Below are 92,336 nucleotides of genomic sequence, written 5' to 3' on the forward strand. Positions count from 1 at the left end.
GAGGTAGATATCCAAAAATCAAAACCAGCTTAAATCAAGTAATGGTGCCATAGCCAATCTTTAAAAATGGTCATTCCATTTTAGGGAGGGTGCTTTTTTGTGTCAAAATCAGCATCAAAACCCATTTTCGTATAAAAAGATCCTCTTAGAAACACAAAAAAAGAAGTCCATTTCTGAACTCCTGTTTGACAGTCTATTGAGAATTCATCAATAGAACTACATATATAAGAATGATCTTTGCCAGTGCCTGTAGGTGTCCAAAATGTATGTGGCAATTCCTAGGTTGCTGACGTCATATTACATTCATAGACACTATTTCCCAGAAAACATTCTTTATCAAAGGCTCTTTCCATATTGATTGTTGCTTAAAGAAAAAATTTTGAATGAAATTCGTTCATTTTTCTAATCGAGTCTACTAATTGATACGAAAAGATGACCCGCAGTGGAGCTATTACGAAAAGCAACAATCTTTGCGAAAACAGCCTTTTCAAAACAAAAGTTGTCAGCTGCAAAGAAACTTGAAACCGAATAAAATAAGTACATATGAGCTGATGCGATTCATTTTCCCTCTCACTTTTTAATAGTTACATCATTTCATTGTCCCAGTCCAATCAATCTTCTTTTCCAAAGTTATCAAGCAATGTACGCACTTCATCTGTTGATTTTGTATTCATCAATTGATTTCTTAATTCTCCAGCTCCACGGAATCCTTTGACATAAATTTTGAAAAAGCGATGAAGCCCTGTGATTGAACGGGGTAGTTCTTCCGCATATTGATCTTGAAGATCAAGCTGCAGTCTTAAAAGATCAAGGTATTCTTTACTGCTATGCTCTTTTGGCTCTTTTTCAAAAGCAAAAGGATTTTTAAAAATTCCTCTCCCGATCATAACACCATCAATACCATATTGTTCTGCAAGTTGCAGCCCTGTTTGACGGTCAGGAATGTCTCCATTGATTGTTAGTAGCGTATAGGGTGCGATACGGTCACGTAATTTTTTGATTTCCGGAATGAGCTCCCAATGCGCATCTCCTTGGCTCATTTCCTTTCTTGTACGTAAATGAATAGTAAGGTTCGCAACATCCTGTTTTAATATATGCGTTAGCCACCCTTCCCACTCATTTACATCCTGATAGCCAAGTCGTGTTTTCACGCTGACAGGCAGTCCGCCGGCTTTTGCTGCTTGAATAAGTTCTGCAGCAACGTCTGGGCGTAGAATAAGGCCACTACCTTTCCCTCTCGATACCACATTCGGTACAGGGCAGCCCATATTAATATCGATACCTTTAAAGCCTAGCTCTGCCATGCCGATACTCATTTGGCGAAAATATTCGGGATTATCCCCCCAAATATGTGCCACCATAGGCTGTTCATCTTCTGTAAAAGTCAAGCGGCCACGTACACTTTTCATGCCCTCTGGATGACAGTAGCTATCTGAGTTTGTAAACTCCGTGAAAAATACATCCGGTCGGCCGGCTTCACTTACTACGTGACGAAAAACAACATCTGTCACATCTTCCATTGGTGCTAGTACAAAAAATGGACGTGGTAAATCACGCCAAAAATTATCTATCATTTCAAACTCAAATCCTCTCACTATGGATACAACTTCAAACTATCGGTCAAATAATATAAAGCCAAATGTTCTAATACTTTTACATTTATATCATGCTTAATAACTTATTATCAAATGGTAGAGATTGGGACGGTTTTTATGTATCCGTCGAGAGTCGAAAAATCCTCTCAGCTAGTCTAGGTTCACTTTCTTCATTTTACCTCATGAAGTACATCATTGATGTTCTGTTTATATTGTAGGAAAGCTTGCCTACCTTCTGTTGTCAAACTTAAAATAGTTCTCGGTTTTTTATTTACAAACTCTTTACGCACATTTACATAACCAGCTTCTTCAAGTTTTTTAAATGAGTTGATAAATTTATCCAAGTCAAATCTGTTTGGTTCATCAGATAGACAGCATCACCTTTATCTACAACGTACAAATAGATTATAATACTTAGTCTTGCTGAAGAATATATAATTTTATCAAGTGAGCCATAGAGACAGTTCTTCCGGTATATTATTGCTTTTTATTTAGTGAAAATACTGTTAAAGGTGAGTTTATCGAGGGTGAACAAACGGGATGCGCCCACTCTGTTTATTTCCGCTCTCGTCTTGGCAAAGCGAATGGTTTTGTTTTGAAGACGGAAGCTCCATTTCTTTTTAATGGTAATTTGGTCGATTATTCTAATAGCGTATGTTTTCACTGAACTACTAGCCCATTAGGACCCCTATTGATAGAGCCACCACAAAATAAGCTTGTGCGGGAGCTTTTTCATTGAGTTGGGAGGGATAAGTTACCTATTGTCTATCTTCTCATCATAAAAAAAGCCAGAGGAACCGCCCCCCCGGCCGACCCCTGCCTCAATTAAAAATCAAACGTAGCTGTCACTGGGAAATGGTCAGAAAATCCGTCTGAATCATCCACCGTTGCCTCGCTGATTACTTCATCTGTTAAGGTGAGTATCCAATCGATGGATCCGCCACGTTGATGAGTTGGTGGTTTGGAAATCGTAGGATTGATTACTTCCCACGAGTCAACTAATTCAACAGGATTTGATTCATCGCCAATCGGAGTTTGATCTAATAAAAATCGCATAATTGTTCTGTATCGACTTGAGTTAAAATCACCAACTGCAATAGCTGACCTTTCACCTTCTGAAGTGATTTGATGCTGATTCATTAGTTGAACCAATTCAATCGCCTGCTCTTCTTGGCTTTGTGAAGGACTCACACAGAAGTGATTATTATAGAAATAAAATTCTTTATTTGAATCATTCTCTCTCAACAATAGCCAATTGATATAGCGAGTATTTCCGCATTCGGTAGCTTCAACAAAACCTGAATCCAGGATCGTAAACTGATCTTTTCGAAGTAAAATTGGATTTCCATACGTAACTGGAATATCGAATTCGACTAAGTCATAGGTGCTTTGTAGTAAGTTCGTTAAATCTCTTCTCTGCGTTGACATCGCTTCTTGCAGTCCTACAATATCAGGGTTAATCTCTAGTATTTTATCAGCAATCCCGCCCCGTCGATCTCTCCAAGTTGAGCGGTCTGCTAGGACATTAAAACTCATCATTTTAATCGTCGTTATACTATCCTCATTTTGACTTTTTCCCTCACTCATCTTTAAATCAATCACATTCAATTCCTTTTCTAGTGCTCTAACTTCTGATAGTCCTAATAACGGCAGCAAAAATAGCATGGTTAATATTAATGTAATTCCTTTTTTCATCGCCATTCCTCCCTTTCCAAGGTGGTTCACATCCCCTTTTGATATCTATGGAAATAGTCATCTTGTATTCTAACTATTTTGGTAATTTGTGAAAAGGAGACTTTCCTCATGGCTATCGTTGTGATTACGAGGTATATGGTCCTTCTAAAAAGCTTTTCTAGTGGAGATATAGCTCTTTTACTTTTTCGCCATTGGAGACATTATCTGCTTTTGCAGTCTTTTCATTCAAAAGAAGAGGCTGCTCTACTCATTCTTAACCGTTGCACTCTCTGCAAAAAGTACCATTTTTTATTAAAGCTGTTTACGTAAGGCTCTTTTCGTATACAGTTTGGCTATTTCATCAGATTTTTGATTAAATCGCCACACTGTTGATTTCTATCAAAAATTGACGAAATGATGCCCGAAAAAAGACAAATTTGGATTGTTTCCATCCGTCTTATTTTACTTGAACAACAAAGAATGAAAAAAATCCTTATTAAAAATCGAATAAAAAAACAAGGGAGAGTGGTCCCTTGTTTTTAAACTATTTATTAAAGAATAGAAAATCCGATCACTAAGCTCGACGATACTATCTCTCTAACATTTCACTGTTTTTCCTAATTATTTGTACCGCTCTCTAAATCTCCTAAATACTCCGTTTGTAACACTTCCTCCGCTACTGACCCTTCAATTCTTGTCAGCTGATAGGCTTTGGCACTCGGTCTAGAGCTCACGGATTTTGTTAACTCTTGATCAAAAAAATGGAGCGCTACACCGTCATCTGCTGCGAATCCACCCGATATTTTATTAGATTTAATTAAGCTATGGTAGACAGGTCTTCTTTGAGATTCCCCGTCAAAATGAGGACAATTACTCCCCATTAGAAAACCTAAACATTGAAGTGGTTCGAGATCATCTCCATATGAGTCTGTTACGCCCTGTTCAAACCAACAAATAGAACCTGCGCTGATTCCAGCTAGAATGATTCCTATGTCCCAGGCCTTTTTCAAAATCTTATCCAACCCCCATTCCTTCCAAAGCACCAATAAATTTTTGGTGTTTCCACCACCAACATAAATGATATCTTGCCCGAGCACAAATGCTTCTATATCTCTTGTCGGTGGTTTAAATAATGAGAGATGGGTAGGTTCACAATTTTGTTGTTGAAAGAATTCATAGAATCTTGCGGTGTAACTATCGGCATCTCCACTGGCGGTCGGAATAAAACAAATCTTTGGCTTGGGTTTATTGACTTGACTTAATATGTACTGGTCTAATAGTGGATTGTCTGGCTCCATCGAAAAGCCGCCTCCACCCATTGCAATAATCTGCCTCATTGTGATTATCACTCCTTGTCTCCTAGTTTATTAGGTAATATAAATTAGAAGCTACTTTTAGGTTCTGGCACCTCATCAAACTAAAAATACATACATATGAAAGAAAAAATTAACACAGTGTTTTTTTACTATTATTTCACATATTAAGAATAATAATTTAGTATATTCTGATAATAACACAAATATAGCAATCAAAAACAGTCGGCCACTCCTCTACTCATTCCCCCAAGTTGGTAGGTGATATTTCGTGAGAAGGAGAGTCTGCCATTTTGTAGAATACATATACTTAGAAGAAGGAAGCTTAGTGTTCTTTATGCTTTCCAAAGGGGGGAATCTTGATGGAAAACACCATCCTATCTACTAAACTATTCATCCCGGCGCCAAGAGAAAAAGCGGTCGTTCGCCGACGACTTCTTCAAGAGTTAAATGAAGGCATGAACCGCAAGTTAACACTTGTGTCAGCTCCAGCTGGGTTTGGGAAAACGACGATTGTGAGCCAATGGATTCAAGCTTGCAACCGACCAGTAGCCTGGTTGTCTCTTGAAAAGGAAGAAAGCGACCCAAGGGTTTTCTTGACGTATTTCATTGCGGCGATGCAGACGCTCGAAAAAAATGTGGGAGTGAGGGCGGTCAGTTTGCTCCAATCTCCTCAGATACCAAAAATGGACATGTTGCTTACAAGTCTACTCAATGACATGAATTCCCTTCCTTACCCATTTACCCTCGTTTTGGACGATTGCCACACGATTAATACTCAACCGATGAGCGACGTTCTTACCTTCTTAGTCGAACACTTACCATCTCAGATGCTTCTAGTAATGACAACCCGCGAGGATCCATCATTGCCGCTCGCTAGGCTACGTGCTTGCGATCAGCTTACCGAGATACGAGGGGATGACCTGCGATTTCACCTAGAGGAAGCAACCCTGTTTTTTCAAAAATTCATGAATCTTACGTTAGCAAAAGAAGATATTTCTGCTTTAGTTAACCGAACGGAAGGGTGGATTGCCGGACTTCAGTTAGCAGGAGTTTCATTGCAGAGACAACCGAATCCCTCCTCGTTTATCCAATCCTTCTCCGGCAGTCACCACTATGTGATGGACTACTTACTGGAAGAAGTCCTTAACCAACAACCAGAATCTATTCAACAATTTTTAGTTAAAACATCTATTTTGAACCGCTTGTGTGGGTCTCTTTGTGATGCAGTGATGGTGGATTCACCATATGTCGGGCAAACCACTTTACAGGCTCTGGAACAATCTAATCTTTTCATCATTCCATTGGACCATGAGCGACGCTGGTATCGCTATCACCACCTATTCGCGGAATTACTTCAAAAGCGACTCACTCAAACAGAAGACGTAGCAGAGTTACATAGTCGGGCTAGTCATTGGTATGAAATTCATCATTTTGCCATTGAAGCCTTACAGCATGCGGCAGCCGCTGGGGATTACAAGCGAACGGAGCGCTTAGTAGAGGGAGATGGCATGCCCCTTCATTTTCAGGGTGCCATTAATCCGGTTCTCAACTGTTTAAAGTCGTTACCGAAGTCAGTCCTTGTGAAAAACCCTACCTTATCGGTTATGTATGCTTCGGTGCTGTCGATGTCTGGTCGCTTAAGCGAGGTAGAACCTAAGCTACAAGCAGCCGAATCTGCACTTGAAACAGCTGAAAAAAATAATAAAAATCGAAACCTTGTCGGACATATTGCAGCGATTCGCGCACTAGTAGGTACCATGAATAACCAAGTAGACGAGATAATTTATCAATCTCAACAGGCACTCGACCACCTAAGTCCAAAAAGCATTGCGGTTAAAACAGCGACCACTTGGAAACTCGGAATCGCTTATCAACTTCAAGAAGACCGCTCCTCCGCGAAACAAGCCTATACTGAAGCCATCTCTATGAGCCAATCATCACAGAATAAAGTCATTTTCATCTTGGCCACCACCGGATTAGGTCAGCTACAAGAAAAAGACAACCAACTGAGCCTTGCCGTCCAAACGTACCAAAGCGTTATCAAAGCCATCAATGACCCTTTGTCCTCATTGGTTCATGCTGCACACCTTGGCTTGGCGCGAATTTATTACCAGTGGAATGAACTTGATCAGTCGACCGAGCATGTGAAGAAAAGCATCGAGCTTGCTCAACAAATCCAACCTAACACTCATGTGAACAGTTGTCGAGTGTTTGCCGCTCAATTACATCTCGCTAAAGGAGATACCTCTGAGGCAGAAGTCATTATCGATGATGTTAAGCAATCGATAGATTCTCCCTTGAAAGAGCTCACGGAAACCGAAGTGTGGTTACGGCTCTCACAAAGGAAGATTCAAAAAGCATCTGAATTGGCCCGATCCTTCCCACTCCTTCAAGCGCGTGTTTACTTAGCAAAAGGTAAACATGAAAATGCATTATCCCTAGTCCATACCTTCCTTGCACAGGATCACGATCGAAAGGATGACACTCTAAAAGGGAAGATACTACTAGCTGTTATTTTATATGGCATGGAGAAAAAAACTCAGGCCATAAAAGCTCTAGCAGAGGCACTAGAGTTAGCTAAACCTGAGGGGTTTATTCGCCTTATTATTGACGAAGGAAATCCAATGGCGAGATTATTAACTGAGTTCTCTTTTAAAAACATTCTGCCTGATTATGTCTCTTCGTTGCTTACTTCTTTTCATGCGGAGACAGTTGAACACCCCCCTCTCGTTGAGCCACTAAGTCAACGAGAGTTAGAAGTATTACACCTCATCAGCCAAGGGCTATCCAATCAGGAAATTAGTTCAAGACTATACATCGCCTTAGACACAGTGAAGGGCCATAACCGACGTATTTTTGAGAAACTTCAAGTAAAACGGCGTACCGAAGCCGTCTCGATCGGCCAAAAATTAGGGCTCATACATTAGCTTTAGCCCGAAAAACAACACCAAAGTGTCTATGACTCCCCCACCTCTCCTCTTACAATAGAAATAGAGCGAAACATGAGGAGGAGAAAAAATGAATTCATTAAAAAATCCAGGTCGTTTTGCAGGTGTTCTCTACTTATTGATTATTATTAGTGGCATTTTCGCGGAAATAGTCGTTAGGGGCGCAGTGAAGGAACCAGGCAATGCCCCCGCTACTGCAACGAATATTCTGGCGTCTGAGAGCTTATTTCGTTTTAGTTTGTTGAGTGACTTTGTCATGATAATGAGTTATTTTGCACTTGGAATCGTCTTTTACCACTTATTTAAATCCACCAATAAACATATGGCACTCTTATTGTTAACACTCAATCTAATCGGTGTGCCAATGATGGCGCTTAATATGCTAAATCAGTTTTCTGCATTATTAGTGTTAACGGACGTTGATTATTTACAGGCTTTTACTACGGATCAACTCCATAGCTTATCCCTTTTCTTTATGAATTTACATGGCTATGGCTATCAGCTTACTGCCCTTTCATACGGCTCGTGGCTGTTTCCTCTTGGGTATGTCGTGTATCAATCAACCTTCCTCCCTAAAGTCATTGGAGTATTTTTAATGGTTGCCTCTGTCGCGATTCTCTGTACGTTCGCCACTACTTTTGTCGCACCTCAACATTTAGACCTTGTATCCATGATTGAATCGATTCCCTCTGTGATTGGAGAGTTTTCTCTTTGTCTATGGTTACTCATCAAGGGTGTAAGAAAAGAACAATTAAAATCAATCAAATCGTAGGAATGAAAGCCACTTTCTCCTCAAACAGAGGGTTACGCACTAAAGGATGTGAAACTACTCGCAGGTTTAACCCTTATCTTCATGTGTATCAGGCACCTTGTTTATGGAGAAAATTTTAAGCTGCTTGGTAAGAAATGACCCTATCTAATTTCCATACTACTAACCCCAGCATATACGCTTAATGTATAAAACGTGGTATACGCTGAGGTATATTAATCTATTTATTATTGAACATCCTTGCCTAATAACAATCGATTCGAATTCACGATTATCTAACAAGATCGTTATTCTAAATACTCACTTACTAAATTTGGATTTATATATCTAGCCATTCCCGTTTTCATTCTTTTAAATCCTATTTTATGATAAAAGTCTTCCTTTCCCGTTGTAGATATCAAATGGACACAAGAAACTTCACTTAATTGGGAAAGGATATCTTCCATCATTCTTCTTGCAATCCCCTGCTTTTGAAACTCTGGATGGACCAAGACATCATAAATCACTGCATTAAATACTCCATCCGTTATTGCTCTACCGAAGCCAACAAGCCGCCCATTTTCCATAGCGAAGACAAAGACATTACTTGCATCAAATACTAGTTTAATATTCTCCTTTGTGTGTTTCGTCCACCCAACTAAAGAATATATCTCATTCATTTCATCAAGATTTACAATAGAAAAATCATGATGTACTTTTACATCCATAGACACTATTCCCCCTCAATAATATGAATTCTTTTGTATTCATGTTAGAAGCAATCAACACGGTTTATTACTCATTATTTCATCTCTCAACATTATACAGCAACTTATTGGTGAAAAACGCGATATTAGAACATTGCGCACGGTTGCGGTTGTCTGGCGTTCGAGATGGTTGTTCTGAATAAGCACCCCTTTTCTGATGACTGGAGACATTCAATTTATCATTTTTTGATTTATTCATTCTTAGAAAATTTCAATGTAGAAGTTTTATTAGTTATAGTATTTCTATATATTTCCTCTCCTTGTTCTGTAGCCTCCATTTCAAAAATCCCATATCCATTCGCCGTTACCGTGTATATATCTTCCTCTGTCTCCTGCCTTGTTAAGATGACTGCATATTCTTTTCCTAAATCCATATCATAATCGTATTCGGATGTAAAGGACATGAACTTAGTCTCTTGTTCTTCCTTAGATAATTTATTTAGTCCCATATTAGAAACTCTATTTTCATTCCAAGATTCCACTAATTTTGATATTCTAATGTCTCCCCCATCCATGTAAATCGTCTTTACTCCTGATAAAGGATTTCCAGAAATTGTTTCTACAATTTCCACTTCTAAAGGAGTAAAAGGCATATCCGTATAGAACCTCTCAGACTTCGGCAAGATCACTGCCTCATCAATCGATAGAACTTTTAGATGTACAACAGAGCCTTCCTCATGAAACAGATTTTCAGGTTCTCTGGGATCTGTGTCCCAGGAATATTCCCAATTTCCGAAACTTCCATAGATTTCTCTATTGCTCCTTTCTACTTGAAGACGCATATTTTCTCTTTCATAAATTTGTTCTATATCAAACTGTCGTACGGCATGCTCTTGCATATGGGCTTCTCTGCCGATTAAGCCAGAAAAAAAGACTGTCGCTAAGGAAATACTAATTAACACTGACCACAACAACTTCTTGCTTGAATAGGATTTCCAACTGAATTTTTCTTGGTTAATATTCAATTCTCTCTCTATAGTTATAGAGATTTTCTCGACGCTTTCTTCACTAAGTTTATGGTTTTTGGGAAAGGCTCTCAGTTCATCATGAACTCTAGAATTTTCCATCTGGTATCCCTCCTAGTTTTTTCTCAAGTGCTTTTAATGCTCTGTGATAGGTAAGATTTACTTTATTCTTACTCCAATTAAGGGCTTGTGCGGTCTCTTGGACGGATAATTCATTGATTCCCCTTAACATTAGTACATCATAATACGTCTGCCTTAGCCTTCTCATCGCTAAATATAATTCAGCTTTCATCTCATCTAATTGGACGATTTCTTCAGGAGAATTTGAAGTCATCCTTTCGCCATTCAATTGTTTAAGGTGAAACCTTTTTTTCTCTTCTTTCCTTCTTTTTCTGCTTTCATCTATCGCGATATTTCTAGCGATACTTATTAGCCACGTTTTAGGATTCGAGTTCCCCTTATATTTATGTATGTTTCTGACTGCCTTCACAAAGGTCTCCTGAACCAGATCCTCTACATCCTTCGCTCCTGTATAATAAATTAAGAAATTATAAATGTCGTTATAATATTCACTAAACCACTCTTTTATTTCATAGTCTTCGTTCATTCCTTCTCCCCCAAAATCCTCGTATACATATTAGACGCTCTTTTTTCTTGAAACTTTCATAATGTTATCAAATATTCTCGAAAATAAATTGGAATAATAATAAATGATTCTGTTGTGTTTAAAATAAAGATTGTGTTTTCTAGTAAAGTTTCTTTTACAAAAAAGGTAGATATACCAATGCACATTAAAGGAGAAACCCAATCAACTCCTTTTGGGAATTCCGATTAAGTGTGGAAAATGCAAAACTAATTGAGATATATTTTTTATGGTTTAGTATTACGTTAAACTATATAACGTTTAACGTAATACTTGGAAAGGGATGACAAAAAGTCCGTGAGTTCAACTGACCGATTTTCTGAACCAACTTTATTTATCTTAATTAGTTTAGCTGAGGGGAACAAACATGGTTATGTAATCATGGAATATATTAGAAATTCATACGATATTAAAATTGGACCTGGGACCTTATTTGGTGCTATTAGTCGAATGGAGAAATTAAAATTAATTGAGGCTATTCCCTCAAAAGATAGAAAAAAGCCTTATCAAATTACTTCTAAAGGCAGACAGTATCTACAAAAAAAATTAAAGGAAATTGAAACTGTTACCAAGTTGGGATTTGAAAGGTTAGGTCTATTATGAAGTGGCTAATCCATCTGTATTCAAAAAGTGGAGAAAACGCTATGAAGAGGAATTCTTATATATTTTGGAAAATAGGAATCTTTCTTTTAAAGAGGGAATTGATGTATTTATCAATGCTATGGATGCAAGATTTTTAATTTTAGTGGAAGGGATAATAAGTAGAGATAAGAAAATTCGTGACGTTGTGCTTGGTTCTGTTTTTAACCGTTTCTTGTTCATTGGTTCGGTAATATTTATAGGTACGTTCGGTGGATATTGGATTGGAAATAACACTCCCTCAATTTTAGAAATATCACCTAAATTATTATTGCTAATTGGTGTTAGTGTTGCAAGAGGGATTATGCGAGTAATTAATGTTACCCAAAAAAAGGATGTCTTCCTTTCTACTGGTAAATTAAAGTTCGATAAGTCGAATAGTTAAACACATCTCAGTGTTCGTAGAGGTGAGGTGAAGTAAAATAATGACTTACAAAGTTTTGCAAGATGTAAAAATAGTGTCTGGAATAATCTCGTCTATAATACTGGCAGTTATTGCAATAATATTGGCCATCTACAGTATTAGTTATTGGATATTTTTTGTTGTGATATCAATGGTGTTTCTATTTTTAAGTATACACAGAGCTGATAAGATAATGAAAAATTGATAGTGAATATTCAGGTGCAAGCTTCAAGTAAAATTAAACAGTTTTCCATATTTAAGATTGAACAGTTCCTCTGTTAAATAATGCCTTTCTATATTTCATTCTTATACTCTCTGTTCTTTATCGAACGTCAAGACGGTGTTTGTCAAGATAGTTGTCCCATTTTCCTAGTTTTTTAGTGTCAGTTTAAAGTGCTTCTACCGCGCTTCGCTTGCTAGCCTTCTCGAAATAGAACAGAGCCTTTCTCTGTTCTATTTCGAGAAGGTGAAGGGGATTCCAGCAACCTATTAATTGGTTGTACTTTATTCGATTTTTATAAGTTCTATTTCAAAAAATATGGAAATTCCCCACTGTCCCCCCGCTTCTAACAACATAGTGACAACTATTTGAAAATTTTTTCAATTTATACCCTTCCAATAGAAGCTTATCCCAGCCTATGCGCTCACAATTTTATGAGCTATTAAGATAGTTATTATTACTGCCCTCAAGGATTTTAGTAGAATTTATATTTGTCCATTCTTCAATGGTTTTTTCAGGGTGATTTTTTAAGTAACTTTGGGTAACTTCAAAGCCAATTTTATAATTTGCCCATAATGAAATTCCTTTAACTCTATTACCTTCAAAAATTCAAAATATACCTCAGAATTTGTAGAGTCAATCTGCTTTTTAAACTCATTAAATGTTGGTTTTCTTAACTCCTCTTTTAAGGGCTCTAACCAAGGAGCAGAATTATCTGGATACAATATTTCTGCAAAGGAATCAGCTTTACCTTCAAAAATTGCTGCATCCAATAAAGTATAGGCTTTCTCCTTATAGCTTTCAAGGAAAACAGAATGATAATATTCATGTACCGTAGTATATTTCAGCATATCATCTGTATAGGAAGGATCTATTTGAAGTAATATAGCATCCTCACTCAAAGTCAATCCTCCTACCCCTTCCATATTATTAATATAAAATGTTTTTCCGGGGTTTATTGTCATAACAAATACAGTTTTACCACTTCCAGTAAACATCTCAGATGCATCAATAAGTGCTGTTTTAATAAGCCTATTAATAGCCTTTTGCCTCTTAAGGAGTTCTATAGTATTCTTCTCTAATTCATCTCCTTTAGAACTGGGGTAAAAAAATTTGGAATAGTCACTATGAATAGCTAACTCTTTTTCTGAGGCTTTTTCTAAAAAAGGTGCAGTCACCCTCTCGTAATACTCTGCTTTTGAGTTTTCTTTGGAATTATTTGAGACCGTTTTTGTATAATTCAATACATCTTCATAAAAGGGAATAATTTCAAAAGTCTGACTGTTATGAGGAAATTTTTTTGTAAGTTGAGATGGTGTTTTAGTTTCTTCATTAGTACTTGAAGAACAGCCAAAGAGTGAAATTGCAAGTGAAAAAAATTAATGTTATCATTAGCATCCTCATTTTAAAAGACAACTCCTTTATGCAGTGTAGTATCTATCCTTTAATTGAATAAAAAAAAGGAGTTGTTATCAGATAAACGTTCATCAAGACTTGTAGCCTTTGATACATTAATTATTTTAATTTTTTTGGAAGTTGATTGTTTAGGTGATTTTGTTCTATCATATAAGAGACACCTCATCTGTTCGGTAGTAGATTCTCGACAAGTCAACTATACCAAAGAATGAGGTGTTATTTGTGTTTTTAGACTCATTTGTCAAGGTCCATTTTCCAACTCCCACGAGACATAGAGAGACTAGCGTGCATCCACTTTTTAAAGTGCTAAGTTTGAGTTATTGAAATCAATTTCCGTGTTTCTCTCTTATTTAATTAGGCTGTTTTCGCAAAGTTTGTTGCTTTTCGTATCAGTTTTATATCTTGATTTAGCTTTGTTTCGGGCATCATTTCGTCTGTTTTTGATAGAATTCAACTGTGAAATGGAGGATTTAATCAAAAAGATGATGAAATAGTCACAATGTATACGAAAAACTCGATGGCAGCACTCACGTTACGCCGCCACCGCCTATCATGAAAAAAGCAAATTCAACCTCTTTATTGGTACAAACCTGATAAATTCGGGTCAAACTTACTAATTTAGAGATGCTTAAAAATGCCTTTTTTCATACATAGAGCCACACTTTCTTTAGGACCTCCAACCTTACAAAGAGTATCTAACCCCCTTACATTTTAGAATGTCATAATAAGTTCTTCAATTCACGCTTTTTATCCATATACGTCACTAGTTCTTTGTCTATTTGTTTATATTCTTCCGTTTCATTTGACAAATAACTGATTTTCCCAAGTAGTTCTGTGATTTTGGTTTCAATCAGGGCTAGTTCTTCGAGTACATTACGTTCTTTTAGAGTATGTTTGTTCTTTTTTCGTTCTTCATATTCCTTCAATCCTATTTCATATTGATGCATCTTACAATTTTCAATTACTAACAATTTGGTACACAGCTTTTCAATCAAATACCTATCATGTGATACGATTATAAGTGTGCCGGTATACGTACTGAGCGTTCTTTCTAGCTCTTCCCTGCTTGGCAAATCTAAATGGTTTGTCGGCTCATCTAAAATTAATAGATCATATTCCATTAAAATCATTTGGATAAGCTTAATTTTCGTACGTTCCCCTAGACTTAAGTGGGAAATTGGTTTTTCAAGAGTTTCTTGCTGAATATCCATATTAGATATAAGGGTTCTGGCTTTCGTTTCCTGCTCTCGATCAGTAAGATCGAAGTATTGTAAAGGGGTTTTTTCGCTTGGAAGGTCACTTACATCCTGCGATAGATAAGCAAATTTGGTTGATTCACTCATCCAAATATTACCTTTAGTTAGGCTTTCTTTTTTAAGTAGGATGTTGATAAACGTCGACTTCCCAGCTCCATTTGGTCCAAGCAAGCCGATTTTTTCTCCATGCTTTACATAAAAGTTACTTTTATCAAACAGCACACGATTACCAATCTTTTTTTTGATCCCTTTTGCTTCAAGAATCCTCTTACCGCGCTTTAAATCTGATTCAAAGTGAAATGAGATTGATTTCTCTGCTTTTGGCTTTTTCACCTGATGCTTCGATAATTCTAAATTTAAACGTTTCAGCTTTGACTTTACCTGATTATCTTTTTTCTTTGCCTTCGCTCGTTCGAATTCCTTTAATCCCGCTTGACGATTTTCAGCATTTGTTCCTCCTTTTCCCGCTTGGCGATGGGCCTTTTCTGACCATTCTTTCAAGGTGCTCATCTGCTTTTCAACCATCTCTACTTTACGTTGTTGTTTTTCATAATCACGCGTATCTTGTTCATACTTTATATGCTTTTCGTTTCGATAAGACGAATAATTTCCGTCATATACCGTTAACTCTCCAGCTTCTAGTTCAAATATTTTTGATACTGTTTCGTCTAAAAAATATCGATCATGTGAAATAATAATAGCAGCACCCGAATAGTCTCTAACCTCTTCAATCAACCAACTAACTCCATGCATATCCAAGTGATTTGTTGGTTCATCTAATATTAAGAACTCTGGAGAAATTGCCCAGATTTTTGCTAAAGATAATTTTAGCTTTTCTCCCCCGCTTAAATGTTGGAGCTCTTCTTTCTTTAATCGATCTTTAAGTAAACCAAGCTGCTTGCTTGTTTCAAGTAATTTCTCCCCATGATTTAACAGTTCGTAATCGATCGACATTTTATAATCTGTTGATTGTGGTAAATAGCCAATTTTCAATCGGGAGGGCCACATTGTTACAAACCCTTTATCAGGCTCCAGCATGTTCATAAGGATCTTTACAAATGTCGACTTTCCAGCACCATTCCAACCGACGAGACCAATCTTTTCACCATTTCGTATGTCAAAACTAACTTTCCTTAAGACTTCCAAATCTCCAAAACTCTTTTGTAGTTCTTTACCTTGTATAACAAGAGTCATAAAAATCACCTCTGTTTTATTTTTTTTGAGAGGATAAAAGAAATAAAATATGCCTCTCCAAGAATCCTGGAGAGGCTAGTATATATCCATAACAAATAAAAATGTAAACGCTTAACAAATACAATTCTGTGTTTTGTGTATTGGTATTTTAAACGTAAATAGCTAGTCTGGACAGACTAATCCTATTTCTCCAGGTTCTCATTTTCATATTCATATGAGTGTTATCCCTTCTAAATAAAATTAGTTCCACATTCGCTTAATACCAACCCTTTCCATATTTTCACAGTCACATTTAGTATATTTTACAAGGATAGGATTGTCAATAACTATTCGTCTCTAATTTTATGATTATCTTAACAGTATAGTTTAGTCATCAAATTTCACTGACTGAAATCGCCAAGTATGCTTTGATGTAACTGGGCAGACCACATCTCCATTGTTGAAGTTGGCTTTTGATTAATGTTTGGATTCTCTTATTTGTCTATTTTAGAGAATCTTCAAGAAGATCGATTAACTGCTAAAAAAGCGACAGCCCCATCGAGTTCGTTTGCTTCATCACACATGCTTTAGAAGATTCCACCAAATAAACGTTGATCCGTTTCACATCGATTCAGTCACGACAAGAGGATATACCGGGAAATACGACCGTAGTGTGGCTAACGAGTAAATCATAGGATACCTCTTGGACCTCTTTTCTAGACGAAAGAGCGATTGGGTCGTTTTAACTGGATGATTTCCGCTAGGATACAGTCTTTATTCATGTGGTTCGTCCCTTTATTCTGTCATACCCTTGCTAATTCCTTTTCTCCTAGTCAAGGTAGTTCCCTCTCATTGGATCGAAATCTTCTCATTTTAATAATTAAGTTAACATTAAAGTCAGATTTCAACTGTTACTACGTTCCATTTCTAAATCAAGCTCTACCATAAGCCTAGCCTCCATATATTTTCTCTGTATAGTTAATCGATTGCTATTTTCTCCTTTTCACCGTACACTAACAATAATCAAAATAAATTGATAAGGGAGACAATAACCATGGCTCACGATAACCCTTTAATGGAAGAAAAATTAGAGCAATCTTTTCTTCTTTACGAAAAAAAGTTCAAAGCTCTTTCTGATCATAAGCGATTACACATTATGCATGCCTTGACACAAGCTGGGGAGCTTTGTGTTTGTGATTTAACTGAGAAGTTACTTCTGCCCCAATCAAAGCTATCCTACCATCTAAAAATTTTAATGGATGCAAATCTAATTCTCAAAGAAACAAGAGGCACCTGGAGCTATTACCGATTAAATCAAAAGGAAGTCAATCATCTGCTTTCTGAAGAGCTTTGCTGCATGTTCCGCACGAGCGAGTGTGATTGAATATTTCTTCGATTGATCAAAAAATGGATACGCAAGTTAGTTTAAGTAGCCTTTGAGTAGGAAAATATTGTGTCCCAAATTCTCCACTAAGATAGAATACCTGCCCTCTGTTCCCCTTTTATTCAGGACATAATGGTCTGATTTTCAATTTAGGATGTATGAGAGTCAGACCTCCGCTTCTGATTATTGATTCGCTATAGTAATCTTTATTACCTTTAATCAAGATCCTCATAATAACTTACCTGTTTCTTGTTCGTTTACAATTAATTTGTACTCTGTTTAGAAGCTTGAAGAAACATAGAATAGCTACTTCTACTACAGTTTAATCATTTGATTTTTCAGTAAAGTTAAAGATTTCCGAATACATTCCCATAACATTATCATCATTTTTCACATCGTTATTTAATCCAAACTCCCAAATGGTTTCTGTTTTATCACCTTTTGATGGAATAATGCCAACAGCATAGTATTAATCAGCAGTCCATCCCCAATTTTCAGAATATACTACCTTACCAACACTTAACGGAATATCTGAATCTAAGTAAATATCTGCATATTGACTTTCGGATCTTGGGGTAAGGCTTTCATACATGATAAATACAGCAGCGTAGGAGTCCATTTCTTCAATTGTAAGTTCCGCGAATGAAATTTCACTTGTTCTTAATAACCTCTGATTTTTCCAAAAGGCTCTTTTCGTATACATAGTGGCTACTTCATCAGCTTTTTGTTTAAACCTTCCTTTTCACTTTTGAATTCCATCAAAAATAACGAATCTAGCTGCAGTGGCTAGGGACTCGGGCAGCCACTAAAGCATTTCGTAAATGATGCCCGAAACAAAGCTATATCATAGATGATAAACTAATTCGAAAAACCACAAACTTTGCAAAAACAGCCTTCCAAAACCATTGCGCTATTCTCAATACTTGCTTTATACAATTCAAACACAGGTCTCTCTGAACAAGCTGATAGTATTTCTATAAGCACTATCAACAAAAAATACTATTTGTTTCCTCTTAATATTTTCATTTAGAATCTCTCCAAAAAATTAATAATAGAGTAAAGCAAAGAGATTACTAGTTCGAGAAGACAAATTCCTGACATTGAACCTGCCATCCCTTCCTACTTCACTTAATCGGCACCCAAACTTCCTCGGTTGCATTTGGATCTGCCGGGTGGTAATCCTCTGTCAACTGTTCGAATTGTTCGCGGTTATCTAGTCTGTATTCAGAGGTCGGTAGCCAAGATTCAAATATGTAAGAATAGGTTTTGTAGAAGGTGGACGCTGGACCATTATGAGTAAAAACAGCGTATTTTCCGCCACTAATTGTATAGCTTTCTAGTTCATTTAGTAATGTCGGTATTTCGGACACCTCTACTGCAGCCCATTTTTCGAACATCGCCGTAGGGGTGAAATCTTGAATATTCATTTGTTGCATGGAATATAGCAAAGAATCGACTCGATTATCAATTCTATTTAATTTCGGACGACATTTTTTCCATAGCTCCGCCGTTCGATCATTGGCAAAAGACATTTCCATCTTCATTCCAATCAGTTTTTTTTCTGTTAGGATTTCAATTCTTGGTTTCATGTTACGCCCCCCTTTTAACTCCCTATCCTCATTATACAAGAGTTTCGATTATTTTCCTTAATAACATGCTGATTTTTAGTGGCAGTAAGTATTATGTGGGTTCCTATCAGGATGCAAAGGCACGAATCAATGAGCAAACCGAGATTATTGATTTAAACTTAAGTTATGTATTACCAGGTTTCATTGACAACCATAATCATGTTTTTGAAGCCGCTTCACCTGCAGCAGGAGATTGTCTTGTAGCACCTGATGCTTCTTTACAAGAACAGCGTGAATTCTTAAGTGTTTGTCAAAAAACATAGATCGAGGTGAATGGATTAGTGGATCGGGCTTTGATCTTGAAGTGTTGCTAGCTTCGATTACGATGACAGATGACGAGCAAACCCCTCTTCAATTATTAGACGAGCTGTTCCCTAGTAACCCTGTGGTTTTGATGGAAAGAACCTCTCACTCTGTCTGGGTAAATTCAATGGCACTTAAAGAAGTCGGTTTTTTTAGACAAACCGAAGATCCTCCTGGCGGTCGGGTAATTCGTGATGAGGAATCCGGAGAAGCATTCGGTATTATTTATGATTCAGCTGGAGATATGGTTCTAGAACAAGCTTGGAATGCACAACTGAACACTTCCGAGAAGAATGTTGAAGGGTTACTAGCTGGTTTACAAGAAGTAGCGGAAAACGGGATCACCACTCTAGGTGATGGCCGTCTTTACTGGAAGCGAGGTTGGTTGGATGTTTGGAACCAAATTTACGATGAGGGTAAGCTAACTTCTAGAGTAGTGCTGCGCCCATGGGTGTATCCTTATGTAGATAGAGCGGAACAACTCACCTATTTTAAGGAGATTTATCAAAATGATCCTACTTCTAGAATGTTAATCAATCAAGTGAAAATGTATAGTGACGGGATCATCATAAATAATACAGCAAAAACCTTGGACCCTTATCCGTTTGAATGGTTTCCGGGAACACCCTACGGTTTAAACTACCTCTCTGAACAAAAATGAAGTGGTGGCTAACTGAGCTTGATACTATTGGCTACGGGGCATTTATTCATGCGATTGGTGACGGAGCAGTGCATGAAAGTTTAAATGCCATAGACGCAGCGAGGAAAAATCATTCCGAGCAGCTCTACACACTTACCCATCTCGAAATGGTCGAAGAATCGGATATCAGTCGCTTTGCTTCTCTGGGTGTTGAGGCTGATTTTCAAGTCGGAGAGGATTTCCTGGGCAACCCCAATCAGTCTTGGGCAAGTGACTATTTGTCGGAGATTTAATTAAAACGAATGATGCCTTTGCGAAGAATTTGGGACACAAGTGCCAATATCACGCTCAGTAGTGACTGGGATGTCAATGAATTGAACCCGCTTATTACGATTTCCAATTCTTTAAAGCTTGGGGCAAGAGGGTTACCTGATGTTTTTTCAGCCATTGATGCTTATACTGTGAATGCAGCGAAAGCTCTAGGGCTTGAGGAGATTACCGGTTCCATCGAAGTGGGAAAATCGGCTGATTTTGTCATCTTAGATGAAGATATCACGAAGCTACCTATTGAAAACATCCCTGACGCAAAGATTCTTATGACCATTCTGCAAGGAGAGATTGTTTTTTCAGAGACTGAAAACTAAGCGGAAATAAGAGGACCGGTTCCAAGATTTCTTGGCAACCGATCCTAACTTTTATCTCATAGATGAACCTACTAGTTGGAACTAATTCCTATCCAATATATATATTGTTTTAGCACAGAGTCATGCTTCAATATAAAGGCGGTCTTGGATGTGCTCGGTGCGTACAAATACAATCTGGTGAAACTCATATTTCTCTCAATGATTACACACAATAGTAAAAAATTTTTGTAAAGTGCCTTACGTTTAAACTATTCAATCATCCATTCTAAAATTGCGTCAAACAGATGATCTTCAATCTTCAAATTTCGTAGCCCAGCTAACAGATCTACCTTATTCGAATGCTTCTTAATTACCTGGTACAGGGCGTCTTTAAGAGCAAAATCAATTTGTGCTTTGTTCAGCAGTTCAAAAATCGGTTCGATTATATCCATGGACTTGTTGATTTGCTGTTCGTCTTGTATCAAGACTTCAAGCTTGGATGCCGGTGAGACATTATTTACTTGTAAAGAGAAGGTGTTGGTTTGATGGTCATATTTAGAAGCCACCTCTACCTCTTTTCCGTTCAAGTAAGCATGTACTTTCTTCAAATGGGCAAATCCTCTGAACTTCAAGCTAATATTTCTCGACATCGGCACGACAGTTGCATCGCCTTGAACCGGATTTAGGACAAACGATTTCTTCTCCCAATCCAACTCCATTTTCGTGGTCGCATGTTTTCCGTCTTGATAAGCTAATGTCTCGCCATCATCTTCATATAATTCAAAGGAATTGGATTTTCCCGGGAAAACCATGATGGTGAGATTTTCAGGATTGCCAACGGAATTCTCATGCTCTTGATGCTGCGCAAGAGGAATGATGGCCCCTTCTTTTGCCAAAACAGGAAGGGTATCCAGTCCTCTAAACATACGGATTTTCTTACCTCCAGAATAAATACGTCCTGTAAAGAAATCGATCCACTGACCATCAGGAAGCCAAGCATCAACGGGTGCCATTAACAGTTCTTGATTGATCTTTTCGGTTACTGGAATCACCATAAGTTCACTACCGAAGAAATACTGATTCGGTGATTCATAAGCATTGGGCTCCATTGGATATTCATAATACATTGGCATAATTAACGGGTGAATATTTTGGTGAGTGCGCCAGTTCATAGTGTATAAATAAGGGATAAACTCGTGCCGCAGACGCAAATAATCCTTCATAATATTAGCAATACTTTCTTGATAGCGCCACGGCTCTTTTCCATTAAAAGGAGAGACTGAGCTATGCAAGCGTAAAATAGGACTGAAAACACCATATTGCACCCAACGTGCACTTAGTTCATCATCCTTATACCCTTGAAAATGACCACCGATGTCATGACTCCACCAGCTATACCCAATATTGGTTGCGGTAGATGTAAAATACGGCTGAAAACGATAGGACTCCCAAGATATAACAGAATCACCAGAAAACCCAATTGGATAGCGGTGACTTCCCACTCCAGCATATCGAGACAGAATCATTGACCGTTTTTCCTGTTTGACTTGATCGAGCGAGTGATAATGATTTAACAACCATAATGGATCAAGTCCTTCGATACCACTTACCGTTCCTTGCTGCCAATCAATCCACCAAAAATCGACGCCTTTTTCTTCTTCTGGTCGGTGCAAATGGTTAAAGTACGCCTCTCTGAACTTTTTATTAATAATATCAAATGGAATAGGGTGTTCATTTTCGTAGTCAATTCCTAATTCCTTCGCCATCTTTTCATACATTTCTTCATGCGGTCGGACCCCGTCTGCCGGATGCACATTTAAGGTGACGCGAAGTTCTTGATCTTGTAACCAAGTTAAAAATCCTTCTGGATCTGGAAATAACTCTTTATTCCAACTGTAACCAGTCCAACCACTTCCGTATTTTTCAGGAATATCAACATGATGCCAATCCATATCAATAACACTTAGCGAAAAAGGGACATCTTCCTCTTTGAAACGACTCATTAATTGCTTATATTCATTCTCATCATATTTCCAGTACCGACTCCACCAGTTACCTAACGTATATCTCGGCAATAACGGGGTGATGCCCGTAAGACGATAGTAGTCTTGTAATGCTTCTTTATAATCTCTTCCATAAGCGAAAAAGTATAAGTCAATTTGCTTATGAGACCGAGGTTCTATCGTATCCTCATTGGCGACAATACATGAAGTGGAATCATCAATAATAGAAAAGCCATTTTTCGATTGAATACCTTCTTCAAGGTCTATCTCCCCGTCCACCTTATCTAAGGTCCGAGCAGTTCCCTTTAATGTTTCAATTTCATCTCCGAAATACCAGCGATTTGAATAATTACTGTAGTTATTTTTTCCATCAATTCGTAACGAGGACTTTGAAAAAGGTCCATACGAATAATAGAGATGCACGGATGAGGTGATAATTTCTAATGAATCTTTATTCTCAACAACTTGAAATGGAGGGACAGGAAAGACTCGATTAATGATGGATTGAGTTGCTCGATCTTCAAAAATCCCCTGCTCAGAATACTCGAGACGGAATAGTTTTTCGGTTAATACAGTAAATCGATAGTGATCTCCTTGGATAATTGCTTTTGGGCTTGCGATAGGATTTAAGTCTAGTACGGTTGATTGTTTCAACAACGATAAAACCTCCTAAAAATAATTAATTTTCTGTTTGTATAAGGCTCTTTTCGTATACATTGTTGCTCTTGACACAAAGAAAAAACAGGCAGTAGGGTTTTTTCGATTGATTTCTTCTTTTTTATCTAGAAATGAAGAATTTTTCATTAGGAAAAGAGCACGAAATCATACAAGTCAGGGGATTCCTTTTTATTCGAAAAGCCACAATCTTTGCGAAAACAGCCTTGTATAATGTAGTTTGATCCCTACTATAAAGGCATATTTTCATAGGTGAATGAGTTAATTCCACAGTTATCTCCCGTTGCTAACCGGTTAAGCAAACATAAATAGATGAAATGTTAAGGCTGTTCCCCTAGAATTTGTTGCTTTTCGTACCAGCCTCTAAACTGGGACCTAGCTTGGTTTCTGGTCATCTTTTCGAATGAGTTCTCAATTCGTGATGAAGATTGACTTCGGGCATTTTTTCGCATCATTTTTAACCCGAAATGAGAAAAGAGTGTTTCCATCCCTTTTTGTATGCAAAAGCAACAAAGTATGCGAATAGAGCCTTTCGTAAATCTTGGAATGTCTATCTGCAAAAGGAGATTTTCACCCAAAATGATGAATCAATCGCAACAATGTATAGGAAACGATCCTAAGTTAAATAAAATTCTGTTTTATCTTTTCTGTGAAACGAATATTTACACATTCATAGGATAGTTCTTTAATTTCTAATAGACCTGGTGGATTCTCGAATAATTAACTCCACCGCGAGAGTAACTTTCTTGGGTGGACCGATTTCTCCTTCAAGAGCTTCGATAAGGGTTCTTCCTGAACATACCCCTTTTTGAAAAATGTTTTGGCTAATAGTCGTTAAGCTTGGCATCATATATTGGCTAAGATTCAGATTATCAAAACCGACAATTGAGTAGTCTCTTGGAACTTCTTTCTGTTGTTCTTTCATTGATTTTATGATTCCTAGAGCCAATATGTCTGCTGCCACAAAGAGAGCAGTTGGTACTTCTTTGTTTTGTAAAATTGTTTGACCAATCTGATACCCACTCTCTAAAGAAATCCCTTCAGAGCATTCAAACAGCAGGTTTTTATCCACGACCAAATCGTGTTGTAATAACGCTTTCTGATAACCAAGAAAACGATTATGATCAACAGGATTATTGCTTAGTCCTGACGAAACATAGGCAATTTGTTGATGTCCTTGATCAATAAGGTACTTAGTAGCCAAATAGCCTCCTTGTTCATCTTCAATTCTAATCGTGTGATAAAATTTAGCGAATTCTTCATACGAGTCAATTAACACCATCGGAACCGAAAGCGTTTTCAATTCTTCGTACAAATGATCGGAAAACAATCCTAAAAAGACTAGACCATCAATGTTTCGTTTGGTGATCCACCTTTTACAGTCTTCCGGTTTTCCAATCCCTGAAATAATGAGATCATATCCATTTTCTCGACAAGTATATTCCAAGCCGCGGATAAACTCACTGTAATAGGGATTTTCGTAAAACATGGGAGAGATAGATCCATCCAAGACTGGAATCATCACACCGATTAGTTTGGAAGTCTTCTTTGATAAGCTAATGGCAGTGAAGTCCGGAGCGTATCCTAGAGTATCAATAGCCTCTAGTACCCTACTTTTCGTCTCTGCAGAAACACGGTTCACCCCATTTAAAACATAGGAAACCGTCGCAACAGAAACACCGGCGAATTTGGCAACATCCCGCATAGTCACTTTATTTTTCATATTAAACCTTCCTTATGCTTAATCGGTTAACTTATCTTGTATAGCTATATCTTAATCGTTCTAAATAAATCTTGCAAGTGAATTCTCAGGTTTCACAATTCTGTAAAAATCAGGTCTTCCTAAATCCAATTTAGGCTAAAATTCAGAAATATTTCTTGACAGATACGAGGTCCTTTAATCTATAGATGGACGAATATAAGTCACATATATTTTCATTCTTACCAATTATCCGTTAAAGTAAAGGAGAATTTAATCGCTTTAGAAATGAGGAATTACTATGAAAGCTTTAGTATTTGAACAATTTGGTGAACCTGATGTTCTCCATATGCATGAACTACCGGAACCCGTCACTTTAGAAAATGAGGTTCTTGTTAAAATGAAGACAGTCGGTCTAAACTTTGCGGATGTTTATCGACGAAAAGGGAATTATCACTTAGTAGGGAACCCCCCCTTCATCTTAGGCTATGAAGGTGCTGGCATCGTTGAAAGTGTTGGCCCTAATGTTCATACGCTAAAGGTTGGAGATCGAATCGCTTTTGCTGATGTCCCCTTAGCGAATGCGGAATTCGTATCTGTACCCGTGGACAAAGCCATTCCTCTTCCGGAAGAAATTAGCTTTGATACGGCTGCGTCTGTGCTCCTTCAGGGATTAACGGCACAGTATTTAACACGAGATAGCTATCGTATCCAAACAGGAGATATAGCACTTGTTCATTCAGCAGCAGGTGGCGTCGGACAACTCCTAGTCCAAATCATCCAGTTGCTCGGTGGAAAAGTGATTGGGTTGACCTCTTCTTCAGAAAAAGGAGAAATTGTAAAAGGATTGGGCGCAACAGAATGCCTCTTGTATAGCGATAACTGGAAAGAAAAGGTGTTGCATATGACGAAAGGACTAGGGGTCGATGTCGCCTTTGAATCGGTTGGAAGCACGATTATGGACAGCTTCGAGTCCGTCCGAACGGGAGGTACAGTTGTTTTCTTCGGAATGGCAGGAGGAGACCCGGTTTCAATTGACCCTCGTATGTTAATGGACACATCCAAAACACTTACGGGTGGTGATCTTTGGAATGTTTTAACCTCTCATGAAGAACGAATTCAACGTTCTAATGAATTATTTTCATGGATTTCTCAAGAAAAGCTTTCTCTGTCACCCCCAACAACCTTTCCATTAGAACAAGGTGCTGATGCCCATCGCTTTCTAGAAAGCAGAAAAAGCACAGGAAAGATTTTGTTAACTATATAAGCTTCCCTATCCCCCTTTTGGTTGAAAGGGGGATTTTTTCACACTGTCTAGTCACACCAGAAAAAACCCTAACAGATCCCCCTATCCAACATAGTAAGACGGTGCAATTTATTACAGACGGAAAACTTTTCGATCCAGTTTACTTATTTTGATAAGGCTGTTTTCGCAAAGTTTGTTGCTTTTCGTACCAGTCTGACAAATGCCAAAGCCTCAAGACACTGCAGCTGGAGCCGTCTATTTTTGATGGAATTCAACAGTAAAATGAAAGAATTAATCAAAAAATATGATGAAATAGCCACAATGTAGACGAAAAGAGCCTTCTAAAAAAGCCTTTTCCTCATATGTTTCCACACAACCTGCTCGATTGAATTGATGTCAACTATACCTCAAGCCTATTTTATTATTAAAAATCTGCTGGCTATTTTTAAACACAAAAAAATTATTTTTAAAATCAATTTTAAGTTCGTGATCATAATTCTCTTCAAAATCATCATCAACTATGAACTGGAGTTCTTCTGCTTCTATTATCTTTTCATTGGAGTACAGTTCTCTCTCATCTATTACTTTGATTTCATAGAGAGTATTGACGATATCACAACTTCCCCGGTCAAAAGAGAGTTGAATCATTTTATTTTTCGGTGTCTCGCTTAATTTGTCCTGTGCAGTTGAGCTAATTTCTAATTTCAATTTAGTGACCTCCTACAAATTTTTGGGTTGAATGAATGGAATTTACCGGTATCTTCTGATTTTTTTCTTGTCTTTACTTTAGTGGATGGCTCTTTAAACTAATTTTAGATAGAGTCCTCCATTTCGTTGTTGATTCCCATCAAAAGTAGACGAAAAAATGACCCGAAAAAAAAAGGAATATCACCTCTAATAGAATGATTCGAAAAACACAATCATTGCGAAAACAGCCTTAACAAAAAAGGGGCCCTTCTTACGTCTACATTACATGATCATTCAAAATGAGAGAATACCCCTTTTCATTCATGGATTAACCATCACATTTCATTTTCCATCCTCTTATTTGTACCCATTCCAGTTAAAAAGCACACATGGAAATCCTAAGATGTATTCTAAACACTTTGATTTAATGATAATTAGTCACCTCCACAATCTTGTGTAAAAAAGAATGACTTATTTTCAACAGAGATGTCAGGCTTTATGATTTATGAATCTGTTGCTTTGATATAATCGATCACATAAAACGAAGCTGATTTCAACATCCCTATTCCCCTAGGTCAGTCGTTTAAGGATATTTTTTTCTAACCAGGACCAGGGAATCCATTTCTTTATCCAAATAGTTACTTTCACACCTTTTCCCACCGGAAAGCGAAAACCTCCCTTCTTTCCGAGTGCTATTTCATTGACAAGCGACGCAATGTCATCTGGATCACCGAAAGATGTTTCGTCCAACTGATTTTCAATCTTCTTCATATAATTGAAATAAGGCGATTCTGGTTGAAGTGAGTATTCAGCCACTTTTTTTCCCGTTGTCCATATATTCGTCTGATAAGAACCAGGCTCGATCAAAAATACCTCAATGCCAAATGGAATCAGTTCTAATCTTAAGCTCTCACTAAATCCTTCTAGTGCAAACTTAGAAGACACATATGGGGACAAACCCGGAAAGCCAACTAATCCACTAATACTACTTAGATTAATGATCCTGCCTTTTTTCTGCTTTCTCATTAACGGAATCACTTTTTGCGTAAGCGCAATCAAACCAAAGAAGTTTGTTTCAAATTGTTCGCGGTACTGATCTATGGATACTTCTTCAGCAAAACCCGCAGCTGCATAGCCGGCATTATTCAGCAAAACATCTACATGACCTAATTCATTTAACCAATGACCAAACCGATCGACCGATTGCTTCGAACTGACATCGAGGGAGTGATAATGAATTTGTTCGTTCACATCATTTTCTATAGCCATAGCTTGAAGTGTTTCTTTTTTCTGTAAATCTCTCATCGTTGCGATGACATAAAAATCATTTTTCGCTAGTTTAATCGTACTCAATAAACCAAATCCACTTGATGCACCTGTTACAACCGCTATTTTTTTCTTCATAAGTCTCTTCTCCCTAACTCAATCAATAGGCTGGTTTTGCACAGTTTGTTGCTTTTCGTATTAGTTTATACTCTATAAAAAAGCTTTATTTCGTCTGTATTTGATGGAAATCAACCGTAAAGTGGAGGACTTAGTTAATAACCAGAACAAACAGCCATATCCTAAACGAAAAGAACTTCTGAATTTAATGGTAAAAATAATAACGAAAAGCAGTGTCTCGCTTAAAACCGGTGCGATCATAGAGCTGTTGAGCCTGAAAATTGTCATCGTCGGTTTCCAAAATTATTCCTTTTGCATTGGTTTCTATTGAATACTCCTTTGCTTGTTGAATCAGCATTGACCCTACTCCGCGACCTCTCGTCTCTTCTCTAATAAATAGATCATTCAATATCCACAGCTGCTGCATGGTAACGGATGAAAAGGAAGGGAATAACTGAGTAAATCCAAGACCTATTTCATTTTCCACCACAAGAAAAATCACTGACTCTTTCTTTTCGATTCGGTCTGATAAATACTGCCTTGCTCCAATTTTGTCTGATGTTTGTTTATACCAAACACGGTATTGGTCAAATAAATCTACTAATATAGGTAAATCTGCTTTTGTAGCTCGTTTAAGTTTAATATTATTCTCTCCATTCATTGTCTTTTCGAAATATTATTCCTTTTCAAAGGCTCTTTTCGTTTACAGAGTGGCTAAATCATCTGATTTTTGATTAAATCGCCTATTCCACTGTTGATTTCCATCAAAAATAGACTGCTCCAGCTGCAGTGTCTTGAGGCTCTGGCATTTGTCAGACTGGTTCGACAAGCAACAAACTTTGCGAAAACTGCCTTTTCAAATTAATCCTATCTCTACCTTACCAGAAAAAGGTTCCGATTCGTATTTTGAGAGCTTATCCCCTTCCAGTCATTATAAAAAGTCCTTAATTAGCATTAAGACACAACGAGAATCCGTTTTACTCTTCTACTTTAAACGCTGTTTTCACAAAAAATGTTGCTTATCTCATATGAAAACTAACTAGATGACTGAAAATCCTTTTAGCGATTATCTCCGCATAATAGAGAAACAAATTAAACAGAATATATGTTCGGCATTTAATATATGGAATAAAATCCAATAGATTGCAATAGATCTAGAATCATCCTGTATAATAGAGAGTAACATTTATTGAATGGGGACCGGACATATGAGCAAACGTGTAGGAGTACATCCAAGTGAAAAAGATCAAGCAGTTCAAGAAATAAAAGCAGCCATCAAAGGAAACAAAGATCTACGAATGCTCGAGCATTATCAAACGATTTTGATGGTTCTACGTGGTGAATCCTATCCAAACATAGCGGAAGTAGTTGGACGAACGATTTCCACACTCTACAATTATAGTAAGGCGTATCGTGAGGGTGGACTGGATGGACTCCAAAGAGATCTTCCCACAGGTCGAAATCGGAAACTCACTCCCGATCAGGAGGAAAAAGTCTATCAAACGATTGTGAACCAAACGCCCGTTGATGTAGGTTTTCCAGTGGAAATGAATTGGACGGCTCCTATCATAAACAAATGGATCAAGCAGGAATTTAACATTTCCTACTCAGATCGTGGCGTGCGGGCATTGCTCTACCGTCTCAATCTGTGCTTCACCAAACCAACGTATACACTGGCTAAAGCTGATCCTGTCCAACAAGAAGCGTTCAAAGAAGAGTTTAAACAGCTTAAAAAAAACTCCTAGATGGGGAAATAGACCGCATCTTATTTGAGGATGAATCCATGATTCGAGACTATCAAGCTTTATCACGAATTTGGTTTGCGAAAGGTCAACAAAAGATCATTCCGACCTATGGGAAACATTGGGGTGCAAAGTTAATTGGTACGTTGGATTACGAGACAGGAGAGGTATTCTGTATCCAGGAAGAGCGCTATACGGCCAAGGAATTCCTGTCCTTTCTCGAAAAAGTGATCGATAAATATAATGGAGAAAAGATTGTCATGATTTCAGATAACGCGAGAATTCATCATGCAAAACGTATCCAACCGTTTTTAGAACAACATAAGAACCTTCTTACTTTGGTCTACCTTCCGCCTTATAGCCCAAACCTTAATATGATTGAAGAACTTTGGGGTTGGTTAAAGTCATCTGTCATCAACAATGTATTCTTTGATTCTGTTCAAAAAATACGTAAAGCTGTTCAAGGGTTTGTTCGTCACATCAATAAAACGCCTGAAGTCACTATGAATCGGCTGTGCATGCAATTCTAAATATTTTTTCCGAATATATAGCCTCCAAAATATTATTGAAAAAATTTTCAGAAAAATAAAGGATTACGCTTCTTCCATCTATAAATAATACTAGTATTCAGGAAGAAAGGGGATCTTTTAATGCCATTATATGACACAAGAATGAACGTAAATTCTTCATTAAACCCTTCCACTCTCCCGGCAGATTTACAAGATATTGTTACTCTTTTTAGAAATGATGCCCAGGACGAATTGAGTATCAATTATTTGGAGTTTCAATCATTGGTATTAAGTGGTGGTCAAGTGTACCGAAACGAATTGATATTGCTATTTTCCCCTCAAGAACGGAAGCTAACTGTCCCTAAGGTCCATTTCATTCATAATAAAACGGTTAACTTTACAGAACTTTTGGATCTCTTAATCAAGTTAGGAAAGGCTAAGGAGTTTTCCTTCCTTGAAATTAATGAAGTATCCGGTACCGAGTTAACCAAGGTTCTACAAAAATCTGGATTTCAAAGAGAAACGAGAAGCTACCCACTTGCAATGAGCTTTTTAAAATCGAACTTCTGGCTGCTCGATCTTAATTAAAGACTCTTTACGTTTACCTTGTGGCTATTTCATTATATTTTGATTACCTCTTCCATATCACTGTTGATTTCTATCAAAAATAGACGAATCAAAGCTATATCACCGTTTGCTGACTAATTCGACAAACAACAAAATTTGCAAAAAAGCTGATTTAAACCAACCTATACGACTTTCTCAGAAGGGGATATCTACATCCCCCCTTCCCTTTTGTCAAAATTAGCATTCATACAAACGGGTTCGTAGGTTCGACTTTTTCCCATTCCAATTTCAGAAAATCATAGCTTCCACTGTTATTCTATTTATGTTTTCTTTATTTGAAAATCCATCACTATTTCAGATTATCTAAGTCTTATTACTCTTAAAGAAACGTGTCTGTTTTCTGGTCAAAGAAAATTATGTATAGCATGGAATATGAAAAGAAAAAGAATAAAAATAAAGACGCTCAGCCTCCACACTGCTACTTTGTTTGTGTAGACGAGCATCTTTATGGGTTCTTACCATAATTTTGTTCCTCTGCTCGAAATTTCAAAATGGCTTTCTTCATCAGCGAATCCAAAATAGATTCATAATAATTTAGTTCCCGTTTTGATCTTGCTTTTTTTATATTGGCTTTTGTTTGTCGTAGTAAGGCTAAATCGTGGGAATCTAAATATTTGGCGGGCCTAAATCGTTTAGTCATCCTATTCTTCCCTTTTCAATTGATTTGATTGACTTTTTGAATGATCTACTTTCTTCTTTTTGATACTTTCGACTATAGCGGTGGGGTCTTCAAAATCGAAATCATCGAAGACATCGATTTCTTCTTCAAATAAATTACTATAATTGTCGATCACGTCATATTGCTCCTTAAACACATGATCTTCCTCTTCTCCATCAGATATCGCTTGACCTTTAAGAAAACTCATAGGGCTTATTCCTGCTAGAATGGCTAGTGGTGCTTTCACAGAAAAATCCCCATTTGGATTTAGGAGATTTACTGCGACGAACCCAGAGATTCCTCCGAGCCATATAAACTTACCGATAACTGTTGCAGGTAAACGTCGCTTGGTCTTGATTTCAGTCCAAAAGATGGTGACACTTCCCCCAACAAACCCGCCTATTGCAGGAAGGAAAATATCGAACATCCAATCCATAAACGTCCCCCAATCAATAGTAAGTAAATTTCCAATCAAGTGATCTTTTTCCTAAATCGTATGACCTGAATTTCACAAGCTAAACGAGCTATGATCTCACATCTACCTGTCACCATTTTGTCATTTCAGACCAAAAGATTAAATGAACTATTCTATAATTCATCTATATGCAAATCTACAATCCTTAGTATTGGAAGTTCACTCTTACACGGTTAAAAATTGTTATTTTAAGGGAAAACTTATCACTAAAAAGAGGTATGGGAATAAATTTCATATGAGCATGAACGAACTCTGTGAATTGATTCGCAATTGTGTACTTTTAAAAATAAAAAGCACGCTGTTGAGGTTTGAATCAACAGCGTGCTTAGCTATTTGAGAATGAACTTGTGAAGATGAGGACTAATCTCTGTATTTAGTCTTGAATTTGCTTAGAGGGACCTCTTTTGAGTCACAGGAAATGGGTTCTACATCTTGAAAGTTACTAGCAAGAATTCTTATTTGGCCCTCATTCAGTGTATACCTTAGTCTCTGGTTTAAACGCAATCCATGAAAACCAAAAGTGATCTCCATGAACCACTTCATCAAGTTGACGACCTTTAAGAGGTCCAGCTGTCGCTCGGCCAAGAATATTCCAAGTACTACCTGTTTCGTTATCCACAAACCCCCCGTCAATTGGCTGAAATGTGAGGGATTGCTGATCGATTTCTGGTAGATATACACCAGAGGAACCAACATCACTTCCTCTTTCAATGACTTGTGAACTCAATGCTGAATTGGTCCCTTTTTTGAAAAAAATCACGATAGCGCTTGATCCGATTTGATCATGAACTACCTTCTTTTCCGTTAGGACTGTATAAGGATATGCCTTGTCTTCATCCGTCATCGCAATGGTAACGACTCTCTCCATTGCAGGTAGGAGAGAGTGGAATTGCTCCCGATCAAAAAAAGAAGTGGTTCGTTGATCATAGCCTGGATATGGATTTTGACCGTAACGTCGGTCATATCCTGTCTCTTTTGAGAGCACAAGACCATCAGGATAAGTCGAAGTAAAGTCGGCAAAGCTCACAAGACTCGATGGGAGCATCGTTAATGGTTCTTTTCCCACTAATTCCCCTATAATCGCTTCACCCGTAAATTGCTGCCAAAGGGTCTCAGTCTTGCGATCATACATCACTAAATCAGACTGAACCAATAATCCAGAGGTACCAAATTCAACTGCTTCCCCGTTGACATTTCGGTCAAAAACGATAGCAGAATTACATAATGGACAAAAACTAACAAGGACCGGTTTTCCCCCAACAATATCATTGACGATTTCATGCCAAATTAATATTTGGAGTGGATACGCTCGTGAATCGCCATTAATATCAACCACCATTACGGGTTCCGTAGGCGCCAACCATTTTTCTGCAAGCTGTACAGACTCAAATTCAGGTTGGTCAAGAGATGGGATTCCGTCTCTTGGTGGGCCACCAGAAATGAGTTCATCATAGGAAATCGTATGCTTCTCCCAATCTGTCTTCCAGTCTCTCGTCAACATCTTTATTTCCGCAGATAATTCCTCTGTAGAAACATCCTTCGAAGCCGGTATATCGTTAGATTCCCGTGTCTGCTCTTCTTCCTTATTCGAACATGCCGTCAACATTAACATAGCTAAAACCATCATGTAAATGTAATGTGATTTCTTCATGCCATTCCCCCTAGTATGACAACTATAGTCTCTCAAGTATAATCGTTTTTAAATAAATTCAATGTAGGCTAGCTTACACTATGAGATGGAGGTTGAATTTATTTGGCTGTTTTCGCAAAGCAAATTATTTTTCCGAAGAAGTATCTAATCAGGATACTAGATGATTTTCTGAGTTGCCTATCGTGTTCGATTTACCTACGGCTCTTTTCGTATATATTGTTTATCAGTAGTCAAAATTTTAGATTGAACCCTCCCGACGGTTCTAGTGCAAAAACAATTCAGTAAAAAAATAGATATTGGGTATTTAATATATGGAATAAAATCCAATAGATTGCAATAGACCTAGATTCATCCTGTATAATAGAGAGTAACATTTATTGAATGGGGACCGGACATATGAGCAAACGTGTAGGCGTACATCCAAGTGAAAAAGATCAAGCAGTTCAAGAAATAAAAGCAGCCATCAAAGGAAACAAAGATCTACGAATGCTCGAGCGCTATCAAACGATTTTGATGGTTCTACGTGGGGAATCTTATCCAAACATAGCGGAAGTAGTTGGACGAAGGATTTCCACACTCTACAATTATAGTAAGGCGTATCGTGAGGGTGGACTGGATGGACTCCAAAGAGATCTTCCCACAGGTCGAAATCGGAAACTCACTCCCGATCAGGAGGAAAAAGTCCATCAAACGATTGTGAACCAAACGCCCGTTGATGTAGGTTTTCCAGTGGAAATGAATTGGACGGCTCCAACCATAAACAAATGGATCAAGCAGGAATTTAACATTTCCTACTCAGATCGTGGCGTGCGGGCATTGCTCTACCGTCTCAATCTGAGCTTCACCAAACCAACGTATACACTGGCTAAACCTGATCCTGTCCAACAAGAAGCGTTCAAAGAAGAGTTTAAACAGCTTAAAAAAAACTCCTAGATGGGGAAATAGACCACATCTTATTTGAGGATGAATCCATGATTCGAGACTATCAAGCTTTATCACGAACTTGGTTTGCCAAAGGTCAACAAAAGATCATTCCGACCTATGGAAAACATTGGGGTGCAAAGTTAATTGGTACGTTGGATTACGAGACAGGAGAGGTATTCTGTATCCAGGAAGAGCGCTATACGGCCAAGGAATTCCTGTCCTTTCTCGAAAAAGTGATCGATAAATATAATGGAGAAAAGATTGTCATGATTTCAGATAACGCGAGAATTCATCATGCAAAACGTATCCAACCGTTTTTAGAACAACATAAGAACCTTCTTACTTTGGTCTACCTTCCGCCTTATAGCCCAAACCTTAATATGATTGAAGAACTTTGGGGTTGGTTAAAGTCATCTGTCATCAACAATGTATTCTTTGATTCTGTTCAAAAAATACGTAAAGCTGTTCAAGGGTTTGTTCGTCACATCAATAAAGCGCCAGAAGTCACTATGAATCGGCTGTGCATACAATTCTAAATATTTTTTGCCGAATATATAAAATGAAACTTTTACATTTTTATTTCGTAAATACAAAGATAAAATTATTATAGAGGTGATCACATGAGAGATATTCTTAAAGGGACTCTAGTAGTAATCTTAGCCATAGCCTTATGGACTGGAAATACATACATATGGAATCTTTTTGTTTAAATGCGACCAACTTCTTGGTCTCCTAAAAATTTATAAAAAATGAAATTACAAGTAAAGGAGTTGTGTAGTTGGATTTCCTAATTAGTAAAGAGAAAAATATTTACATAGCTCTATTATTTTTCAATATTCTTTCAGTATTACTAATTGATAACAAATTCATTGAAAATATTATTATTTGGACTGTTTTTGTATGTGTTTTCTTCATTAGGGTAACTGTATTTGTTGGTAATAGAAGAATGAACAAAGATAACAATTAAGACACAATATTCATTCGCTCCCCAGTTCTTTTAACCTTCTATATATGGTAAATTCCGATTCTATTATTTCAAAATGCGATGCACATTATTATTTAGGTAAATGTGATAAGACCGCAAAAACATCATTTGCCACTGTACACTTAAGCTCCACAATAGCTTTCTTAAATGGCTATTCTTTTACATATGTGTCTTGTTTTCGCCATAATTTACAATGATTTTATAAGATGAAACTAGCTTTCATAATTTCGATCGCTTCATTAGAAATCGAAAGCATATTCCTTTAAATTGTGTCGCTCTTTATGTCTGATGCGCAACAATCCAATTTTTTAGTTTTTAAACGATTGGGTTGTTGCGTCGTAGCGTCAAGATAATGCGGATATCAAATGGTAAGGGAACTAACTCAGTTATATCAGTAGTTTACGAGCTAGATCTCATTAGAGTTTAATCTATTGAGATTCAATATTTATGACGTAAAATAGAGCGTCACACTGTATCATATAACTTGTCTCATAATCCTTATCGTTGTTAACGTGTAGTTTTTTACTTTGTAGAGCTGATTAACGTTGTAAATCCGCATTTTCGGGACTGGACCCTTTATAGAAGAATTGGACAGACTTTTAGACTAGATTAAAAGCTGTGATACGAAAGCTTAAATCGTATTGGCTGTTGTAGGTATATTTGTTGCTGGTTTTACTTCGCAACATTCTGTTAAGATGCTAAATACCATCATTTCAAACTCGATTAATAGTATTAGGCTTCTTCGCTCTTTAAAATGATTTCACTCTGTCCATACTGGTTACTAAAATAGTAGAACTAGTAGGTGAAATCGAATGTTAGTTGAAATCCAAGATATTAATTGTCTCTTTCATATTACAGAACCGTGGTATATTGACAGCTGTGTATTTAATGAGGGAAAACAACAATTAGATGTCTTTGTTTGTATTCGTAAGGGTGCTCTTTTCTGTTGTTCCAATTGTGGGAAAGAAGCACAGCCAGTCTATGATATTGCTGACCACAATCGAACATGGCGCCATCTAAACTTTCTAGAATATCCTTGCTATATTCATGCCGAATTGCCTCGCACCGACTGCCAGAAATGCGGGAAAATTCATCGAGTAGATGTGCCTTGGGCTGTTAAGCCACGTTCTAATTTCACTTTACTTTTCGATGCTCTGATCATCACTTTAGCGAAAGATATGCCAATGAATGCCATAAGCAGGCTTGTCAAAGAACATGATACACAATTGTGGCGGATTATTCATTATTACGTGGATCATGCCATCGAAGCTCAGGATTTATCCCATGTGACAATGATCAGTACCGATGAAACCTCTGCTAAAAGAGGCCACCAGTATGTGACCATCTTCATGGATCCCGAAGGAAAGAATGTCATCCACGTCACTAAGGGGAAAGATTCAAGTACTTGGGTGGAGTGTAAAAAGCATTTGGAATCCCATGGTGGCAAGGCTGATAATGTGACGCAAGTCTGTATGGATATGTCTCCTGCTTTTATTAAAGGAGCTACAGACCAGTTTCCTGATGCAGCTATTACCTTTGACAAATTCCATGTCATTCAAGCTGTAAACAAGGCTGTAGACAAGGTACAAAGACAAGAGCGAAAAAGCTGTGTAGAGCTTAAAAACACTCGTTACATCTGGCTGAAGAATGAACAAAATTTAACAGCCAAACAAAAAGAAAGGCTAGACCGGTTAAAAGATTGTGAACTCGATACTGCGAAATCATACCGAATGAAACTTACCTTGCAAGAGATTTATCGTTACCCAGGAGTAATCGCCAAGATGGCATTAAAAGATTGGATTCAATGGGGCCTACGCTGCCGATTAGAACCCATGGTAGAAGTGGCCAAAATGATTAAAAACCATTACGACGGAATCACCCAGTGGTTTAAGTCCAACCTAAACAACGGACTGCTAGAAGGGATTAATAGTTTATTTCAGGCAGCTAAGAGAACAGCTCGTGGGTATCGTTCTGATAAGAATATGATCGCCATGATTTACCTGCTTGCTGGAAAACTTGATTTTGCACTCAAATAAAAAGAATGAGTAACAGTTCGGAGCCATACTTCGCTCACAACTGAACCCATTCCCTTGTCCATTCATGGTGTTACCTTCATAACGAGTTTCTATGCATGTAACAGGGGGAGAATACGGAGCGAGCAATTGAACCCATTCCCTTGTCCGGTTTTTAGGTTTTGAGAAAAATAGAGTTGAATTCTCTCTATAAAATCACTGTAAATGACGAAGAACCATCAAAAACATTAAACGACGAGCTTATGGACATAGAAATCTTGATCGATTTAGAACACGTGTATTTCTCAAATGTACAGGTCACACTTACAAAAAACAGGTGTCCTAGCCTCTCCTTCTGCATCATTATGGTGATCATAGTTGGTGGAAAAGAAGCCGTCAAGGAGAACACTTGACCGCTCCTTTTCCACCAACTGGCTAGTCTGTAAGATGCAGAAGGAGAGAGTTTGAGAAGGCTTCAATCTAGCTATCTTATTGTCAGAATTAAGCGTGAATCACAGACAATGGTGAAGAGACTTCTTTTTTAGTTCTTATTATTCCATTTATGATGATATAATTGAATAACAGATTTACAAGTGACTCAATAAAACGTCTTATAATTTTATTCTAAATATCCACCGTCCCAAATTCTTTTATAGGTTGATAGAACCGACCGATTTACAGAATGGCTTGAGGAAATGAAATTATCCCTACTTATCTTAAATATTTATACACGGTCCCCACTCAATGAATCATATAAACTAGAGAGAAAATTTATTAGAAAAGAGGTGATCCAAGTGATGGAGTTGGATCCATTATATAAGACATATCAACCGTTTCTTTTTTCCATTGCTTACAGGATGCTTGGAACAGTTACTGAAGCAGAAGACATCGTTCATGATGTCTTCCTACAGCTTGACATTGACACAGATCAAATTAAGGACTTGAAGGCATATCTTGCAAAAGTGACGACGAATCGCTGCCTAAACTTTTTAAATTCAGCTCGTAAGAGAAGAGAAATTTACACAGGCCCCTGGTTGCCTGAACCTCTTATTGACCAATCCGTGCAGCCTTTAGATAAAATTGTGACTTATGAAGCGGTTACTTACGCCTTTCTTGTTTTGCTTGATCAACTTTCACCTATTGAAAGAGCTGTGTTTGTTCTTAGAGAAGCATTTACATATGACTACGAGGATATTGCAAACATCCTAGATAAGACTGTAGTAAATTGCAGAAAAATTTACAGCCGTGCCAAGCGGAAATTAAAGAAGGACTTGTCTGTCCCTCCCGAGAATACTGAACATGTTGATCTACTAGCCAATACCTTTATAAAAGCATCGACAACAGGAAAATTTGCAGACTTTATTGATCTTCTTACAGAAGACGTTATCCTTGTCACCGACGGCGGTGGAAAAGTGATTTCTGCATTAAACCCAATTTTATACAAAACGCGCGTATCGGCCTTTCTTAAAGGAATTTCTACTAAAGGAAGTTTCATCGGAGACCTTCTACCCGTAATGATCAATGGTCAGAAAGGAATCTTGCAAGTAATAGAAGGGCGTCCTATTAGAGTCATGTGCTTTGAATTAGATTCAAAACACCAAAGTATCCGAAGAATCTTTATTATTTCAAACCCGGATAAATTAACTCATATTCGTATTCCTCAATATTGACAGTCGAAGAGCTCCATTTAATCGAGGCCACTGATAAAGTGACATTTCAGAATAAAGAAGCCGAGAATCTACTACATATAGGTTCTTGGCTTCTTAAATTTTCGATGTATTGGTGAAAATCTTCAGCAAATAAAATAAAAATTGCTTTTTAAGTGCCCTAATCCAATCTAGGATTTCTTAATATGTCACAAATCAATCCTCTGTTTTGTCTTATTAATGAAACACAAAAATATTTTAATGGAGGAGATAGATTTGGAACAACGAATTAACTACATGAAGACAAATCAGGAAGTTTTTAGCTTAATGATTCAATTGGAGGAGTACAAGAAAAAGACGGGAATAGATAACAAATTAATCGAATTGATTAAGATTCGTGCGTCTCAAATCAATGGATGTGCGTATTGCTTGGATATGCATACAAAGGATGCCCGTGCAAATGGCGAAACTGAACAAAGAATTTACTGTTTGAATGCTTGGCGTGAGTCACCGTTCTATTTAAAAGAGGAGAGGTTAGCTTTAGAATTAACGGAAGCAGTCACGGACATTTCAGCAAACGGTGTACCTAATGACCTGTATGAGCGGGTCCGTCTTCATTTTGATGAAAAACAATATATCGATCTCGTTACCCTAATTATTACGATTAACGGTTGGAACCGATTAGCTATATCAATCAATAGCGTACCTGGACACTACCAGCCTGCCACTGCAAAGTAATTTTGCCAACCTAAAATCCCTTGTATTCAAAATGGATACGAGGGATTTTTTTCACATGACTTTTCTATCCATAAAATGACGACTCAATGGAAATACAATACTACTTTTCACAAAAATAATTTTTACTGTCTGAGCTATAAGGAAGTCTAGTTAAAATTAAATAGTATCAATATTAATGAAGAAAAACTTTTATTAGAACGAGGACATAGCTTTGTTCGATGCATCTCTTCTTCCTTTATTGATGAGAATCAACCGCAAAATAGACGACTCCATCTAAAATCAACTAAAGAAGCAAGAATGAATAGGAAAGGCTGTTTTCGAAAGTCTCTGGCTTTTCCAATCAGTTGATCTGTTATGGAAAAAACATCCTCTCCGACCTCTACTGATAACAATAGCCTTCCGTTTCTTTTTGGGTGATCTAAACGAATTCATTCCCACCTTGCACGGCTTCTTGGAATAGTAAGACACTTGCAAATAAACTGATCGCAAAACACACCTTATCTATCCAGTTCTTCCTCTTTCCCGAAAGTAAAAATTTTATCCTTATTTATTCGCATGAATCGATTATTGGTTTGATAAGAATTATCCTGACATCACGTACTAAAAAGCCTGAACGTGGGTTGCTACAAAGGCAACAACCCACGTTCAGGCTAACAAGTGCTTATTTAGTAAAACTACTTTGATGTATTTTGGTGCGTAAAGATTCTAAAAAGCAATTTTCTTACATTCTTACAAAATCAATTCCTAATCTTTCATCTCTTATAAAAAAAAATCAAAAATCCAATTTTTTTAACCTAAGAGCTTGAGATTCCAAGAAAAAAGTTTATTGGAAAAAGACTTTTTCCACATTGTATTTTGCTTTTAATTTATTCACAATATACGTTTCGTAAATTTCTCTTTCCATTGGATCTTCTACGATTGATACATCTATACGGTAAACTTCTTCACGATGATTTTTTAGTGGAGAAACCGTATCTTCAAGATGTTTTTTCACACGTTGTCTTAGTTTTCTCGCTTTTCCAACAAACAGTAGCTCATCATTAATATTGTAAAACCAAATGATTCCGCCCTTATCTCTTGGAATTTTGTGAAGATCGATAAATCCTTCGATCGATTTAATAACAGGTTCGTTTTCTTCTTGATTTTGTTTGCGCTCCGAAATCGAAACGTCTACTTTAGGTAAATCAATTTTTATCATATAGGGTCACGTCCTCTTTTCCATTAAAGCTAAATATTATCACATCTTCATGAGAAATGCTATCACTAGTCTTATTATTGACCTTTCTACTTGAAATGATGTCCGAAACAAAGCGATATCATAGATGATCAACTGATACGAAAAGCAACAAACTTTGCGAAAACAACCTGCTTAAAAAGCGAAAGAACGAACGTCTTCCCCGTTCGCTCTTTTGCCCTACTTTATCATAATTTTAAGCTTAGGAAACAAGGTTGCTGCGTTCTGATAAAAAACGTTCTCGACATGTTTGGACGGAATAAGATTTCCGATAAAATTGGCATACTCTTTTATGGGTACAAGCGGCCAATCAGAGCCAAATACCAATTTTTCGTAGTGGTCGCAAAACGTGATAGCATGGCGGATATGGTCGAGAAAATTCCCTTGTGATTTAGCATGCAATTCAGCTTTTGTACCGACTACCCATCCTGACAAATCAGCGAACATATTTCTATTTTTATACACGACTTCCGCTCCGGTCAACACCCACGGATCACCTAAATGAGCCATCATAAAATTCACATCTCGACGCGATACCGCGACTTCATCCAAGGTAAGCGGATGTGCGTATTTTAATAATCCTCGTTCAGAGTATGTATCACCGGTATGAAACACGACTGGAACTTTGTAGGCTGCCGCTAAATCATACACTGGTTGATACACTGCATCATAGGCATAAAAAGGATAATAACCTAAATAGATTTTTACACCTACCACTTCTTTTTTTCGAAGCTGCTCTTCTAACATATCTAATCCCGTTTGTGTAAGGTGGTAGGGATTAATCCCGGGACATATGGCTAAGCGAGATGGTCGTTCATTCTCTAAATCAAGCCCCATCGGTGAAGGAGCAAACGAATCTGGAAACCCCATCTCTGGAGTCTCCGTTACACCCATGCCGATGGCAAATTCGATTTCTCCTTCTTCCATCTCCGCTTGAAGTCCCTTTCCCGAGTAATCGACTTTAGAAAGATGTTTGGCTGTATCTTTAAAGGTCTCAATATTGGAAAAATGAATATGTGCATCAATAATTTTCATGAATAAGCTCCTATTTAAACGATAAATTCTGTAAAGAAGCAAGAGCAATCGAAGCATCCATGTCACCATAAATCAGAACGGTTGGCTTTAGGACATACATATTGCCAGAAGCAGCAGATACTTCTACAGAAGACCCAATAAAAAGCACTTCTTGATTCATATATACTTCTCTTGTTTTATTCTTAGTTGGATGAAGAAGGTGTACCTCTTCACTCCGCTCATCTGAACCAATTGTGACAGACGGTGTATCTCGCAAAACAAATTCCTCTGTACCGGCATAATACGTATGAACGTCGCCTTTGGTTGGCAAACTCGCATAGCAAGAGGACAAATTCTCACCTGGTTTGAAAAAAGCTTCTAGATCTACCCCTTCATTCACCCACGTTTTTCCTGAATATTGATGAATTTCAGCATAAACCACAAGCACTTCTACTTCAGGAAGGGTTAGTGCATATTGGCGGAGAACGACTCCTTTCATCTCTTCGTGCTCTGTGAATGCTGTCTCAATACAAAGACCACTCCACTCATGTCCAAATTGATCGTATTTTTTCACAGTGTTAATGGTTGTTGTTTCCTTCAACATGGAATAAGGACTCACCTTGTGAAGAAGATAACCAATTCCTCCACCCCACGGATTCCACCACGATTTAGGTCCAGCTTGTGGGAACTGGTGATGAAGCGTTTCTTTACCATTATAAATTAATGAGAAAATGCCTGGGTAATAAGAGGCAGACGCTTTAAACGAAAGAACGCCATTGTCTACTTCCCACCACTCTTTAGTTTCCGTGATCTTGATTTCTTTTTCTCCGCTCACTAGCTGAAGAGAATCAACGGCTGCCTTTTGTCCAAGTGAATGGAATTCCCCTGAAATTTGATGCACACCAGGAGTTTTATGTTCGATTAGAAGAGAAACATTCGAAAGGGCATCGTCCTTATCCGCTTCAGTTGAATATTCGTTTCCTTCACTGTTAAGTGTTAAAATCCCATGTAGATAAGGAGTTAGTAGGGATCGAAAGCCGTACTCAACTTTTTCACCTACACTGGAAATCATATCTCCTCCAACTGGTTCTAAAGCATACATCGAGCACTCCTTCATTTCTGAAGCAGGATTCTTCACAACCCGCTCTCGCCACTGAGACCAATTTGTTGAGGTGTTGATTCCAACTGATATCGGTCCGAAATAGACATTTTCTCCACTAGAGAGAGACGGTGCTTGATATTCTACCGCAAATCGCCAATTATCTTTCCGCCCAACGGCCTCTTCCGGCCAGGCCAAACCAGTTGTTTCTCCGTTTGAGTTCGTAGCAAACAGCCAGTTTTCAGAAATATCTTTGTCACGAATGTATTCCATAAAGGGTACGAGTGCTTCATCACCGATCATGATCCCTTCTTTTTGAGGAATAGCCATTCCTTTAAAGGAAGTGAAGATTGGTTGTAAAAGAGCCACTTGAGGTATTGCTCCCTCGCCATTGTTCACAACTTCATGCTTAATTTCAATCAAACCATCTCCAAAGAGCTGGGTGTAGGTGTTAAGCAGGAGCGGGGAAAACGCATCTGATTGTAACGTCGTTTTCATCACTAACCCTTCTGGAAGTTCAACAAAGTCAAACGAGTCCGCTTCTTTTTTGGCGAATTCCTCACTAAATGGTTTCCCAAACATAGGCGTAAACAGCTTTAGAGGATCTTCCGTTTCATGGATTGAACCTATCTTCATCATCGAGTTTCGTTTTTCAATTTCGACATAAAAAGGTCCGTTGTAACCAACCCATTGCTCTTTCGTTTCTCCAGCAAACTTCGCTCCATAACCAGGAAAGGCTAATGTCAGTCTGGTGAAAAAGCGAAACGTTTCCCCACTTTCAGGTTTGACTCTCACCTCTACATCCTGAGCTAGAAATCCGTTCTTGATGAGCTCGCAGTCGAGTGGAAGTGATAGTCGACCTTTACCTTCGATTTCCACTTCAATTTTAGGAATATTCCAATTCACTACATCATTTTCTGGCAATATGACTGTCCAGGTAGACGAGTCAGAGAGCTGGCTTTCTATGTCTAGAAACAATGTACCCATTTGGGCAGGTTTCCACTGTTTTTGAACCGATTTTAGGGAAAGATTTCCTGCTTGAATAGGAAACACGCCCATTTTCAAAGGAAAGATATGACCGTTAATATCTACAGTCGTCTCAACAGACGGGTGGGTTTTCCACGGGCTTGGCTCTTGTTTTGCCAGTTGGAATGTTACCGGAAACGCACCTTCCCAATGTTCGTTGATTTTGACTTCCTGGTGAACATCATGACAGACAACAGCCGTTGACTGTCCCGTTAACGTTACATGTAAGGGTGAAGAGGTTTTATTCAAAATTTTGTATTGAACGAAATGCTCTTCTTTTTCAAGATATTTAAAGTCTGCTAGATTCATTTCGATCGAAAGTTCATTTGTTTCGATGCGGCGAATTCCCCGTCCCGTTCGCTCAAATTGAATGGAAACAAACTCTTGATCTGCTTCCCATTTATATTCGTATAAAGTATGTTCTCCTTGTTTAAATCCATCAGGCTTTACCTCAAGAACTCGTTGACTCGTCGAATACCAATCATGCTTGTCAAAGAACGGCTTCAAATAACTCAATTGGAGAACAGATGGAATAAAATTCATGAGATGGGTCGTATCGTCCCGGTCCTCCCAAAAAAATCCGCATTTTTTATAAAGTGGAACCGCTTTAGTATTGCCAGCCCATGTATATAAATCGAGTCTTGGCCACCCCGATTCAATCGTTTTCTCCACTGCTTTAAGCACGAGCTGCTTCCCGACCTTTAAGCCCTGATACTGAGGATGCACGTTCAAAAGTGGAATATAAAGAGCTCCCTCATCTTCACGGTATTGCGATAAGCTACAATAACCGACTACTTCCTCTCCCACCAACGCCAAAAATAAATGGAGATTAGTAGAGTTTGCTTCCTGATCCAATACACTTTGTTCAGTTGAGACAGAGGAATCTCCCCCCCAATTCTCACGACTCTCATTCCACATCTTCGCGATTCCTTTTGCTAATCCTTCTTGATACTCCACGATGTTTACTTGCTCTAGTGTTTTCTTCATAACGTCCTCCTAAACTAGGTTTTAATATATATAACCTCACAATTTTTTCTTACCTGAATTTTACCAACGAATTTAATCATCGGGATCGCCTCCTTTTTTTATTTGTGGGAATTTTTTCTTCCACATCCATATTTTAAGTTTTTACATCCAATATGTAAAGAATATTCTCTGATTGTTCGTTTAAACTGTTGTCAATTGCCATTCAATTTCCGTCGGGATGAAAATGCAGTCATTTTGCGGGTGCACAGTTTGATTGTCTATATATAATCCACGGTTGATACTGGTTTTTTCCATATTATTTTTTTCAAAACAAAAACGCCAATAGTATATTGGCGTTTTTGTTTATCTAGTTAGGATAAGAAGCTGTCTCACCCTATCCTAGCTTTAATTCGAATAACGAAATCTAGAAACAGTTGCTTGAAGCTCCTCAGCTAACTTAGATAACGAATCTGAAGCATGAGAGATTTCCTCCATAGAAGCCAATTGTTCTTCACTAGCTGCAGCAATCGTTTCCGTACTAGCAGATGTTTCTTTTGTGCCGGCTGCTAATGTCTCAATCGAGTCTTTAATGACTTCAACCCCTGCATTTAGTTCTTCAGTGGTTGCTGCTACTTCTTGAATTTGTGATGTAACTTGCTCAACAGAAGTTAAAATTTCCATAAAATTTCCAGAAGTTTCTTTTGTAAGAGAAATACCTGAATCCACATTCTCTTGGACGATGTTGATGTTTATGACGGTATCCTTTGACTCGTGTTGAATCGTGTTCACTAAAGTAGAAATTTGGTTAGCTGATTGACTCGTCTGATCGGCAAGTTTTCTAACTTCTTCAGCAACAACGGCAAATCCCTTCCCAGATTCACCTGCTCTTGCTGCTTCAATCGCTGCATTTAAGGCCAATAAGTTCGTTTGACTCGATATTTCGGTGATAAGGGAAGAAATATTACTAATTTCATCCGTACTTCCTACCAATGTAGTCAATCCATTTTTTGCAGAATCAACGGATTGGTGAATAGACTCCATCTGTTTTTGCATTTCATTGATTGAACCCATTCCAACCTCTGCCTTGTTTCTCATCTTCGCTGATAATTCAGCAATATTACTCGTATTATTTGAAACGAATGATAAGCCATTTAAAGACTCAGTGACTAGATCAAGACTTCGCTCACTCCTGATATTTTGTCGTGTGCTTTCAGAAGCAATCGTTTGCATAGAGCTTGAGATTTGGCCAGATGTAGTTTTAGACTCCTCAGAACTGGCTGACAATTCCTCCGATGCTGCTGCCACTTGTTCAGATGAGTAACTTACCTGTTGGATAATTTTACTTAAAGACAAAATGAATGAATTGAAAGATGAAGCTAATTCACCTAATTCATCTTTACTTTTAATTATTAACGACTTTGTTAAATCTGCTTCTCCATGAGCGATTTCCTTAAATTGCTCATTCAATTTTTTGAGCGGGTTCAAAATAGATCGACTGATTAAATAGCTTAAGCCGAGCCCAATGCTCACCGAAAGAATTACTGCGATGATAATAGCCCACTCTGCCCATACAGAGACCGAATGTATTCTATCTTGTAAATACTCTACATCTTGATTTAATAATTCCATAAGTTCATTCATTGAAGGATCCAACACTTCTTTTCTCAAAGTCCGTTCCTCGCCAAAATGAATAGATGCAGCCAGGTCTGGATTTTCTTTATACGTAGAAAGTACTTGTTGATTTAATGCCCAGAAATCATTTGCATGCATCTCAATTTCATCTACCATTTCTGCGTATTGCTTATCTTGTAATAGCGGTTTTATAGACTTAAGCGAAGTCGATATCTCTTCAAATTTGGCAGACATCCCTTCCCCATATTTTGGATCTCCTGAAATAATAAAACCTCTTTCGTCATTCGATAATCCAACTATCCTGTACTGAACGGATTTCAATTCAGTTTGAACCCTCATTTCCCTCTCTAATTTTTGCTCATTTTTCTCTGTTGAGAACAAAACAATTATTGATGTTCCCCCGACAATAATCAGTGAACTGAGTAGAAATAAGATAAGACCATACAAGCGTGTTTTGATTTTCATTTTCATTTTCCTCCTCCGCAATAATTTCAACTGTAGTAAATTTCAATAAAAAAACTAACTAAAAAATTAGTTAGTCGGTTGCGCTACTCACTCCCAATCATCCAAGCGCCCAAATAAAGATGATTTTTCACAGTTTCTATTGTATTTATATTTCTTATATCGGCATATAAATTAGGAAATGAAGCTTCCTTATTCAAAATGATATTTTTTTCACAAGGCTCTTTTCGTATACATTGTGACTATTCGATTATTTTTTTGCTTAAATCTACCACTTCACTGTTAAATTCCATCATAAATAAACGGTCCAGTTGCCTGCCGTCCCTGAACAGCCACAAACTTTGTGAAAACAGTCTTCTTAGAAGAACTTCTGATTGTCGTCAGCTAATTTATTTTCGTCCAAGCATTTATCCTGCACAGGCAAGCTTAATGGGTAGGACAATCAATTAGAAAAAGCAAATCAACATCTTCGAAAAGAAAAAATTGATTTGCCCATATTCGCATTACTCGTTTAGGCTGCATTGGTATAGAAAGCTGTTTTTCTGAGTTATATTTAACTCGCGTTTAGTAAATATTTTTTTGCTTATCTTTTCGAATATTTTGGACAAACACATTGGTTAACTTGAGCAAGCAATTAACGATATTATCAGTAGTAGCAACATTCACGAACAGACCCTTCAAAAAACTGATTTTAGCTCTATGCTTTATTGGGCTTCGTATTAAAATCAATCAGTGAACAATATCCCACCTACTCATTACAGATCATTTATATCTTTTGACCAAATCGTCGATAGATTTCTTCCATTGTACTTCGACTGATATAAAGCTTTGTCAGCCTGTCTGAATAATTCCTCCATTGAGTTAGAATGGAGGGGATATTCAGAAATACCCAATGAAATGGTAACGGGTTTTCCAGTAGGAGTAGTTGTTTTTTCAATAATCAAGCGAATCTTTTCCCCCATCCCGTACGCTTCAAAAGATCTAGTATGCGGTAGTAATAACACAAATTCCTCTCCACCATAGCGAAAAAAGAGATCCTCTGTTCTCAATAAAGATTGAACAGTATGAGCTAAAAATTTAAGTACCTCATCCCCGACCGGGTGACCATACGTATCATTCACAACTTTAAAACGATCAATATCAACAACAACTACGGAAAATACGTTCCCTCCACTCGCCCAAAGGTTCATAACTTCATTTAGTTTCCTACGATTTGGTAAACCTGTTAATGAATCTGTCATGGCTGCATTCGTCAATTCCTGATTATTTTCTTGGACGGACTGAATAGCGATTAATACGCTTTTCGTCAGCAAATCCGCTTCACGATTCCAATGAGACTGAATTCCAGGAGTTTCGACTGACTTGCCTGCTGCTAGTTGGTTCACTAAATCTGCCAAATGAATAATAGGACGAGCTAGCTTGCGAGCTAGTAGAACAGATAGAAATAGCAGAAGCGTAAAGGGAGGAAGAATGTAAAAAACCTGCTCTTGAATCCGTTTAAATAGTAATTTCTCAACATATGAAAGGGGTGTTTGCTGCACGACTCCCCAACCCGTTTCTGGAATTTGATTGTAAGCCGCTAACATTTTAACTCCTTTGGTATTCGTGACCTGAGCTACGCCACTCTCACCTTGAGTTACCTTCTTTACAATAGGGTTTTTCATTACGGTTTCGCCGACTCGTTCTCGAATGGGATGGAAAAGTAATTTCCCCTCCGGACCGACAACATAATAATATGAACCGTTTTCATCAATATAGTCATTGCCAAGAATTTCATTTAGGACATTTTGTTCTTGAAGATAGACCGTGCCAGCAAGTATCCCTCTGTACTGGCCATTTCGGTCATAAATGGGTTGGCTCATCAATAATACGAGTCGACCTGAGCGAACTATATAAGGAGCAGTTAACGTAGGCTTTCTTGACTCCAGAACGTCTTTTGTTCCTTCTGTAGAAATGTATTTATTTTTGAGTCCTACACTACTGGGAGCAATATTTCGAATGAGCCCTGTGTCATCTATCCAAGATAATGAATTAAAATACCGACTGTTTTTTCTTAATAATTCTAAATGTTCTTCAATTTCTTCATCTGTCATCTGATCAATATCGGTATAGAACGCTGATGTATCTTCCAAGCTTAATCTCATCGTTTGAAACAATGAATCAACTGAACTGCTAATCTTTTCAGACATGGACGAGTTCAAATAAAAATACGTCGAGATCATTGACCTTCGATCGGATTGATAGGAAGATAAAAATAAAATCAAGATCGTTAAAATGACAGATACCGAAACTAGACTCGAAAACAATGTGGTTAGTTTATATTTTCTCTGCTGCACTATGTTTTTCATAAATCAAACTCCCATTGATAGAAAACAATCATCTTATTAATCTGTAGCTCATTATACATTTCCTCTAGAATTGAATACAGAGGTATTAATTATTGATCAATAATAAAGTTATGATAACATACTAAACCACCTCAAAATAGAGATTTTTTTCATCATAACTTTAACGATTATTCACTTATACCATTCAACTTTTGAGTAATATGTGAGTTGGCTTTCATTCCGTGATCGCCTCCTTTTCACTGTTGAATTCCATCAAAAACAGATGAAACGATGCCCGAAACAAAGCTATATCTTAAATAATAAACTGATTCGAAAAGCCACAAACTTTTCGATAACAGCCAACAAAAAAGAGTTCTTTACAATGATTTGAAGCATCTCAAGATGTCAGAACACTGTCAAGCCACGCGTTCTTTGAATTTTCTGCCTTATCAAACGATTACTTGCTTAGCTTTCATTCTCTAATCCCCCCAAAAAACAAAAAAAAGAATTCTACCTTCTTGAGTAGATTTCTTTTTTTGTTTTACCTCGAGAAAATACTTGGATTTCAGACCTTTTTGTTATCCGCTAATTTTTTTGATAAATACAACCTTCAAATAATCACCTTCAGGAAATTGTGCACTCGTGCGGAAATCTGGCGGCAAGGTATACTCCTCGAGAATGTCATATTTTCCGTTCAACTCACTAAATGCTTGCTTAATAAAGCTTTTGAATTTTTTCATATCAAACGTGCTACAGTTTGTAGATGCCACGATGATCCCATTATTTTCGGTTATGGCGATGGACTCTTTCAATAAATTAGGATAATCTTTCGCCGCACTGAAGGTCGTTTTTTTCGTTCGGGCAAAACTAGGAGGATCCAAAATCACCATATCGAATTTCAAATCTTTCTTGGCTGCATATTTATAGTATTTAAAGACATCTTCCACAATGATATCTTGAGCTTCAAAATCAACCTCATTTACGCTAAATTGTTCGATCGTCTTATTGCGACTTCGATTGGCTACATCAACACTCGTCGTCTTCGTTGCCCCTCCAAGTGCAGCAAAAACTGAAAATGCACCCGTATAAGAAAAGGTATTCAAAACTTTCCTTCCACCTGCATAGGTATCCCTTATTTTTTTCCTCACTGCACGTTGATCTAAAAACACACCGACCATCGCTCCCTCATTCAAATAGGTCGCGAAGTTCACTCCATTTTCTTTCACAATCAAAGGAAAAGATGCTCGTTCACCACGTACAAAATCATCTTCTTCAATGTATTGGCCTTTCACTGCAAATCGTTTTTTTTGGTAGATACCTTTGCAAGATACCACCTTTTCCAGTGCTTGAATGATATCATTTTTAAAAGTATAAATCCCTTCGCTGTACCAAGAAATCACATAGTAGTCGTTATATGTATCGATCGTTACGCCACCGATTCCGTCCCCTTCTCCGTTAAAGACACGGAATGCTGTCGTTTCAGGATCTTTGAAAAATTTGGACCGGTGTGCCATAGCTGCCTTCATTTTTTTCTCAAAAAATGCTTGATTAATCTCTTCTTGTTCATTCCGCGTCAGGATCCATCCGTAGCCTTTATTTTGCTTACCATAATAGCCTCTGGCGATAAAAGCATTTCTTTCATCCACTATTCGTAAAAGCGAGCCTTCCTCTTTCAGGACCTGCGCGTTCGTGAGAGCCTCTTGGCTAAGCAACGGATAGCCTTCTTTATACTTTTTCACAAATTTAGATTTTACCTTTACTGTCATTTCTGAATGCAAATCGTTCACCCTAACTTAATTTCTGACCTGTTTATGTTAACATTATAGCTAAAATAACAACCAATGTAACTACTGAAGATCTACCCTTCAATTGCCACGCTACAGAGGACCACTCTGTTTTACGCTTTTACCTTTTCTCCTCCCGAATGATTTCTGATAAACATATAAAAAGAAGCTCCAAAGATAATGAGGTATCCTATAATACTGAATACATCTGGGATTTGCCCGAATAGGAAAATGCTAATCATAGCCGAATAAACGACCGTGGAGTAGAAAAAGATGGATATTTCTTTTGCAGGAGCAAATTTATAGGCAATCGTGATACCAAATTGTCCGATGGTCGCAAAAACACCCGCGCCGAGCAAGTACATCCATTGCTGTACGCTCATCGGTTCATAATAGAAGATAACAAACGGCAATAAGACGACCGTGGTGAAAAAAGAAAAGTAAAACACGACCGTATAAAATTTTTCTTTTTCACCGAGTACACGTAAAACGGTATATGCGCCTGCAGCAAATACGGCCGATAATACCCCTGCCAAATACGGTACCGTTTCATAACTGAACGATGGTTTAATGATGAAAAGCGTACCTAAAAAAGCAATGATTATCGATAAAATTTGAAAAAAGCGAACTCTCTCTTTTAAAAAGACCGCAGAAAATATAATTGTCAAAAATGGGCTCAGCTTATTCAGCATATCGGCGTCGGATAAAACAAGCTGATCAATCGCATAAAAATACAGAACCATTCCGACCGTTCCTAAAGCACTTCGCAGCAACAAATACTTCTGGTTTTCTTTTTTTCCAAATAGCCGCTCTTTATGATATAGAACAAATCCAAATGCAATGATGGCAGAAATCACATTCCGAAAAAGCGTTTTTTGCATAGTTGGAACATCTCCTGATAACTTTACAAGCGCTGCCATCATTGAAAATCCAAATGCAGAAAATAATAATAAGATGATGCCCTTGTTTCGATTGCTCATGTTAGCCTCCATTTTTCTCGATCATTCAGCCATTTGAGATAGATCCCTATTTCTAGTTAGACTCTTTTCGGAACCTCTCTTGCTTAATGTACAAAAGAATCGGTTAATCAGATTTTCAGTGATTGCTGAAAGAGAACGGGAAAAAAAACGCCTCCAAATTCAGCCATTTTATACGATTCAACCGAAAAACTGCTACTTTTTGATCAACAATATGTAAACTGTTCCAAAGATTGATGCCCAGGTAGATTTTCGTCCTTTTTGGAAGAAATCATTATCAAAATGAAAAGGATCAATAATATATTTCTTCAATAGCAACAATGTATATGTAAGACTGTTATCGCAAAGATTGTGGCTTTTCGAACCAGTCTATAAATGGTGAGATAGCTTGTCTAGAGGCATCGTTTCGTCTATTTTGGATGAATAGTTTCAACAAAGGGAAGAATTGAATTTTCAAGTAGACGAAATAGCAAGAATGCCTGTCAAAAGAAACCTTCACTAAAAACAGCCAACTTCAACAGTTTATCAAAAAAAAGCAGAAAATCTAACTATTTGAACCGTTGCTTTATTTTGCACTCAGATAGCACCGATTAATCTTGGGCAAGGAGCAAAGTGGTCTCTGTCTTACAAAATAGAAATTTATCGAGATAAAAACCGAAGTAACATAACAAAATCTCGTGAATATGGTATTAATCGGTTCACTTTTATGGTACCAAACACCATTTCTCAAGTGATTTCAAAAGACAAATTGAATGAAAATTGACACAAAAAAAAGCAAATATGTTTTTAACGGGTTCTGCTTTGAGGTGTACGCAAGGTATTTAGCAAGTAAAATATCATGTGAAATCGCTTATAATTTCACAAGAAAAGGAGCTTGAATTCCAAGCCCCATTTTCAAGTTATATTACATTGTCTTTTTTGAACGACTTCTTCAACTAACATCCCGTTAGTGAAAAACCTTCCACATATTCCTTAATAAAACAAGGCTCTTTTCGCAAAGATTGTGGCTTTTCGAATAAGAAGGAATCCCTTGACTTGTATGACTTCGTGCTCTTTTCCTAATGAAAAATCATTCATTTCTAGATAAAAAGGAAGAAATCAATCGAAAAAACCCTACTGCCTGTTTTTTCTTTGTGTCAAGAGCAACAATGTATACGAAAAGAGCCTAAAACAAAGAGCCCCGTTTTGGATTCATCTACAACATTTTATTTTAACTCAGATAATGTGATATTTGCTTCATGCCTCGAGACGTTAATGATGATAAAACGCTTAATTTTATTGGCGTAAAGTAGTCCTTATTTTATTTATCTGATTAAAGTAAAGTTTTCTTTTTGTAGTATTTTTGATTGATTGTGATAAAAGCTCTTTTAACTCAATAAACATTCCTTCGATTTCATTGTTATCATCATTCTCTAATTTTTTAACCATACGATAAATCAAGTTTATTTTTAATTTCTTCTTCTTTTTTTGCTCCAGACCAGAAATCATAGTGTCAATATCATTGATATAAGCATTTAACATCACACATAGCCTCCTTATTATATAGCCAGAAAAAATTTATAAGAATAAGATACTGTATGAGCATTTTTACTTTTACTCAAATCTTGTTAATTTGCACAACAAAAAACGTTTTTGAGTAAAGTCAGCGTACCAACCATTAAAATTTCTTTTTAGAATCGCTATTTAGAATAGCTACCTAATTTCGATCAATTCTTTTTAACTAGGTTTCCGAAAAGAATTCTCTCACTTCAAGGAATGTGAAGGGCGTAGCCCAATGAGTAAATGGGAGATGAATTTGCGGTTGGTGTCAGCCAAAGCATTTGTAGCTATTAGCAAATTATATTAAAATCAGTCTATACATACAGAAAGATTGATAACATAATGAAATTAGAAAGTAATAAACATTCAGTCTTTCTTTTGCACTATCATCTAGTATTGGTAGTGAAATATCGTAGACAAATATTTGATGATAGTATGTCAAACTATGCAAAAGATATTTTTGTGAGAATAGGCCAGTCGTATAATATTTCGGTTGAAGATTGGAATCTCGATAAAGACCATATACAGGTCATGTTCAAGGCACATCCTAATAGTGAATTATCCAAGTTTCTAAATGCTTATAAGAGTGCCAGTTCTCGATTGATAAAACGTGACTATCCCTTGGTTCGAAAAAAGCTTTGGAAAGAAATGTTTTGGTCAAGATCACATACTTCTGTCTGTTAGTTGAATAAATAATTTTCCTTCTACTTATATTTTAACATAATTTGTTAGTTACCCTTGTGTAAAACCTAGACTTGTAGGATCTAGGTTTACTTGAAATAGCTAAAAAGAGATGAAAAAACCCTGACATCATGTGTCAGGGTTTAAAATCTATTCTTGAGAGGAATTTTTTCGAAAATCGTCTGTGAGAACACCTGAAAAGCCCCAATTTTGCTCCTCGATATCTTGAATGACAATATGGATATGTTCTGGTTTCTTCCCCAACACATTTTGTAGCGTATGGGTAAATTCCTGAACGATTTGAGCTTTTTGTTCACGATTAGCTCCTTTAGTGATTTGAAGATTTATATAAGGCACGGAAATCCTCCTTTTCCATTTTTAAATTTTTGTTTAAGGACTCACAAAAAGAGAAACCATCGTCGATTGCCCTTCTCTATTTATTTCCATAATCGATTTTTGTTTTATTCCCTTTTATCTTCAACATAGGCTGTTCAGCGGTGTCAGGAAAATGAAGAACTCGGAGGTGATGTCTGCATCACTGGAGAGTCATTCATTTGACCCGTGCCTCAACAAAAAAAACGTTATTTTAATGAAGAGATAGGAATATCGACTATTGTAATTAATAATACAATCTCTAGAAAAAACAAACCGTACGCAAACAAAGGTCTAGTTTGATGAAGAACCAATACTGGAAACATCCCTAAATTTACAAATGCAGATTTCCAAATATCCCAACCATGTTCATAGTTGACATTATCGAACACTAATTCTACCCCTTCAATCAATGTGAATAAAAGCGCCCACCTGATCAGGTAAATATATTTTTTGAGCATATGTTTGCTGACTGGATAGTGTGATAAAAAGAGCAACATCGCTGGAGGAAAAAATAAAAAGGAAAGGATTAAATCATTTGTAATATGACCACCTAGCTCAGAAGACAAATCCCATAATGAATATTCATAAGTAATAAGTCCAACTAACAAATTCCCTACAATCATAAATAAAATGGTTGGGTGAAACTTTTGCCAGTTTCTCCAATCACTTTTATGATAGGCAATTACCCAGATGACGGAAATAAAAACTAATCGAAGCACACGCTATCACTCCATGCATTTTTGCTTTTTCTCTAGCTTCTGCATTCCACGTCATCTCTAGTCTTTTTAGCTCTTTAAATGCTCGAACATTTCAGATTGAAGGAAGTGACTTATCAGGAGTGAAGGAATCACCCTCAATTTCGACACATATCTGCTTGAACTCAATTTTTTCACGAATATCAGTCATTACAATTAACCTTCCACTCATCTTAGAAGAGAAAACTATTTCTTCAAACCTTTACAGTCATAATTCCTTCTTGTGCAGATTGATATTCTGAGACAAGTTCAGTAACAATGTCCGCCACCGATTGAATCTCGTCGATTTGATCGACACCTTGACCTGCTGACCAAATATCTTTCCAAGCTTTCGTTCCGGCTTGATTTAATGAAGATAAATCCACTTTTCCCTTGCTTTTTAGATCTGCCAGATTAATACCTGCTTTTTCGATACTCGGAACTAAGTAATTCGCTTTCACTCCAGAAAAGGCATCCGTATATATCAGATTATCTAGAGTAGATTCGATAAGCATTTCTTTATAATCTTGAGGTGCATAGCTTTCCTTTGCAGAAATAAAGCGTGTACCCATGTAGGCCATATCCATCCCTAACGCTTGTGAAGCTAATACGTCACGACCACTAGAAAGACATCCAGCTAAAATGGTTATCCCGTCCCAAAACTCTCTTACTGCTCCTGCAAAGGCAAAGCTATTTATCGTTCCAGCATGCCCACCAGCACCACTACAAACAAGGATAAGTCCATCTACTCCCGTTTGGGCAGCTTTTTTTGCATGCGGAATGGTCGCCACATCGGAAAACACAAGACCACCGTATTCATGAACTGCTTTTACTACCGCAGACGGATTTCCAAGTGAAGTAATGACAATAGGTGGTTCGTATTTTTGAATAAGCGACAGATCTTTTTCATAGCGCGTATTGGATTTATGCAGAATTAAATTTACAGCCCAAGGTGCAACCTTTTTGGAGGGATCCTGCTTTTTTGTTTCAGCTAATTCACTAGTAATTCGCTCCATCCAGTCTTCTAAAATCTCTTCACTCCGAGCATTTAATGTTGGAAATGAGCCAATCATACCTGATTTACAGCTTTCAATCACAAGCTCTGGACTTGAAACTAAAAACATGGGGGCGGCAATTACCGGAATTGTTAGTTCTTGTGCGATTTCCTTTGGAAGTTTTGCTATCAATTGAAAACACTCCTTCTGTTTCTTCATATTTGTCCTACTTGTGTTAAATACGCCAAACAAACACTTTTCTCCTTCTTATTTTCTGAATAGTTATTCACTTTTTTTACAATTAGGAGGGACACTCTCTGGTGAATATTTGTTTTTCATTAGAAAAGCTTCTCAAAATAAACAAAAACCATTTGATTTTTGCTAATCTTCTCGCTGTGTCCTGCTCAAAACTTCCTACTTCGACCCACCTACCGATTACTTAGACCGTCTCCCCTTCAGGAAATAAGAATGAATCGCATACTTCCAAAAGACTGTTTTCACAAAATTCGAAACTTTTCATACCAGCCATTTAACTGTCACCTAACTTGGTTTCGGGTCATCATTTTGTAATTAATTAAATCTAAATTCTGCAATTGAGAATCTTCCCCAAAAGATGGATCAATAGCGACAATCTAGACGAAAAACTCCATTTTCTAAAAATGTGAATTAAATCACAGGTATTGTAAACTCTTTTTGATAAGATTAACCTAAATCTTTTCTTGAGGAGTTGTTACGATTGAACTTACTTATTCCAAAACAACATGGAGCTTGGGCCATGCTCATCATTCCATTTTTACTTAGTGCCATCATTAGTGGTTTTTCGATTTTTCACATACCATTGTTCATCGGCTGGCTGTTTCTGTATTTGGGGACCTACCCCTTCCTTTTATTATTGCGCAAAAAAAAGACCGATCTTCACCGAAAGTGGTCGTTGATTTATGGAAGCATTGCTCTTTTAAGCCTGATTCCTCCTATCCTCTACGACTGGAGAATGCTTTATTTTGGATTCGCTATGATTCCCTTCTTTCTCATTAACATTTATTACGCAAAGAGAAATAGGGAAAGAGCATTTTTCAATGATTTGACCGCAATCGCTGCGTTTGGAGTTGGTGGATTAGCTAGTTATTTTTTAGGATCCGGAAGTCTTGATCCTATGGCCTGGTTTTTGTTCACCTTAACCTTCCTCTTTTTTCTAGGAAGTACTTTTTATGTAAAAACTATGATTCGAGAGAAAAAGAACACCCGGTTCAAATGGTTTTCTTGGCTTTACCATGCTCTCATTCCCTTGTTACTAATTCTTTCCGGAAACAGTTTGTTCATTATTGCTTTCATCCCAAGCATTTTGAGAGCTGTTTTATTTTACGGACGAAAAATGAGTATTATGAAAGTCGGTATCTTAGAAATTGAGAATGCGGTGTATTTCTTCTTTGCTATGCTAATGATTATTTTAATGTAACCTTAAATGAGCCTACAACGAGATCTATATTCTCGTTGTAGGCTCATTTTACTCGAACGATTGTCTATTCTATTCCTAGTCAAAATACAAATCGTAAAACATGCTCAACTTGCATATATATTTAGTACCGTGCTTACAAGGAAAAAAGTAAGGTTCTTGCCCCTTCCGTCAAATCGTTTTTTCTATTCTTTGTCTTGAAAAATTATAAAATGATGAGGGATTTAAGATGGATTTATTTGAAAAAATGAAAGATGAAGTGAACCGAATGAAAGAGGGTATGGGCATACCCATTTCGATTTCAAGCACTATGCTGAATGAATTACTGGAAAAATCAGACAAAATCAAAAACACAACCGTTGAAATTGCGGAAAAAGAGGTTCAAATTTCGGGCAAAGCAGAAGTGAAAAAATGGTTTATTAACCGTGACATCCCTTTTTCCCTTACTCTTCAACCAATCAAAATGGAAAAAAGACAATTGATTTTTAAAATCACCCATTTCAAGCCTGTCAATATCAACTTCCTCAACAAGATGATATTCACGAAATCTCCATACCTACTCTATGATCATCATCACATTAATCTAGATTTCAACAATATTGATTTAGTAAAAAAAATCCCGATTGGAAACATCAAAAAATACGAACTAGAAGAAGGAAAAATTCTGCTAACGATTGGAATTTGAAGAATCAATCTCTGGATAACTAACCCATCTATTCAGTCTAAGTGATCTCCTGTTTCATAGAAAAAAGGTCGTTCTTAGTTAAAGTCCCTTTTCATATTCAGTGTTGTTATTTGTTTTAATTGGCTCTTATCGTATACATTGTGACTATTTCATCAGATTTTTGACTACATCCTTTATCTTACTGTTGACTTCCATAAAAAAAAGACGGATCCAGCTGCAGTGGCTAGGGACTCGGGCATTTGTCAGTCCACTTCGTGAAGCAGGCTTCACTGCGTGTTCTGCCAGATGCCTGCCGTCCCTGGGCAGCCACTTCCGCTTTTCTTGATTCAGCTGCAGTGGCTAGGGACTCGGGCATTTGTCAGTCCACTTCGTGAAGCAGGCTTCACTGCGTGTTCTGCCAGATGCCTGCCGTCCCTGGGCAGCCACTTCCGCTTTTCTTGATTCAGCTGCAGTGGCTAGGGACTCGGGGGCAAGTGAATATCCTAGAAAATATACTGATACGAAAAGCAACAAACTTTGCTAAGACAGCCTTTAATTATCAATGGAATCCCTTGTACTAGTATTGATTTGACTTTATTGAATGAGAATAGATGTTCAGTATCCAAGGTTTTAACAGAATAAACATGGCTGCCAATTCCCTCTATTACAATGATATCCCCCTAGACAAATCAATTCATCTGTCTAGGGGGTTTTTTCGACCTCCACTATTTCAGCCAACGTGATTTTATTAAATCCGCTTGATTTATCCAGCCTTTATGTCAATTCTCTGAGGCCTGGTGGACCTTTCCTCTCACACTATGCAGGGATTCCCCTCTTGACCAAATAGGGTGATGCATTAGCTTGAATTATTCAACTAGACAGGCGATAAGTCCTGCTTTCTAAACCTTTCCTCCTATAGATAGTTAGTAATATACAGGAACTTGGTATGTTCTTTTTGAGAGAATACAACTAGTATACATTTGGATATAAATGTAAATGATAATATTCAAGATAAAAGGGCTCATTCGGAGGTATTATGTTAGGACTACTTTTGGCCGCTATTCTTTTTAATTTGATTGCATTCAAAACAAATAAGAGATTGACAAAAAATCAGATCATACACATTTGGACTTTCACACTTACTTTTCAGCTATTATTTGATTGTATCATTGACATTAAATATTCCGGCTACTGGTATTTCACAACAGAATTTGATTGGTTTGAAATGCCAGCTCGATTAGTTCTTATTCCCCCTGTCAATATGATCTTTCTTAATTATTTCCCTTTTAAAAAAGCATTCATTAGAAAGATCTACTATCTGTTCGGGTGGGATGTTATGTTGATCTTATATGAACTCATAACTCTACTCCCAGAGCCGTATGGATACTTCTATTATGGCTGGTGGTCATTATGGTACTCACTCATTATCAACCCACTACTACTCATTTGCTTACTAAACTACTACAAATGGATCTACCAAGTAGAAATGAAAAGCGAAAGTGGCTGCCCTGCGGCGTCAGGCAAATGAAGAACTCGGAGGTGATGCTTGCATCGCTGGAGGGTTATTCATTTGACCCCGAGCCTCAAGCCACTGCAGCTGGACACACGAAATGCGGAAGTGGCTGCCCTGAGGCGGCAGGCAAATGACGCAACTCAGAGGAAATCTTGATTTCCGGCGGGTTGTGGCATTTGACCCGAGCCTCAAGCCACTGCAGCTGGACACACGAAATGCGGAAGTGGCTGCCCTGAGGCGGCAGGCAAATGACGCAACTCAGAGGAAATCCTGATTTCCGGCGGGTTGTGGCATTTGACCCGAGCCTCAAGCCACTGCAGCTGGACACACGAAATGCGAAAGTGGCTGCCCTGCGGCGGCAGGCAAATGACGCAACTCAGAGGAAATCCTGATTTCCGGCGGGTTGTGGCATTTGACCCGAGCCTCAAGCCACTGCAGCTGGACACACGAAATGCGAAAGTGGCTGCCCTGAGGCGGCAGGCAAATGATGAACTCGGAGGTGATGCTTGCATCGCTGGAGGGTTATTCATTTGACCCAAGCCTCAAGCCACTGCAGCTGGACACACGAAATGCGAAAGTGGCTGCCCTGAGGCGGCAGGCAAATGATGAACTCGGAGGTGATGCTTGCATCGCTGGAGGGTTATTCATTTGACCCGAGCCTCAAGCCACTGCAGCTGGACACACGAAATGCGAAAGTGGCTGCCCTGAGGCGGCAGGCAAATGATGAACTTGGAGGTGATGCTTGCATCGCTGGAGGGTTATTCATTTGACCCGAGCCTCAAGCCACTGCAGCTGGACACACGAAATGCGGAAGTGGCTGCCCTGCGGCGTCAGGCAAATGTTATCCAACGGAGAAGGTCCTGACCTTTGGAGTTGGATGTTATTTGTCCCATAGCTGCTAGCCACTAAAGCTGGATTCGTCTGTTTTAGATGGAAATCACCAGAAATAGAAAGGAATCATTCAAAAATCAAATGATTAGACACAACGTATACGAAAAAGATTTACAGATACAGATGTAGATCACGGTATATTGTAATGATTTCATCAATTTTCATACGGACTAAACCGCTTGAGGAAGGAGCAACAAAGTCGGATACGCCATCAACGACAGATGACTCTTGTATACCCCATGCTATTTGTTTTTGTTTTGTAAACTGTTGGTAAACCCCTTTCCCCACATAGCAAGCTATCTTTGGCCTGTACCTTTCTAGTTTTCCCTTTAAAATAATGCGACCTTCAGCGTATTCTTCTTTCGTAATATCCGTAGCTGCTCTTGTAGGACGACTAACAATGTTCGTAAATCCGATCCCTGTTTTGAGTAAATCTCGGTCTTCCCATGGTTCATATTTTCTAGCTGTTAATCCTGCTCCGTGCAATATCTTCCAAAATCGATTCCCAGGGTGAGCATAATTATGTCCAAGTTCTCCAGAGCGAATGCTGGGATTAAATCCAATGAATACAATATTTAGCTGTTCTTCTAATGAATCTGCAATTCCAGACATGCCTTCCTCTCCTTAACCAACAAAACTTTCTCGCTTGATATCTACTTTCCCTATTCTATATATCTTCCCAATTTTCATAAGAAAACATGATTTACATTGCGAAACATAAGACACCTTTACTCACGAAAGCGTAAAAATATTCTTATCCCTCTAACTCAGCCAATTTCATTATCGAACCAAATCGCACCCACATATAGTTGAAGACGGTTAAATTCAACTATATGCTGTGACCTAATAGCGTTATATAGATATTATGAAATAGATTGATCTAATTACCCCATTTATAATTCCCTAACAATTTTTCCAGACCGGATTTTTAATGGAATATATCTAGCTGAACCGGTATATATTATTTTTTCCAAATTAACAATTTCAATTTCAGATTCAATATTCACGACTTTGAACTCATTCGGTTCCAACCTCACAGAATAAGTCCCAATTTTATTCATTAATTCAAGTATCTGTTGGTTCTCTTCATAGAGATATTCTTCATTAAAATCAATTGAAAAGAAGACGTCTTTTCCACTATGATTTTCAAAGAACAGATCACATTCGGCCTGAATCATTGATTCATTAATCTTTTCAAAGGAACAGCCACTCTTGTCTTTTTGATAAGAAACAGCATAAATCCCCGGTGCTATGGTTCGTTGAAACATATATACAAGGAATGTAGGTAGCAGCAGCGACAAAACCAGTGCCAGAATTGTCATGCGTCCTTTGTATTTATCGAAAGAATGCCAAAGAAAAAAGACCCCCACCACCAAAAAGCTAAAAGACAGTATGCCGATAAATTGGAATCCATTCGAATTTGTAACAGGTATATTAACAAGATACAAGATTTCTTCCCCGAAAGGATGATTATGTGGGAATGGGAAATTGAATAGCATAGATAAACTTATGAATAGTAACGCAGCGAATAAAAATTTATTATTTTTGATCATGTTTCGACCCTCTTTTCAAAAAGGAACAGCAAGTAAGACATTGATTCATCACATCGCACATCCCTTTATTTCTATGGTTTGAAAGCATGTTTTTTCTACTTTCCATCTTGTATATTGCATACATCGAACTAATTTGAATGTGATAATGACTTCTTTTTTCAATATTAATTTGTGGAACAAGTCGGTTCTAACTGTCTTCTTTCTTCTTTATCGTTCTTGATTATGGCTCTTTTCGTATACATTGTGTCTATTTCATCTGATTTTTGACTAAATCCTCCATTTCACTGTTGATTTCTATCAAAAACAGACGGATCTAGCTGCAGTGACTTGCGGCTCGGGGTCAAATGAATAACCCTCCAGCGATGCAGGCATCACCTCCGAGTTCTTCATTTGCCTGACGCCGCAGGGCAGCCACTTCCGCTTTTCGTAAATGATGCCCGAAACAAAGCTATATCACAGTTGATTAACTGATACGAAAAGCCACGACCTTTGCGAAAACAGCCTTTATTATTGAAACATAACATGAGTAATGAAACAGGGTCATTTAATATGGTGAAAGTATTCTTCAACAACTATCATACTATATTTTAGTTGATATATCATGGATACCCATCTATTAATCTCCTTAAATGGATATCTAAACCAATTGCTTTTTATGTGTAAAAAGTTAGAATTATTCTCGGAGGAACGTGACTCATCATCAGAATGTTTATTTCTATATTTCATAATGATGTATTTTACTCCTACTGCTGCTGCTCAAGCTGGTGGGGTAAACAGGGAAATTAGATGCAAATGATCCTACAGCCATCATTGTGGGAGTGTATCAGTCGTTCTTTATGGAAAGCGCAATGGTCTCTATAAGGACAGCTTTAAATGAAGCAGTGATTATATAAATATCCCGATGAATAGAAATAAGAAAGTAGTCAAGTGGGCTAACTTTATCGAATGGATGTTAAATGGTCTTTCCTGCGAAAGGCGGCTATACTTATTGAGTTCGCTCATATAATATTGTTTTATTGATGGTAGAAATTTTTATTTTCACTCATAAAAGAAAACACTCAAACGTCCAAGGAAACCATTGAAGTGGATGAAATCTACTTTCTAGAGAGTTGTATGGAGCGAAAAAAGGAAAAGTTTAGAAGGCTCTTCACTATTGGTTCTCGTATCCTTTGTTGCTCTACCATATAAAAACGGATGGAAACACTCTTTTCTATCCCCATTTCGGGTAAGGAATGATGCGAAGTCATTCTTCATCACTAAATAAGAGCTAGTTTGAAAAGCCACGATCTTTGCGAAAACAGCGTTACTATTTGAATAACATCAATGCATATTATTTTTAAAAAAACGTGGATGCGTCGGTCCAATTTAGTTTCCACCAAGTTCTTCTTTTGCATCTTACTTGGTTTTTAGTTTCTAGATCTTCATTCAATGAAAAGTGATTTTAGTAAGAAAAAAGGAATGCTAACCCTTCCACTGTCCAAGGAACTAAGGTGACTACTCTTTCTTCGCGAGAAAAATATGAAGCATTTTTAAACTTCTACAACAGCAGCTTAATTGAACAGTGCACAAAAAAATCTTTCAATAGGCGGCTCATTAAATTGAATAAGTGTCTTGTGGAAATTCTAACACTTTGAAATAATTGATATTAAGTTAAAGGAATAGTATAAAACATTTGGTTTAGTGAGGCGCTTCTGTGATTTCATAATCCTATGTTTAAGTATGATGGTTTTTGGTATCTGTAACCATTCAGGTTTGGCAGTAAAATATTGGGAGGGGTTAAAAATTGATGAAACTTTTTTTTATGCTATCTGCTTTATCCATCCCTATTTCTATCCTTTTTGACCAAGAAGCGGCGGGGATACTAACAGCTCTATTATTAATGCTTATAGCGGCGTACTTTAGTAAACCCAGGCTCAATAAAAATAAGAATAAGTGATGGGAACAATCTGAACCAAATCTCAACATCCGTTCTTCTCTTAAATGGACAATAACTAAAGAGAATGTATTCTTCACTATGGAGCTGGTGGCTTTATTATGAAAAATAGATCAAAGCACTAATTTGATCATATTAACTCTTTAATCTTTTTCTAGCCATTGAACTTTCTTCATTCAATTTCAATCATACTATTACACTCATAATTTCTGATGCAGTTTCTTTTTTCTACTTTACTCGTGGACTTTCTAACTTGAAGAAACACTAACAGTTTACGGATAGAAGTTAGCCTATTAGTAGGTAAGTAACATTGGTCTTGAATATGGAGGGGGTAGCAGTCCCGTATGTATAGTTAGGTTGTAAAGCTCAAGGGGCGAAATCTGCAGATCAGCCAGATGATTTCCAGCTATTAATTTATTCAATTATTGAGCGGTTTAACGAGGTAGTGGAATTATAGGATGCTGAAAATCTTCGAATATTATAAATTTAAGGAGTTGACGTATTTTTTTAGAAATGTTCTTTGGTATCACACTTGTTTTGTTCGTGCTTGGATTATGCTTTTTAATGACATATTGGGGTGTCAATCAAATCTATAAGTATACAAAAAATTCAATAAATAAAAATGATACAGAAATTATGAAAGAGTTATATTCTTTAAAACAAAGAGTAGAATCTCTTGAAAAAAAACAAGACGATAACAGAAGTAATAAATATTAAATTGTTTCATCACAATTGCTGGACCAGGCTAGTGACTTCTTCGATTATACTGAAGTTAATTCGAATAAGAAGTTGTTAGATTTAATTTACAAAGGCTGTATTAGCAAAGTTTGTTGCTTCTCGCACCAGTCTATAAAAAGTGGAATAACTTTTCACGAAAAGATCCCTAAAATAAATGCTGCGATTATTGAGTAACGAAGGGAATCCCATTTTGACAGGATTCCCTCTTTTAAGCTCCTAAATCAACAATAAGCTTTTAAGTTGCTTTAATAAAGCATCAGTATTAATTTAATCGAATAAATCATTATTCACCCTCCGGTAATGAATTAAATTCTTCTTTTTTACTTTCAAACCAGGCTTTCATTGATTCAGGCTTTTCCATGAGTTCCTTCACCTCATTCATTGCTAATATATGTTTCTCGTCCCCTTTTTGAAACATCTCAATACCATGGGTTTTACTTTTTTCAGCCATCTCTTCAAAAGTATTTGCACGAAAAACTTTATCGCAAGCCCCACCAAGTTGTTCACAGGTCATTGTTTTCATATGTATCACCCCCTAAATTTTACAGCAATATAAGATGTATTTAATCTATCATTTAGGTCAGATAATTACAAATTTAGGTGCCCCATCAGGATTTTTTCTCAATTACTTATACAAAATGAAGAATTTGTAAAAAAGATTTTTATTAGTCGTTGTGATTCTTTGCTTTATCACTTACATTTTATTTCTTATTGAGGTGTATATTGAATAGATATGCATTTCTTTTTCAAGAATACGACTGCGCACAATTATCGCATAAGAATAAGATCCTGCTAATATATTGCAGGATCTCTGGGGAAAATCATACTCTATTATTCTATGGACATTTAAAAACACTTTAACAGATATTAAACTACTCATTGATCATTTACATCCTATTGATCTAAACACTGTTTATTATCACACAAAAGCCATTGATAAGGAAACGTTTGTTTACTCCACTCGTGTTGTTAAAAATTGCATCGCTTCTTGAAGGTTGGACTTAATATGTAATGATCCAAAATTAATTCCAATCGAAATAACAGTGTGAGCTACTACTGGACGAATGCCCGTGATAACGGTATCCACCCCTAGTAATTTTAACGCTGAAATAATTTTAAACAGTTGATCAGCCACCATGGTATCCACTTCTACTACTCCGGATAAGTCAAGGATGAGCCAATTTAGATTAAGTTTTGAAGCTGAATTTAACGTCTCCTCCATCATCTTGACCGCTCTGTCTGAATCTAATTTACCGATAACTGGAATAATCGCAATCCCTTTTGCAACGGGTACGATTGGGAGTGAAACTTCAAATAGAGCACTTTTGGCCAGCTCTAATGTTTGTTGATAGTGATGAATAAAACTTAAACTAAACGAATATACAGCAAAATCGAGCAAGGGATTAATTAGTTCAATCGTATCAAAAATCGTTTCAACCGTCATTTTTCTTACTTTCATAGCTTCTTTTAATGCGTCCCAAATATATTTACGGTAAAAACGAGTATCTTTTAGAGCTTCATTTAAAGGCGTTCCTGCCTCAAAAAAGAGCTTACCGTTGGTTTCCCCCCAATTTGAGATAATCTTATTTGCTTGTTCTTCATTTTCCTGATCTCTAAGAATTTCTCCAAACATCCCAATAAATTGAGCGCGTATATTAATCACTTCATCTTCCACATGACGAAGTTGGGCAAGTTGTTCTTTTGATAGAAAAACAATTCTACTTTCATGCACTTTTCTAGCAATCTCAAATTTCGTTTGAATAATATGTTCACCTAAATATGTCAATTCTTGCTTCATCAATCTTCCTCCAGGTCGAAGTCTATTTTAACTATTATAGCATAACAAGCGGTTTTCGTCTGTTATGCTTAACCTTAGAGACAAGGATGATAACCATGTTTTTCTAATCCTAATGGCTTGCAATAATATCCCTTCTATCTATTCATAGGTAATGTAATTTGGCTAGACGTTAATCCACATTCATCCATCTCTAGCGCTTGTATCTTATAGTTTGAAAATGCTTTTCGTAATGATATCTTTACCCTTTCTCGATCTTCTTTTCTAACAAAACATGCTAGTGTTGGCCCAGCCCCACTTATCGCAACCCCAAATGCACCATTTTGTTTGGCGATTTGGTTCACAGACTCGTAATGTGGTAGCAGCGGCTTGCGGTATGGATGATGAAAGAGATCATTCTCCATCAATTTTCCTACGATGGAAAATTCACCTTTCATTAAAGCCACAAGCATGACATTGCTTATGGAGGAAGCTTGAACGGCTTTTTCAAAGGGCATCATGGCAGGAAGCAGTGATCGAGCTGTTTCCGTTTTAAGTTCTTGCAAAGGAGTTATCGTAACAACTTCAAAGAATGGAAGCGTAAGTGGAATCACCTCTATCGCTTGATCCACAATACAACTTACTACACATCCGCCAAAAAGTGAGGCTCCGACGTTGTCAGGATGCCCCTCAAATTCAGCTGCCATTTTAAGTTTTTGTTGATGACTTAATTGTAAATCTCCGCAAAGATGAGCAAGTTCAATTCCAGCTAGCACTGCGGCTCCACTTGAACCGAGTCCACTTGCAACCGGAATATCACTTTGAATATCTATTCGACAAGGAGGTAATTCCGTTTGAAATTTTGCCGCTGTTTTAATCGCTGTCTCGACAATAAAATGTGATTCATCGTCAGGAAAACAAGTAAGTTCATGTGAAAGTGCATTCACTTCCCATTTATGATGAGGGAAGATTTTTAAGTTTAAGTACAGACGGAGAGCGAGACCAATCGAATCAAACCCAGGACCTAAATTCGCTGTGCTCGCTGGAACTGTGATTTCCCAAGCTGAATTTTTCATACCGAAATCCTCTCTTTAATAAATTGAGCCACTTTTACTACGTCATTTGGAAGGTCGATAGGTTCTATTACACTAGACTGAAGGGCCGTTTCAGGGTCTTTCAATCCATTTCCCGTAAGTACCATCACAACAGTTTGATCCTTCTTTACTCTACCTTGCTCATGTGCTTTCAATATGCCTGCAAGTGAAGCACAAGAAGCTGGTTCGGCAAAAATCCCTTCTTCTCTAGCTAAAAACTGATAAGCATGAATGATTTCAGCATCACTCACTTCTGCAATGGATCCACCTGAACCTGCCGCAGCTTCTATCGCTTGATTCCAACTCGCAGGGTTTCCAATGCGAATAGCGGTCGCAATCGTTTCAGGATGCGGAAAAATTCGATTATGCACAATTGGTGCTGCACCTTGTGCTTGAAAGCCGTACATAATTGGCAATCCGGTTTCTTTGGATTTATGGTATTCACGAAACCCCCTCCAATAGGCCGAAATATTCCCGGCATTCCCTACAGGTAATGCAATCACATCCGGTGCGTATCCAAGTGCATCACATATTTCAAATGCGCCTGTTTTTTGTCCCTCAAGACGGTATGGGTTCAATGAATTCACCATCGTTACAGGCTCTGTCTCACTTAACTTCTTCACAATTCGCAACGCGTCGTCAAAATTCCCATCAATTGCAACGATTTCCGCTCCGTACATCACCGCTTGAGCCAATTTCCCTTGAGCGATTTTCCCCTGAGGAATGACCACAATACATTTCATCCCTGCACGTGCAGCATACGCTGCGGCTGAGGCAGATGTGTTGCCCGTCGATGCACAAATAACTGTTGTGCTTCCTGCTTCTTTCGCTTTAGCTACCGCTAAGACCATCCCACGATCCTTAAAGGATCCCGTGGGATTAGCTCCTTCGACTTTTACATATAAGTTAAGCTCCAAGGTCAAGGATAGACTTTCTAGTTTAATTAGAGGCGTGTTCCCCTCTTGCAAAGATAAACTGGGTGTTAGGTCCGTGACGGGTAATAAACACTCATATTCCTTCAGTAACCCTTGCCAGTTCCTCACTTGAGGTTTCCTTCTTCCACACGATAGGTGCTATCCACTTTTAGCACTGCTGCAACTTCTTTCAGCTCCTCCATGATTCGGTCAAACGCCTCGAGTGACGCATGGTGAGTGACAAGAACAATCTCCGCTTTTCCGTCAGCCAATGGGTGTTGGAGCACTTTTTCTAAACTAACACCAAACTTTGCAAAAATCGTTGTTACTTGTGCCATCACTCCCACTTCATCTTGAATTGAAAACCGAATGAAGAATTTTGAAACTTTTTCAGCTTTTTTCTTTAATTGCTTCCGGTATTGAGGCATGACAGCGCTTTTCCCGTTCACCCCGAGTCGCATATTTTTCATAACACCAACGAGATCGGATACAACCGCAGTTGCTGTTGGCATACTACCTGCTCCTGGTCCGTAAAACATCGTTTCGCCGACGGCCTCACCGTATACATAAACTGCATTGAACTCATCATTAACCGACGCTAGCGGGTGCGAGTCGGCAATCAGGGTCGGTTGAACACTCACTTCCACTGAATCCCCGTCTCGATGGGCGTACCCAATTAACTTCATCGTATAGCCGAATTGTTTTCCGTAAAACAAATCATCATCGGTCACATCAGTGATTCCTTTTACTTCAACATCATCTAGATCAATTTTCATTGAAAACCCTAAAGTTGACATAATCGCCATTTTCCTTGCAGCATCTAGCCCTTCTACATCGGCTGCCGGGTTCGCCTCGGCATACCCTAATTGCTGAGCTTCAGAGAGGACGTCCTCAAAGGAACGAGCTTCTTTCGTCATTTTAGTTAAGATAAAATTGGTGGTCCCGTTGACTATTCCCATCATTTTCGCAATTCGATCCGAGGCTAACCCGTCAACTAAGCTTCTCAAAATTGGAATTCCTCCTGCCACACTTGCTTCATAAAACAAATCACAAGCGTGCTCTGACGCAAGTACTAATAGTTCTGGACCATGAACAGCCATCAAATCTTTATTCGCCGTTACGACATGTTTTTTTTGTTGTAGCGCGACGCTCAAGTAATTCTTGGTCTCTTCTACTCCACCCATCACTTCTACAATAATGTCAATCTCAGGATCGAGTAAAATGTCCTCAGGATTATCGGTTAAGAACCCCTCAGGAACGAAAACATCTCTATCCTTGTTTAAATCCTGAACGAGGGCTCTCTTTATTTTCACGGGACATCCTACCTGATGAATAAGCTTATCTTGATGATTTTCAATAACCTTAACAACTCCACAGCCTACTGTACCTAATCCGAATAATCCGACAGATAATGATTCCATGACGCCACACCTCCTCTTGTATTTTAGGTAAAAGCTTTGAAAAACGATTCTACTATCGTGTTTTTTGAAAAGGCTGTTTTCAAAAAATTTGTTACTTTTCGTATCAGTCAATAAACTGTAATATCGCTTTGTTTCAGGGCAGCTTTTCGTCTATTTTTGGTGAGAATCAACTGTAAAATGGAGGATTCCATCAAAATTAGATAAAACAGCAACAATGGATACGAAAAGAGACTATAAAAATAAAGAGGATTATCTTATTTTCTTTCTTCCTAATCGAAACGTGAAGAGGTTTGACCATTTTATGAGGACAATATTACGCTCCTTAAGAGCATAGGTCAAGATTATATTTTGACTACTCTGAAAATTGTTTTTTGTTGTATCCGCTTACACCTAGACGGGGTATGATTTAATCCCCCATTGATTTTTTAAGGCTCTTTTCGTATACATTGAGGCGACTTCATCTGATTTTTGATTAAATCGCCCATTTCACTGTTTACTTCCATCAAAAACAGACGAAATGATGCCCGAAACAAAGCTATATCAACGATTATAGGCTGGTTCGAAGGGAAACAAACTTTAGTCGATATTCTACGTCTTCAACCTAAAGTCTCTTTTGCAAAAATTGTTACTTTCATATTAGTACAAGGCTGTTTTCGCAAAGATTGTGGCTTTTCGAATATGAAGGAATCCCTTGACTTGTATGACTTCGTGCTCTTTTCCTAATGAAAAATTCTTCATTTCTAGATAAAAAGGAAGAAATCAATCGAAAAAACCCTACTGCTTGTTTTTTCTTTGTGTCAAGAGCAACAATATATACGAAACGAGCCTAGTACAAAAACCTCAAGAAGGATAATCTCTAGAGACCTTTTGTATCCTCTACAAAGCCGACGATTGAAAAGATGAGGTTGTGCATTTATTTTAGTAGTTGCTGCCACAATGGACACGAATAAAGCCTAATTCAAAAGGGCATCCACAAGTGGATGCCCTTTTGATTTTTTGTCGGATGGAGAGATTAATTTTTTAATTTATTTTCCCTACTCATTGAAAAACATCATCTGAATTGGGTCTAGACTCTTTTTGTAAGGCTCTTTTGCATACTTTGTTGCTGTATCATACAAAAAAGGATGGAAATACTCTTTTCTTTCCTCATTTCGGGTTAAAAATGATGGGATAAGATACCCGAAGTCATTCTTCATCACGAATTGAGGGCTAATTCGAAAAGCCACAATCTTTGCGAACACAGCCTATTGTAAAAAAGATGGTTTCACTGAGATCGTGTATAGAATTACAATGGAGGACATAATGATATTACCTAAAAAGGGTTGAATAACTTCCGGTGAAATTAATGACAAATTAATCAGACCGAAAATCAACGAGTACAATAGCATCACCCAAAACCCCCAGGATTTGAGGCTGAAATAACCAAATATCATAATAAAGGTGAAAAGGGCCACTAACACCCTCATTGGTTGTTCTGGAATCGCTGGAACAGCAAATACTTCAGCGATTCCTACCTCAGTGGCAAGAGGCTCGTAAAAAAATGCGGTATACAATAAAACAAGCGAGCCAAACACATAGAAGCAACTGATTAGTGACACACCCAATGGTCTTTTCATAACACATCTTCCTTCCAACCAATTTTCTTCCATCACCATCTCTAGAGTTTTTAAAAAGACTATTTTCGCAAGGATTGTTGCTTTTCGAATTGGGATATATCCTTTGACTTGTAAGCCTACGTGCTCTTTTGCAATGGAGTAAATTTTGCTTTCAAAAAAATGCAAGAAAGAACTCGGAAAATCTTACTCCCTATTTTCCTTTGTGCAAGGAGTAACAAAGTTTACGAAAATCGCCTAATAAAGATTGTCTTAAGTGCCACTTATTTCAATCTTGAAAGAGAGTCCATGATCTACAATTAATCTATACGATCACAGGTCCAAATAGATTCAATTCGATGGGAAAACGTATCTGAAAGTTTATTGCATCACATTCCCCTCACCCTGTAGCAATGGGTTCAAGTTAGCAATAATCAACTACCTTCAAGCATGTACAATCTCGTTAAGTGCTTCTTCGATCGTATTGTAGGTGAACGTAAACCCTTTAGCTAGAAGCTTTTCTGGTACCACCCATCGACTTTTTAGAATCAATTCCGTTTCGGTTCCGATAAATCGTGCCCCAAATTCCAGCATCCATTTTGGAGAAGGCAAACCGTAGGGTCGTTTCATTGCATTTCGAAGCTCCTTCATGAGTTCTGCATTGGTAATTGGTGAAGGTGCTGAGCAATTAATGATGCCATTTACTTCTTTTCGATTACTGAGAAAAAGAACAATGGAAAATAAATCCTCGATATGAATCCAGCTGAATTTTTGATTTCCAGGGCCTTGAACTCCACCAAGACCAAATTTCACCATATGGGTGTATGGAACCATAACTCCTCCAGTTGATCCTAAAACGATGGAAATTCTCAATGCTACTTGTCTTGTATTCGGAAGAGAGAAGGAGAAAAATGACTCTTCCCACTGTCTTGCTACATCGACGGAAAATCCCTCACCAAGTTCTCCTGTCTCTTCGGTCATCGGTCGGTCCTCAGCATGACGATAAATCGTCGCAGAACTAGAATTCAGCCAAAGTTGGGGTGGTGTTTCACATTGCTGAATAGCCTTTCCAAGAAGCTCAGTCGTCTCGATTCTTGAATTTAAAATCTTTGCTTTATTTTTTTCATTATAACGACAATTCACTGATTTACCGGCAAGATTTAGAAGTAACTCCGCGTTTTCAAGCGCTCGGGCAACACCTGAAAAATCCTCCCAAATCACGTGTGGCGGCTGCCTTGAAATAATTATTACTTCGTACCCAAGCTTTTCAAACTGTTTTTGAAAATATTGACCGATAAATCCTGTTCCACCGGCAAGAACAACTTTTTTTCTCATACATACTCATCCTCTCTTTAATTGCTTACTGCATATCCATAAAAAATGCTCAGAATATGGAGGAGATACTTTTTTAAAGGCTATTTTCGTATACATTGTGGTTATTTCATCTGATTTTTGACTAAATGATCCATCCCACTGTTCATTTTCATCAAAAATAGACGAAAAGATGCCCGAAACTAAGCTATATCATAGATTGTAACCTGATTCGAAAAGCAACAAATTTTGCGAAAAAACCTTGTTAATAAAGCTTTTTTCGATTGCATTATCATCTTTAAATTAATGGTCAATGAACCTATACTTTAACAATGACTTCAATGATAGTAAACACGAAAAGATACCTTACAAAATATACGTCATCTTTACTAGCTGCAGAAACGGTTGTCTTATACGTAACTACTGTCAGTATGAACGGACATTTCTTGTTTAATTAACGTAATCGCATGTAACACATCTCGCTCATTATGAACCCCCATTAGAGCGATTTGCACCCAGTTCCTTACTAATAGATAGTCACTTTCATAGCTTATGAGAATCCCTTTGTCTCTACATCTGTCGCCAAACCTCTTGCTAGAAAGTCTCGTTGGAAGAGCAATGGTTACTATTCCGGGAGAATAAAACTCCTTACAGAGAACGTTAAAACCGCTGGAAGACAGTTCTTTTCTCACTTTCTCTGCCAAAGCTTTATCTCTTGGATAATCCACGAACTTCAATGCTTCGATTAACGCCTTCACATGGTTAGAAGAATGGGTAAACGGAATGCTTTGATTCTCATTATACATGCCTAAATCTAAGTACCTTGGTATATTTCCCTTGGCCTCAATATTATCTCTATGAAACACGATCGCAAGTCCAGGAAAGGATCCAAGTCCCTTTCCACTTACAGTCGTAGCCAAATATACCTTTTGAAAGTTTACTGGTACCACTCCAACTGAGCTACATGCATCAACACATACTTCAACCTCATGTTTTTGACCAATCGTTAGTAAACCATCCAAGTCAATTAAATAGCCTGTAGAGGTTTCACAATGAACGGTCCAAATCCATTTAATCTGGGAATTTCTTTGTAGCAGACGATCGACTTCATCAAGAGAAATACTCTGCTCCCACTCTTTTTCTATAGTTTGAAAGTTTAAGTCCATTCTGAGCGCATGATCAATTAACCGATACCCAAATTCCCCGTTTGCCAAGATAAGACCTTCTCCTCTAATATCTTTCAGTTGCGCTGCGACTACGTCATTGGAGAACGTGCCTGTTCCAACCATCACTTGAGCATGGTTTGCATTTGTTAATTCACATAATCCATCCTGTAATTCCTTCATCTCCTGAATAAAACTGCCATTTCGATGAGAAAGGGGGCTCGAGCTAAAAGCTTCTTTTACTGTTGAATGAACAGAAACAGGTCCCGGTAAAAAGGTTTGTACAAATGCTGATTTACGCTCTTTTTCCATCAAGCGTTGATAGGCTTTTGTCGATTGTTCAAAGTTTTCACGCGTCAAATACATCGGCTGAAATTTTGCTTTTTCAGTTCCAACCATAGGACCAAAGGGGCTAAACCCCATTCTTTTATAGAGCTTCAACTGACCGACTGTGCCAGAAATAAGGGCAATAGTATATTTCTTTTCTAAACAATAGCTTACTAATCGCTTCGATAATTGATAAAATACCCTGGTACTTCTATCTTTTTCTTTTACCGATAGTAATCGAATTTCGCAAGGAACGGCATCCTCAGGCAAAAATGTATCTAGATTGCTAAGTTTTTGATCAAGTGAAAACGGGCGATTTGATCGAATCGCAATCATTCCGACCACTTCATTTTCTCTTTTCGCAATAATATATGTATTTTCATCATGGAATTTATCGACTAATTTATGGACTGAATTGGTTTCATGTTGCTTAATTTCTTCAACGAATGTTTTGTAATTTAATTGATAGATTTGGTCAAATTCACTCGGTTCTGTTGCCATTTTACAAATAAGTTCAGGTTTATTCATTGTGCAGCCTCCAATGCTTGTTCCAGGTAAAATTCATTTCTTTTTATGTGCAAAGATTACGACGACAAACAAGGTCAGTAAGCCTAGAGGTGTGATAACAGATTCCTCTAATAAAAACGCAGCGACCGGGATCGATCCCATTGAAATAAAGCCAGACAACGTGTATCGCCGAAATAGAAAATACGAAAAACACATCGTAACGGCAGAGATTGGTATGCTAATTGGGGTCAAGAATAAAGCTGCGGCAAAATACACGACGACCCCCTTCCCACCTCGAAATTGTAACTGCACCGGATAAAGATGGCCAAGTAGTACAAAAAACGAACTTAAAACTAAATAGCTCTCATGGGTATCTGCCCAAAAATAGACGATTGTTAAGGCCACCAACACTTTACAAACATCAATCACTAGAGTCAGAAGAAACCCTTTCTTCCCAAGTACCCTCCCAGCGTTTGTTGCCCCAACATTCCCACTTTCAATATTGCGGATATCTTCTCCTAAAAAATATTTGACGATATAAAAAGCTCCCATTAGACTACCTAGACCGTATGAAATTAGTATAATGGGAAGGATTTTCGTCAGAATTTCCAATATGAACCACCCCAAACATTATTGTTGATCCTTAGCAGAAATCACTTTTAATACTTGTCTAAATTCACCCATTCCCTTTTTTTCTTTCTTTTATTTAGGCGCATACTTTGTTACTGTTGCATACAAAAAAGATGGAAACACTCTTTTCACTGTCCTCATTTCGGGTGAAAATGATGCGAAAAAATGCCCGAAGCCATTCTTCATCACGAGAGGAGAGGGCTAATTCGAAAAGCCACAACCTTTGCGAAAACAGCCTTTATTTAGTATAAAAAATGGAAGATACAAAATGGAAAAAAGAAACAGCGCTATTCCTTCTAATGAAAAAATATACCACGGATAAGGACCTAAGTAATCTATCAAACTTGCATTATAAGGTTTATGATCCAAAAACATATAATTCGCACCAATTGCATGATTCAAATTAAACACGATGAAAGCGATGATATTAAGAGCGACAAATGAGCGAATCATGGACGAGAACGTTACCCTATACTGCTCGATCCACACCATAAATAAACAGGACAAAACAATAGCTAAATGGGCAGTGAAAAATTGAAAATAACGGAAATGAGGAAAGCCGAAAAAAAGCTCCGGGGTGATAATTGCAAAGAATGCCCCAACCATACTTGTAAAAAAAGTAATTTCAAAAACCCGATAACTTCTTGTTAATAGCATAATTAAACATAAATATAGAGAAAGAGAGCATAATTGTAACGGTAGGTTTATCGTGGAATCCCACTTATCATTTACGATGTACCAAATCTGAAAGGATACCTCTCCAAATAGCAGCAAAAAAATCAGGAGGTTGTTCACTACCTTTTTCCCTTTTGTATTTCTGATTTTTTCTCTAAAGAGATACATAGATATCATGCACCCGATGGATACAAAAATCGCTACCAGGTGAGGCAAGGAAAATAACTGAAACGGATACTCCTCATATGAAAATCGATAATAATCCTTCATCCGATCCCCTCAATTTCGTCTAGTAGGCCTATTAATTCACTATTAACCCATTCCCTTTAGTATTATTTAAAATGTCTCTTATTTTTTCAAAAGCAGCAAAAATAGAGTTCATCATTAAAAAAAGTTTTGTTTCAGCCTAGATACAGCGGACTTTTTAGATTTCTGACCTTCTTTTCGTCATGATTTTACTCCAATCCTGCCAAAACGGACGCTTCCTCATCTTTATAGGATCAATAGCAATAAGAAAACCCTTACAGATTACTGTCTACCTGTTGGAATTTCGCACACCTTCTTTGTTAATCGTACCATTACAGCTGAAAAATGAATAGACTTTATCCTCTGCAGACCTCTCACTTTTTATCTTCAATTCCTGTGGAAACTACCTTTTTTATCCCCCTTCAGATCAGTACGAAAAGGCATACTTTCTCCCATAAGGTCATACTATGAAAGATTCTCCTCTAAAAAGAAGCCGTTACACTATAAGCAAAAAATGGCCACTCCATAATTTGGAGTCGCCATTCTCATCCCACCTTTGCTTCAATTTATAGAAGATTTGAAATTAAGATTCTTTTAAAAGATGTGGTACCTATTCTTATCAGTATGGCTAATTTTCTTGTCTAAATTAATTTTCATTAGTATTAATAATTGGCATTCCTTCTTTATCTAGCAAAGGTGTTATGCTTCAACCTTCTCCGTTCCAACTATTTAAAAATAATGAACTCCTGTTTCTTTGTCTACCAACAGTTTACAACCTGAGAGCAACCCTACTTTTTCTATGTGAACAACCTCAAATCTTTAACGCCCATTCTTGCGAAACATTTCTTTCAAACCTCCCTTATTAATTGATATTCCGTTCGTTTAACCTCTATTACTTTTCCACCGATACAATATGCAGTGTCAAACCATAATTGCTTGAATTGTTTCCCATCTACTTTTGGCGGTTTATTGGCTTTTGATTTATAAAAATTAGTTACACCATTATTAATTTTCATCCTGTGTTCTTCACCACAAGCTTCAAACTGAATTTAAATGATTGCAAACTATCACTAATATCCGTCATTTCAAATCTCAATGATGAAAGTAAGAATTCTTTACTACCTGTGATTAAGGTTTACGTTACTTAGACAACCGTAAACAAAAACCAAGCAAGATAATTATCAAGATATTTTATATCCACGCCTTCAAAACGATCTACCCAGTTTTTCCTACGAGAATGAAGACCACTTACATTCTGGATGTCGAATTAGATCTTTATTACGTGCTTCTCTTCTATTGATTTATTTCGATAATGGTCTATCTTACATCGGTTTTACAGGCTCTCCAAGCATCAGTAATAAGTGCATTGTCAGACGTTAGTTTAGAACCAATCATATCCTCAATCATAGTTTTCAGAATTACTCCCATACAAGCTACCTTTGATACAGTAGCCTTTGTAATGTCTCTGACAACATGGACACATACTTGTTCGTGACTAATTCCTCCGTGTTTAGATTTACCGCCACCTTTACGAGGTTTACATTCTGAAATACCGCTATTTCCCATTTCAAAATATAATGAAATACCCTAAAAACAAGGGAAGACCGGCCTACAACAAGCCATACACTTAATTGAGTTTTATTTCCTATTATTACTTTGCTCTTTTCGTACACTTTATGGCTATTTTATCTGATTTTGACTAATTCCTTCATTTCACTGTCGATTTCCATCAAAAACAGAGGAAATGATGTACAAAACAAAGCTATATCATCGATAATCAACTGCTACGAAAAGCAATAATTTTCCGAAAACAGCCTATTACTTTTAAGAAAATCCATAGAATAAAAGTTAACAAAAAGACGAAATATTGATTCTTCATTGATTGCTAGCCAAGATGATCCCATTACTCAACGTCACCACGTGGGCTCTTTGATTGAAGAGTTATCAACCCCCGATGGATTAGAGGCAAACATACTAAAGACGATAATTACCTGGCTCATCAACATTCATATAGGGCAGTTTGATACCCTTTTTTATTACGATTATAATGACTACTCTCTTTTCGGAAAAATTGTATCTCTTCGAATATGAATATATCCGCTGATTTGTATGACTTCGCGCTCTTTTCCTTATGAAAACTTCTCCATTTCTAGATAAAAAGTATTCGAATAATAAAAACTGATTATCTCTTTAGCTTAGAGCAAACAAAAAAACAATGAGAAGAGATAATCATTTTTCCTCATTGTTTTTTTGTTATTAAATTGTTTCGTACTCATATAATAAAAAAATTAAAATCAGAAAGTTATTTTCATTTAAAGCGTATCCCAAAAGAATATATTGATTACAAGTGCTATGAAGATCGTAACAAAACTCATTATACTATTACCAGCTATGCCAATCCTCTTATATATTCCATTTTCTGAAAACACTGATATTACTAGCCCAAATAGTGAAATTACAATACAAATAACAATACCCACAAAAAGAAAGTTATCACGACCCAATATTACACTACCCAACATCACTATAAGAAACACGCCCCATCCAAATATGAAAAAGATAGTTGATATAACACTAAATTTTTTCTTCATTTTCTCTCCTCTCATAAATTCCACATTTCTTTTAACTAGTTAAATCTAATTATTTCAAAATACACACCCGTTTACAATTCTGCATCGCCATCAAGCTAAGGATAAATAGTTCCCCCAGAATGAAAAAAATGAAGGAACAAGGGGTAATTCATTTAGAAGCTATCCAATTAAAGGGGAGTTTCTTCTGGTACGGATTACATGTTGCAGCAGGATCATTCATCGATAGGAAATCTGAACGACAATATAGTTATTCAAGAAAAGCGCTTTTAATGCACATAAGACCAAAAGAGCGACACAAGTTAATGAAGTAATCGAGATTATTAGAATAAGTTTCACCTTATAAAATCCTTGTAAATTAACGCGAAAAAAAAACACATATGTAAAAGAATAGCGATTGTAAATAACATGATTTTGAATACCTTCATAGAAACCCCTTTTAAATTTAAGTTGACCATAGCATTTCCATAAGTAGAAGAACTATACGAGAAAAGATGATAGCATCCTCTCGACACAAAGAGCGACACAAAGTAGGTGAGCGTCCACACCCACTCCTTTGAGCTTTCATAGAATGATACTATGAAAGGAGTTGACAATAAATGATGCAACTCAAGCCTTTTCAAGATGGACAAGAACCCATTTGTATACATGTTCACAAGGTGTATGACTGGATCATCAATGAAGCTGATTTCACGTTACCATTAGGGAATACAACGATTTCTTTCCCTGGATTACCTGCTGGAGCAGACTTATCAGGAGCAACGACTACATGTGAGGTACTACCTGATCCCACGAATCCCTTTAAGATCGTGAGTAGGGAAGATCGTACGGTTATCATTGATGGGGAAGAAGTAACGCTACAATGGGTAACGATTCAAAAGAATGTAATCATTACGTTCATGATTATGTTGGCTGATGGAACGGTCTATAGAAGTCCTGATACGGAGGTACAGAATTTATATGTGTCTAATTTTGGTGATGACACCGTTGAAATCTATGATATATCCACTCCAACAGCACCTGTACGAGTAACCGAGTTTGGGGCTGGCGAGTTAAATAGTCCAGTAGATTTAGCCATCACAGCTTCCATTCTCTATGTATGTCAAGTAAACATTGACACCGTTGAAATCTATGATATATCCACTCCAGCAGCGCCTGTACGAGTAACCGAGTTTGGGGCTGGCGAGTTGGATGGACCATTTAGTTTAGCCGTTACAGGTTCTACTCTCTATGTTAGTAATGTCAACGATAACACCGTTGAAATCTATGATATATCCATTCCAACAGCACCTGTACGAGTGACCGAGTTTGGGGCTGGGGAGTTAAATAGTCCAGTAGGTTTAGCCATCACCGGTTCTATTCTCTATGTAAGTAATAACGGTGATGACACCGTTGAAATCTATGATATATCCACTCCAACAGCACCTGTACGAGTAACCGAGTTTGGGGCTGGCGAGTTGGATGAACCAGTAGGTTTAGCCATCACCGGTTCTATTCTCTATGTAAGTAATATCAACGATGGCACAATTGAAATCTATGATATATCCACTCCAACAGCACCTGTACGAGTGACCGAGTTTGGGGTTGGGGAGTTGGATAGACCATTTGGCTTAGCCATCACCGGTTCTATTCTCTATGTAAGTAATAGCAGTGGCGATAACACCGTTGAAATCTATGATATATCCACTCCAACAGCACCTGTACGAGTGACCGAGTTTGGGGCTGGGGAGTTGGATGGACCAGAAGGTCTAGCCATTGTGGGTAGTGCCCCTCAACGATTTTCTCTTTTTGAGCAAGTCGTATTATGTGCGCCAACCGGAACCAACATTGATATCACTTATACTCAACGAGATTGTTTTGTTGTGAGCACTGGCACTCTTACTGAATCTCCAGGGGGCGGACAAATCACATTCTCTAATTTAATCATTAAGCTGACCCTTTGCCAAAGTATTCAGTCTAAATTCCCTGTAGTCGTAGAATTAGAAGCCGACTTCTGTCAACCTAGAGACATGTTACCACAACTTTGTCCATCACCCGTTAGACCACCACAGTGTCCCATAGTATTTCCGGATTTCCCACCTTCCTCATCATAGTTTTGAGAAAGGTGAGGAGGGACCCATGGTTTTCATTTTAAAATGGATGAACGGGAATAAATTTAATGAACACTTCGAAGAAATTGCGCAGTAAATTTATTTATCTCCCTTTCCAAAATAACGGGACTACCTTTTTATGAAAGTCAACATTAAACCTTCAGGAGAAAAAGCTATTTTGATCAATATTATCAAAATGGCTTCTTTTTGTTAACAACAATATCAACGTTTGTGAGGTGCTTTGACCAAACTTCATTCCAAATCAACACCAAGAGGTAAAGATTCTTCTTTACCATCCAACCGTTTGTATAATGAACAAAAACATAAGATATACTACATGTACAGCAGGACATACAAACAAAGCCCTCACTCATTGTGGGGGCTCGTTTCATTTTGTCATTATTAGGGTTCTATACTATTTGTTGGGTTCTTGCGGAAAAGTCCATCGAATTCCATAATCTGTGGACATACTACCTATACATTCTATCGATAGATACATACACTATTAGAAAATAATTATATTGGAGGTGCTTGTATTTATGCAAGCAAATACTGTATCAGATAGTAAAGAATTGGCTCTTCGCTATTTAGTGTTGACAAGACAATTTTCTAGGGTTCAATTGATGCTACCATTTTAGCTTAATGTCAGGATTCTACATATTGATTAAAACAAGCGAAAAACCAAACCGGACAAAGGAATGAGTTCAATTGCTCGCTCAGCATTCACCACCTGTTACAAGAATAATTGATTGAGTTCTGAAACCTACATAGTTGTTTGAACTAAATACTAAATAGCGAAGAAGCAATTTAATAGTATTGTGTCTTAGCTACCACCAAGGTCAAAATCAAAAAACGGACAAGGGAATGAGTTCAATTGCTCGCTCTGCATTCACCAACTGTTACATGAATATCGACTCCATTGAACGGACATACTTATTCACGGACAAGGGAATGGGTTCAGTTGTGAGCGATGTATGACTCCAAACTGTTACTCATTCTTTTTTGTTCGAGCAAAATAAAGGAATGACAATCATTTATTGTCTCATAATCAAGTCCATCTTGTTTACTGTGGCGTAAATCATCGCTATAAAGTTTTCAGGAGAACGATATCCGCGAGCTTTTCTTTTTGCAGCCTGTACTAAACTGTTTATTCCTTCAAGAAGTCCGTTGGTCATTCTTGTTTTAAACCATCTTAATATGCCGACTTTATGCCTCTTTAGAGATCGAGCCAACTTAATTATTGGTTCCAGTCGGGATCGAGTTGCCCAGCTATACCACTCATCAAAGTATAATTCTGAGATACTAGCTGATCTGGAAACCATTTTTTGTAGCCCTAATTTCATACGGTATGCACGACCTGTTGCTAAATCCATATCCTTCAATTTGACATATTTATTCTTTTGTTTTTCAGTAAGATTTTCTTGGTTTTTGAGCCATACATATCGTGAATTCTTTAGTTCGGGTTGGGTGGCTTGTTCTTGTCTTCGGACGTTGTCTACTGCTTCGTTGACCAAATTCATCACATGAAATTTATCAAATGTATTCGATGCTTCAGGGAAATTCTCCTCTATACCTGAAATGAACGACGGAGACATATCACAACAGAAATCTTTGATTTGAGAACAAGGAACCCCTTTACTATCAAGGAACTGACAGAATTCCTGTAACACACCTGATCCTTTTCCAGTCGTAACAAAAATGACTCGCTTCGTATCTGTGTCAACAAATAATGTCACGTATTTGTGCCCTCTTTTACGAGACGTTTCGTCCATGGCGACACTCTTTACATTTGATACATCAATATTTTAAACCGCTTTATCCACGTAGTGTTTAAAGACTCGTCAAAGGCGGGTATCGTGTTCACCAACTTTACGAGCAACTGCGGCAACAGGCATTTCAACCATCAATGACAGCACATGATAGTCAAATAACAAAGAAAATCCGGTACCTGGTCGTGCCCAATCAATTTTAACCGTACGAATTTTTCTGCATGATTCACACTTAACCCTAGGCATTCTTGCATATAGCAATGTTTGGTACTGCCAAAAATCAAGATGCCTCCATGTACGATCCTGATCTTGAATATCATGAACCTTACATCTAGAAAATCCTCAGTTAGGACATGTGAAATCTGCCCCTTTTCTGTATTCAAGATAAATGTGAAGTTCTTTATCTTCTTTTGCCAACTCATAATGAAAAACGTACCAGGGTTCAGGTATTTCTAAAGCAGCCTCGAATACATTAAAATCTTCTTGGAAATCTTCCATAACGCCATCAGCTCCTAGGTATTTTCATAGTTTCTACCCAGTATTGACAGTTATTCAAGATTTTAGACTAAATACTAAATAGCGAAGAAGCCTAAAATTTGTATTTTTCGTTAATTAGAAGAATTTGTATTGACAAAAAGAAAACGTGCTTTTTTAGATTCATTTTCACTCATATGTAATTGACCGGTTACTTACCTTTTAAGTAATCTAGTTTCCATAACAATTTATTATTGTTATACCTTCGATCATTTATTATCATAAAGTTCTCTAATCATAATTCTGAGCAAGCTTTATTCAAAAAAAGACCTGTTTCTAGAATAATTTACCTTTTCAACCTTGGTTGTTAACTAAGCAAAAAAAGAGCCTCTCAGCTCTCTCTCTACTTATGATTTAATATTTTGTTGGCAATAACTTTTCACTAATTCTTCTTCCTCTTCTTCAAGCGCAAAATCAAGATACTGCTCTGTTGTTTGTTCAATAAATTGATACTGAGCGATTTTCGAGGCTTCTTCTTCGTTTACAAATGTCACCTTTAAATAAAGACCATGCTCAGAAAACAGTTCGTCGTCATTAGGTACTTCTAATGTAAGAAAAAACTCATATCGATCTCCACTTAATATCCCAGTAGGGTCATGTAGTTTTTCTACTGTATGTCCAGTTATGTTCATTTTTCTCTTCCTTTCAGTGCCCAAAAAAAAGCGTTATGAGAAGAGTTTACTTCTCTTGCGTGAGATAGTCAAAAATTAAGATTTGAAATCTACATTATTTTTGGACAATTCCCATAACAAAACCATCATATCCCTTTGCTCCTACGGTTTGAATCGCAGTTGAATCGATCCGAGGGTCTGACTTTAATAATTCCAGACAATTCCGTACGCCCTGTACACTCTCGTCTTCACTAGATGAATCCAAAACCCTTCCACCTCTAGTAACGTTGTCAACGATCATAATTGCTCCAGGCTTCGCTAGTTCAATTCCCCATTTGACGTATTGAGGATTGTTGACCTTATCAGCATCAATAAAAATTAAGTCAAAAGAAGAGAACCCCTTGTCTGCAAGTGTCGGCAATGTATCCAAAGCTGGACCAACGAAAATATTTACCAAATGATCTACACCCGCATTTTTGAGGTTTTCCGTCGCTACTTTTGCATGCTTCTCGCTATATTCAAGTGTCACAAGCTGACCTTCTACTGGCAAAGCACGTGCCAACCAAGTTGTACTGTACCCACCTAATGTCCCGATTTCAAGAATCCTTTTAGCACCTTTTACCTTTGCAAGCAGATTCAGAAACTTACCTTGATTGGGAGATACATCTATTGCTGGCAGATTCGCCGCTTGATTAGCTTCTAAAATCCCTTCCATTACAACATCTTCCCCAATTAATTCCTCGCTAAAATAGTCATCAACCTTCGTCCATACGGATAGATTACTCATTATGTACTCCCCCTTTGCCTTAATCAAACACCTATTAATTATACCTTGTTCATGTATTTTTTTCAGTTTTCGACGCTTACGTTTAATGGAGCACCTCCGTTTTTTAGTGGTCGGTTACGATAAAAGAAGAACTGTGTTTTTAACAACGGTGTTCGATAGATTTTCCCCAAAAGTAAATCACCCTATGTTTTTAACAGGAGTTTACGCTTTTTTTAAGCAACACTTCGTATCCATTGTAGTTAATTAACTTACTTTTCAGTGGAATCTTCCTTTTCTCAAGGCTCTTTGTATGAAAAAAGGCATATTTAGGTATCGTCAAATTAGTAAGTTTGCCTCAAACATATCGGGTTTATACCATTATTGGGGTTGAAATTACTTTTTTTCATGATAGGTGGTGGCGGCGTGACGTGAGCGCTGCCATCGAGTTTTTCGTATACATTGTGGCTATTTATCTTATTCTTGATTAAATCGCCCATTTCCCTGTTGATTTCCATTAAAAATAGACGAAATGATGCCCGAAACAAAGCGATATTACCGGTTATCGACTGGTGCCAAAAACGACAATCATTGCGAAAACAGCCTGAAAAGAAAACCATGACGCCCCCTTCAAATAACTCTCTAGGATCGATATTTTCTGAGAGATTCGATGAGATACACAGTAAATATCCAAATGAATACGCCAACAATGCTAATACTAAATTTATTTACTGAGATGTACAAAATCTTTAACACCTCGATATTGAACACATAGCCTATCAAAAGATAAAACAATAAAACAGCAAAAATGAGTGTTTTTTTAGAAAGTTCATTCAACATATTTATCTCCTCGACACTAGATTTAAGAATCTACCATTATATTAAGGCGATGATTGGTAACATCGTACATCGGTTCAATAAACCGTCGTGCACATTCCTCCAAAAGTAGCTAAATGCGACTAAACCTTTTCTTTATCAATTAGGCTCTTTTCGAATACATTGTGACTATTTCTTCTGATGTTTGGCTAAATCCCCCATTTCACTGTTAATTTCTATTAAAAACAGACGACAAGATGACTCGAAACAAAGATAAATCATCGTTTAAGGACTGGTACCAAGAGCAACATACTCATCCAAAATAGCCTGCCTATTTGATCAATCTAACAGTTCAATCTCTCATTATCCGGTTTGAAATTTCACCTGATTTCAGCCTCTATACTTTTCTCAAATTGGTATATTATTGATTAACCATTAACAAGTTTTAATTTTCTTTCAATACGGAAGGGATTGAAACTTCATAAGACGAAATAAAAGAAGAGAACGTTTGTACGGCATGAAAATTCATAGGTGAACAGCTGGAATTGCTATCAAAAAAAGAATGGGGTGATTAGTTGACCAACATAAATTTGGATTCATTAAAAAAGTTAGAAATGTCCATCGAAAAGCATGTCCGACCGGATACTTTTCCTCTCGCAATGCGCGTATTCAAAGATCATGAATTGCTTCCAGAAAAGGTGAAACGACCAAAACAGGATTTGGATAAAACATTTAGTATATGCCAGGGCGTTACGATGGCAAGACGATATGGCTGGGCTCTAGCAATGAATAATGAAGACCTCTCTTGTCCAATTGCAAAAATAGCCTTTGGGTTTGAAGAAGAGCTTCCCTTTTATTCGAAGGGTAGTTTAACCGACGGCATGTACACAAAAACCTGTGACCTTGGCGAAAAAACAGAAGCGGCGGTTCCGAAGTTCTCAAAAGAGGAATCCGGCACTGTCGTCATGTCTCCTCTTTCAAGAACCGATTTTGAGCCTGAAGTTATTGTTATTTATGGAAACTCTGCTCAAGTAATGAGAATGGTTGCAGCTGCTCTCTTTACAACCGGTGGTGAAATTTCCAGTACATTCACTGCGCGAGCAGATTGTGCCGATATAGTGATTAAAACCATTAAAACAGAGCAACCGCAAGTCATCCTTCCTTGCTACGGAAATCGTGTATTCGGCCAAACACAAGACCATGAAATGGCGTTTTCACTTCCATATTCCTTTGTCCATGCTTTTCTCGAAGGACTTGAAGGGACTCATAGAGGCGGTGTTCGCTACCCAATCCCGAATTTTCTCCACTATGAAGCGAAATACCCAAGCACATATGAAAAACTGAATTCTATGTTTGATGATAAATAGGGCCCCTCAACAAAACTCGGAATTTCTGTATGAACTTGATACTAATCTCAGCACTAAAATAGTTTCCAGTATTACTTTCAAAAAAAAGCAAGCGAAGGATTTCGCTTGCTTTTTTTAATCGCATTTTTTGTCTCGTTACAAATATCTCTCACTTTGCCTTTTCAATAACAAATTAATCTCATACCTTTTCATAATTTCTACGGTCAATTAATCTTTTTTCTTCGGAATTGATTTCACCAAATCCAACCTTTGTCACCATCGGCTTCACCCGAATAAAATTTTGCAGATGTGTAGCTATGTCTGTGGGTAGATCAGCATCCGTCTCTAGACGAATTTCCAATTGATCTATATGTTGATCTCTTGTCACGACCGCTTGAAAATTCGAATAGCCTAGGTCTTGTAGGATAGTGCTCAATTGTTTTTCCCGAACAAACATCCCCTTCACCTTCACGCCATCACTCACCCGACCAAGCACCCCAACAATTCTTCTACCTTCATATCCTTCGACCCAACGAGATAAATCGCCAGTGCCAAAACGAATGAGAGGATAACTCTTATCATAGAGAGTAACAACAACCTCTCCTTCGCCACTTTTGACTTCTTGCCCCGTACGCGGATCACAGATTTGTACATAGGCTGAAGAAGTGACCCTTAATCCAGGTCCTCTTTTATCTTCAAACGCCAAACATCCACAATCAGCTGTTCCATAGCCTTCATATACTGTAATCCCTAAACCAGCGCATCTTTTTCGCATATCCATTGATAAAAATTCAGCTGTAAAAAACGCTTTTTCTAGTTTAATTTCACAGCCAATCTTCCAGTTTTTCTCTTCGATTGCATCTAGTAATAATCCTAGGAAACTTGGTGTACCTACATACCCCGTTACGCCGATCTCTTTCATCATTCTAATTTGTAGTTCTCGATTACCTGGACCTGCTGGAATAACGGTACACCCTAAATCACGTAGAGCAGAATCAAACATAAATCCAGCCGGAGAAAGGTGATACGAAAAAGTATTTTGAACAATGTCTTCAACCGAAAATCCAGCGATGCTTAGTGCTTCAGAAAATCGCCAGTAATCTCCTCCGAAAGATTGTGGATCGTAAATCGGACCTGGCGACATAAAGATGCGTGTCATTTGCCTCGGTCCCTCTGTCGCGATTCCACCAAAGGGGGCACGAGCTTGTTGAAAATCAGGCAAGCTATCTTTTTTCATGACTGGGATTTTCGTTAAATCTTCAGGAGTATTAATTTCTTTTGGCGTTAAATCTACTTCTTCCATAATCTCTCGGAATTTTGGTGAATGGTCGTACGCAAATAAAATGATTTCTTGAAAAGAAGACATCATAACCACCGCTTTCTTCTTTTATAGGATTTGATTTCCTTATAATTTTTTCTGCCCTTGTCACTCATACCTAAATAAAATTCCTGCACATCTTGATTTGATAATAATTCCTCCACGGGACCATCCATCACAATCCGCCCATTTTCAATTATATAACCGTAATGAGCAATAGAAAGCGCCACTTTCGCATTTTGCTCTACAACTAATATAGTGGTTCCTTCTTCTTCATTAATTTTCTTGATAATGCCGAATATTTCTTTAACGAGGAGTGGAGCGAGACCTAAAGAAGGCTCATCTAAGAGGAGTACCTTAGGCTTTGCCATGACACCACGACCAATGGCAAAGCATCTGTTGCTCACCACCCGATAAATAACCCGCTTGACGATGGCGGAGCATTTCTAGCTTGGGAAAGTAGTGATATACCTTTTGTAAATCGCCTTTTATGTTCCCGCGATCTTTGCGTGTATGTGCTCCAGCAATCAAATTTTCTTCAACAGACAAATGTTCAAAAACTCGTCGTCCTTCCATACACTGAAAAATGCCTTTTTTGACAATCGTTTCGGCATCATTCACATCATTACGCTCTTCATGTAATTCAATGAAACCATCTGTCACCTCCCCTTTTTCGCTTTTCACAAGCCCGAAATCGCTTTTAAGGTCGTTGTCTTTCCCGCCCCATTACTACCGAGTAAGGCGACAATTTTCCCTTTTGGTACGACCATGGACATTCCTTTTAAAACCAGAATAACCTTGTCATACATCACTTCCACATTATTAAGCGTATGCACATAAACCCTCCACACGTTTTTGCAATACATACGCTAAACGTCCAACTGGTGTATTTCGAATATGCTCAATTTCAAGGAAATCAATTACATTCTCTACCTTCTCTCGATGTTGAATTTCTTCTTTCTGTGCTTTCCCCCAATATAGTCCTCCTGAAAGTAAACCTGTTTTCATGCGAACATGACGACCAAGCATTAAGTTATCCAACACCGACAGTTGAGGAAATAATTCAATATTTTGGAAGGCTCTTGCTATTCCAAGACTCGCTCGGTTATGCGGTTTCACAGGAGTTATGTTGTTTCCCTTAAATGAGATACTCACTTCCGTGGGTCGATATAAGCCACTAATGCAATTGAGCATACTCGTCTTCCCTGCCCGGTTCGGTCCGATTAAGGAAAAAATCTCTCCTTCTTTTACCTCATATGTCACAGCATTTAATGCTACAACCCCTCCGAATCGTAACGTGATATCTTTTACGTCTAAAATTCCCAAAGGACTCCCCCCATTTGTCGAAAAGTGTAACCATTTACTTGATTGAATATTATGAATATTAAAGTAATTCTCGCTAATTCTGTCTTTTCCTCTATTGTTTTTCATCTTTTTTATAGCAACCGCCGTTTTTCTCACAACAATTTTTTCATGATTTAATAAGTTTATTTAGTAGTATATGATCAATAAAATTCTATAATAATACTTTTATCAATCCTCACTACTCAACTCTTTTAAAAATGGAAAGACTAATTTCTAACATTCATTTCCAACAATTGATTCACCCTCATTTTTACTATCATTCTAGTAAAGACAAAAAAAGAGATCAAACACACTCATTAATATTCTGTTAGTATATTAATAATCCTATTTCTCAAAAATAGAAACCACTACAAAAATAGTGTTTATTAATGAAATTATTTATCCGTCTATTTAATCAATTTCAAAAGACCTATATATCGCCATATCGTGCCGACATACTTCAAGAAAGGGAATCAATCAAAAATGAAATAACCACAATGAATATAAATGCGCCCTTACCAAACACTTACAATAGATTTCAGATAAGCCATCAGAACTTTAAAAGACCTCAAACAATTGGTTGATTCTAAAACCAATTGTTTGAGGTCCTTAGGATTATCTAAATCGTTGAAACCGTTCTGTTTTACCTGAAGTATGTTTAGTAAAGTCATAGATTTATCATTTTTTAAAATTTAATCTTATCATCCGGAAACTCTTCAAGCAAATCACAAAAAGAACTCCTCCAAGTAAAGCTCCTATCGAATTCATAATCCAATCATCAATATCCGTTGACCGGCCAAGTGGTAAATACCACTGTAACGCTTCAATCGTTAAGGAAAGAAACGATCCGAAAAGCAAGGATCGTGTTCCGATTCTTTGCAAATTTTGTAGCAACCAACCCACCGAAAATCCAAAAGGCATAAACAAAAAGAGATTCGCAACCAGATTTCTGATGGGAATCCATAAATCTCCACCGTATTTAATATTTAATAACAGATTATCAAAGGGAATATAATTATAAGTTTTCCAGCCTTCATGTTCGGATTGTGGTGTTAAGGTGATGAGTGAGATACCAATCACCGATAAAGTTGTGAAGACAAAGGGTAACACCTCTCTCCAGCGAAAATGATTTTTGCTTTTTTTCCACTTATAGAGAAATAAAAAAGTTCCGAATGCAATCAAAATAAAAATCGGAACCACTTTACCAAACAAATACCATAGCTCTAGCATGGATTTAATCTCAATCTAGGATTCACGGATATATTCTTTTGCCTTTTCATGCTCAATTCCACTCCAACTACGATAAATTTCAAATGTCTCTTCTTGAAAAAAATAAGGAAAGCGGTGTTTAAACCAAGATTGCATCGGGAGTGTTGTTGCTTCCTCTCTTTTTACCCAAGTTAGTTCTCCCTCTGGAGGATTGTCTAATATTTGTCCTTCTACTTTTGTCGCTAAATAATTAAAGACCATATAGCGTTCGGCCTCTTTTTCATTTACAAATTCACTGATTCCTTTAAAGATCAATGATTTCACTTCCAGACCGGTTTCTTCTTTCACTTCTCGAATGGCCCCCACAGCAGGATTTTCAGGAAAGTCAATCTTACCGCCTGGGGCGATATATCCCGGAAACCCTTTTGAATCCGGACGATTCATCAACAAAACCTCATCATCTCTTTGAATCATTACGATCGTATATAATCGAATGCTCTCTTTTACTCTCATCAAATTCCCCTTTATACAGAAAAATAACATTATAAATATATTATAGCAGGCGTGTTGATTATCCATTTTCAGGCAAACTAATCCCGTAGAAAATCCGGGCGTTTTTTAAAACTACACTCATTTCGGATAACCAATCAATTGGGAGATCATTTATTAAAAGAAGTCTTGTAAATGAGATAAATGATAGCTT

General features: G+C 37.5%; 77 protein-coding genes, 8 pseudogenes and 1 riboswitch. Of the genes and pseudogenes, 25 read left to right on the forward strand and 60 right to left on the reverse strand.

What is annotated here, in order from left to right; translation table 11 throughout:
* Window positions 1-611: 611 nt before the first annotated feature.
* The 3 genes from U8D43_RS12310 to U8D43_RS12315 all read right to left on the reverse strand — a co-directional run bounded on the left by U8D43_RS12310 (window position 612) and on the right by U8D43_RS12315 (window position 3,290).
* Window positions 612-1,574, reverse strand: coding sequence for a tRNA dihydrouridine synthase (locus tag U8D43_RS12310; protein WP_335871481.1), 963 nt, complete (start codon window positions 1,572-1,574; stop codon window positions 612-614).
* Window positions 1,575-1,765: 191 nt separating this feature from the next.
* Window positions 1,766-1,939: a transcriptional regulator gene (locus tag U8D43_RS21000; protein ID WP_442893603.1), complete on the reverse strand. Its 174-nt coding sequence runs from the start codon at window positions 1,937-1,939 to the stop codon at window positions 1,766-1,768.
* Between the two features lie 481 nt (window positions 1,940-2,420).
* Window positions 2,421-3,290 (reverse strand): endonuclease/exonuclease/phosphatase family protein, encoded by an 870-nt coding sequence (locus U8D43_RS12315; RefSeq protein ID WP_335871482.1) that lies wholly within the window; start codon window positions 3,288-3,290, stop codon window positions 2,421-2,423.
* Window positions 3,291-3,398: 108 nt separating this feature from the next.
* Between U8D43_RS12315 and U8D43_RS12320 the strand changes: the two genes are divergently transcribed.
* Window positions 3,399-3,599: a hypothetical protein gene (locus tag U8D43_RS12320; RefSeq protein WP_335871483.1), complete on the forward strand. Its 201-nt coding sequence runs from the start codon at window positions 3,399-3,401 to the stop codon at window positions 3,597-3,599.
* Between the two features lie 287 nt (window positions 3,600-3,886).
* On the opposite strand, the gene U8D43_RS12325 is transcribed toward U8D43_RS12320, so the two are convergent.
* Window positions 3,887-4,606: a Type 1 glutamine amidotransferase-like domain-containing protein gene (locus U8D43_RS12325; protein ID WP_335871484.1), complete on the reverse strand. Its 720-nt coding sequence runs from the start codon at window positions 4,604-4,606 to the stop codon at window positions 3,887-3,889.
* 338 nt (window positions 4,607-4,944) lie between these two features.
* On the opposite strand from U8D43_RS12325, the gene U8D43_RS12330 reads away from it, so the two are divergent.
* Both U8D43_RS12330 and U8D43_RS12335 read left to right on the forward strand, forming a co-directional pair.
* Complete coding sequence (locus U8D43_RS12330) at window positions 4,945-7,512, forward strand: winged helix-turn-helix domain-containing protein (protein ID WP_335871485.1); 2,568 nt, start codon at window positions 4,945-4,947, stop codon at window positions 7,510-7,512.
* A 91-nt stretch (window positions 7,513-7,603) separates the two neighbouring features.
* Window positions 7,604-8,305: a DUF4386 domain-containing protein gene (locus tag U8D43_RS12335; protein ID WP_335871486.1), complete on the forward strand. Its 702-nt coding sequence runs from the start codon at window positions 7,604-7,606 to the stop codon at window positions 8,303-8,305.
* 284 nt (window positions 8,306-8,589) lie between these two features.
* Here U8D43_RS12335 and U8D43_RS12340 read toward each other — a convergent pair whose 3' ends face one another.
* From U8D43_RS12340 to U8D43_RS12350, 3 genes are all read right to left on the reverse strand, one after another.
* Entirely contained in the window at window positions 8,590-9,009 is a 420-nt protein-coding gene (locus U8D43_RS12340; RefSeq protein ID WP_335871487.1) for a GNAT family N-acetyltransferase, read from the reverse strand.
* Between the two features lie 230 nt (window positions 9,010-9,239).
* Window positions 9,240-10,115 (reverse strand): hypothetical protein, encoded by an 876-nt coding sequence (locus tag U8D43_RS12345; RefSeq protein ID WP_335871488.1) that lies wholly within the window; start codon window positions 10,113-10,115, stop codon window positions 9,240-9,242.
* Complete coding sequence (locus U8D43_RS12350; protein WP_335871489.1) at window positions 10,102-10,620, reverse strand: RNA polymerase sigma factor; 519 nt, start codon at window positions 10,618-10,620, stop codon at window positions 10,102-10,104. The genes U8D43_RS12345 and U8D43_RS12350 overlap by 14 nt, the downstream gene beginning before the upstream one ends.
* 333 nt (window positions 10,621-10,953) lie before the next feature.
* Here U8D43_RS12350 and U8D43_RS12355 point away from each other — a divergent pair, with 333 nt between their 5' ends.
* Together U8D43_RS12355 and U8D43_RS12360 are read left to right on the forward strand one after the other, a co-directional pair.
* Window positions 10,954-11,259 (forward strand): PadR family transcriptional regulator, encoded by a 306-nt coding sequence (locus tag U8D43_RS12355; RefSeq protein ID WP_335871490.1) that lies wholly within the window; start codon window positions 10,954-10,956, stop codon window positions 11,257-11,259.
* Window position 11,260: 1 nt separating this feature from the next.
* On the forward strand, window positions 11,261-11,680 hold the full coding sequence (locus U8D43_RS12360; protein ID WP_335871491.1) for a hypothetical protein: 420 nt from the start codon (window positions 11,261-11,263) through the stop codon (window positions 11,678-11,680).
* A 670-nt stretch (window positions 11,681-12,350) separates the two neighbouring features.
* On the opposite strand, the gene U8D43_RS21005 is transcribed toward U8D43_RS12360, so the two are convergent.
* From U8D43_RS21005 to U8D43_RS21010, 4 genes and pseudogenes are all read right to left on the reverse strand, one after another.
* Complete coding sequence (locus tag U8D43_RS21005; protein ID WP_442893606.1) at window positions 12,351-12,527, reverse strand: DUF2268 domain-containing putative Zn-dependent protease; 177 nt, start codon at window positions 12,525-12,527, stop codon at window positions 12,351-12,353.
* Complete coding sequence (locus tag U8D43_RS12365; protein ID WP_335871492.1) at window positions 12,446-13,162, reverse strand: DUF2268 domain-containing putative Zn-dependent protease; 717 nt, start codon at window positions 13,160-13,162, stop codon at window positions 12,446-12,448. Before U8D43_RS12365 ends, U8D43_RS21005 begins: the two co-directional genes overlap by 82 nt.
* A gap of 891 nt (window positions 13,163-14,053) precedes the next feature.
* Complete coding sequence (gene abc-f, locus U8D43_RS12370; RefSeq protein ID WP_335871493.1) at window positions 14,054-15,784, reverse strand: ribosomal protection-like ABC-F family protein; 1,731 nt, start codon at window positions 15,782-15,784, stop codon at window positions 14,054-14,056.
* A 373-nt stretch (window positions 15,785-16,157) separates the two neighbouring features.
* Window positions 16,158-16,507, reverse strand: a pseudogene (locus U8D43_RS21010) (IS4 family transposase); the annotation flags it as partial.
* 310 nt (window positions 16,508-16,817) lie between these two features.
* On the opposite strand from U8D43_RS21010, the gene U8D43_RS12375 reads away from it, so the two are divergent.
* Window positions 16,818-17,147, forward strand: a complete 330-nt coding sequence (locus tag U8D43_RS12375; protein ID WP_335871494.1) for an ArsR/SmtB family transcription factor — start codon at window positions 16,818-16,820, stop codon at window positions 17,145-17,147.
* Window positions 17,148-17,616: 469 nt separating this feature from the next.
* On the opposite strand, the gene U8D43_RS12380 is transcribed toward U8D43_RS12375, so the two are convergent.
* Window positions 17,617-17,850 carry a hypothetical protein gene (locus U8D43_RS12380; protein ID WP_335871495.1) on the reverse strand — a complete coding sequence of 78 codons (234 nt, stop codon included), beginning with the start codon at window positions 17,848-17,850 and terminating at the stop codon, window positions 17,617-17,619.
* 421 nt (window positions 17,851-18,271) lie between these two features.
* The gene (locus U8D43_RS12385; RefSeq protein ID WP_335871496.1) at window positions 18,272-18,736 is read right to left on the reverse strand and encodes a GyrI-like domain-containing protein; all 465 of its coding nucleotides are present in this window, start codon (window positions 18,734-18,736) and stop codon (window positions 18,272-18,274) included.
* A 47-nt stretch (window positions 18,737-18,783) separates the two neighbouring features.
* Between U8D43_RS12385 and U8D43_RS12390 the strand changes: the two are divergent.
* Window positions 18,784-20,362: pseudogene (locus U8D43_RS12390) on the forward strand (amidohydrolase).
* 248 nt (window positions 20,363-20,610) lie between these two features.
* Here the strand turns inward: U8D43_RS12390 and U8D43_RS12395 are convergent.
* Both U8D43_RS12395 and U8D43_RS12400 read right to left on the reverse strand, forming a co-directional pair.
* A complete protein-coding gene (locus tag U8D43_RS12395; RefSeq protein WP_335871497.1) occupies window positions 20,611-23,001 on the reverse strand; it encodes a glycoside hydrolase family 31 protein in 2,391 nt (796 codons plus the stop codon).
* Between the two features lie 703 nt (window positions 23,002-23,704).
* Entirely contained in the window at window positions 23,705-24,742 is a 1,038-nt protein-coding gene (locus tag U8D43_RS12400) for a LacI family DNA-binding transcriptional regulator (RefSeq protein ID WP_335871498.1), read from the reverse strand.
* Window positions 24,743-25,019: 277 nt separating this feature from the next.
* Between U8D43_RS12400 and U8D43_RS12405 the strand changes: the two genes are divergently transcribed.
* Complete coding sequence (locus U8D43_RS12405; RefSeq protein ID WP_335871499.1) at window positions 25,020-25,985, forward strand: quinone oxidoreductase family protein; 966 nt, start codon at window positions 25,020-25,022, stop codon at window positions 25,983-25,985.
* 375 nt (window positions 25,986-26,360) lie between these two features.
* Here the strand turns inward: U8D43_RS12405 and U8D43_RS12410 are convergent, their stop codons facing one another.
* The 3 genes from U8D43_RS12410 to U8D43_RS12420 form a co-directional block, all read right to left on the reverse strand.
* Window positions 26,361-26,672 (reverse strand): iron-sulfur cluster biosynthesis family protein, encoded by a 312-nt coding sequence (locus U8D43_RS12410; RefSeq protein ID WP_335871500.1) that lies wholly within the window; start codon window positions 26,670-26,672, stop codon window positions 26,361-26,363.
* 549 nt (window positions 26,673-27,221) lie between these two features.
* Window positions 27,222-28,055, reverse strand: a complete 834-nt coding sequence (locus U8D43_RS12415) for an SDR family oxidoreductase (protein ID WP_335871501.1) — start codon at window positions 28,053-28,055, stop codon at window positions 27,222-27,224.
* A gap of 184 nt (window positions 28,056-28,239) precedes the next feature.
* Entirely contained in the window at window positions 28,240-28,695 is a 456-nt protein-coding gene (locus U8D43_RS12420; RefSeq protein ID WP_442893604.1) for a GNAT family N-acetyltransferase, read from the reverse strand.
* Window positions 28,696-29,242: 547 nt separating this feature from the next.
* Between U8D43_RS12420 and U8D43_RS12425 the strand changes: the two genes are divergently transcribed.
* Together U8D43_RS12425 and U8D43_RS12430 are read left to right on the forward strand one after the other, a co-directional pair.
* Window positions 29,243-30,306 (forward strand): IS630 family transposase gene (locus tag U8D43_RS12425; RefSeq protein ID WP_335871502.1). Its coding sequence is split into 2 segments (ribosomal slippage): window positions 29,243-29,764 and window positions 29,767-30,306, totalling 1,062 coding nucleotides; the frame shifts between segments, so codons are not numbered across the junction.
* Window positions 30,307-30,426: 120 nt separating this feature from the next.
* Window positions 30,427-30,873, forward strand: coding sequence for a hypothetical protein (locus U8D43_RS12430; RefSeq protein WP_335871503.1), 447 nt, complete (start codon window positions 30,427-30,429; stop codon window positions 30,871-30,873).
* A 484-nt stretch (window positions 30,874-31,357) separates the two neighbouring features.
* On the opposite strand, the gene U8D43_RS12435 is transcribed toward U8D43_RS12430, so the two are convergent.
* From U8D43_RS12435 to U8D43_RS12445, 3 genes are all read right to left on the reverse strand, one after another.
* Complete coding sequence (locus U8D43_RS12435) at window positions 31,358-31,552, reverse strand: hypothetical protein (protein ID WP_335871504.1); 195 nt, start codon at window positions 31,550-31,552, stop codon at window positions 31,358-31,360.
* 1 nt (window position 31,553) lies between these two features.
* Window positions 31,554-32,006: a hypothetical protein gene (locus tag U8D43_RS12440; RefSeq protein ID WP_335871505.1), complete on the reverse strand. Its 453-nt coding sequence runs from the start codon at window positions 32,004-32,006 to the stop codon at window positions 31,554-31,556.
* A gap of 505 nt (window positions 32,007-32,511) precedes the next feature.
* On the reverse strand, window positions 32,512-33,696 hold the full coding sequence (locus U8D43_RS12445; protein ID WP_335871506.1) for a DUF3179 domain-containing protein: 1,185 nt from the start codon (window positions 33,694-33,696) through the stop codon (window positions 32,512-32,514).
* A gap of 396 nt (window positions 33,697-34,092) precedes the next feature.
* On the opposite strand from U8D43_RS12445, the gene U8D43_RS12450 reads away from it, so the two are divergent.
* From U8D43_RS12450 to U8D43_RS12465, 4 genes are all read left to right on the forward strand, one after another.
* Window positions 34,093-35,156 (forward strand): IS630 family transposase gene (locus tag U8D43_RS12450; RefSeq protein ID WP_335871507.1). Its coding sequence is split into 2 segments (ribosomal slippage): window positions 34,093-34,614 and window positions 34,617-35,156, totalling 1,062 coding nucleotides; the frame shifts between segments, so codons are not numbered across the junction.
* 1,261 nt (window positions 35,157-36,417) lie between these two features.
* Entirely contained in the window at window positions 36,418-37,641 is a 1,224-nt protein-coding gene (locus U8D43_RS12455; protein ID WP_335871508.1) for an ISL3 family transposase, read from the forward strand.
* A 773-nt stretch (window positions 37,642-38,414) separates the two neighbouring features.
* Window positions 38,415-39,287: an RNA polymerase sigma-70 factor gene (locus U8D43_RS12460; RefSeq protein WP_335871552.1), complete on the forward strand. Its 873-nt coding sequence runs from the start codon at window positions 38,415-38,417 to the stop codon at window positions 39,285-39,287.
* Window positions 39,288-39,539: 252 nt separating this feature from the next.
* The gene (locus tag U8D43_RS12465) at window positions 39,540-40,001 is read left to right on the forward strand and encodes a carboxymuconolactone decarboxylase family protein (RefSeq protein WP_335871509.1); all 462 of its coding nucleotides are present in this window, start codon (window positions 39,540-39,542) and stop codon (window positions 39,999-40,001) included.
* Between the two features lie 823 nt (window positions 40,002-40,824).
* Here U8D43_RS12465 and U8D43_RS12470 read toward each other — a convergent pair.
* The 8 genes from U8D43_RS12470 to U8D43_RS12505 all read right to left on the reverse strand — a co-directional run bounded on the left by U8D43_RS12470 (window position 40,825) and on the right by U8D43_RS12505 (window position 54,043).
* Window positions 40,825-41,199 (reverse strand): nucleotide excision repair endonuclease, encoded by a 375-nt coding sequence (locus tag U8D43_RS12470; RefSeq protein WP_335871510.1) that lies wholly within the window; start codon window positions 41,197-41,199, stop codon window positions 40,825-40,827.
* 216 nt (window positions 41,200-41,415) lie between these two features.
* Entirely contained in the window at window positions 41,416-42,270 is an 855-nt protein-coding gene (locus U8D43_RS12475; protein WP_335871511.1) for an amidohydrolase family protein, read from the reverse strand.
* Window positions 42,271-42,280: 10 nt separating this feature from the next.
* Window positions 42,281-45,361, reverse strand: coding sequence for a GNAT family N-acetyltransferase (locus U8D43_RS12480; RefSeq protein WP_335871512.1), 3,081 nt, complete (start codon window positions 45,359-45,361; stop codon window positions 42,281-42,283).
* Window positions 45,362-45,745: 384 nt separating this feature from the next.
* Window positions 45,746-47,437: a methyl-accepting chemotaxis protein gene (locus tag U8D43_RS12485; RefSeq protein WP_335871513.1), complete on the reverse strand. Its 1,692-nt coding sequence runs from the start codon at window positions 47,435-47,437 to the stop codon at window positions 45,746-45,748.
* Window positions 47,438-47,500: 63 nt separating this feature from the next.
* Window positions 47,501-47,584: riboswitch (cyclic di-GMP riboswitch) on the reverse strand.
* 605 nt (window positions 47,585-48,189) lie between these two features.
* Entirely contained in the window at window positions 48,190-49,782 is a 1,593-nt protein-coding gene (locus U8D43_RS12490) for a sensor domain-containing diguanylate cyclase (protein ID WP_335871514.1), read from the reverse strand.
* A gap of 557 nt (window positions 49,783-50,339) precedes the next feature.
* A complete protein-coding gene (locus tag U8D43_RS12495) occupies window positions 50,340-51,539 on the reverse strand; it encodes a class I SAM-dependent rRNA methyltransferase (protein ID WP_335871515.1) in 1,200 nt (399 codons plus the stop codon).
* Window positions 51,540-51,658: 119 nt separating this feature from the next.
* On the reverse strand, window positions 51,659-52,525 hold the full coding sequence (locus tag U8D43_RS12500; RefSeq protein WP_335871516.1) for a DMT family transporter: 867 nt from the start codon (window positions 52,523-52,525) through the stop codon (window positions 51,659-51,661).
* 1,272 nt (window positions 52,526-53,797) lie between these two features.
* Complete coding sequence (locus U8D43_RS12505) at window positions 53,798-54,043, reverse strand: hypothetical protein (RefSeq protein ID WP_335871517.1); 246 nt, start codon at window positions 54,041-54,043, stop codon at window positions 53,798-53,800.
* 360 nt (window positions 54,044-54,403) lie between these two features.
* On the opposite strand from U8D43_RS12505, the pseudogene tnpA reads away from it, so the two are divergent.
* A pseudogene (tnpA, locus tag U8D43_RS12510) lies at window positions 54,404-54,727 on the forward strand (IS200/IS605 family transposase); the annotation flags it as partial.
* A gap of 165 nt (window positions 54,728-54,892) precedes the next feature.
* Here the strand turns inward: tnpA and U8D43_RS12515 are convergent.
* The 3 genes from U8D43_RS12515 to U8D43_RS12525 all read right to left on the reverse strand — a co-directional run bounded on the left by U8D43_RS12515 (window position 54,893) and on the right by U8D43_RS12525 (window position 57,038).
* Window positions 54,893-55,099 (reverse strand): tautomerase family protein, encoded by a 207-nt coding sequence (locus U8D43_RS12515; protein ID WP_335871518.1) that lies wholly within the window; start codon window positions 55,097-55,099, stop codon window positions 54,893-54,895.
* 224 nt (window positions 55,100-55,323) lie between these two features.
* Window positions 55,324-55,836: a CBO0543 family protein gene (locus U8D43_RS12520; RefSeq protein ID WP_335871519.1), complete on the reverse strand. Its 513-nt coding sequence runs from the start codon at window positions 55,834-55,836 to the stop codon at window positions 55,324-55,326.
* Window positions 55,837-56,066: 230 nt separating this feature from the next.
* A complete protein-coding gene (locus tag U8D43_RS12525) occupies window positions 56,067-57,038 on the reverse strand; it encodes an NAD(P)H-dependent flavin oxidoreductase (RefSeq protein WP_335871520.1) in 972 nt (323 codons plus the stop codon).
* A 544-nt stretch (window positions 57,039-57,582) separates the two neighbouring features.
* Between U8D43_RS12525 and U8D43_RS12530 the strand changes: the two genes are divergently transcribed.
* Window positions 57,583-58,302 (forward strand): YwiC-like family protein, encoded by a 720-nt coding sequence (locus U8D43_RS12530; RefSeq protein ID WP_335871521.1) that lies wholly within the window; start codon window positions 57,583-57,585, stop codon window positions 58,300-58,302.
* A gap of 226 nt (window positions 58,303-58,528) precedes the next feature.
* Window positions 58,529-58,984, forward strand: coding sequence for a hypothetical protein (locus U8D43_RS12535; RefSeq protein ID WP_335871522.1), 456 nt, complete (start codon window positions 58,529-58,531; stop codon window positions 58,982-58,984).
* A gap of 223 nt (window positions 58,985-59,207) precedes the next feature.
* On the opposite strand, the gene U8D43_RS12540 is transcribed toward U8D43_RS12535, so the two are convergent.
* Together U8D43_RS12540 and U8D43_RS12545 are read right to left on the reverse strand one after the other, a co-directional pair.
* A complete protein-coding gene (locus tag U8D43_RS12540) occupies window positions 59,208-59,339 on the reverse strand; it encodes a hypothetical protein (protein WP_335871523.1) in 132 nt (43 codons plus the stop codon).
* Window positions 59,324-59,497, reverse strand: coding sequence for a hypothetical protein (locus U8D43_RS12545; protein ID WP_335871524.1), 174 nt, complete (start codon window positions 59,495-59,497; stop codon window positions 59,324-59,326). The genes U8D43_RS12540 and U8D43_RS12545 overlap by 16 nt, the downstream gene beginning before the upstream one ends.
* 502 nt (window positions 59,498-59,999) lie before the next feature.
* On the opposite strand from U8D43_RS12545, the gene U8D43_RS12550 reads away from it, so the two are divergent.
* From U8D43_RS12550 to U8D43_RS12565, 4 genes are all read left to right on the forward strand, one after another.
* Window positions 60,000-60,491: a hypothetical protein gene (locus tag U8D43_RS12550; protein WP_335871525.1), complete on the forward strand. Its 492-nt coding sequence runs from the start codon at window positions 60,000-60,002 to the stop codon at window positions 60,489-60,491.
* On the forward strand, window positions 60,488-60,610 hold the full coding sequence (locus U8D43_RS12555) for a hypothetical protein (protein WP_335871526.1): 123 nt from the start codon (window positions 60,488-60,490) through the stop codon (window positions 60,608-60,610). The genes U8D43_RS12550 and U8D43_RS12555 overlap by 4 nt, the downstream gene beginning before the upstream one ends.
* Before the next feature lie 350 nt (window positions 60,611-60,960).
* The gene (locus tag U8D43_RS12560) at window positions 60,961-61,128 is read left to right on the forward strand and encodes a hypothetical protein (protein WP_335871527.1); all 168 of its coding nucleotides are present in this window, start codon (window positions 60,961-60,963) and stop codon (window positions 61,126-61,128) included.
* A gap of 68 nt (window positions 61,129-61,196) precedes the next feature.
* Window positions 61,197-61,340, forward strand: coding sequence for a hypothetical protein (locus tag U8D43_RS12565; RefSeq protein ID WP_335871528.1), 144 nt, complete (start codon window positions 61,197-61,199; stop codon window positions 61,338-61,340).
* A gap of 138 nt (window positions 61,341-61,478) precedes the next feature.
* On the opposite strand, the gene U8D43_RS12570 is transcribed toward U8D43_RS12565, so the two are convergent.
* Window positions 61,479-61,979 carry a mismatch-specific DNA-glycosylase gene (locus U8D43_RS12570; protein WP_335871529.1) on the reverse strand — a complete coding sequence of 167 codons (501 nt, stop codon included), beginning with the start codon at window positions 61,977-61,979 and terminating at the stop codon, window positions 61,479-61,481.
* A gap of 281 nt (window positions 61,980-62,260) precedes the next feature.
* On the reverse strand, window positions 62,261-62,920 hold the full coding sequence (locus U8D43_RS12575; protein WP_335871530.1) for a hypothetical protein: 660 nt from the start codon (window positions 62,918-62,920) through the stop codon (window positions 62,261-62,263).
* Window positions 62,921-64,703: 1,783 nt separating this feature from the next.
* On the opposite strand from U8D43_RS12575, the gene U8D43_RS12580 reads away from it, so the two are divergent.
* On the forward strand, window positions 64,704-64,856 hold the full coding sequence (locus tag U8D43_RS12580; protein ID WP_335871555.1) for a hypothetical protein: 153 nt from the start codon (window positions 64,704-64,706) through the stop codon (window positions 64,854-64,856).
* A gap of 1,018 nt (window positions 64,857-65,874) precedes the next feature.
* On the opposite strand, the gene U8D43_RS12585 is transcribed toward U8D43_RS12580, so the two are convergent.
* From U8D43_RS12585 to U8D43_RS12640, 13 genes and pseudogenes are all read right to left on the reverse strand, one after another.
* Window positions 65,875-66,114, reverse strand: coding sequence for a DUF1059 domain-containing protein (locus U8D43_RS12585; protein ID WP_335871531.1), 240 nt, complete (start codon window positions 66,112-66,114; stop codon window positions 65,875-65,877).
* A gap of 429 nt (window positions 66,115-66,543) precedes the next feature.
* Window positions 66,544-67,389, reverse strand: coding sequence for an STAS domain-containing protein (locus tag U8D43_RS12590; protein WP_335871532.1), 846 nt, complete (start codon window positions 67,387-67,389; stop codon window positions 66,544-66,546).
* 134 nt (window positions 67,390-67,523) lie between these two features.
* The gene (thrB, locus tag U8D43_RS12595; RefSeq protein WP_335871533.1) at window positions 67,524-68,441 is read right to left on the reverse strand and encodes a homoserine kinase; all 918 of its coding nucleotides are present in this window, start codon (window positions 68,439-68,441) and stop codon (window positions 67,524-67,526) included.
* Window positions 68,438-69,502 (reverse strand): threonine synthase, encoded by a 1,065-nt coding sequence (thrC, locus tag U8D43_RS12600; RefSeq protein ID WP_335871534.1) that lies wholly within the window; start codon window positions 69,500-69,502, stop codon window positions 68,438-68,440. Before thrC ends, thrB begins: the two co-directional genes overlap by 4 nt.
* On the reverse strand, window positions 69,499-70,794 hold the full coding sequence (locus U8D43_RS12605; protein WP_335871535.1) for a homoserine dehydrogenase: 1,296 nt from the start codon (window positions 70,792-70,794) through the stop codon (window positions 69,499-69,501). The genes thrC and U8D43_RS12605 overlap by 4 nt, the downstream gene beginning before the upstream one ends.
* Before the next feature lie 1,244 nt (window positions 70,795-72,038).
* Entirely contained in the window at window positions 72,039-72,410 is a 372-nt protein-coding gene (locus U8D43_RS12610; RefSeq protein WP_335871536.1) for a hypothetical protein, read from the reverse strand.
* A gap of 420 nt (window positions 72,411-72,830) precedes the next feature.
* On the reverse strand, window positions 72,831-73,721 hold the full coding sequence (locus tag U8D43_RS12615) for a TIGR01777 family oxidoreductase (RefSeq protein WP_335871537.1): 891 nt from the start codon (window positions 73,719-73,721) through the stop codon (window positions 72,831-72,833).
* 386 nt (window positions 73,722-74,107) lie between these two features.
* Window positions 74,108-75,715: an aminotransferase class V-fold PLP-dependent enzyme gene (locus U8D43_RS12620; protein WP_335871538.1), complete on the reverse strand. Its 1,608-nt coding sequence runs from the start codon at window positions 75,713-75,715 to the stop codon at window positions 74,108-74,110.
* 33 nt (window positions 75,716-75,748) lie between these two features.
* The gene (locus U8D43_RS12625) at window positions 75,749-76,306 is read right to left on the reverse strand and encodes a glycerol-3-phosphate acyltransferase (RefSeq protein WP_335871539.1); all 558 of its coding nucleotides are present in this window, start codon (window positions 76,304-76,306) and stop codon (window positions 75,749-75,751) included.
* Between the two features lie 219 nt (window positions 76,307-76,525).
* The gene (locus U8D43_RS12630) at window positions 76,526-77,269 is read right to left on the reverse strand and encodes a YwaF family protein (protein ID WP_335871540.1); all 744 of its coding nucleotides are present in this window, start codon (window positions 77,267-77,269) and stop codon (window positions 76,526-76,528) included.
* A gap of 705 nt (window positions 77,270-77,974) precedes the next feature.
* Window positions 77,975-78,052: pseudogene (locus U8D43_RS21015) on the reverse strand (hypothetical protein); the annotation flags it as partial.
* A 41-nt stretch (window positions 78,053-78,093) separates the two neighbouring features.
* Complete coding sequence (locus tag U8D43_RS12635) at window positions 78,094-78,261, reverse strand: hypothetical protein (RefSeq protein WP_335871541.1); 168 nt, start codon at window positions 78,259-78,261, stop codon at window positions 78,094-78,096.
* A pseudogene (locus U8D43_RS12640) lies at window positions 78,258-78,823 on the reverse strand (IS1595 family transposase); the annotation flags it as partial. The pseudogene U8D43_RS12640 and the gene U8D43_RS12635, both read right to left, overlap by 4 nt.
* A gap of 1,141 nt (window positions 78,824-79,964) precedes the next feature.
* Between U8D43_RS12640 and U8D43_RS12645 the strand changes: the two are divergent.
* Together U8D43_RS12645 and U8D43_RS12650 are read left to right on the forward strand one after the other, a co-directional pair.
* The gene (locus tag U8D43_RS12645; protein ID WP_335871542.1) at window positions 79,965-80,147 is read left to right on the forward strand and encodes a hypothetical protein; all 183 of its coding nucleotides are present in this window, start codon (window positions 79,965-79,967) and stop codon (window positions 80,145-80,147) included.
* Between the two features lie 285 nt (window positions 80,148-80,432).
* Window positions 80,433-81,926: a BMQ_0737 family morphogenetic spore coat protein gene (locus tag U8D43_RS12650; protein ID WP_335871543.1), complete on the forward strand. Its 1,494-nt coding sequence runs from the start codon at window positions 80,433-80,435 to the stop codon at window positions 81,924-81,926.
* Between the two features lie 1,031 nt (window positions 81,927-82,957).
* Here the strand turns inward: U8D43_RS12650 and U8D43_RS12655 are convergent.
* The 6 genes and pseudogenes from U8D43_RS12655 to U8D43_RS12675 form a co-directional block, all read right to left on the reverse strand.
* Window positions 82,958-83,725, reverse strand: a complete 768-nt coding sequence (locus tag U8D43_RS12655; RefSeq protein ID WP_335871553.1) for an ISL3 family transposase — start codon at window positions 83,723-83,725, stop codon at window positions 82,958-82,960.
* A gap of 39 nt (window positions 83,726-83,764) precedes the next feature.
* Window positions 83,765-83,938, reverse strand: coding sequence for a helix-turn-helix domain-containing protein (locus U8D43_RS12660; protein WP_503627455.1), 174 nt, complete (start codon window positions 83,936-83,938; stop codon window positions 83,765-83,767).
* Window positions 83,924-84,010, reverse strand: a pseudogene (locus tag U8D43_RS21170) (transposase family protein); the annotation flags it as partial. The pseudogene U8D43_RS21170 and the gene U8D43_RS12660, both read right to left, overlap by 15 nt.
* Before the next feature lie 24 nt (window positions 84,011-84,034).
* Complete coding sequence (locus tag U8D43_RS12665) at window positions 84,035-84,190, reverse strand: hypothetical protein (protein WP_335871544.1); 156 nt, start codon at window positions 84,188-84,190, stop codon at window positions 84,035-84,037.
* 383 nt (window positions 84,191-84,573) lie between these two features.
* The gene (locus tag U8D43_RS12670; RefSeq protein WP_335871545.1) at window positions 84,574-84,858 is read right to left on the reverse strand and encodes a DUF6509 family protein; all 285 of its coding nucleotides are present in this window, start codon (window positions 84,856-84,858) and stop codon (window positions 84,574-84,576) included.
* 94 nt (window positions 84,859-84,952) lie between these two features.
* Window positions 84,953-85,624 carry an O-methyltransferase gene (locus U8D43_RS12675; RefSeq protein ID WP_335871546.1) on the reverse strand — a complete coding sequence of 224 codons (672 nt, stop codon included), beginning with the start codon at window positions 85,622-85,624 and terminating at the stop codon, window positions 84,953-84,955.
* Window positions 85,625-86,991: 1,367 nt separating this feature from the next.
* Here U8D43_RS12675 and U8D43_RS12680 point away from each other — a divergent pair.
* The gene (locus tag U8D43_RS12680) at window positions 86,992-87,783 is read left to right on the forward strand and encodes a DUF169 domain-containing protein (protein ID WP_335871547.1); all 792 of its coding nucleotides are present in this window, start codon (window positions 86,992-86,994) and stop codon (window positions 87,781-87,783) included.
* Between the two features lie 178 nt (window positions 87,784-87,961).
* Here U8D43_RS12680 and U8D43_RS12685 read toward each other — a convergent pair whose 3' ends face one another.
* The 5 genes and pseudogenes from U8D43_RS12685 to U8D43_RS12705 form a co-directional block, all read right to left on the reverse strand.
* Window positions 87,962-89,128 (reverse strand): phenylacetate--CoA ligase family protein, encoded by a 1,167-nt coding sequence (locus tag U8D43_RS12685; protein WP_335871548.1) that lies wholly within the window; start codon window positions 89,126-89,128, stop codon window positions 87,962-87,964.
* Window positions 89,128-89,916 (reverse strand): annotated as a pseudogene (locus U8D43_RS12690) (ABC transporter ATP-binding protein). Before U8D43_RS12690 ends, U8D43_RS12685 begins: the two are co-directional and overlap by 1 nt.
* Before the next feature lie 7 nt (window positions 89,917-89,923).
* A pseudogene (locus tag U8D43_RS12695) lies at window positions 89,924-90,406 on the reverse strand (ABC transporter ATP-binding protein); the annotation flags it as partial.
* Window positions 90,407-91,102: 696 nt separating this feature from the next.
* Entirely contained in the window at window positions 91,103-91,654 is a 552-nt protein-coding gene (locus U8D43_RS12700; RefSeq protein ID WP_335871549.1) for a VanZ family protein, read from the reverse strand.
* Between the two features lie 15 nt (window positions 91,655-91,669).
* A complete protein-coding gene (locus tag U8D43_RS12705) occupies window positions 91,670-92,146 on the reverse strand; it encodes an 8-oxo-dGTP diphosphatase (protein WP_442893605.1) in 477 nt (158 codons plus the stop codon).
* Between the last annotated feature and the right edge of the window lie 190 nt (window positions 92,147-92,336).

Origin of the sequence: Bacillus sp. 2205SS5-2 (genome assembly GCF_037024155.1) — a bacterium.
Lineage (GTDB): Bacteria > Bacillota > Bacilli > Bacillales > Bacillaceae_K > Bacillus_CI.

Excerpts from the sequence above, each read along its gene's own strand:
- U8D43_RS12310 (WP_335871481.1), bottom strand. The coding sequence starts at position 1,574 with ATGATAGATAATTTTTGGCGTGATTTACCACGTCCATTTTTTGTACTA.
- U8D43_RS12315 (WP_335871482.1), bottom strand. The coding sequence starts at position 3,290 with ATGAAAAAAGGAATTACATTAATATTAACCATGCTATTTTTGCTGCCG.
- U8D43_RS12320 (WP_335871483.1), top strand. The coding sequence starts at position 3,399 with ATGGCTATCGTTGTGATTACGAGGTATATGGTCCTTCTAAAAAGCTTT.
- U8D43_RS12325 (WP_335871484.1), bottom strand. The coding sequence starts at position 4,606 with ATGAGGCAGATTATTGCAATGGGTGGAGGCGGCTTTTCGATGGAGCCA.
- U8D43_RS12330 (WP_335871485.1), top strand. The coding sequence starts at position 4,945 with ATGGAAAACACCATCCTATCTACTAAACTATTCATCCCGGCGCCAAGA.
- U8D43_RS12335 (WP_335871486.1), top strand. The coding sequence starts at position 7,604 with ATGAATTCATTAAAAAATCCAGGTCGTTTTGCAGGTGTTCTCTACTTA.
- U8D43_RS12340 (WP_335871487.1), bottom strand. The coding sequence starts at position 9,009 with ATGGATGTAAAAGTACATCATGATTTTTCTATTGTAAATCTTGATGAA.
- U8D43_RS12345 (WP_335871488.1), bottom strand. The coding sequence starts at position 10,115 with ATGGAAAATTCTAGAGTTCATGATGAACTGAGAGCCTTTCCCAAAAAC.
- U8D43_RS12350 (WP_335871489.1), bottom strand. The coding sequence starts at position 10,620 with ATGAACGAAGACTATGAAATAAAAGAGTGGTTTAGTGAATATTATAAC.
- abc-f (WP_335871493.1), bottom strand. The coding sequence starts at position 15,784 with ATGACTCTTGTTATACAAGGTAAAGAACTACAAAAGAGTTTTGGAGAT.
- U8D43_RS12375 (WP_335871494.1), top strand. The coding sequence starts at position 16,818 with ATGGCTCACGATAACCCTTTAATGGAAGAAAAATTAGAGCAATCTTTT.
- U8D43_RS12380 (WP_335871495.1), bottom strand. The coding sequence starts at position 17,850 with ATGTATACGAAAAGAGCCTTTTGGAAAAATCAGAGGTTATTAAGAACA.
- U8D43_RS12385 (WP_335871496.1), bottom strand. The coding sequence starts at position 18,736 with ATGAAACCAAGAATTGAAATCCTAACAGAAAAAAAACTGATTGGAATG.
- U8D43_RS12400 (WP_335871498.1), bottom strand. The coding sequence starts at position 24,742 with ATGAAAAATAAAGTGACTATGCGGGATGTTGCCAAATTCGCCGGTGTT.
- U8D43_RS12405 (WP_335871499.1), top strand. The coding sequence starts at position 25,020 with ATGAAAGCTTTAGTATTTGAACAATTTGGTGAACCTGATGTTCTCCAT.
- U8D43_RS12415 (WP_335871501.1), bottom strand. The coding sequence starts at position 28,055 with ATGAAGAAAAAAATAGCGGTTGTAACAGGTGCATCAAGTGGATTTGGT.
- U8D43_RS12420 (WP_442893604.1), bottom strand. The coding sequence starts at position 28,695 with ATGAATGGAGAGAATAATATTAAACTTAAACGAGCTACAAAAGCAGAT.
- U8D43_RS12430 (WP_335871503.1), top strand. The coding sequence starts at position 30,427 with ATGCCATTATATGACACAAGAATGAACGTAAATTCTTCATTAAACCCT.
- U8D43_RS12435 (WP_335871504.1), bottom strand. The coding sequence starts at position 31,552 with ATGACTAAACGATTTAGGCCCGCCAAATATTTAGATTCCCACGATTTA.
- U8D43_RS12440 (WP_335871505.1), bottom strand. The coding sequence starts at position 32,006 with ATGGATTGGATGTTCGATATTTTCCTTCCTGCAATAGGCGGGTTTGTT.
- U8D43_RS12445 (WP_335871506.1), bottom strand. The coding sequence starts at position 33,696 with ATGAAGAAATCACATTACATTTACATGATGGTTTTAGCTATGTTAATG.
- U8D43_RS12455 (WP_335871508.1), top strand. The coding sequence starts at position 36,418 with ATGTTAGTTGAAATCCAAGATATTAATTGTCTCTTTCATATTACAGAA.
- U8D43_RS12460 (WP_335871552.1), top strand. The coding sequence starts at position 38,415 with ATGGAGTTGGATCCATTATATAAGACATATCAACCGTTTCTTTTTTCC.
- U8D43_RS12470 (WP_335871510.1), bottom strand. The coding sequence starts at position 41,199 with ATGATAAAAATTGATTTACCTAAAGTAGACGTTTCGATTTCGGAGCGC.
- U8D43_RS12475 (WP_335871511.1), bottom strand. The coding sequence starts at position 42,270 with ATGAAAATTATTGATGCACATATTCATTTTTCCAATATTGAGACCTTT.
- U8D43_RS12480 (WP_335871512.1), bottom strand. The coding sequence starts at position 45,361 with ATGAAGAAAACACTAGAGCAAGTAAACATCGTGGAGTATCAAGAAGGA.
- U8D43_RS12485 (WP_335871513.1), bottom strand. The coding sequence starts at position 47,437 with ATGAAAATCAAAACACGCTTGTATGGTCTTATCTTATTTCTACTCAGT.
- U8D43_RS12490 (WP_335871514.1), bottom strand. The coding sequence starts at position 49,782 with ATGAAAAACATAGTGCAGCAGAGAAAATATAAACTAACCACATTGTTT.
- U8D43_RS12500 (WP_335871516.1), bottom strand. The coding sequence starts at position 52,525 with ATGAGCAATCGAAACAAGGGCATCATCTTATTATTATTTTCTGCATTT.
- U8D43_RS12505 (WP_335871517.1), bottom strand. The coding sequence starts at position 54,043 with ATGTTAAATGCTTATATCAATGATATTGACACTATGATTTCTGGTCTG.
- U8D43_RS12535 (WP_335871522.1), top strand. The coding sequence starts at position 58,529 with ATGGATTTATTTGAAAAAATGAAAGATGAAGTGAACCGAATGAAAGAG.
- U8D43_RS12540 (WP_335871523.1), bottom strand. The coding sequence starts at position 59,339 with ATGCCCGAGTCCCTAGCCACTGCAGCTGAATCAAGAAAAGCGGAAGTG.
- U8D43_RS12550 (WP_335871525.1), top strand. The coding sequence starts at position 60,000 with ATGTTAGGACTACTTTTGGCCGCTATTCTTTTTAATTTGATTGCATTC.
- U8D43_RS12555 (WP_335871526.1), top strand. The coding sequence starts at position 60,488 with ATGAAGAACTCGGAGGTGATGCTTGCATCGCTGGAGGGTTATTCATTT.
- U8D43_RS12560 (WP_335871527.1), top strand. The coding sequence starts at position 60,961 with ATGATGAACTCGGAGGTGATGCTTGCATCGCTGGAGGGTTATTCATTT.
- U8D43_RS12565 (WP_335871528.1), top strand. The coding sequence starts at position 61,197 with ATGATGAACTTGGAGGTGATGCTTGCATCGCTGGAGGGTTATTCATTT.
- U8D43_RS12570 (WP_335871529.1), bottom strand. The coding sequence starts at position 61,979 with ATGTCTGGAATTGCAGATTCATTAGAAGAACAGCTAAATATTGTATTC.
- U8D43_RS12575 (WP_335871530.1), bottom strand. The coding sequence starts at position 62,920 with ATGATCAAAAATAATAAATTTTTATTCGCTGCGTTACTATTCATAAGT.
- U8D43_RS12585 (WP_335871531.1), bottom strand. The coding sequence starts at position 66,114 with ATGAAAACAATGACCTGTGAACAACTTGGTGGGGCTTGCGATAAAGTT.
- U8D43_RS12590 (WP_335871532.1), bottom strand. The coding sequence starts at position 67,389 with ATGAAGCAAGAATTGACATATTTAGGTGAACATATTATTCAAACGAAA.
- thrB (WP_335871533.1), bottom strand. The coding sequence starts at position 68,441 with ATGAAAAATTCAGCTTGGGAAATCACAGTTCCAGCGAGCACAGCGAAT.
- U8D43_RS12605 (WP_335871535.1), bottom strand. The coding sequence starts at position 70,794 with ATGGAATCATTATCTGTCGGATTATTCGGATTAGGTACAGTAGGCTGT.
- U8D43_RS12610 (WP_335871536.1), bottom strand. The coding sequence starts at position 72,410 with ATGAAAAGACCATTGGGTGTGTCACTAATCAGTTGCTTCTATGTGTTT.
- U8D43_RS12615 (WP_335871537.1), bottom strand. The coding sequence starts at position 73,721 with ATGAGAAAAAAAGTTGTTCTTGCCGGTGGAACAGGATTTATCGGTCAA.
- U8D43_RS12620 (WP_335871538.1), bottom strand. The coding sequence starts at position 75,715 with ATGAATAAACCTGAACTTATTTGTAAAATGGCAACAGAACCGAGTGAA.
- U8D43_RS12630 (WP_335871540.1), bottom strand. The coding sequence starts at position 77,269 with ATGAAGGATTATTATCGATTTTCATATGAGGAGTATCCGTTTCAGTTA.
- U8D43_RS12635 (WP_335871541.1), bottom strand. The coding sequence starts at position 78,261 with ATGAAAATTAATAATGGTGTAACTAATTTTTATAAATCAAAAGCCAAT.
- U8D43_RS12645 (WP_335871542.1), top strand. The coding sequence starts at position 79,965 with ATGAAGGAACAAGGGGTAATTCATTTAGAAGCTATCCAATTAAAGGGG.
- U8D43_RS12650 (WP_335871543.1), top strand. The coding sequence starts at position 80,433 with ATGATGCAACTCAAGCCTTTTCAAGATGGACAAGAACCCATTTGTATA.
- U8D43_RS12660 (WP_503627455.1), bottom strand. The coding sequence starts at position 83,938 with ATGCCTAGGGTTAAGTGTGAATCATGCAGAAAAATTCGTACGGTTAAA.
- U8D43_RS12665 (WP_335871544.1), bottom strand. The coding sequence starts at position 84,190 with ATGGAAGATTTCCAAGAAGATTTTAATGTATTCGAGGCTGCTTTAGAA.
- U8D43_RS12670 (WP_335871545.1), bottom strand. The coding sequence starts at position 84,858 with ATGAACATAACTGGACATACAGTAGAAAAACTACATGACCCTACTGGG.
- U8D43_RS12675 (WP_335871546.1), bottom strand. The coding sequence starts at position 85,624 with ATGAGTAATCTATCCGTATGGACGAAGGTTGATGACTATTTTAGCGAG.
- U8D43_RS12685 (WP_335871548.1), bottom strand. The coding sequence starts at position 89,128 with ATGTCTTCTTTTCAAGAAATCATTTTATTTGCGTACGACCATTCACCA.
- U8D43_RS12700 (WP_335871549.1), bottom strand. The coding sequence starts at position 91,654 with ATGCTAGAGCTATGGTATTTGTTTGGTAAAGTGGTTCCGATTTTTATT.
- U8D43_RS12705 (WP_442893605.1), bottom strand. The coding sequence starts at position 92,146 with ATGAGAGTAAAAGAGAGCATTCGATTATATACGATCGTAATGATTCAA.